The 113,272-nt window shown below is 68.3% G+C and carries 104 protein-coding genes and 2 pseudogenes (2 of these 106 only partly in view); 50 read left to right on the top strand and 56 right to left on the bottom strand.

Going from position 1 to position 113,272, the window contains the following annotated elements:
- Window positions 1-421: the 3' portion of a TetR/AcrR family transcriptional regulator gene (locus AC5Y3P_RS07960; RefSeq protein ID WP_500045350.1), read on the top strand. The gene continues 176 nt to the left of window position 1, outside the view; the window shows 421 of its 597 coding nt (coding positions 177-597); its start codon lies beyond the left edge, outside the window; its stop codon occupies window positions 419-421.
- Here the strand turns inward: AC5Y3P_RS07960 and AC5Y3P_RS07955 are convergent.
- From AC5Y3P_RS07955 to AC5Y3P_RS07945, 3 genes are all read right to left on the bottom strand, one after another.
- Window positions 406-1,134, bottom strand: a complete 729-nt coding sequence (locus tag AC5Y3P_RS07955; protein WP_500045349.1) for a siderophore-interacting protein — start codon at window positions 1,132-1,134, stop codon at window positions 406-408. The genes AC5Y3P_RS07960 and AC5Y3P_RS07955 overlap by 16 nt on opposite strands.
- A 79-nt stretch (window positions 1,135-1,213) precedes the next feature.
- On the bottom strand, window positions 1,214-2,359 hold the full coding sequence (locus tag AC5Y3P_RS07950; RefSeq protein WP_500045348.1) for an acyltransferase family protein: 1,146 nt from the start codon (window positions 2,357-2,359) through the stop codon (window positions 1,214-1,216).
- Entirely contained in the window at window positions 2,356-4,083 is a 1,728-nt protein-coding gene (locus tag AC5Y3P_RS07945; protein ID WP_500045346.1) for a DEAD/DEAH box helicase, read from the bottom strand. The genes AC5Y3P_RS07950 and AC5Y3P_RS07945 overlap by 4 nt, the downstream gene beginning before the upstream one ends.
- 66 nt (window positions 4,084-4,149) lie before the next feature.
- Between AC5Y3P_RS07945 and AC5Y3P_RS07940 the strand changes: the two genes are divergently transcribed.
- The 6 genes from AC5Y3P_RS07940 (at window position 4,150) to AC5Y3P_RS07915 (ending at window position 12,424) form a co-directional block, all read left to right on the top strand.
- Window positions 4,150-4,719, top strand: coding sequence for an LppP/LprE family lipoprotein (locus AC5Y3P_RS07940; protein ID WP_500045392.1), 570 nt, complete (start codon window positions 4,150-4,152; stop codon window positions 4,717-4,719).
- A gap of 62 nt (window positions 4,720-4,781) precedes the next feature.
- Window positions 4,782-8,237 (top strand): TM0106 family RecB-like putative nuclease, encoded by a 3,456-nt coding sequence (locus AC5Y3P_RS07935; RefSeq protein WP_500045345.1) that lies wholly within the window; start codon window positions 4,782-4,784, stop codon window positions 8,235-8,237.
- Window positions 8,238-8,327: 90 nt separating this feature from the next.
- Window positions 8,328-9,677, top strand: a complete 1,350-nt coding sequence (locus AC5Y3P_RS07930; RefSeq protein ID WP_500045344.1) for an LLM class flavin-dependent oxidoreductase — start codon at window positions 8,328-8,330, stop codon at window positions 9,675-9,677.
- A 31-nt stretch (window positions 9,678-9,708) separates the two neighbouring features.
- Window positions 9,709-10,770, top strand: a complete 1,062-nt coding sequence (locus AC5Y3P_RS07925) for an ABC transporter substrate-binding protein (RefSeq protein ID WP_500045343.1) — start codon at window positions 9,709-9,711, stop codon at window positions 10,768-10,770.
- A gap of 80 nt (window positions 10,771-10,850) precedes the next feature.
- On the top strand, window positions 10,851-11,654 hold the full coding sequence (locus tag AC5Y3P_RS07920) for an ABC transporter permease (RefSeq protein WP_500045391.1): 804 nt from the start codon (window positions 10,851-10,853) through the stop codon (window positions 11,652-11,654).
- Complete coding sequence (locus AC5Y3P_RS07915) at window positions 11,630-12,424, top strand: ABC transporter ATP-binding protein (protein WP_500045342.1); 795 nt, start codon at window positions 11,630-11,632, stop codon at window positions 12,422-12,424. The genes AC5Y3P_RS07920 and AC5Y3P_RS07915 overlap by 25 nt, the downstream gene beginning before the upstream one ends.
- Before the next feature lie 1,255 nt (window positions 12,425-13,679).
- On the opposite strand, the pseudogene AC5Y3P_RS07910 reads toward AC5Y3P_RS07915, so the two are convergent.
- Window positions 13,680-15,233: pseudogene (locus AC5Y3P_RS07910) on the bottom strand (DHA2 family efflux MFS transporter permease subunit); the annotation flags it as partial.
- 325 nt (window positions 15,234-15,558) lie between these two features.
- Window positions 15,559-16,821, bottom strand: coding sequence for a multidrug effflux MFS transporter (locus AC5Y3P_RS07905; RefSeq protein ID WP_500045341.1), 1,263 nt, complete (start codon window positions 16,819-16,821; stop codon window positions 15,559-15,561).
- 147 nt (window positions 16,822-16,968) lie between these two features.
- Between AC5Y3P_RS07905 and AC5Y3P_RS07900 the strand changes: the two genes are divergently transcribed.
- Both AC5Y3P_RS07900 and AC5Y3P_RS07895 read left to right on the top strand, forming a co-directional pair.
- Window positions 16,969-17,730 carry a hypothetical protein gene (locus AC5Y3P_RS07900; RefSeq protein WP_500045340.1) on the top strand — a complete coding sequence of 254 codons (762 nt, stop codon included), beginning with the start codon at window positions 16,969-16,971 and terminating at the stop codon, window positions 17,728-17,730.
- Between the two features lie 213 nt (window positions 17,731-17,943).
- Window positions 17,944-21,744 carry a multifunctional oxoglutarate decarboxylase/oxoglutarate dehydrogenase thiamine pyrophosphate-binding subunit/dihydrolipoyllysine-residue succinyltransferase subunit gene (locus AC5Y3P_RS07895; protein ID WP_500045339.1) on the top strand — a complete coding sequence of 1,267 codons (3,801 nt, stop codon included), beginning with the start codon at window positions 17,944-17,946 and terminating at the stop codon, window positions 21,742-21,744.
- Between the two features lie 95 nt (window positions 21,745-21,839).
- On the opposite strand, the gene AC5Y3P_RS07890 is transcribed toward AC5Y3P_RS07895, so the two are convergent.
- Window positions 21,840-22,217, bottom strand: a complete 378-nt coding sequence (locus tag AC5Y3P_RS07890) for a DUF732 domain-containing protein (RefSeq protein ID WP_500045338.1) — start codon at window positions 22,215-22,217, stop codon at window positions 21,840-21,842.
- A gap of 131 nt (window positions 22,218-22,348) precedes the next feature.
- Between AC5Y3P_RS07890 and AC5Y3P_RS07885 the strand changes: the two genes are divergently transcribed.
- Window positions 22,349-23,179 carry an SDR family NAD(P)-dependent oxidoreductase gene (locus AC5Y3P_RS07885; RefSeq protein ID WP_500045337.1) on the top strand — a complete coding sequence of 277 codons (831 nt, stop codon included), beginning with the start codon at window positions 22,349-22,351 and terminating at the stop codon, window positions 23,177-23,179.
- 9 nt (window positions 23,180-23,188) lie between these two features.
- Here the strand turns inward: AC5Y3P_RS07885 and AC5Y3P_RS07880 are convergent, their stop codons facing one another.
- Entirely contained in the window at window positions 23,189-24,001 is an 813-nt protein-coding gene (locus AC5Y3P_RS07880) for a glycine betaine ABC transporter substrate-binding protein (RefSeq protein ID WP_500045336.1), read from the bottom strand.
- Window positions 24,002-24,043: 42 nt separating this feature from the next.
- Entirely contained in the window at window positions 24,044-25,216 is a 1,173-nt protein-coding gene (locus tag AC5Y3P_RS07875; RefSeq protein WP_500045335.1) for an NAD(P)-dependent malic enzyme, read from the bottom strand.
- A gap of 108 nt (window positions 25,217-25,324) precedes the next feature.
- Here AC5Y3P_RS07875 and corA point away from each other — a divergent pair, with 108 nt between their 5' ends.
- Window positions 25,325-26,425 carry a magnesium/cobalt transporter CorA gene (gene corA / locus AC5Y3P_RS07870; RefSeq protein ID WP_500045334.1) on the top strand — a complete coding sequence of 367 codons (1,101 nt, stop codon included), beginning with the start codon at window positions 25,325-25,327 and terminating at the stop codon, window positions 26,423-26,425.
- A 201-nt stretch (window positions 26,426-26,626) separates the two neighbouring features.
- Here the strand turns inward: corA and AC5Y3P_RS07865 are convergent, their stop codons facing one another.
- The 6 genes from AC5Y3P_RS07865 to AC5Y3P_RS07840 all read right to left on the bottom strand — a co-directional run bounded on the left by AC5Y3P_RS07865 (window position 26,627) and on the right by AC5Y3P_RS07840 (window position 32,249).
- Window positions 26,627-27,220, bottom strand: coding sequence for a suppressor of fused domain protein (locus AC5Y3P_RS07865; RefSeq protein WP_500045333.1), 594 nt, complete (start codon window positions 27,218-27,220; stop codon window positions 26,627-26,629).
- Window positions 27,217-28,407 (bottom strand): ABC transporter ATP-binding protein, encoded by a 1,191-nt coding sequence (locus tag AC5Y3P_RS07860; RefSeq protein ID WP_500045332.1) that lies wholly within the window; start codon window positions 28,405-28,407, stop codon window positions 27,217-27,219. The genes AC5Y3P_RS07865 and AC5Y3P_RS07860 overlap by 4 nt, the downstream gene beginning before the upstream one ends.
- Window positions 28,408-28,419: 12 nt before the next feature.
- Window positions 28,420-29,262 carry a carbohydrate ABC transporter permease gene (locus tag AC5Y3P_RS07855; RefSeq protein ID WP_500045331.1) on the bottom strand — a complete coding sequence of 281 codons (843 nt, stop codon included), beginning with the start codon at window positions 29,260-29,262 and terminating at the stop codon, window positions 28,420-28,422.
- Window positions 29,262-30,176, bottom strand: a complete 915-nt coding sequence (locus AC5Y3P_RS07850) for a carbohydrate ABC transporter permease (protein ID WP_500045390.1) — start codon at window positions 30,174-30,176, stop codon at window positions 29,262-29,264. The genes AC5Y3P_RS07855 and AC5Y3P_RS07850 overlap by 1 nt, the downstream gene beginning before the upstream one ends.
- 14 nt (window positions 30,177-30,190) lie before the next feature.
- On the bottom strand, window positions 30,191-31,564 hold the full coding sequence (locus AC5Y3P_RS07845) for an ABC transporter substrate-binding protein (protein ID WP_500045330.1): 1,374 nt from the start codon (window positions 31,562-31,564) through the stop codon (window positions 30,191-30,193).
- A 169-nt stretch (window positions 31,565-31,733) separates the two neighbouring features.
- Entirely contained in the window at window positions 31,734-32,249 is a 516-nt protein-coding gene (locus tag AC5Y3P_RS07840; protein ID WP_500045329.1) for a YflT domain-containing protein, read from the bottom strand.
- A gap of 299 nt (window positions 32,250-32,548) precedes the next feature.
- Here AC5Y3P_RS07840 and AC5Y3P_RS07835 point away from each other — a divergent pair, with 299 nt between their 5' ends.
- A complete protein-coding gene (locus tag AC5Y3P_RS07835) occupies window positions 32,549-33,112 on the top strand; it encodes a DUF4190 domain-containing protein (protein WP_500045328.1) in 564 nt (187 codons plus the stop codon).
- On the opposite strand, the gene AC5Y3P_RS07830 is transcribed toward AC5Y3P_RS07835, so the two are convergent.
- Window positions 33,109-34,065, bottom strand: a complete 957-nt coding sequence (locus AC5Y3P_RS07830; RefSeq protein WP_500045327.1) for an HpcH/HpaI aldolase/citrate lyase family protein — start codon at window positions 34,063-34,065, stop codon at window positions 33,109-33,111. The genes AC5Y3P_RS07835 and AC5Y3P_RS07830 overlap by 4 nt on opposite strands.
- Window positions 34,066-34,090: 25 nt before the next feature.
- Here AC5Y3P_RS07830 and AC5Y3P_RS07825 point away from each other — a divergent pair, with 25 nt between their 5' ends.
- The 4 genes from AC5Y3P_RS07825 to AC5Y3P_RS07810 all read left to right on the top strand — a co-directional run bounded on the left by AC5Y3P_RS07825 (window position 34,091) and on the right by AC5Y3P_RS07810 (window position 38,717).
- Entirely contained in the window at window positions 34,091-35,377 is a 1,287-nt protein-coding gene (locus tag AC5Y3P_RS07825) for a magnesium transporter MgtE N-terminal domain-containing protein (RefSeq protein ID WP_500045326.1), read from the top strand.
- On the top strand, window positions 35,374-35,967 hold the full coding sequence (locus tag AC5Y3P_RS07820; RefSeq protein WP_500045325.1) for a DUF1003 domain-containing protein: 594 nt from the start codon (window positions 35,374-35,376) through the stop codon (window positions 35,965-35,967). The genes AC5Y3P_RS07825 and AC5Y3P_RS07820 overlap by 4 nt, the downstream gene beginning before the upstream one ends.
- Before the next feature lie 123 nt (window positions 35,968-36,090).
- A complete protein-coding gene (locus AC5Y3P_RS07815) occupies window positions 36,091-37,533 on the top strand; it encodes a lytic transglycosylase domain-containing protein (RefSeq protein WP_500045324.1) in 1,443 nt (480 codons plus the stop codon).
- A gap of 50 nt (window positions 37,534-37,583) precedes the next feature.
- Window positions 37,584-38,717: an Mrp/NBP35 family ATP-binding protein gene (locus tag AC5Y3P_RS07810; RefSeq protein WP_500045323.1), complete on the top strand. Its 1,134-nt coding sequence runs from the start codon at window positions 37,584-37,586 to the stop codon at window positions 38,715-38,717.
- Between the two features lie 95 nt (window positions 38,718-38,812).
- On the opposite strand, the gene tatB is transcribed toward AC5Y3P_RS07810, so the two are convergent.
- The 4 genes from tatB to sigE all read right to left on the bottom strand — a co-directional run bounded on the left by tatB (window position 38,813) and on the right by sigE (window position 42,108).
- A complete protein-coding gene (gene tatB / locus AC5Y3P_RS07805; RefSeq protein ID WP_500045322.1) occupies window positions 38,813-39,259 on the bottom strand; it encodes a Sec-independent protein translocase protein TatB in 447 nt (148 codons plus the stop codon).
- On the bottom strand, window positions 39,260-40,771 hold the full coding sequence (gene htrA, locus AC5Y3P_RS07800; RefSeq protein ID WP_500045321.1) for a serine protease HtrA: 1,512 nt from the start codon (window positions 40,769-40,771) through the stop codon (window positions 39,260-39,262).
- 75 nt (window positions 40,772-40,846) lie between these two features.
- Window positions 40,847-41,251: an anti-sigma E factor RseA gene (rseA, locus tag AC5Y3P_RS07795; RefSeq protein ID WP_500045320.1), complete on the bottom strand. Its 405-nt coding sequence runs from the start codon at window positions 41,249-41,251 to the stop codon at window positions 40,847-40,849.
- Between the two features lie 101 nt (window positions 41,252-41,352).
- The gene (gene sigE, locus AC5Y3P_RS07790) at window positions 41,353-42,108 is read right to left on the bottom strand and encodes an RNA polymerase sigma factor SigE (protein ID WP_500045319.1); all 756 of its coding nucleotides are present in this window, start codon (window positions 42,106-42,108) and stop codon (window positions 41,353-41,355) included.
- Window positions 42,109-42,306: 198 nt separating this feature from the next.
- On the opposite strand from sigE, the gene AC5Y3P_RS07785 reads away from it, so the two are divergent.
- The 6 genes from AC5Y3P_RS07785 (at window position 42,307) to AC5Y3P_RS07760 (ending at window position 47,659) form a co-directional block, all read left to right on the top strand.
- The gene (locus tag AC5Y3P_RS07785) at window positions 42,307-42,969 is read left to right on the top strand and encodes an O-methyltransferase (RefSeq protein ID WP_500045318.1); all 663 of its coding nucleotides are present in this window, start codon (window positions 42,307-42,309) and stop codon (window positions 42,967-42,969) included.
- An 81-nt stretch (window positions 42,970-43,050) separates the two neighbouring features.
- Window positions 43,051-43,689 (top strand): TetR/AcrR family transcriptional regulator, encoded by a 639-nt coding sequence (locus AC5Y3P_RS07780; RefSeq protein ID WP_500045317.1) that lies wholly within the window; start codon window positions 43,051-43,053, stop codon window positions 43,687-43,689.
- Between the two features lie 42 nt (window positions 43,690-43,731).
- Window positions 43,732-44,658 (top strand): ABC transporter ATP-binding protein, encoded by a 927-nt coding sequence (locus tag AC5Y3P_RS07775; protein WP_500045316.1) that lies wholly within the window; start codon window positions 43,732-43,734, stop codon window positions 44,656-44,658.
- On the top strand, window positions 44,655-46,295 hold the full coding sequence (locus AC5Y3P_RS07770; RefSeq protein WP_500045315.1) for an ABC transporter permease: 1,641 nt from the start codon (window positions 44,655-44,657) through the stop codon (window positions 46,293-46,295). Before AC5Y3P_RS07775 ends, AC5Y3P_RS07770 begins: the two co-directional genes overlap by 4 nt.
- 10 nt (window positions 46,296-46,305) lie before the next feature.
- Window positions 46,306-46,980, top strand: coding sequence for a methyltransferase family protein (locus AC5Y3P_RS07765; protein ID WP_500045314.1), 675 nt, complete (start codon window positions 46,306-46,308; stop codon window positions 46,978-46,980).
- Window positions 46,981-47,020: 40 nt separating this feature from the next.
- The gene (locus AC5Y3P_RS07760) at window positions 47,021-47,659 is read left to right on the top strand and encodes a DUF4126 domain-containing protein (protein ID WP_500045313.1); all 639 of its coding nucleotides are present in this window, start codon (window positions 47,021-47,023) and stop codon (window positions 47,657-47,659) included.
- On the opposite strand, the gene glgC is transcribed toward AC5Y3P_RS07760, so the two are convergent.
- Complete coding sequence (gene glgC / locus AC5Y3P_RS07755) at window positions 47,656-48,870, bottom strand: glucose-1-phosphate adenylyltransferase (protein ID WP_500045312.1); 1,215 nt, start codon at window positions 48,868-48,870, stop codon at window positions 47,656-47,658. The genes AC5Y3P_RS07760 and glgC overlap by 4 nt on opposite strands.
- A gap of 129 nt (window positions 48,871-48,999) precedes the next feature.
- Here glgC and glgA point away from each other — a divergent pair, with 129 nt between their 5' ends.
- Entirely contained in the window at window positions 49,000-50,166 is a 1,167-nt protein-coding gene (gene glgA, locus AC5Y3P_RS07750; protein ID WP_500045311.1) for a glycogen synthase, read from the top strand.
- 57 nt (window positions 50,167-50,223) lie between these two features.
- Here glgA and AC5Y3P_RS07745 read toward each other — a convergent pair whose 3' ends face one another.
- From AC5Y3P_RS07745 to log, 7 genes are all read right to left on the bottom strand, one after another.
- Window positions 50,224-50,391, bottom strand: a complete 168-nt coding sequence (locus tag AC5Y3P_RS07745; RefSeq protein ID WP_005059648.1) for a DUF3117 domain-containing protein — start codon at window positions 50,389-50,391, stop codon at window positions 50,224-50,226.
- Between the two features lie 128 nt (window positions 50,392-50,519).
- Window positions 50,520-51,092, bottom strand: a complete 573-nt coding sequence (locus AC5Y3P_RS07740; RefSeq protein ID WP_500045310.1) for a DNA-3-methyladenine glycosylase I — start codon at window positions 51,090-51,092, stop codon at window positions 50,520-50,522.
- Window positions 51,089-51,529: a DivIVA domain-containing protein gene (locus AC5Y3P_RS07735; RefSeq protein ID WP_500045309.1), complete on the bottom strand. Its 441-nt coding sequence runs from the start codon at window positions 51,527-51,529 to the stop codon at window positions 51,089-51,091. Before AC5Y3P_RS07735 ends, AC5Y3P_RS07740 begins: the two co-directional genes overlap by 4 nt.
- 50 nt (window positions 51,530-51,579) lie before the next feature.
- Window positions 51,580-52,524 (bottom strand): glucosyl-3-phosphoglycerate synthase, encoded by a 945-nt coding sequence (locus tag AC5Y3P_RS07730; RefSeq protein WP_500045308.1) that lies wholly within the window; start codon window positions 52,522-52,524, stop codon window positions 51,580-51,582.
- Window positions 52,521-53,345: a dihydropteroate synthase gene (gene folP, locus AC5Y3P_RS07725; protein ID WP_500045389.1), complete on the bottom strand. Its 825-nt coding sequence runs from the start codon at window positions 53,343-53,345 to the stop codon at window positions 52,521-52,523. Before folP ends, AC5Y3P_RS07730 begins: the two co-directional genes overlap by 4 nt.
- Before the next feature lie 70 nt (window positions 53,346-53,415).
- Complete coding sequence (fadD6, locus tag AC5Y3P_RS07720; protein WP_500045307.1) at window positions 53,416-55,197, bottom strand: long-chain-acyl-CoA synthetase FadD6; 1,782 nt, start codon at window positions 55,195-55,197, stop codon at window positions 53,416-53,418.
- Between the two features lie 10 nt (window positions 55,198-55,207).
- Window positions 55,208-55,780 (bottom strand): cytokinin riboside 5'-monophosphate phosphoribohydrolase, encoded by a 573-nt coding sequence (log, locus tag AC5Y3P_RS07715; protein ID WP_500045306.1) that lies wholly within the window; start codon window positions 55,778-55,780, stop codon window positions 55,208-55,210.
- A gap of 65 nt (window positions 55,781-55,845) precedes the next feature.
- Here log and AC5Y3P_RS07710 point away from each other — a divergent pair, with 65 nt between their 5' ends.
- Window positions 55,846-57,843, top strand: a complete 1,998-nt coding sequence (locus tag AC5Y3P_RS07710; RefSeq protein ID WP_500045305.1) for an AAA family ATPase — start codon at window positions 55,846-55,848, stop codon at window positions 57,841-57,843.
- A gap of 3 nt (window positions 57,844-57,846) precedes the next feature.
- Here AC5Y3P_RS07710 and dapE read toward each other — a convergent pair whose 3' ends face one another.
- Window positions 57,847-58,911, bottom strand: a complete 1,065-nt coding sequence (gene dapE / locus AC5Y3P_RS07705; RefSeq protein WP_500045304.1) for a succinyl-diaminopimelate desuccinylase — start codon at window positions 58,909-58,911, stop codon at window positions 57,847-57,849.
- Between the two features lie 131 nt (window positions 58,912-59,042).
- Between dapE and dapD the strand changes: the two genes are divergently transcribed.
- Together dapD and bluB are read left to right on the top strand one after the other, a co-directional pair.
- Window positions 59,043-59,996, top strand: coding sequence for a 2,3,4,5-tetrahydropyridine-2,6-dicarboxylate N-succinyltransferase (gene dapD / locus AC5Y3P_RS07700; protein WP_500045303.1), 954 nt, complete (start codon window positions 59,043-59,045; stop codon window positions 59,994-59,996).
- 4 nt (window positions 59,997-60,000) lie between these two features.
- On the top strand, window positions 60,001-60,645 hold the full coding sequence (gene bluB, locus AC5Y3P_RS07695; RefSeq protein ID WP_500045302.1) for a 5,6-dimethylbenzimidazole synthase: 645 nt from the start codon (window positions 60,001-60,003) through the stop codon (window positions 60,643-60,645).
- Between the two features lie 27 nt (window positions 60,646-60,672).
- On the opposite strand, the gene AC5Y3P_RS07690 is transcribed toward bluB, so the two are convergent.
- Window positions 60,673-62,070, bottom strand: coding sequence for an acyl-CoA synthetase (locus AC5Y3P_RS07690; RefSeq protein ID WP_500045388.1), 1,398 nt, complete (start codon window positions 62,068-62,070; stop codon window positions 60,673-60,675).
- Window positions 62,071-62,091: 21 nt separating this feature from the next.
- Between AC5Y3P_RS07690 and AC5Y3P_RS07685 the strand changes: the two genes are divergently transcribed.
- Complete coding sequence (locus AC5Y3P_RS07685; protein WP_500045301.1) at window positions 62,092-62,634, top strand: NUDIX domain-containing protein; 543 nt, start codon at window positions 62,092-62,094, stop codon at window positions 62,632-62,634.
- Between the two features lie 34 nt (window positions 62,635-62,668).
- Entirely contained in the window at window positions 62,669-63,424 is a 756-nt protein-coding gene (locus tag AC5Y3P_RS07680; protein ID WP_500045300.1) for a DUF5995 family protein, read from the top strand.
- Window positions 63,425-63,553: 129 nt separating this feature from the next.
- On the opposite strand, the gene AC5Y3P_RS07675 is transcribed toward AC5Y3P_RS07680, so the two are convergent.
- Window positions 63,554-64,105, bottom strand: coding sequence for a hypothetical protein (locus AC5Y3P_RS07675; RefSeq protein WP_500045299.1), 552 nt, complete (start codon window positions 64,103-64,105; stop codon window positions 63,554-63,556).
- Window positions 64,106-64,170: 65 nt separating this feature from the next.
- Here AC5Y3P_RS07675 and AC5Y3P_RS07670 point away from each other — a divergent pair, with 65 nt between their 5' ends.
- Window positions 64,171-64,335 (top strand): hypothetical protein, encoded by a 165-nt coding sequence (locus tag AC5Y3P_RS07670; protein WP_500045298.1) that lies wholly within the window; start codon window positions 64,171-64,173, stop codon window positions 64,333-64,335.
- Window positions 64,336-64,592: 257 nt separating this feature from the next.
- On the opposite strand, the gene AC5Y3P_RS07665 is transcribed toward AC5Y3P_RS07670, so the two are convergent.
- Window positions 64,593-65,555: a proline dehydrogenase family protein gene (locus tag AC5Y3P_RS07665; RefSeq protein WP_500045297.1), complete on the bottom strand. Its 963-nt coding sequence runs from the start codon at window positions 65,553-65,555 to the stop codon at window positions 64,593-64,595.
- A complete protein-coding gene (gene pruA, locus AC5Y3P_RS07660) occupies window positions 65,555-67,186 on the bottom strand; it encodes an L-glutamate gamma-semialdehyde dehydrogenase (RefSeq protein ID WP_500045296.1) in 1,632 nt (543 codons plus the stop codon). Before pruA ends, AC5Y3P_RS07665 begins: the two co-directional genes overlap by 1 nt.
- Window positions 67,187-67,269: 83 nt before the next feature.
- Here pruA and AC5Y3P_RS07655 point away from each other — a divergent pair, with 83 nt between their 5' ends.
- Entirely contained in the window at window positions 67,270-68,847 is a 1,578-nt protein-coding gene (locus tag AC5Y3P_RS07655; protein WP_500045295.1) for a PucR family transcriptional regulator, read from the top strand.
- A gap of 15 nt (window positions 68,848-68,862) precedes the next feature.
- On the opposite strand, the gene AC5Y3P_RS07650 is transcribed toward AC5Y3P_RS07655, so the two are convergent.
- The 3 genes from AC5Y3P_RS07650 to fdxA (AC5Y3P_RS07640) form a co-directional block, all read right to left on the bottom strand.
- Window positions 68,863-69,570 carry an RsiV family protein gene (locus AC5Y3P_RS07650; RefSeq protein WP_500045294.1) on the bottom strand — a complete coding sequence of 236 codons (708 nt, stop codon included), beginning with the start codon at window positions 69,568-69,570 and terminating at the stop codon, window positions 68,863-68,865.
- 73 nt (window positions 69,571-69,643) lie between these two features.
- Complete coding sequence (dapC, locus tag AC5Y3P_RS07645; RefSeq protein ID WP_500045387.1) at window positions 69,644-70,729, bottom strand: succinyldiaminopimelate transaminase; 1,086 nt, start codon at window positions 70,727-70,729, stop codon at window positions 69,644-69,646.
- A gap of 20 nt (window positions 70,730-70,749) precedes the next feature.
- Window positions 70,750-71,073, bottom strand: coding sequence for a ferredoxin (fdxA, locus tag AC5Y3P_RS07640; RefSeq protein ID WP_500045293.1), 324 nt, complete (start codon window positions 71,071-71,073; stop codon window positions 70,750-70,752).
- Between the two features lie 262 nt (window positions 71,074-71,335).
- On the opposite strand from fdxA (AC5Y3P_RS07640), the gene AC5Y3P_RS07635 reads away from it, so the two are divergent.
- Together AC5Y3P_RS07635 and AC5Y3P_RS07630 are read left to right on the top strand one after the other, a co-directional pair.
- Window positions 71,336-71,902, top strand: coding sequence for a PadR family transcriptional regulator (locus AC5Y3P_RS07635; RefSeq protein WP_500045292.1), 567 nt, complete (start codon window positions 71,336-71,338; stop codon window positions 71,900-71,902).
- Window positions 71,899-73,983: an FAD-dependent oxidoreductase gene (locus AC5Y3P_RS07630; protein ID WP_500045291.1), complete on the top strand. Its 2,085-nt coding sequence runs from the start codon at window positions 71,899-71,901 to the stop codon at window positions 73,981-73,983. Before AC5Y3P_RS07635 ends, AC5Y3P_RS07630 begins: the two co-directional genes overlap by 4 nt.
- On the opposite strand, the gene AC5Y3P_RS07625 is transcribed toward AC5Y3P_RS07630, so the two are convergent.
- Together AC5Y3P_RS07625 and fdxA (AC5Y3P_RS07620) are read right to left on the bottom strand one after the other, a co-directional pair.
- Window positions 73,980-74,615 carry a helix-turn-helix transcriptional regulator gene (locus AC5Y3P_RS07625; RefSeq protein WP_500045290.1) on the bottom strand — a complete coding sequence of 212 codons (636 nt, stop codon included), beginning with the start codon at window positions 74,613-74,615 and terminating at the stop codon, window positions 73,980-73,982. The genes AC5Y3P_RS07630 and AC5Y3P_RS07625 overlap by 4 nt on opposite strands.
- Window positions 74,612-74,956 carry a ferredoxin gene (gene fdxA / locus AC5Y3P_RS07620; protein WP_500045289.1) on the bottom strand — a complete coding sequence of 115 codons (345 nt, stop codon included), beginning with the start codon at window positions 74,954-74,956 and terminating at the stop codon, window positions 74,612-74,614. The genes AC5Y3P_RS07625 and fdxA (AC5Y3P_RS07620) overlap by 4 nt, the downstream gene beginning before the upstream one ends.
- A gap of 98 nt (window positions 74,957-75,054) precedes the next feature.
- Here fdxA (AC5Y3P_RS07620) and ctaD point away from each other — a divergent pair, with 98 nt between their 5' ends.
- Genes ctaD through AC5Y3P_RS07605 form a run of 3 tightly spaced genes read left to right on the top strand, consistent with a single transcriptional unit; the run spans window position 75,055 to window position 77,589 of the window.
- A complete protein-coding gene (gene ctaD, locus AC5Y3P_RS07615; protein WP_500045288.1) occupies window positions 75,055-76,764 on the top strand; it encodes an aa3-type cytochrome oxidase subunit I in 1,710 nt (569 codons plus the stop codon).
- A gap of 6 nt (window positions 76,765-76,770) precedes the next feature.
- Window positions 76,771-77,052, top strand: a complete 282-nt coding sequence (locus tag AC5Y3P_RS07610) for a hypothetical protein (protein WP_500045287.1) — start codon at window positions 76,771-76,773, stop codon at window positions 77,050-77,052.
- Window positions 77,053-77,091: 39 nt separating this feature from the next.
- Window positions 77,092-77,589: a DUF309 domain-containing protein gene (locus AC5Y3P_RS07605; protein WP_500045286.1), complete on the top strand. Its 498-nt coding sequence runs from the start codon at window positions 77,092-77,094 to the stop codon at window positions 77,587-77,589.
- Window positions 77,590-77,629: 40 nt separating this feature from the next.
- On the opposite strand, the gene AC5Y3P_RS07600 is transcribed toward AC5Y3P_RS07605, so the two are convergent.
- A complete protein-coding gene (locus AC5Y3P_RS07600; protein WP_500045285.1) occupies window positions 77,630-80,176 on the bottom strand; it encodes a bifunctional FO biosynthesis protein CofGH in 2,547 nt (848 codons plus the stop codon).
- 238 nt (window positions 80,177-80,414) lie between these two features.
- Between AC5Y3P_RS07600 and AC5Y3P_RS07595 the strand changes: the two genes are divergently transcribed.
- Window positions 80,415-81,797, top strand: coding sequence for a serine/threonine-protein kinase (locus AC5Y3P_RS07595; RefSeq protein WP_500045284.1), 1,383 nt, complete (start codon window positions 80,415-80,417; stop codon window positions 81,795-81,797).
- 3 nt (window positions 81,798-81,800) lie between these two features.
- Here the strand turns inward: AC5Y3P_RS07595 and AC5Y3P_RS07590 are convergent, their stop codons facing one another.
- The gene (locus AC5Y3P_RS07590; protein ID WP_500045283.1) at window positions 81,801-82,136 is read right to left on the bottom strand and encodes a hypothetical protein; all 336 of its coding nucleotides are present in this window, start codon (window positions 82,134-82,136) and stop codon (window positions 81,801-81,803) included.
- 520 nt (window positions 82,137-82,656) lie between these two features.
- Window positions 82,657-83,541 carry an N-acetyl-1-D-myo-inositol-2-amino-2-deoxy-alpha-D-glucopyranoside deacetylase gene (gene mshB, locus AC5Y3P_RS07585; RefSeq protein ID WP_500045282.1) on the bottom strand — a complete coding sequence of 295 codons (885 nt, stop codon included), beginning with the start codon at window positions 83,539-83,541 and terminating at the stop codon, window positions 82,657-82,659.
- A 179-nt stretch (window positions 83,542-83,720) separates the two neighbouring features.
- Between mshB and AC5Y3P_RS07580 the strand changes: the two genes are divergently transcribed.
- Both AC5Y3P_RS07580 and AC5Y3P_RS07575 read left to right on the top strand, forming a co-directional pair.
- A complete protein-coding gene (locus tag AC5Y3P_RS07580) occupies window positions 83,721-84,344 on the top strand; it encodes a hypothetical protein (RefSeq protein WP_500045281.1) in 624 nt (207 codons plus the stop codon).
- A 46-nt stretch (window positions 84,345-84,390) separates the two neighbouring features.
- Window positions 84,391-85,542, top strand: a complete 1,152-nt coding sequence (locus AC5Y3P_RS07575) for a hypothetical protein (RefSeq protein ID WP_500045280.1) — start codon at window positions 84,391-84,393, stop codon at window positions 85,540-85,542.
- 21 nt (window positions 85,543-85,563) lie between these two features.
- On the opposite strand, the gene AC5Y3P_RS07570 is transcribed toward AC5Y3P_RS07575, so the two are convergent.
- The 3 genes from AC5Y3P_RS07570 to typA form a co-directional block, all read right to left on the bottom strand.
- On the bottom strand, window positions 85,564-87,444 hold the full coding sequence (locus AC5Y3P_RS07570) for an ABC transporter family substrate-binding protein (protein ID WP_500045279.1): 1,881 nt from the start codon (window positions 87,442-87,444) through the stop codon (window positions 85,564-85,566).
- 220 nt (window positions 87,445-87,664) lie between these two features.
- Window positions 87,665-88,537: a type IV toxin-antitoxin system AbiEi family antitoxin gene (locus AC5Y3P_RS07565; RefSeq protein WP_500045277.1), complete on the bottom strand. Its 873-nt coding sequence runs from the start codon at window positions 88,535-88,537 to the stop codon at window positions 87,665-87,667.
- A gap of 393 nt (window positions 88,538-88,930) precedes the next feature.
- Window positions 88,931-90,838 carry a translational GTPase TypA gene (gene typA, locus AC5Y3P_RS07560; RefSeq protein ID WP_500045276.1) on the bottom strand — a complete coding sequence of 636 codons (1,908 nt, stop codon included), beginning with the start codon at window positions 90,836-90,838 and terminating at the stop codon, window positions 88,931-88,933.
- Between the two features lie 67 nt (window positions 90,839-90,905).
- Between typA and AC5Y3P_RS07555 the strand changes: the two genes are divergently transcribed.
- Window positions 90,906-91,073 (top strand): hypothetical protein, encoded by a 168-nt coding sequence (locus tag AC5Y3P_RS07555; protein ID WP_500045275.1) that lies wholly within the window; start codon window positions 90,906-90,908, stop codon window positions 91,071-91,073.
- 65 nt (window positions 91,074-91,138) lie between these two features.
- A complete protein-coding gene (locus AC5Y3P_RS07550; RefSeq protein ID WP_500045274.1) occupies window positions 91,139-91,405 on the top strand; it encodes a hypothetical protein in 267 nt (88 codons plus the stop codon).
- A 13-nt stretch (window positions 91,406-91,418) separates the two neighbouring features.
- Here the strand turns inward: AC5Y3P_RS07550 and narI are convergent.
- From narI to AC5Y3P_RS07520, 6 genes and pseudogenes are all read right to left on the bottom strand, one after another.
- Window positions 91,419-92,153: pseudogene (gene narI / locus AC5Y3P_RS07545) on the bottom strand (respiratory nitrate reductase subunit gamma); the annotation flags it as partial.
- Complete coding sequence (narJ, locus tag AC5Y3P_RS07540) at window positions 92,147-92,800, bottom strand: nitrate reductase molybdenum cofactor assembly chaperone (protein WP_500045273.1); 654 nt, start codon at window positions 92,798-92,800, stop codon at window positions 92,147-92,149. The pseudogene narI and the gene narJ, both read right to left, overlap by 7 nt.
- Complete coding sequence (narH, locus tag AC5Y3P_RS07535; RefSeq protein ID WP_500045271.1) at window positions 92,797-94,446, bottom strand: nitrate reductase subunit beta; 1,650 nt, start codon at window positions 94,444-94,446, stop codon at window positions 92,797-92,799. The genes narJ and narH overlap by 4 nt, the downstream gene beginning before the upstream one ends.
- A gap of 13 nt (window positions 94,447-94,459) precedes the next feature.
- Window positions 94,460-98,152: a nitrate reductase subunit alpha gene (locus tag AC5Y3P_RS07530; protein WP_500045270.1), complete on the bottom strand. Its 3,693-nt coding sequence runs from the start codon at window positions 98,150-98,152 to the stop codon at window positions 94,460-94,462.
- Window positions 98,149-99,363, bottom strand: a complete 1,215-nt coding sequence (locus tag AC5Y3P_RS07525) for a nitrate/nitrite transporter (RefSeq protein WP_500045269.1) — start codon at window positions 99,361-99,363, stop codon at window positions 98,149-98,151. Before AC5Y3P_RS07525 ends, AC5Y3P_RS07530 begins: the two co-directional genes overlap by 4 nt.
- A complete protein-coding gene (locus AC5Y3P_RS07520) occupies window positions 99,360-99,815 on the bottom strand; it encodes a (deoxy)nucleoside triphosphate pyrophosphohydrolase (RefSeq protein ID WP_500045268.1) in 456 nt (151 codons plus the stop codon). Before AC5Y3P_RS07520 ends, AC5Y3P_RS07525 begins: the two co-directional genes overlap by 4 nt.
- 27 nt (window positions 99,816-99,842) lie before the next feature.
- Between AC5Y3P_RS07520 and AC5Y3P_RS07515 the strand changes: the two genes are divergently transcribed.
- Window positions 99,843-100,136, top strand: coding sequence for a 4a-hydroxytetrahydrobiopterin dehydratase (locus AC5Y3P_RS07515; RefSeq protein WP_500045267.1), 294 nt, complete (start codon window positions 99,843-99,845; stop codon window positions 100,134-100,136).
- Here the strand turns inward: AC5Y3P_RS07515 and AC5Y3P_RS07510 are convergent.
- Window positions 100,090-101,340, bottom strand: coding sequence for a mannosyltransferase (locus AC5Y3P_RS07510; RefSeq protein ID WP_500045266.1), 1,251 nt, complete (start codon window positions 101,338-101,340; stop codon window positions 100,090-100,092). The genes AC5Y3P_RS07515 and AC5Y3P_RS07510 overlap by 47 nt on opposite strands.
- A gap of 318 nt (window positions 101,341-101,658) precedes the next feature.
- Here AC5Y3P_RS07510 and AC5Y3P_RS07505 point away from each other — a divergent pair, with 318 nt between their 5' ends.
- Both AC5Y3P_RS07505 and AC5Y3P_RS07500 read left to right on the top strand, forming a co-directional pair.
- A complete protein-coding gene (locus AC5Y3P_RS07505) occupies window positions 101,659-102,237 on the top strand; it encodes a hypothetical protein (RefSeq protein ID WP_500045265.1) in 579 nt (192 codons plus the stop codon).
- A gap of 31 nt (window positions 102,238-102,268) precedes the next feature.
- A complete protein-coding gene (locus AC5Y3P_RS07500) occupies window positions 102,269-103,468 on the top strand; it encodes an Rv1157c family protein (RefSeq protein ID WP_500045264.1) in 1,200 nt (399 codons plus the stop codon).
- 94 nt (window positions 103,469-103,562) lie between these two features.
- Here the strand turns inward: AC5Y3P_RS07500 and AC5Y3P_RS07495 are convergent, their stop codons facing one another.
- On the bottom strand, window positions 103,563-104,153 hold the full coding sequence (locus AC5Y3P_RS07495; RefSeq protein ID WP_500045263.1) for an HhH-GPD-type base excision DNA repair protein: 591 nt from the start codon (window positions 104,151-104,153) through the stop codon (window positions 103,563-103,565).
- A 119-nt stretch (window positions 104,154-104,272) separates the two neighbouring features.
- On the opposite strand from AC5Y3P_RS07495, the gene AC5Y3P_RS07490 reads away from it, so the two are divergent.
- Together AC5Y3P_RS07490 and AC5Y3P_RS07485 are read left to right on the top strand one after the other, a co-directional pair.
- Complete coding sequence (locus tag AC5Y3P_RS07490) at window positions 104,273-104,569, top strand: DUF732 domain-containing protein (protein ID WP_500045262.1); 297 nt, start codon at window positions 104,273-104,275, stop codon at window positions 104,567-104,569.
- Between the two features lie 61 nt (window positions 104,570-104,630).
- Window positions 104,631-105,959 (top strand): acyltransferase family protein, encoded by a 1,329-nt coding sequence (locus AC5Y3P_RS07485; RefSeq protein WP_500045261.1) that lies wholly within the window; start codon window positions 104,631-104,633, stop codon window positions 105,957-105,959.
- Between the two features lie 60 nt (window positions 105,960-106,019).
- On the opposite strand, the gene AC5Y3P_RS07480 is transcribed toward AC5Y3P_RS07485, so the two are convergent.
- Window positions 106,020-106,193 carry a DUF5302 domain-containing protein gene (locus AC5Y3P_RS07480; RefSeq protein ID WP_500045260.1) on the bottom strand — a complete coding sequence of 58 codons (174 nt, stop codon included), beginning with the start codon at window positions 106,191-106,193 and terminating at the stop codon, window positions 106,020-106,022.
- Window positions 106,194-106,302: 109 nt separating this feature from the next.
- Window positions 106,303-106,746 (bottom strand): PPOX class F420-dependent oxidoreductase, encoded by a 444-nt coding sequence (locus tag AC5Y3P_RS07475; protein ID WP_500045259.1) that lies wholly within the window; start codon window positions 106,744-106,746, stop codon window positions 106,303-106,305.
- Window positions 106,747-106,777: 31 nt separating this feature from the next.
- Between AC5Y3P_RS07475 and AC5Y3P_RS07470 the strand changes: the two genes are divergently transcribed.
- The 3 genes from AC5Y3P_RS07470 to AC5Y3P_RS07460 are packed head-to-tail and all read left to right on the top strand — an operon-like array spanning window position 106,778 to window position 108,947.
- Window positions 106,778-107,599: a class I SAM-dependent methyltransferase gene (locus tag AC5Y3P_RS07470; RefSeq protein WP_500045258.1), complete on the top strand. Its 822-nt coding sequence runs from the start codon at window positions 106,778-106,780 to the stop codon at window positions 107,597-107,599.
- Window positions 107,596-108,114, top strand: coding sequence for a DUF1697 domain-containing protein (locus tag AC5Y3P_RS07465; RefSeq protein ID WP_500045257.1), 519 nt, complete (start codon window positions 107,596-107,598; stop codon window positions 108,112-108,114). Before AC5Y3P_RS07470 ends, AC5Y3P_RS07465 begins: the two co-directional genes overlap by 4 nt.
- Window positions 108,111-108,947 carry a class I SAM-dependent methyltransferase gene (locus tag AC5Y3P_RS07460; RefSeq protein WP_500045256.1) on the top strand — a complete coding sequence of 279 codons (837 nt, stop codon included), beginning with the start codon at window positions 108,111-108,113 and terminating at the stop codon, window positions 108,945-108,947. Before AC5Y3P_RS07465 ends, AC5Y3P_RS07460 begins: the two co-directional genes overlap by 4 nt.
- Here the strand turns inward: AC5Y3P_RS07460 and AC5Y3P_RS07455 are convergent.
- Window positions 108,828-110,486 carry a flavin-containing monooxygenase gene (locus AC5Y3P_RS07455; RefSeq protein WP_500045255.1) on the bottom strand — a complete coding sequence of 553 codons (1,659 nt, stop codon included), beginning with the start codon at window positions 110,484-110,486 and terminating at the stop codon, window positions 108,828-108,830. The two genes, AC5Y3P_RS07460 and AC5Y3P_RS07455, sit on opposite strands and share 120 nt — an antisense overlap.
- Before the next feature lie 130 nt (window positions 110,487-110,616).
- Between AC5Y3P_RS07455 and AC5Y3P_RS07450 the strand changes: the two genes are divergently transcribed.
- Entirely contained in the window at window positions 110,617-111,873 is a 1,257-nt protein-coding gene (locus AC5Y3P_RS07450; protein WP_500045254.1) for a PucR family transcriptional regulator, read from the top strand.
- 43 nt (window positions 111,874-111,916) lie between these two features.
- On the opposite strand, the gene AC5Y3P_RS07445 is transcribed toward AC5Y3P_RS07450, so the two are convergent.
- Window positions 111,917-112,279: an Rv1152 family transcriptional regulator gene (locus AC5Y3P_RS07445; RefSeq protein WP_500045252.1), complete on the bottom strand. Its 363-nt coding sequence runs from the start codon at window positions 112,277-112,279 to the stop codon at window positions 111,917-111,919.
- A gap of 36 nt (window positions 112,280-112,315) precedes the next feature.
- Between AC5Y3P_RS07445 and AC5Y3P_RS07440 the strand changes: the two genes are divergently transcribed.
- Window positions 112,316-113,032: an NAD-dependent deacylase gene (locus AC5Y3P_RS07440; RefSeq protein ID WP_500045251.1), complete on the top strand. Its 717-nt coding sequence runs from the start codon at window positions 112,316-112,318 to the stop codon at window positions 113,030-113,032.
- A 10-nt stretch (window positions 113,033-113,042) separates the two neighbouring features.
- On the opposite strand, the gene AC5Y3P_RS07435 is transcribed toward AC5Y3P_RS07440, so the two are convergent.
- A protein-coding gene (locus AC5Y3P_RS07435) for a class I SAM-dependent methyltransferase (RefSeq protein WP_500045386.1) crosses the window boundary here: on the bottom strand, window positions 113,043-113,272 show its 3' portion. 358 nt of this gene lie beyond the right edge of the window; the window shows 230 of its 588 coding nt (coding positions 359-588); its start codon lies off the right edge, out of view; the stop codon is at window positions 113,043-113,045.

Here is a 113,272-nt window from a genome sequence, read left to right as displayed (position 1 = left end):
GGCGCTGCACACCGCCTACGTGCATCGCGAGGCGCAGGCCGCCTACCAGCAGCTGATCGATCGACTGCGCGGCGTCCACGATCCCCGCCGACGTCTGGTCGACGGGTTCCTCGGCGCCCTGGATCTGGTCCGCTCCAACCCGGCGCTGCTGTCCTGGTTTGCACCCGACGACGCCCCGGTCGGCGCCGAGATCGCCGAACGCTCCGAGCTGATCACCACCATGGTGTCGGCCTTCGTCAGTGCGCTGGACCCGGCCGAAGCCACCGAGGCGATCGACCGTAAGGCGCGCTGGCTGGTCCGGGTGCTGACCTCGCTGCTGATCGCCCCGGGCCGAGACGCCGACGACGAACGCCGGATGGTGACCGAGTTCCTGGTGCCGGTGCTGCTCGCCCCGGTTCGAACTGATCAGGCCGACCAGTAGGCCTGCGACTTGATCGCGGTGCGCGGCACCGCGTAGTCCTCCCGGAAGACCTTCGTCACCGCCCGGGTGGTGCGGGTGTCACATGCCACCCAGGCGAAGTGATCGGAGGCGTCGAACGCTGCCGCAGTTATGGTTTCGACCAGTGCGCGGCCGTCATCGACGCGATCCACCCAGATCACCTCGACGTCGGCGTCGGGAGCCACCTGCACCGGCAAGTCGCGGTCCTCGTCGTGCGGCGCTTCCAAGAACACCCAGGCCGGGATGTCCCCGATCGCGTCGAGCAGCGAGTTGATCGCCGGCAGTGAGGCGGTGTCCCCGGCGATCAGGTAACCGGCCGGGCTCGGGCTGGGCAGCGCGAAGCTGCTGCCCAGCACCGTGACCTCGAGGACGTCACCGGGTGCGGCATCGCAGGCCCACCGGGTGGCGATCCCGTCGTGCAGCGCGAAATCGATGTCCACGGTGCCGGTTTGGCGATCGGGGTTGACCAGGGTGTAGCCGCGCTGGTGGGCGCGATCACCGTCGGGAAACCAGCCGCGCACCCACAGGGTCGGGTGCAGTCGGGCTGCCGCGAGCAACTCCGGCGCGTGGAAGTGCAGCCGCAGATAGTGCGGGCCGACTTCGGTGCGGCCGGTAACCGTCAGTTCGTAGTCGCCGCCGCGGAACAGCTTGACCAGCGCGCCGTCGAGACCGCGGGACGGTTTGCGTTGCGTCATCGAACCCACCCTCCGTCGAAGTTAGGTCAGCCTAACTCCGCGCCGGGATGTTGTGCGGCCTCCCGCAACGCGGCCGCAGTCAGGGCCGGCGTACCCGGGTGAACCGGTGCAGCAGCCAGGACAGCGGGATGGTGAACACCATGGTCACCACGAACAAGTTCAGCATCGACCCGGTGAACACCGGGATGTGCAACACCTCGACCATCACCAGTTCCATCACCATCATGTGCACCAGGAAGATCTCGTAGGAGATCTCGCCGAGCCACACCATGGGCCGACTCGCCATGAACCGGCTGTACCAGCCGCGGTTGCCCAAGGCCAGCGGCGCGACCGCCAGTCCGGCGATCGCGGCGAAGAAGCTCACCTTCACGATCGCGGCGGTCAATTCGTTGGGCGAGGTTTGGAATTCGCCGCCGATCGGGGTCGACACGATCAGGAAGCACACGATCGCCAGCGGCACCGCAACGAACCCGTACACCTGGACCCGCATGGCCTGCAGCACCGCCAGCGCCATCCCGACCAGGAACCAGAGCAGATAGGTGGGCAGCCACAGCCGCGCACCCTCCACCAGCGGCACCTCGGAATGCACCAGCACCAACCAGGCCGGCGTGATCAACGCCAGCAGACACAACGCGCCCAGCAGTCGCACCGGCTGCCAACGGCGCCGGCACAGCACCACCAACAACAGGTAGGCCAGGCCCGGCAGCACCGCATAGAACGACACCTCGACCGCCAGGCTCCACATCTGGATCAGGCCCTGGTGCAGGAACGCGTAAATGTAGTTGTCGGTGTAGATCTGGGTCAGCGTGACGTTGCGCAGGAACCCTTCCCAAGTGTGGCCGGGGTTGGGTCCGGCGGTACGGAAGTGGTACAGCAGATAGGCGGCCAGCACCGTGACCACGTAGGCCGGCATGATGCGGCGCACCCGGTGCCAGGCGTAGCGACGCACCGAGGGCTCCGGTTTGTCATTGGCCACCGCGCGCACCCACGGTGCGAACAGCAGAAAACCGGAGAGCACGAAGAAGATCGGAACCCCGACCTCGAGCCGCGATGACGCCAATCCCCAGTAGCCGAGCGGGTACTTGCCGGTGCTGTAGGCGGCGTGGGTGGCGACCACGAGCATGGCCGCCACGGCCCGGATGCCGGTGAGTGAGGCGACCCGCCCGCGGGGATGCGAAATCGATTCCAACCCACCCTGTTCGCCGCTGTACAACGATTGGGTCATTGCGATTTACGTGGTTTGTACGCCTTCTTGTATGGCTTCTTGCCGGGCTTTGCCGGCTTCCCGGATCGGTGTTCCCGGTGGGCTGGTCCATGGTCCAGACGCAGGTTGATCGGCTCGCCCTGAATCCGGGTCTTCGACAGCGCGCGCCAGGTTTCCGAGGACAGCTCAGCCGGCAGTTCCACCAGCGAGAAGTCCAGCTTGATCGCGATGTGCCCGAAATCGCTGCGATTCAACCCGCCTTCGTTGGCGATCGCCCCGACGATGGCGCCCGGCATCACCTTGTGCCGCTTGCCGACGTCGATCCGATAGGTCGCGAAATCTCCTCTGCCCCTTGACCGCTCACCCCGGGCCGGCCGGTCGGGCCGCTCGGCGCGTTCGCGTCGCTGCTCCGGCGGCGGTTCGACCATCAGGAACGCCTCGCCGTCCCGGGACTGCAGTGCCAGCGCCGCGGCGATGTCGGCCAACGGCACGTCGTTCTCGCGTTCGTAGTCCTCGATCAGCCGGCGGAACAGTTCCAGGCCCGGCGAACTGAGGGTGTCGGTGATCGAGTCCCGGAACTTCGCCACCCGCTGCGCGTTGACGTCGTCGACGCTGGGCAATTCGGACTCGACCAGCTTGGACCGGGTGTGCTTCTCGATCGCCTTGAGCAGATGCCGCTCCCGCGGCGTGACGAACAGCAGCGCCGCCCCGGAACGGCCGGCCCGCCCGGTACGTCCGATCCGGTGCACATAGGACTCGGTGTCGTGCGGGATGTCGTAGTTGACCACGTGGCTGATCCGCTCCACGTCCAGACCGCGCGCGGCGACGTCGGTGGCGATCAGGATGTCGAGCTTGCCCTCCTTGAGCGAGGCGATGGTCCGCTCGCGTTGGGCTTGCGCGATGTCGCCGTTGATCGCGGCCGCGGAGAACCCGCGGGCACGCAACCGTTCGGCGACCTCCTCGGTGGCCTGCTTGGTGCGGACGAACACGATCATCGCGTCGAACGGCTCGACTTCCAGCACCCGGGTCAGGGCATCCAGCTTGCGCGGCCCGGCGACCTGGATGAAGCGCTGCGAGATGTTGTCGGCGGTCGCGGTCTTGGCTTCGACGGTCACCTCGACCGGATCGTGCAGGTACTTGCTGGTGATCTTGCGGATGGCCGGCGGCATGGTCGCCGAGAACAACGCGACCTGCTTGTACTCCGGGGTGTCGGCCAGGATGCGTTCGACGTCCTCGGCGAAGCCCATCTGCAACATCTCGTCGGCCTCGTCGAGCACCAGGTAGTCCAGCCGGGACAGATCCAGCCGACCCTTCTCCAGGTGGTCGATCACCCGGCCTGGGGTGCCGACCACCACCTGCGCGCCGCGTTTGAGCCCGGCCAACTGCGGGCCGTAGGACGAGCCGCCGTAGATGGCCAGCACGTTGAGCTCGGGCAGCTGGGCACCGTAACGACCGAACGCCTCGGCGACCTGCAGCGCCAACTCGCGGGTGGGTGCCAGCACCAGGGCCTGGGTGGCCCGGCTGCTGACGTCGATCTTGGACAGGATCGGGATGGCGAACGCTGCAGTCTTGCCGGTGCCGGTCTGGGCTAGGCCGACCACATCCGAACCCGCCAACAAGGCGGGAATGGTGGCAGCCTGGATCGCCGACGGCGTTTCGTAGCCGACGTCGAGTACCGCCTGCAACACCGCGGGATGAATCTGCAGGTCCGCGAATGTCGCGTGGGGTGGATCGGGGATGGTCATTGGTCAAGCAGTCTAATCCCAGGCGGCGGCCGCGCCTGACCGATGAGCCCGATGCCAGCCGGTAGCCTGCCCGGTGTGTTCAGGCAAGCCAGCAAGGCCAGGTGGGCTGCGGTCCTGATCGTCGCGGCCGCCACCCTGGCCGCAGGCTGCGGTTCCGGGGACTCCACCGTCGCCAAGACGCCGCAACCCGAAGTCGAGGCGGCACCCACCTCGGAGTCGGTCACCGCACCGGAGACCAGCGCCGCACCCGAGGCAGATCCGTGCGCGGTGAACCTGGCGGCCCCCGCGATCGCCGAAGCGGTCTCGTCGCTGCCGAAGGATCCGCGCAGCAACCAGGGCTGGAGCAGCGAACCCGTCGCCGGCAACTACAACGAATGTGCGCAGCTGTCGGCGGTGATCGTCGAGGCCAACACCAACGCCGAGCAGCCGAGCACCCGGGCCGTGCTGTTCCACCAGGGCAAGTTCATCCCCACCGGGGTGCCGGACACGTTCGGCTTCAACGGCATCGACACCGAGCAGAGCACCGGTGACACCGTGGCGCTGAAGTACTCGTCGGGCCTGCCGGGGCTGGACAGCGTGGTGAAGTTCCGCTGGAACGGTGAAGCAGTCGAGTTGATCTCCAACGCGCCGCGCTGAGCCGGCCGGCCGGCGCACTGCGCACGGCAGGGGTTGTCGGTGGCCTGACCTATGGTGACAGCGTGTTCGTCGCCGACGATCAAGTGGTCTTCAGCGCCTCCGACCTGGCCGCAGCGGCCGGGTGCCAGTTCGCGCTGCTGTCCGGCTTCGACGTCAAGTTGGGCCGCGCCCAGCCCGGCCAGCCGGCCGGCACCGACGACGACATGCTGGCCCGCACCGCCGAGCTCGGCATCGAGCACGAGCAACGCACCCTGGACCAGCTGATCGAGCAGTTCGGCGAGGGCCCGCACGGTGTGGTCCGCATCCCGCAGCCCGGCGGCTATTCGGTGGCCGCCCTGTCCCGGGCCGCACAGAACACGCTCGACGCGCTGGCCCGGCAACCGGCGGTGGTCTATCAGGCCGCGGTGTTCGACGGCCGGTTCGCCGGTTTCGCCGACTTCCTGATCCGCGAGGACGCCGACGGCGAAGTGCGCTATCGCGTGGTGGACACCAAACTGGCCCGGCACGCCAAGGTGACCGCGCTGCTGCAAATCGCCGGTTACGTCGACGCGCTGACCACCGCCGGGGTCCCGGTGGCCCGCACCGCGCAACTCGTACTCGGCGACACCAGCACCGTCGACTACCCGGTGGCCGAACTCATCCCGGTCTACCGCGCCCAGCGCGAGCGCCTGCAGCAACTGCTGGACACGCATCTGAAGTCCGAGCAGCCGGTGTCCTGGCAGGACCCGACCGTCGAAGCCTGTCTGCGCTGCGCCCATTGCGCACCCCATCTGCACGACGACGACGATCTGCTGTTGGTGGCCGGGCTGCGGCTGACCCAGCGCGCCGCGCTGATCGAGGCCGGCGTGCCCTCGGTGGCCGCGCTCGCAGCGTCGTCCGGGCCGGTCGACGGGATCGCCGCCTCGACGCTGTCCGGTCTGCGCACCCAGGCCCGGCTGCAGGTGCAGCAGCGCGCCGACGGCGAACCGCGGTATGACGTCGTCGAACCCGACGCGCTGGGCGCGTTGCCGGCCAAGAGCCCGGGGGATCTGTTCTTCGACTTCGAGGGCGACCCGTTGTGGACCGACGACGGGCGCACCTGGGGGCTGGAATACCTGTGGGGTGTGTCCGACACCCGGGACCGGTTCACGCCGCTGTGGGCCGCCGACCGGGCCGGGGAACGCAAGGCACTGCGCGACTTCTTGGCGCTGGTTCGCAAGCGTCGCCGCCGCTATCCGGACCTGCACATCTATCACTACGCCGCCTATGAGCGAACCGCGTTGCTGCGCTTGGCCGCCCGCTACGGCGAGGGTGAAGACGAGGTCGACGACCTGCTGCGCAACGACGTGTTGGTCGACCTGTTCCCGATCGTGCGGGCCGCACTGCGGGTGGGGGCGCCGTCCTACTCGCTCAAGGCACTCGAACCGCTCTACATGGGAGCCGACCTGCGCGAGGGTGAAGTCACCACCGCGGCGTCGTCGATCACCGGCTACGAGCGCTACCGCACCCTGCTCAATGCCGGCCGCACCGACGAAGCCGAGGCGCTGCTCGCCGACATCGAGAACTACAACTTCTATGACTGCCGGTCCACCCGGCAGCTGCGGGACTGGTTGCTGTTGCGGGCCTTCGAAGAAGGGGTCACGCACCTGACCCGGCAGGCCAAACCCGGTGAGGCCGTGCCACCGCTGGACGCCACCGCGCAAACGCTGCTGCAGTTCACCGGCGATGCGCTGGGCGCGGCCCGCGGTCCGGACCAGACCGCCGCGGCGATCCTGAACTGCGCGCGCGGCTACTTTCAGCGGGAACGAAAACCCTATTGGTGGACCCACTTTCAGCGGCTCAGCCACCCGGTCGACGAGTGGGGTGACACCACCGGGGTGTTCCTGGTGGAGCACGCCGAACTGGTCCAGGACTGGCATCTGCCCGGCGGCCGGGCACGCAAACCGCGTCGGCATGTCCGGCTGACCGGCCTGCTGCAGGGCGGCGTACTCGATCACCGGCCGCAGGCGCTCTACGATCGGCCCGCCCCGCCCGGGCTCGACGACGAACATCCCGACCGGCGGGCCGCCGGCAACGCCGAGGTGCTCGAGGTCACCGAGCGGGATGGGGTGCCGGTCGAGGTACTGCTGTGCGAATTGCAGCCGGAAACCGGACCATTCGAACAGTTTCCGATGGCACTGACACCGGCCAAACCGATCTACACCCGCAAGCTCGAGGAGGCGATCGCCGAGTTGGCCGACCAGGCTGCGGCCGCGTTGCGCGCCGAACCGGCCGGGTTGCCCCGCACCGCCGTGATCGACCTGTTGCGTCGGCTGCCACCCCGGACCCGCTCGGGGTCCGGACTACCGCGCGGGACCGACGACGTCGCCGCGATCACCGCGGCCACCCTCGACCTGGACGACTCATACCTGGCGGTGCACGGCCCGCCCGGCACCGGCAAGACGTTCACCGCGTCCCGGGTGATTGCCGCGCTGGTCAACGAGCACGGCTGGAAGGTCGGCGTGGTCGCGCAATCGCATGCGGTGGTCGGGCATCTGCTCGACGACGTGGTCGGCGCCGGCGTCGACCCGGCGCGGGTGGCCAAGAAACCCAGCCCGGACGGGCTGGACGGCCGGTTCACCACCATCGGCGACAGCCAGTACGCGGCGTTCCTCGATGCGCCGGGCGGCTGCGTACTGGGCGGCACCGCATGGGATTTCGCCAACGACACCCGGGTCGGCAGCCAGGCCCTGGACCTGTTGGCCATCGACGAAGCCGGTCAGTTCTCGCTGGGCAACACCTTGGCGGTGGCCCGCTCCGCCCGCAACCTGCTGCTGCTCGGCGATCCGCAGCAGCTCGGTCAGGTCTCCACCGGCAGCCATCCCGAACCGGTGGACGCCTCCGCGTTGGGTTGGCTGATGGCCGGAAACGATGTGCTGCCGGCCGAGTTCGGCTACTTCCTGGAATGCACGCACCGGATGCACCCGGAGGTGTGCAAAGTGGTCTCGGCGCTGTCCTATCAGAATCGGCTGCTGCCACACCCCAAGACCCGGCAGCGTCGGCTGACCGGCGTCGATCCGGGCGTGCGCACGCTACTGGTCGAACATCACGACAACGCCACCGCCAGCGTCGAAGAAGCGGCCGCCATCGTCGCCGAGATCCAACGGTTGTTGGGGACCACCTGGAGCACCGAGCACGGCACCCGGCCGTTGCGGGCGGCCGACATCCTGGTGGTCGCGCCGTACAACGCCCAGGTGCTCACGTTGCGCGCGACCCTCGGTGCGGCCGGTCTGGGCGAGGTGCTGGTCGGCACCGTCGACAAGCTGCAGGGCCGGCAGGCGGCCGTGGTGTTCGTATCGATGACGGCCTCCTCGGTCGAGGCGGTGCCGCGCGGGATGCCGTTCCTGCTCAACCGCAATCGTCTCAACGTAGCGATCAGCCGAGCCCAGTACCTGGCGGTGGTGGTGCGCTCACCTGCGCTGACCGACTATCTGCCGGGTACCCCGGACGGGCTGGTCGAACTCGGCGCGTTCCTGGCATTCTCGCCCGGTAACCCCTGAAATTTCGCTGATCCTAAAGGTGGTCAGGGCGTCGGCCGGCGGATGGAATGAGCCAGCCCCCGCACGCCTATCCCCAAGGAGCCCTTCGTCATGGCATCGGCCACCCGACAGCTGCATCTGAATGCCTTCCTGCGCAACATCGGGCAGCACGAGGCGGCGTGGCGGCTGCCCGAGACCGACGTCTTTGCGATCACCGACATCGATCACTACGCCGAGTTGGCCCGAATCGCCGAGCGCGGCACCCTGGACGCCATCTTCTTCGCCGATCACCCGGTTCTGAAGGGCAAGACCGAGTTTCGTCCGTTCGATGCGCTGGACCCGGTGACCCTGGTCACCGCGCTGTCCGGAGCCACATCGCACATCGGTCTGATCGCCACCGCGTCGACCACCTACAACGACCCCTACGGTCTGGCCCGGCGGTTCGGCACGTTGGACCACGTCAGCAAGGGCCGGGCCGGTTGGAACGTGGTCACCACGGCCAACGCGACGGCCGCCGCCAACTTCGGTCAGATCGAGCACCCCGATCCGGAGTACCGCTATCGGCGCGCCGAGGAGTTCCTCGAAGTCACACTGGCGCTGTGGGACAGCTGGCAAGACGATGCGATCGTCGGCGACAAGGCAGCGCCACGGTTCGTCGACCCGGACACGATCCACGCGATCAACCATGTCGGGGAACACTTTTCGGTGGCCGGGCCGTTGGAGGTGCCACGCTCCCCGCAGGGCCGGCCGGTGCTGTTCCAGGCCGGCTCGTCGGAGCCGGGCAAGGAACTGGCCGCCCGCTACGCCGAAGGCATCTTCACCGCGCAGCCCACCCTGGAAGAAGGCCGCGAGTTCTACTCCGACGTCAAGGCCCGGGTGCGTAAATACGGCCGCAACCCGGATCAGGTGCTGATCCTGCCGGGCCTGTCGACGATCATCGGCGGTACCGAGGAGGAGGCCAAGCGACTGCAGGCCCAACTCGAAGAACTCACGGTGCCGGATTACGGCCTGGACCAGTTGAGTGCGATCGTCGGTTATCAGCTCACCCACGACGATCTGGACGGGCCGCTGCGACTGCCGGAGGAGGCCCCGCGCGACGCGCTGATCAAGAGCCGCTTCGCGCTGGTCCAGCGGCTGGCACTGACCGAGAACCTGACCGTGCGGGAACTACTGCTGCGGCTCTCCGGCGGCCGCGGTCACCGGGTCTTCGCCGGCACCCCAGAGCAGGTCGCCGACACCATCGAGGAATGGTTCAACTCCGGAGCGGCCGACGGCTTCAACTTGATTCCGCCGGCGCTGCCGTCGTCGTTGACCGCGTTCGTCGACCACGTCGTGCCGGAACTGCGCCGTCGCGGGCTGTTCCGCACCGAGTACACCGGCTGCACGCTGCGCGAGCACCTCGGCCTCGACCGCCCGGCCAGCCAGTTCGACGCGCGCGCCGCGGTCGCGGCGGCCAGCTGACACCCCAGACGACCGAACTCAGGGAGTACCCATGCGCAGCATTGCGTTGACCCGACTGGCCTTGGCTGCGACGATCGTCGCCGCCACGTTGATCGGTTGCAGCTCAACCGAATCCGAGCAACCCGCGGGGCCACGCCTGGCCGCCACCGACCCGGTGCCGGTCGCAGTGCCCGAAGGCATCAAGCTGGTGGTCGCCGACGACGCCAACCGGATGAAGACACTGTTCGCGCTGTCCGGTGAACAGGACCGGCTGAGCTCTGAGGTCAGCTACGCCAACTTCAGCAGCGGCCCGCTGCGGCTGGAAGCAATCCGGTCCGGCAACGCCCAACTCGGCCGGGTCGGCGACGTGCCGCCGATCCTGGCGCAGTATTCCGACGCCGGGGTGCCGATCGTCGGCGGGGTGCGCCAGGACGGCACCGCCATGCAGTTGGCCACCTCCCCCGGCTCCGGGATCCAGACCCTGGCCGATCTGAAGGGCAAGAAGATCGGCATCAACGAAGGCACCGCGCAGCACGCCGTGGTGCTGCGCAACCTCGCCGCAGCCGGCCTGAACATCTCCGATGTGCAACCGGTCAACCTGGGTCTGGCCGAGTTCGCCGACGGTCTGCGCTCCGACCAGATTCAGGCCGCGGTGCTAAAACAACCGGACCGGGCCCGCTACCTGGCCTCCACCGAGGACGAGGGCGCGATCGCGTTGCCGAACGCGCCGGGCGCCTACCCGGGTCTGATGTACGTCTACGCCAGCAACGAGGCGCTCTCCGATGCCGGCCAGGCCGCGGCCATCCGGGAGTTCATCGTCGCGTGGTATCGGGCCGAGCAGTGGCTCAACGAGAACAAGGACGTCTGGATCGAGAAGTATCTGATCGAGGATCAGAAGGTCAGCCCGGAGGACGCCCGCGCGATCGCCGAGGCGGACGGTTTCAGCTCGGTGCCCGGCTTCACCGACGAAGTGGTGGCCACCCAACAGGAGACCATCGACCTGTTGCAGGCCGCCGGGGTCTTCCCGGGTAAAGAACTGCGCGCCGAGGACGCCTTCGACTTCCGGTTCGCCGATCTGACCGCGCAGAGCCCGACCGCCCAGGCACAGCCGTGACCAGCATCCAAACCCGGGAGCCCCGAACCGATCCGGCCACCCAGCCGGCGACCACGGAGGCGGCGCCGGACTACCCCGGACTGGTGCACCGCTCCGGTACCCGGCGCGGCAAGCGGCTGGGTCCGGGCCGGGCGCTGCCGGCGTCGTTGGCGATCGGACCGCTGCTGCTGCTGGCGCTGTGGTTCGCCACCTCGCAGGCCGGGATCCTGGATCCGGACACCTTGCCGCACCCGTTCGACATCGCCAGGACCGCCTCCGAGATGTGGGCCGACGGCCGACTCACCAGCAACATCCTGGCCTCCCTCAAGCTGGCGTACACCTCGCTGGCCATCGGCGTCACACTCGGTTTGGTGCTGGCCTTGATCTCGGGTCTGAGCCGGATCGGTGAGTCCATCGTGGACGGACCGATCCAGGTCAAGCGCGCGGTGCCGACGCTGGCGATCATCCCGCTGGCCATCATCTGGTTCGGCATCGGCGACACCATGAAGATCATCATCATCGCGACCAGCGTGTTGATCCCGGTGTACATCAACACCACCGCACAGCTCAAGGGTGTCGACCTGCGGCACGTCGAGTTGGCCGAAACCGTCGGCCTGTCCCGGGCCCAGTTCATCCGCAAGGTGGCCCTGCCCGGTGCACTGCCCGGCTTCTTCACCGGATTGCGGCTGGCCGTGACGATGTCGTGGACCGCGCTGGTGGTGGTCGAGCAGGTCAACGCGACCAGCGGCATCGGCTTCCTGATGACCCAGGCGCGGCTGTACGGCCAGCTGGACATCGTGGTGGTGGGCTTGTTGGTCTACGCGGTGTTCGGCCTGACCGGTGACTACGTGGTACGCGCGATCGAACGGAGGTCGCTGTCATGGCGACGGGCACTGGGCAACTGAACCGCCTCGAGCCCGGACAGACCGACCCGGGCCAGACCGAGCCGGGACCTGGCCGCGGGCACGGTGAGCCGGTTGCTGTGGTGCGAGATCTGACCCGCAGCTTCGGCGGCCGCGCGGTACTGGACCGGGTGAACCTGACCATTCGGCGCGGCGAGTTCGTCGCATTGCTGGGCCGCAGCGGCTCCGGCAAGAGCACCCTGCTGCGTGCACTGGCCGGGTTGGACCACGGGGTGGACGGGGTCGGCGACCTCTACGTCACGCCGAATCTGTCGGTGGTGTTCCAGGATTCGCGACTGTTGCCGTGGGCACGCGTGCTCGACAATGTCACGCTCGGGTTGTCCGGCGCCGAGGCGCGCCGCCACGGTGCCACGGTGCTGGCCGATGTCGGTCTGGCCGGCCGGGAAAAGGCTTGGCCCTACGCGCTTTCCGGTGGTGAGCAGCAGCGGGTGGCGCTGGCGCGCTCGTTGGTGCGGCATCCGGCCCTGCTGCTGGCCGACGAACCGTTCGGCGCCCTGGACGCGCTGACCCGGATCCGGATGCACGCGTTGCTCGAGCAACTGTGCGCCAAGTACCGGCCCGGCGTGCTGCTGGTCACCCACGACGTCGACGAGGCGGTCACGCTGGCCGACCGAGTATTGGTGCTCGACGACGGTGACTTCGTCGCCGACCGCCGGCTGGACTTCCAGGACACCGCGGATCGCAGTTACCGCAACCCGGAATTCGTCGCGCACCGCGAGGCGCTGCTCGCTGCGCTGGGCGTCGACAGGTAGTCGTCTCCCGCCGTCGCACCACTTCGTCGCTCTTCCGCCACTTACCCGCTCTGCGGGCCGGTAGAGCGGGACGGAGACGGCAGAGCGAACTCGACGCGGGATCGGTTCAGGGGCGGGAATGCCGTCCGTAGCTTGGTGTGTCGTCGGGGTCGTCGCGGTAGTGCCGCGGCCGACGGTGCTGCGCAGGTGGCGGTTCGGCGACGTCGGTTGCGCCGGGGAGCTGTTCGCCGTCGCTGGGGAGTTCGGGGAATTGGTCCTCGGGGAACTTGTCGTCGAGCAACTGGTCGTCGTCGGGTAGCCGGTGTCGCGATGATCCCTGGGTGGTCGGCTTGCTGAATGCATCCCAGGACGTGCCCAGGGAGTCGGCGAACGAATCCGAAAGGCTGTCGATGTTCTCCGAGAGCTGCCGGAACGCGTCGGCGTAGTACTGGGCGGTGCGTTCCGGATCGCGACGCGGCGGCGGCGTGGGCTGCAGCTTCTCACCGTTGGGTACGTGAAAGCCGTTGTGCGCGTGCCCGATCGATTGGGCTGCCTGCCGTTCTTCGGGATCCAGCGGTGGCCGGTCGACCACCAGTGCTTGCCAATCGGCCACCGATACGTGCCGGCGGGTGTCGGGCGGAGTCAGCGGCCAAGGCACTCGGACGGCCAGCGGCTCGGTGTCGGCGTCGTCGGCGGGGAAACCATCGTCGCGCGGAGCAGCGTCGAGGTAGTCGTCGTCGGCGACATCGAAGGGCTCGTAGCCCGGGTCGTCGGGGTACCCGCCGCCGCGGCGATCGAAGTAGGGCTGCTGGTACTCATCGTCATGGGGGTGGTACTCATCGTCATGGGGCTGGTGCTCATCGACATCCCCGGAGCGGTGCGCGCTCTGCGCATGCGCGTCCCGTGCAACGGTGAACTCGACGTATTCGTCGTCGTCCTCGATCCAGTCGTCGTCCAGATCGCCGCCGAACAGTTCCTCGCCGTCCGACTGCTGCAACGAAAGACCCTCGTGCCCAACGGGGTTGGCAAACAGGAAGGCGGGACGCCCGGCGTCGGAAAAGCCGTCCGGTGCAAACTCATCCGGCACGGGGCCGTCGGGCGTGAAGCGATCCGGCGTGAAGTCGTCGGACGCAAAATCATCGGCCGAGTAGTACCCGTCGGCGAACCGCGGGTCGCCCTGGTAATCACGCTCGCCGTAGTCACCGTCGCCATAGTCATCCACGGCATAGTCATCCACGCCGTAGTCATCGACGCCGTAGCGGTCACCGCCATACTCACCGCCCGCTCGGTCACCACCGGCGTAGTCGGCAAGGTAGGCCGAACCACCCTGATCATCTGGGTCGAGATCGTCCCGTCCGACGATCGGGATGATCTCGGTGCTGGCCTCGTAGACATCTTCAGCGGGCACCGGTTCCCGCGGCTTGGCGGCCGACTGATTGACGCTGGCCAGCACACCGGCCAGGCACAGCGCGGCCGCCACCCCGAACAGGCAGACGAACGCGGGCAACAACATCGACTGCCCCATGGCGGCCGCGAACGGTTCGCGCAGCCATTCCGGCAGCGCGGCCGCCCCGTCGGCCAACGCGACCGGATCCACCGAACCGGGTAACTCCGCGCTGATCCGCGCCGACATGTACGCCGCGATGCCTGCGCTGCCCAGCACCGAGCCCACCTGCCGGGTGGCGTTGTAGACCCCGGAACCGGCGCCGGCGAGTTGGGGATCCAGCTTGCGCGTCGCGGTGGCGGCCAGCGGTGACCAGATGAACGCCATCCCCACGCCCATCACCACGAAGCCCAGCACCAGCCGCCAGATCGGCGTGGCGGCGGTCATGTTCATCGCCATCCAGGTCATCCCGGCGGCCAGTGCCGCGAAGCCGAAGCCGATCACCGGGGTCGGGTGGGCGCGATCCACCAGCACGCCCACGGCCGGCGCCAACAGCCCGCTGACCAAGGCCATCGGCGCCATCAGCAACGCGGCTCGGGTGGGGCTGAATCCACACACCCATTGCGCGTAGAACATCACCAGCAGGATCATCGCGGTCACCGCGAAGCCGATCACCGCCACACCGATGGTCGACACCGAGAAGTCGCGGTCGGCGAAGATGCGCAGCGGCACCAGCGGCTCATTCCGGTTGACCGACTGCCAGACCACGAACAGGGCCATCACCCCGATACCGGTGACGATGACGCCCCAGATCCACGGTGCCCATTCGTGCTGCTGGCCCTCCTGCAGACCGAACACGATCAAGAACATGCCGACGCCGGAGAGCAGCACGCCCAGCACGTCGAACTGGTGCCGGTGCGTCGGCAGCGCCGGAATCAGCCGCGCACCGAGCAGCAATCCGATCACGCCGATCGGGACGTTGATGAAGAAGATCCACTCCCAGCTCAACGCATCCACCAGCACACCGCCGGCCAATGGACCGACCAGCGTGGCGACGCCGGCCGTGGCGCCCCACAGGCTCATCGCCACACCGCGCCGCTCGGCCGGGAAGATCCGGGTGATCATGGTCAACGTCTGCGGCGTGAGCAGCGCCGCACCCAAGCCCTGCACCACGCGGGCTGCGATCAGCATCTCGATGGTCCCGGACAGGCCGCACCACAATGAAGCCGCGGTGAACACCGCCAGGCCGATCAGGTAGAGCCGCTTGGGCCCGTACTGATCACCCAGCCGGCCCGCGAACAGCAGCGGAACCGCGTACGCCAGCAGATAGGCGCTGGTGACCCAGATGACCATCGGGATATCGGCCTGCAGCGCCGTGGTCAGCTCCGGGTTGACCACCGCGACGATCGTCGAGTCGACCAGGATCATGAAGAAGCCGACGAGCATCGCCCACAGCGCGTGCCAGGGGTTGATCCCCGCTGGGGCCTCGGCGTCGGTCCTCGACCGATCCGCCGACGCGCGCGTGCTTGGCGCAGTCATCTGCCACCTCGTTCCGGGCTTCTCGACCTCGACGCTGCTTCCGGCCGTCGGAGGTCCGGCGCAAGCCGATCGTGCGATTCGCGGTCCGCACCGACCGGAGTCCTCAGGCATCGTCCCACTTCGCCGCGCGCGACTCCACTGCGCGCCGGCTGCCGACGGCCCACGACCGAACCGTGCGACGGTCTCCGCCGACGATACGGAAGACCGCGGCGCCGTTCGAACCGCCCGTGGCTTAGCCGGATTCGACGACGACGTCAGCGCCGGATTCGACGACGCCGGCGAGTTCGTCGTCGTCGACTTCGCTGCCGGTGTCGCGACGCACCGCCGAGAGCAGCGCCAGCGCCACCAGCACGCTGATCGCCATCACGAACGCCAGCGACCGCTCGTCGTTGCCGAGCACCCCGACCAGCGGCGCGATCAACGCACCCAACGCGAACTGCGAAGCCCCGAGCACAGCCGCCGCAGTCCCGGCGGCGTCCGGATGGCGGGTCAGCGCGACGGCCGGCGCGTTCGGCATCACGAAACCCATCGCCGCCAGCACCGCCCACACCGGGATCAGGAAGCCGAACAGTCCGCCGGTGTGCGTCACCGCCAACACCACGAACAGCACGGCCAATACCGCTGCCACCGCCAGCGCGCCCCACATGATGCGCTGCGGTGTGAACCGGCGCAGCAGGACCACGTTGAATTGGGTGGCCGCGATCAGCGCGATCGCGCCGGCCCCGAACACCACGGCGAACGTCTGCTGGTCCAGGCCGTACCGGCCCTGCAGCACGAACGACGCGCCGGCGATGTAGGAGAACAGCCCGGCCATGCTCAACGCCGCCACCGCGACCAACACCACGAATCGGACGTCGCGCAGCAGTTCGCCGTAGGTGCGCACGATCGAGCGGGCCTGCAGCGGCCGCCGATGCTCGACCGGCAGCGTCTCGGGTAGTGCCAGCGCCGCCATGATCAACAGCAGACCGGCCGCCACCACCAACGCACCGAACACCAGGTGCCAGGAACCCCGCAGCAGCACGACCGCACCCAACGAGGGCGCCAGCACCGGAGCCACGCCGAGCACCAACACCAGACGAGACATCACGGTGGCGGCCTCGGACTCGGCGAACAGGTCGCCGACCACCGCCACAGCGACCACCGCGGCCGCGGCGGCCCCCATCCCCTGCAGACCGCGGGCCAGCCCGAGCACCGTGATGTTCGGCGCCGCCACGCACAGCAGTGAGGCGACCATGTGCACGACAATCCCGACCAGCAGCGGCCGGCGCCGTCCGAGCGAGTCCGACAGCGGGCCGACGATGAGCTGCCCGAGCGCCAAACCGGCCAGCGTCCCGGTCAAGGTCAACTGCGCCACCGACGCCGTCACCGCCAACTCTTCGGCGATCCGCGGCAGTGCGGGCAGGTACATGTCGATGGTCAGCGGACCCAGGGCCACCAACGCGCCGAGCACCAGGATCATCCGCACCCGGGTGGGCGCCTTCTGCTGCACGGCCATGATTTCGGCCAGCGTACTGGCGGCCCGGTTTCTTCCCACAACTGAAAGACCGTGATGACGCTCACCCTCGGGCACGACAAAGGCACGGCCGGCCGTTGACGAGAAGCTAGCCTGATGGCAGGGCGGTTCTCCAGGGAGGCGACACGAATGTTCGGGCGGAAGAAGAAGGAAGCTGCGCAGCAACTGCCGGCCCAGATCGACGACGACCCCGGTGCCGCCGCGCACATCCTGACCCGCGTCATCGAGAGCGGAACCCGGGTGCAGGCGCCCGCGATCCGCGGCTATGTGGCGCGGATGCGGGAGAAGTACCCGGACGCCACGCCGGCCCAGATCGTCACCAAACTCGAGAAGCACTACCTGGCCGCGGTGATGGCCGGTGGTGCCGCGGTCGGCGCGGCGGCGCTGGTACCCGGCGTCGGCACGTTGATCGCGTTGTCGTTGATCGCCGGCGAGACGGCACTGTTCCTGGAGACCACCGCGCTGTTCATCTTGGCGGTGGCCGAGGTGTACGGCATCAACACGCACGACCGGGAACGGCGGCGCGCGGTGGTGCTGGGCACGCTGGCCGGCGAGGACGGCCAGCGGGTCGTCTCGCAGATGCTGGGCCGGGGCCGCACGTCGGGCGCCTGGCTGGCCGACGGCACCGCCACCGTGCCGCTACCCGCGCTGGGTCAGCTCAACACCAAGCTGATGAAGTTCTTCGTCAAGAAATTCGCGGTCAAGCGCAGCGCGCTGATCGTCGGCAAGTTGCTGCCGGTCGGCCTGGGCGCCCTGATCGGCGCGGTCGGCAACCGGCTGATGGGCCGCAAGATCGTCAACAACGCACGGTTGGCGTTCGGGCCGGCGCCGGACCGTTGGACGGTCGGGCTGCATGTGCTGCCCGACGTCATCGACGCCGAGGGCGCCTGAGTCCGGCCGGACTCCGCTGTGACGAATTTCCGCTTCAGCCCTCTTACCTGCTCCCCGGCAGGTTTGTCGCGATAGCCTTGATGCGGTGGAAACACACGTGAGCGCAATCGGGTCTGCAACGGTGTTACCCGGGCGCGCTCAACGGGTAGATGGCAGGCACAGCGCCGCGCCTGCCAGCAAGCGAACGAGATTGAATCGAGGCGAGTAACTGCTGTGAGCAGTACGAGTTCACCATTCGGGCAGAATGAATGGCTGGTCGAGGAGATGTATCGCAAGTTCCGCGATGATCCCTCATCGGTAGACCCCAGTTGGCACGAGTTCCTGGTTGACTACAACCCCGAGCCGATCGGCACGGACTCGGCCGGCAACGGCCAGCCGACCACCACCGCGTCTGCCCCGGCTCAGCCCGCAGCGCCCGCCCAGCCCAAACCGGAGGCCAAGCCCGACACGCCCGCGGCCACCAAGGCCGAGCCGGCTGCGGGCAAGGCCAAGGCCAAGACCGCGACCCCGAAGGCCCCCGCCAAGCCCAGCAAGCCTGCTGCGCCGAGCAAACCGGCGGGCACGGACAAGACGGAAAAGAAGGCCGCCAAGCCGGCCGCCGACGCCGAAGCTCCAGAAGACGAAAGCCAGGTGCTGCGCGGTGCGGCAGCCGCCGTCGTCAAGAACATGAACACCTCGCTGGAGGTGCCGACGGCCACCAGCGTGCGAGCCATCCCGGCCAAGGTGATGATCGACAACCGCGTCGTGGTCAACAACCACCTCAAGCGGACCCGCGGCGGCAAGATCAGCTTCACCCACCTGCTCGGTTACGCGGTCGTGCAGGCGGTCAAGAGCTTCCCGAACATGAACCGGCACTTCGCCGAGATCGACGGCAAGCCGAACGTCGTCACCCCGGCGCACACCAACCTGGGCCTGGCGATCGACCTGCAGGGCAAGGACGGCAAGCGCTCGCTGGTGGTGGCGGCCATCAAGCGGTGCGAAACCATGGGTTTCGGCCAGTTCATCGCGGCCTACGAGGACATCGTGCGGCGGGCCCGGGACGGCAAGCTGACCGCTGGCGACTTCAGCGGCACCACGATTTCGCTGACCAACCCGGGCACCATCGGCACGGTGCACTCGGTGCCGCGCCTGATGGCCGGCCAGGGGACGATCGTCGGCGTCGGTGCCATGGAGTACCCGGCCGAGTTCCAGGGCGCCAGCGAGGAACGGATCGCCGAACTCGGTATCGGCAAGCTGATCACGCTGACCTCGACCTACGACCACCGCGTCATCCAGGGTGCGGAGTCCGGTGACTTCCTGCGCACCATCCATCACCTGCTGCTCGACGACGACTTCTACGACGACATCTTCCGTGAGCTCGGCATCCCCTACGAGCCGGTGCGCTGGCGCACCGACAACCCGGATTCGATCGCCGACAAGAACGCCCGGGTGATCGAGCTGATCGCGGCCTACCGCAACCGCGGGCACCTGATGGCCGACATCGATCCGCTGCGGCTGGACAGCTCCCGGTTCCGCAGCCACCCCGACCTCGACGTGCTCACCCACGGCCTGACGCTGTGGGACCTGGACCGCGAGTTCAAGGTCGACGGCTTCGCCGGCAAGCAGTACAAGAAGCTGCGCGATGTGCTCTCGGTGCTGCGGGACGCCTACTGTCGGCACATCGGGGTGGAGTACACCCATATCCTCGAGCCCGAGCAGCAACGCTGGCTGCAAGAACGCATCGAGGTCAAGCAGGACAAACCGACCGTCGCTCAGCAGAAGTACATCCTGAGCCGGCTCAACGCCGCCGAGGCGTTCGAAACCTTCCTGCAGACCAAATATGTCGGGCAGAAACGCTTTTCGTTGGAAGGCGCGGAAACCATCATTCCGATGATGGACGCTGCGATCGACCAGTGCGCCGAGCACGGCCTCGACGAGGTGGTCATCGGCATGCCGCACCGCGGCCGGCTCAACGTGCTGGCCAACATCGTCGGCAAGCCCTACGCGCAGATCTTCACCGAGTTCGAGGGCAACCTGAACCCGTCGCAGGCGCACGGCTCCGGTGACGTCAAGTACCACCTGGGCGCCTCGGGCACCTACATCCAGATGTTCGGCGACAACGACATCGAGGTGTCGCTGACCGCGAACCCCAGCCACCTCGAGGCCGTCGACCCGGTGCTCGAAGGTCTGGTGCGGGCCAAGCAGGATCTGCTGAACCGCGGCGCCGACGACCACGACGACGAGAAGGCCTACTCGGTGGTGCCGTTGATGCTGCACGGCGATGCGGCGTTCGCCGGGCAGGGCGTGGTGGCCGAGACGCTGAACCTGGCGCTGCTGCGCGGCTACCGAGTCGGCGGCACGATCCACATGATCGTCAACAACCAGGTCGGCTTCACCACCTCACCGGAGCACTCCCGGTCCAGCGAGTACTGCACCGACGTCGCCAAGATGATCGGCGCGCCCATCTTCCACGTCAACGGCGACGACCCGGAGGCGTGCGTCTGGGTGGCCCGACTGGCCGCCGACTTCCGACAGGAGTTCAAGAAGGACGTCGTCATCGACATGCTGTGCTACCGCCGGCGCGGGCACAACGAGGGTGACGACCCGTCGATGACGCAGCCGGAGATGTACGACGTGATCGACCGCAAGCGCGGTGTGCGCAAGAGCTACACCGAAGCGCTGATCGGTCGCGGCGACATCTCGATGAAGGAGGCCGAGGACGCGCTGCGCGACTACCAGGGCCAGCTGGAGCGGGTGTTCAACGAGGTCCGCGACCTGGAGCGGTTCACCCCGGAACCGAGTGAATCGGTCGAGTCCGAGCAGGTCATCCGCCGCGGTCTGATGACCGGCGTGGACAAGTCGATGCTGGCCCGGATCGGCGACGCGCACCTGGCGCTGCCGGACGGTTTCACGGTGCACCCGCGGGTCAAGCCGGTGCTGGAGAAGCGTCGCGAAATGGCCTACGAAGGCAAGGTGGACTGGGCGTTCGCCGAGTTGCTGGCGCTGGGTTCGCTGGTCGCCGAAGGCAAGCTGATCCGGATGTCCGGGCAGGACAGCCGGCGCGGCACGTTCACCCAGCGGCACGCGGTGCTGATCGACCGCAAGAACGCCGAGGAGTTCACCCCGCTGTCGCTGCTGGCCACCAACGAGGACGGCACCCCCACCGGCGGCAAGTTCTTGATCTACGACTCGGCGCTGTCCGAGTTCGCCGCGGTCGGGTTCGAGTACGGCTACGCCGTCGGCAATCCCGACGCGCTGGTGCTGTGGGAGGCCCAGTTCGGCGACTTCGTCAACGGCGCGCAGTCGGTGATCGACGAGTTCGTCAGCTCGGGCGAGGCCAAGTGGGGCCAGACCTCCGATGTGGTGCTGCTGTTGCCGCACGGCCACGAAGGCCAGGGACCGGACCACACCTCGGGCCGGATCGAGCGGTTCCTGCAGCTGTGCGCGGAAGGGTCGATGACGGTGGCTCAGCCGTCCACCCCGGCCAACTACTTCCACCTGCTGCGCCGACATGCGCTCGACGGCATCCACCGACCGCTGATCGTGTTCACGCCCAAGTCGATGCTGCGCAACAAGGCCGCGGTCAGCGAGATCCGGGACTTCACCGAAGCCAAGTTCCGTTCGGTGCTGGAAGAACCCACCTACGAGGACGGTGTGGGCGACCGCGACAAGGTCACCCGGATCCTGCTGTGCAGCGGCAAGCTGTACTACGACCTGGTGGCGCGCAAGGCCAAGGACAAGCGCGACGACGTCGGGATCGTGCGGGTCGAGCAGCTCTATCCGCTGCCCAGCCGGCGGTTACCCGCCACGCTGGAGCGCTACCCGAATGCCTCGGAGTTCTTCTGGGTGCAGGAGGAGCCGGCCAACCAGGGTGCCTGGCCGACGTTCGGTCTTTCGCTGCCCGAGCTGCTGCCGGACAAGCTGACCGGTATCAAGCGGATCTCACGGCGCGCCATGTCGGCGCCGTCGTCGGGCTCGTCGAAGGTGCACGCGGTCGAACAGCAAGAGATCCTCGACGAGGCATTTGCCCAATAACGTCGCCAGATAACGCCGAAAGCCACTTCTGCACGAAGGCCGACTCGGGGTGTGCAGAAGTGGCTTTCCGCGTTGGCGATCTAGCTGTCGGTGATCTAGAGGAACGCGTTGAGCACGTCCAGCGGGATCGGCGAATCACCACTGGCCAGCTTGGCTACCGCCCCGGGGCAGAACACCGTGATGGCCAGGCCGGTGAACATGGTCGCCGGTCCGAGCGGGCGGCCGATCGAGTTGGACACCTCGCCGGCCACATCAGCCATCCGCTGGCCCGGTTCGGCGAGCATCGGGCAGACCCGCTGCCCGACGTCGGCGGCCACCGCCGGATCCAGGCCGGTGATGCCGTTGTCGTTCAGCACCGATACGAAGGTGTCGGTCTCGGCGTCGGCCTGCGCCGGGCCGGCCACGGTCAGCGCAGCCCCCAGCAATCCGGTGGAGACGGCCAGTGATGCAGCGGCGATTCGAGTGCACTTCATGATGAGGGCATCGTATTCCCCGGGCCTGCCGTTACCCAATCGAACGGCGAGACCCCAGCTGCACCCGCCTCCAACCGGTACCGCCGGTACCGGTTAAGGTCGAAACAGTCGACGAACAAGGAGTATCGAGTATGGACGGCTTCGCCGGAAAAGTCTGTGTCATCACCGGGGCGGGTTCGGGCATCGGTCAGGCGTTGGCCATCGAACTCGGGCGCTCCGGGGCCAAACTGGCGATCAGCGACGTCGACACCGAGGGCCTGGCCAAGACCGAGGCCGAACTGCGTGCCATCGGTGCGCCGGTGAAAGCCGATCGGCTCGACGTGACCGAACGCGAAGCGTTCCTGCTCTACGCCGACGCGGTGGCCGAGCACTACGGCGTGGTGCACCAGATCTACAACAACGCCGGCATCGCGCACACCGGTGACGTCGAGGTGATGCCGTTCAAGGACATCGAACGCGTGATGGACGTCGACTTCTGGGGCGTGGTCAACGGCACCAAGGCGTTCCTGCCGCACCTGATCGCCTCCGGTGACGGACACGTGGTCAACGTGTCCAGCCTGTTCGGCATCTTCGCGGTGCCCGGTCAGTCGGCCTACAACGCAGCCAAGTTCGCGGTGCGCGGCTTCACCGAGGCGCTGCGCCAGGAGATGGTCACCGGTCACAAGCCGGTCGCGGTGACCGCGGTGCACCCGGGCGGAATCAAGACCGCGATCGCGCGCAACGCCACCGCGGTCGACGGTCTCGATGCGAAAGAGCTCGCAGCCGAGTTCGACAAGAAGCTGGCCCGCACCACCCCGGAGCGCGCGGCCAAGATCATCCTGGAGGCGGTGCGCAAGAAGAAGGCCCGGGTGCTCGTCGGCGCCGACGCCAAGATCCTCGACGTGATCGTGCGCATCACCGGATCGTTCTACCAGGATCTGATCTCCAAGGTGGCCGCCAAGGCCATGCCCAACACGCACTGACGCGCGCGTTCAGCGACCCAACGGATTCTCGGCCAGCCAGGCCTGCGCGACGGCGGCCGGGTCGGCGCCGTCGCGCACGGCGGCCCGCATCTCCTCGAGCGACGCGCTGTCCAGGACCCCGGCGATCTCGTTGACCGCAAGGACCTGCCGGGCGCTGAGCTCGTTGCGCCGGTACAGCGGCACCACGTTCTGTGCGCGCAGTAGCGCCGGCTCGGAATCGGTGAGCAGCACCAGATCATCGGGCACCGCGGGATCGGTGGTGGTGGTCCAGGCCGCGTTGATCTCACCGGCCCGCAACGCCTCGAACATCGAGGCATCGTCCGGGAATTCGCGCAGCGCGGTCGGTGCGCACCGGCCGACCGAGGGTGGCGCGGTGCGACCGCGCACAGCTCCGGCACGCACCTGGGCGCAGTGCACCGCCAGGTCGGTCAGGTGCTGACCACCCCAGGCCGTCGCGGTGGCCTGGGTGACCGCGACGACGGGCTTGTCCTCGGCCGCGCTGGTGTAGTCGCCGGCCGCCACGCCCTCGGGCAAGCTGCCCACCATCGCCTCGTACACCTGCTCGTCGGTGCGCCCTCTGGTGCCGGGCGCGAAGATGCTCAGCAGCGCACCGGTGAAGCCGGGCAGCACGGCCACCTGCCCCGAGTCCAGGCCGGCCAGCGGGTCGGTGAGCATTTCGACGTGGGCGGGTGTGCCGTAGTAGCGCAGCGCGGCCGCGTACAGCTCGGCCAGCAGCACCGATTCCGGGTCGGATTCGGCTGCGCCCACCGCCATCGACGGCGGCAAAGACTGTTGGCCGCCGCACCCGGCCAACAGTGCCACCAGCAGTCCGGCCAGCAGCAGACGCGCCGACGCGATCAGGCTCTAGTCCTCGTCGACGGCGGCGGCCACCGCGGCAGCCACGGCGGGCCCGACCCGCGGATCCAGCGGGCTGGGCACGATGTACTCGCGGTCCAGGTCGTCGCCGACCACACCGTGGATCGCCTCGGCCGCGGCCACCTTCATCTTCTCGGTGATGCGTCGGGCCCCGGCGTCCAAGGCGCCCCGAAACACGCCCGGGAAGGCCAGCACGTTGTTGATCTGGTTCGGGAAGTCACTGCGGCCGGTCGCGACCACGGCGGCGTACTTGTGCGCGATGTCCGGGTGGATCTCCGGATCCGGGTTGCTCAGCGCGAAGACGATGGCATTGGGCGCCATGGTGGCGATCAGCTCTTCGGGCACCACGCCGGCCGAGACACCGAGGAAGACGTCGGCCCCGTCCAGAGCCTCGGCCACCCCGCCGGTGCGTCCGGCCGGGTTGGTGCGTCCGGCGAGTTCGGACTTGAAGGAGTTCAGGTCGCCACGCTCGGTCGACACGATGCCCTTGGAGTCCAGCACGGTGATGTCCGAAACTCCGCTGGCCAGAAGGATGTTGGTGCATGCCACGCCGGCGGCACCGGCGCCCGAGACCACCACGCGCAGCGAGGCCATGTCGCGCTCCAGAACCTTGCTGGCGCCGAGCAGTGCGGCCAGCACCACGATCGCGGTGCCGTGCTGATCGTCGTGCATGACGGGGCAGTCCAGGGCCTCGATCACGCGGCGCTCGATCTCGAAGCAACGCGGCGCGGAGATGTCCTCGAGGTTGACCGCGCCGAAGGTGGGCCGCAACCGGATCAGGGTTTCGACGATCTCGTCGGGGTCCTTGGTGTCCAACACGATCGGGATCGAGTCCAGTCCGGCGAACGCCTTGAACAGTGCGCTCTTACCTTCCATCACCGGCAGCGACGCGGCCGGGCCGATGTCGCCCAGACCCAGCACTGCGGTGCCGTCGCTGACCACGGCGACCAGGCGGTTGGCCCAGGTGTAGCGCTTGGCCAGGGTGGCGTCGGCGGCGATGGCCCGAGAAACCTGTGCCACACCGGGCGTATAGGCGATCGACAGGGCGCGCTGGGTGTCCAGCGGTGCCTTCAGCTCAACCGACAACTTGCCGCCGATATGGGCGTCGAAGATCTCCTCGTCGCCGATCTGCAGGTGCGGGGTTTTCACGGATTCAGCCACGGCGTCAGGTTACTGCACCCCACAATCTCACCGAAGCCGGTTCCCCCGCGGTGAGAAGCAACGTGGATACCATGGCCTGACTCGCAATTCGTCGAGGGAGGCCGGGTCATGCCGTCGTTTCGCGCGCTGCCGCCCGCGCTGCTGGGCAGCCGGGTCCGGTCGACCGGTCCGGATCCAGACAACATCCACGTGCCGGTGGCACGCGCCATGGTGGACTGCGCGATCTACGTCGACGGCGCCCGGGTGCCGGGGCGCTTCACCCATTCGGCGGCCGCGGCCAAGGCCGCCGAGTTGCGCCAGGCCGGCCAGCGGGCATTCACCTGGGTGGGGTTGCACGAACCCGACCATCACCAGATGCAAGCCGTGGCCGAGGTGTTCGGACTGCACCCGCTGGCAGTCGAGGACGCCGTGCACGCGCATCAACGCCCCAAGCTGGAGCGCTACGACACCACGCTGTTCTTGGTGCTCAAGACCGTGAACTACATCGAGCACGACTCGGTGGCATTGGCCCGGGAGATCGTCGAGACCGGCGAGATCATGGTGTTCGTCGGCCCCGACTTCGTTGTCACCGTCCGGCACGGCGAGCACACCGGACTGGCCGGCGTGCGCAAGAAGATGGAAGACGAACACAAGCAGCTGCAGCTGGGGCCGTACGCGGTGATGCACGCGATCGCCGACCACGTGGTGGACAGTTACCTGGACGTCACCCGGTTGATGGAGGTCGACGTCGATGCGATCGAGGAGGCCACCTTCTCGACAAGCGCCCGGACCGATATCGAACAGATCTATCTGCTCAAACGCGAAGTGGTGGAACTGCGGCGCGCGGTGGCGCCGCTGTCGGTGGAGCTGGGCCGGCTCAATACCGACTACAAGGACCTGCTGTCCAAGGAAGTGCTGCGCTACATGCGCGACGTTCTGGACCACCAGACGCACGCCGCCGACCAGATCGCCAGCTACGACGAGATGCTGACCTCGCTGGTGCAGGCCGCGCTGGCCAAGGTCGGCATGCAGCAGAACACCGACATGCGCAAGATCTCGGCGTGGGTGGCGATCGCCGCGGTGCCGACCATGATCGCCGGCGTCTACGGCATGAACTTCGAGCACATGCCCGAACTCGATGAAACCTGGGGCTATCCGGCGGTGCTGCTGGTGATGTTCGTGGTGTGTGCGTTCCTGTACCGCACCTTCCGGCACAACCACTGGCTGTGAGGGCCTGAGCGGGCCGCCGTTGCGCACTCTGTGCAGTGCGGGTACATGAATGGGCCTTTTCGTGTGCACTGGTTGCACACTCTGTGCAGCCCGGGTACATCAATGCGCCGATTCGTGTGCACTGGTTGCACACTCTGTGCAGTGCGGGTACATCAATGGGCCTTTTCGTGTGCACTGGTTGCACACTCTGTGCAGCCCGGGTCAGACCCGGGCCGGGTCCAGCACGTCGGTGCCGTCCTGCGCCCAGGTTGCCCGCAGTTCGACGGCGCCCTTGAGCCGCACCCAGGCGGCCTCGTTGGCCGAGATCGGGGTTGCGGCCAAGAACCGCACCGGCTCCATCGGGTCCGGCAACACCAGCTCGGCGACGTCACTGTCGCCCAGCAGCACCGCCGACATCGGCGCATGCCGCGGCTGCGCGGCCCACAGCGCCGAACCCAGGTCGATCAGCGCGTCGGGCACCAACACCAAACCTTCGACCGACGGAGTGGCCGCCAGCAGCGCCACGGTGCGTGCGATACCGGGGGTGGGAACCCCCTGGCGCAGACTGAGAATCAGCTCGGCCCGCGGTCCGCGCAGCGGGTCGACATTCATGCCGGTCGGTTCCGACATCGGATGCCGCGCAGCACCCAGCGACGCGTAGTGCAGCACACCGTCGGAGTCGGGCCCGAACCTGAGCACGTCGATCGGTTCCACGCCCAGAAAGGTAACCGAGGCCGAATCGGGTTCGGCCGCAACACCCTTGCGTGCGAAGTGGTCGATCAGGTGCCGGCGGACCGCGGCCAGGACTTCGGTCACGCCGTCGGGGTCGGCGGAATGCTCAGGTTCACACCGGAATCGGCATCGAAGATCAGCAGTTTCGCCGAGTCGAACGCCAACTCGATCGGACTGCCGGCGGTGGCCTGCGACTCGGCAGGCACCCGGGCCACGTAGCCGGTGTCACCGGCACCGGAATCGATCGCCAACTCGGCCAATTGCTCGGCGCGCGCGCCGTCGCCGCCGATGTCGAAGTAGACGTACTTGTCCGCACCCAACGACTCGACCAGATCGGCCTGCACGGTGAACGTGACCGCCCGGATCCGCGCGTAGGCGTCGATCAGGGCCGCGTCGTCGAAGTGTTCGGGCCGGGCACCGACGATGACGTTGCGCGGGGTGGGGTGCGCGCGCACCGTCTCCAGCGACTCCGGCGGCAGCATCACCTCACCGAACGGCAACCGGACGCCGACCTCGGTGAGCTCGGCCGGGAAGAAGTTCATCGCCGGCGAACCGATGAAACCGGCCACGAACAGGTTGGCCGGCCTGCTGTAGAGCTCATCGGGGGTGCCGATCTGCTGGGCGACGCCGGCCCGCAACACCACCACCCGGTCCCCCAGCGTCATGGCCTCGGTCTGGTCGTGCGTGACGTAGACCGTGGTGGTGCCCAATCGCTGTTGCAGCCGGGCGATCTCACCGCGCATCTGCACCCGCAGCTTGGCGTCCAGGTTGCTCAGCGGCTCGTCCATCAGGAAGGCCTTGGGCTTGCGCACGATCGCGCGTCCCATCGCCACCCGTTGCCGTTGCCCGCCGGACAGCTGGGACGGTTTGCGATCGAGCAGTTCGGTCAGGTCCAGGATCCGCGCGGTCTCCTCGACCTTGGCCGCGATGTCGGCCTTGCTCAGCTTCGCCAGGGTGAGCGGGAACGCGATGTTCTGCCGCACCGTCATGTGCGGGTAGAGCGCATAGGACTGGAACACCATCGCGATGTCGCGGTCCTTGGGCGCGCGCTCGTTGACCCGCTGCCCATCGATGCGCAACTCACCGGAACTGATGTCCTCGAGTCCGGCAATCATGTTCAGCGTGGTGGACTTTCCGCATCCGGACGGTCCGACCAGGATGACGAACTCGCCGTCGGCGATGGTCAGCGACAAGTCCTTGACCACATCGCGGACACCGTTGGCGCCATCGGAATAGCTCTTGGTGACGTGCTCCAACACGATCTCGGCCATCGAATAACCCCGCTACCCTTTCACCGCGCCAGACGTCAGGCCGGCGACAATGCGCCGTTGGAAGATGAGAACGAACACCACGATCGGAACGGTGATCACCATCGCACCCGCGGCGATCGAACCGGTCGGTTCCTCGAATTGTGAACTGCCGGTGAAGTTCGCGATCGCCACCGGCGCGGTGATCGCAGCCTTGGTGGCGGTCAGCGACAATGCCAGCAGCAGGTCGTTCCAGGCGAAGATGAACACCAGGATGGCCGCGGTGACGATGCCCGGCGCGGCCAGTGGCGCGATCACCCGGCGGAACGCCTGCGCCGGGGTGGCGCCGTCCATCTTGGCGGCCTTCTCCAGATCCCACGGGATCTCCCGGAAGAACGCCGAAAGCGTGTAAATCGCCAGCGGCAACGCGAAGGTGATGTACGGGATGATCAAACCGGGCCAGGTGTCGAACAACCCGATGCCGCGCCACAGGTTGAACAGCGGTGTCACCAACGAGATCTGCGGGAACATCGCGATCAGCAGCGCCATCCCGATCAACAGTTTCTTGCCGGGAAACTCCAACCGGGCCACCGCATATGCGGCCATCCCGCCGATCGTCACCGCGATCACGGTGGTGATCACACCGATGCCGATCGAGTTGAGCAGCGCGGAGTTGAACACGTTGGACGCGCCGCCGGTGAAGATCGCCTTGTAGTTGTCGAAGGTGACCTCGGCGGGAATCAGCTTGCCGTCCTTGACACTCGAGGTCGGCTTCAGTGACAACGACAGAATCCACAGCACCGGCAGCAACGCGTAGATCACCACCACGGTGTTGATCACCGCCCAACCGCCGATCCGGCGGGCGTCGTTGGCGGCCATCAGCGGGCCTCACCTTCGGCACCGGGGGCCGCAGCCCCGAACAACTTGATGAAGATGAACGCGATGATCGCCACGCACAGGAATACCAACACGCTGATCGCCGAGCCCAATCCGATCGAAAATCCCTTGAACAGGTTGTCGTAACCGAGGATCGACACCGATGCGGTGCTGTTGGCGCCCGCGGTCAAGATGTAGATGTTGTCGAAGATCCGGAATGCGTCCAGCGTGCGGAACAGCAGTGCCACCAGGATCGCGGGCTTGATCATCGGCAGGATCACCCTGGTCAACCGGCGCCACGCCCCGGCGCCGTCCACCTGGGCGGCCTTGAGCAGGTCGTCGGGCACCAGGGCCAGCCCGGCCAGCAGCAGCAGCGCCATGAACGGCGTCGTCTTCCACACCTCGGCCAGCACCACCACCGCGAGCGACGGAAGTTGCTGGGTCAGCGGCGCGCTGCCGTCGGGCAGCAGGTTGGCCAGATACCCGGTGCCCGGCGTCCAGGCGTAGTACCAGCTGTAGGCGGCGGCCACCGTGACGATCCCGTACGGAATCAGAATCACGGTGCGTACCAAACCCTTTCCGAAGATGGTCCGGTGCATCACCAACGCCAGCGCCATGCCGAGCACGAATTCGATGGCCACCGACACCACGGTGACGCCCGACGTGACGGCCAACGCGGTCCACCAGTACCCGTCGGTGAGCACCGTGACGTAGTTGGACAGACCGACGAACTCGATGTCGTCGGGCTGGGCCAGGTTGTACCGCAACAGGCTCAGCCACACCGCGTAGCCGATCGGATAGGCGGTGACCGCGAGCATCAGGATCACGGCCGGGGAGATCAGCAGGAACGCCAGCCGCCGTTGCGAACTGCGATCATCCGAGCGTGCCGCTGGTTCCGGGGCCCGGGTGGGCGGCACTGCAGGCGCAACGGTCACGGAATGAGTCCCTTTCCGTCGATGGCCTTCTGCACCTGCTCGGCGAGTTCATCGGCGGTGCGTTCGGGGTCGATGTCGCTGATCGGGGCCAGCGTCGCCGAGATCATGGTGGACACCTGCTGATACAGCGGGGTAGCCGGACGCACCGCGGCATTCGTCAACTGCTCGGCGATGATCGCGTACTGCGGGTACTTGCGCTGGAATTCCGGATCCTGGTACAGCGAGGTCCGCACTGCCGGCAGGCCACCCTCGATCGAGGTGAGCCGCTGGTGCTCCGCGCTGCGGATGCACCGCACGGCCTCGAAGGCTTCGGCCTTGTGCCGGGTGGTCTTGGCCACGGCGAGGTTCAACCCGCCCAGCGTGACCCGCGCCGGCTCCCCTTCGCGCACAGCCGGATACGGCGCGAAACCGAACACCTTCTGGCTTTCGGCGTAGGCGATGTCGAACTGTTCGTCGCTCGGCGAGAACGATCCGGTCTCGTTGATCGCGGTCTGCAGTTCGGCGCGCTGGTCCAGCGGCAGGAACTGCACCCCGCCCTTGATCGCGTTCTCCAGCATCGACGGCAGCACGAACGGCCAGTTCACCTCGAGCGCGGCGTTGCCCTGTTCCAGGGCCAGCCGGGCCGTGCCCTCGTCGGTCTGGGTGATCGAAGGGTCAGCGCCAGGCGCGGTGGCGACGGCCTTCATGATCGACAGCGCCTTGACGGTTGCGGCGCGGTGTTCTTCGGTGTCGGTCAGCGTCACCGACTGCCCGTCATCGGACAGCACCTGCCCACCGGCACTTTGCAACAGCGTGTTGAACCACACCACCAGGCCCTCATACTGCTTGGCCTGCACGGCAATCCAGCTCGGCTTGCCCGCGGCGTGCAGCCGGGTCGCCTCGGTCACCATCTGATCCCAGGTGGCCGGCGGCTCCGACATCAGATCCGGCCGGTACCAGAGCAACTGGGTATTGGTGGTGACCGGTGCGGCATACAACTCGCCCTGCCACTCGGCGGTTTCCAGTGGGCCGGGCAACGTGTTCGCCCGCGCGTCGGACTCGGCCAGCCCGGCCGGATCCTCGGCGAGCGGCAGCGCCCAGCCGGCCTCGGCGAACTCCGCGGTCCACACCACGTCCAGCGCCATCACGTCCAGGGTGCGGTCGTTGCCGGTGAGTCGGCGAGCCAGCTGCAAGCGCTGATCGTCGGCGCTCTTGGGCAAACTGACCTGTTCGATCCGGAACCGGCCGTCGAGTTCCTGATTGCACCGGTTGGCCACCGCGGTGAAGGTGGCGGTTTCACTGGCCGGGGTGTAAAAGCTCACCACCAGTCCGTCTTCGGCCGAACCGCACGACGCGACCGTCGATGAAACGGTCAGCGCCGCAAGTGTCATCGCGCCGAACCGACGTGCCCGGGACACCATGCCCGAACGTGCGCTTGCTGCGACCAACGGCTGCCTACCGCCTTCCGCTCCCGACGCGATTCTCCAGCGAACCGTAGAGGTAGCGCAGTGTGCGGCGCAACACGTCGCGATCTTCGGCACCTACCGGCCGTGCGCCGGGCTAGATGCTCAAGCGCGCCAGCAAATCCCGGCCCTGCTCGGCGCTCTGCGGATCGCACAGCACGTCGTAGCGGCCGGCGACCAGTTGCATGGTCGAACTGAAATCCCTTGAACCGCGCGTCATCGCGTACGGGATGGCCGAGGTGATCAGTCCGAAGATGATGCCCGCGATCACACCGGTGATCAGCGCGGCCCACGGCGATGGCGTGAAGAAACCGAGCACCAGGCCGATGAACACACCGAGCCAGGCGCCGGTCAGGATGCCGCCGCCGAGCACCCGCGGCCAGGTCAGCCGCCCGGTGACGCGTTCCACCTGCATCAGGTCGACGCCGACGATGGTGACCTGCTGGACCGGGAATTGTTGGTCGGAGAGGTGGTCGACGGCGCGCTGGGCCTCGGCGTAGGTGGAGTAAGACGCGATCGGCCAGCCCTTGGGCGGCGTCGGCAGCCCGATCGGCCCGCGACCGGCTGCGGCCGCGGTGGGGCCGGCGGCTCCGGGTTGGAATGGACTTGTCATCGCTGGTCATTCTCCTCTGTCGGGTCGACTCCGTCAGCGCTTCTGGTCAGGTGCGCGGTCCCGGGCCCGTCGGCATCGTGCGTACCCCGGGAGCCACCTGGACCTACGCTAGTTCGATCAGCATGACATTTCCGGCCGGCGACACCCGCGAACGGCGGGGTTGCGGTGAGTTCGCCGCACCGGGGAACCGTTCCGGCGCCCCCGGGGCGACTACGCTTTTACGACAGCCGCCGGTACCGCCGGCCGCAGCGACGTTGATAATTGGTCTGATCTGGACCATCTATGTGATGCGGTGAGTGATGACGAACCCCCGAGAACCTGACCAGTCGGGCGCCCAGCCGGACCCGTTCACCCCGGTCGACTACCCGGCGTACGACCAACCGTCCGGATTTGGTTCGCCCGGTTCGCCCACCCCGCCGGGCTACGGCGAGCGCTCGGCGCTGCCCGGCGGCTATCCACCGCCACCGACCCCGTACCAGTCCTCGGCACCGGGCGGCTACCAGCCGCCGTCGGGTGGCTACCAGGCACCGGCACCCGGCTATCCGGCACCGGGCTACCCGGCCGCGGGCTACCAGGATCCCTACGACCCGTACCGGCCGGGCGTGCCGATGGGGACCAACGGCATGGCGATCGGCGCGCTGGTCACCTCGCTGGCCGGTTTCGCCTGCGGGCTCCCGGCCATCGTCGGTTTGATCCTCGGGATCATCGCGATGCGGCAGACCAAGCAGACCGGACAGGACGGCTACGGCATGGCGCTGGCGGCCGTGATCGTCGGCGGACTCATCACCGCCGGCATGATCATCTACCTGGTGATCATGATCGTGCTGGTCGCCGCGGCCGGATCGGGCGCGACCTACGGTTAGCTCGGCGGCACGAACGGCTCGCCGGTGCGGGCCATCCCCGCCGCGCGTCCCTTGGCCGCGATCACCAGGGCCATCTTGCGGCTGGCCTCGTCGATCATCTCGTCGCCCAGCATCACCGCGCCGCGCGCGCCGCCGGCTACCGAGGTGTGCCATTCGTAGGCTTCCAGGATCAATTCGGCGTGATCGTAATCGGCTTGCCGGGGGCTGAAGATCTCGTTGCCGGCGGCGATCTGGTCCGGGTGCAGCACCCATTTGCCGTCGTACCCGAGCGCCGCGGACCGGCCGGCCACCCGACGGAACGCCTCGGTGTCGCGGACCTTCAGGTACGGGCCGTCGATCGCGGCGATGCCGTGCGCGCGAGCGGCGACCAGGATCTTCATCAGTACGTGGTGGTAGGCGTCGCCGACGTCGTAACCCTCGGGCTGCTCCCCCACCACCAGGGTGCGCATGTTCAGGCTGGCCATCAGGTCAGCCGGGCCGAGCACCAGGGCGTGCACTCGCGGATGCGCGGCGATCGCCTCCACGTTGGCCAGCCCCCGGGCGTCCTCGATCTGGGCGTCGATCCCGATCCGGCCGAGTTCCAGGCCGTGCGTGAGTTCGAGCTGGGTGAGCAGCAGGTCCAACGCCGTCACATGCGAGACGTCGGTGACCTTCGGCAGCACCACCACGTCCAGGTGCGCACCGGCGCCGGCGACCACCTCGATCAGATCGGCGTGCGTCCACGGTGTGGTCCAGTCGTTGACCCGCACGCCGCGCAGCGCCGGGCCCCAGCCCGGCTCGGCCAGAGCAGCCGCCACGGTGGCGCGGGCACTGGCCTTGGCATCGAGCGCGACCGCGTCCTCAAGGTCGAGGAACACTTCGTCGGCCGGCAAGGTCTTGGCCTTGTCGATCATCTTGCGGCTGCTGCCGGGAACCGACAGGCACGTTCTGCGGGGTCGATACGCGGTATTCACGCCTTCACTCCTACCCTTTGTAATCATGGCGGCGGTCAACAGGGTCTATGCAGCCCGGCTTGCGGGCTTGGTGGTCCTGGGACCCGACGGCGAATCCCTGGGCCGGGTGCGCGACGTCGTGATAAGCATCAGCATCGTCCGCCAGCAACCCCGAGTTCTCGGTTTGGTCGTGGAATTGCTCACCCGCAGAAGGATTTTCGTCCCGATGCTCCGGGTGACCGCGATCGAACCGCACGCCGTGACGCTGATCAGCGGCAACGTCTCGCTGCGCCGCTTCGCGCAGCGCCCGGGCGAGGTGCTGGCGCTCGGGCAGGTGCTCGACACCCGGGTCCGGGTCAACGATCCCGAGCTCGAACAGCTGGCCGGTATCGAGGTGTCGATCGTCGACCTGTGCATCGAGCAGGCCCGGTCCCGCGATTGGGTGGTGACCCGGATCGCGGTGCGCGCGCATCGGCGGCTGGGCCGGCGCGGCAACGTCTACACCGTCGACTGGCAGAACGTGGTGGGTCTGACGCCGTCGGCGCTGGCCATGCCGGACCAGGGCGTCGCGCAACTGCTGCACCAATTCGAGGGGCTGCGACCGATCGAGGTGGCCGACGCGATCCGGGACCTGCCGCGTAAACGCCGTACCGAGGTGGTCAACGCCCTGGACGACGAGCGGCTCGCCGACGTGCTGCAGGAGCTCGCCCAGGACGAGCAGACCGAGTTGCTGCTGCGGCTGGACACCGAACGCGCCGTCGACGTGCTCGAGGCGATGGACCCCGATGACGCCGCCGACCTGTTGGGCGTGCTCAACCCCACCGAAGCCGAGTCGCTGCTGCAGCGGATGGACCCCGAGGACTCCGATCCGGTGCGTCGTCTGCTGCAGCACTCACCGGATACCGCCGGCGGTCTGATGACCTCGAATCCGGTGGTGCTGGCCCCCGACACCACGGTGGCCGAGGCGCTGGCCCGGGTGCGTGACCCGGACCTGACCCCGGCGTTGTCGTCGGTGGTGTTCGTGGTGCGGCCGCCGACCGCCACCCCGACCGGACGCTACCTGGGCTGCGTGCACCTGCAGCGGCTGCTGCGCGAGCCGCCGGCCGCGCTGGTCAGCGGCATCGTCGACACCGATCTTCCGGCCCTGACCCCGGACGCCTCGCTGGCCGCGTTGACCCGGTATTTCGCCGCCTACAACCTGGTCTGCGGGCCGGTGTTGGACGACGAGAACCACCTGTTGGGCGCGGTCACGGTCGACGACCTGCTCGACCATCTGCTGCCACACGACTGGCGGGCCAGCGACGACGAACCCGAACTGGACCCGACGCCATGACCGACACGTCAGCGCGCAGCCGGCTGGACACGCCGCGCACCTCACGCCGGCCGCGGCTCAATTTCGACGCCGAGGCGGTCGGCCGATTCAGTGAATCGATCGCCCGGTTCCTGGGCACCGGCCGGTATCTGGCCTGGCAGACCATCCTGGTGGTGGTCTGGATCGCACTGAACCTGTTCGCGGTGTCGCTGCGCTGGGACCCGTACCCGTTCATCCTGCTCAACCTGGCGTTTTCCACCCAGGCCGCGTACGCCGCCCCGCTGATCCTGCTGGCCCAGAACCGCCAGGAGAACCGGGACCGGGTCTCGCTCGAAGAGGACCGGCGGCGGGCCGAACAGACCAAGGCCGACACCGAGTACCTGGCCCGCGAGCTCGCGGCGCTGCGGTTGGCAGTCGGCGAGGTGGTGACCCGCGACTACCTGCGCCGGGAACTCGACGACTTGTACGAGTTGCTCGAGACCCTGCGGCCCGAATCCGCCGACGGCGCGCCGAAGTCCAAGGCGGCGGACAAGCCCAAGTCGAAGTCCAAGGGGCAAAGTCCGAAACCGAATCCAGCAAAGCCGCCGTCGGCACCCGATCCGAGGACATGAACAGAGCGTGAGAAAACGGTTTTACGGGGACCATTGTCGCCACATGGGTCACGGCAGTATGTATGGTGACTTGGTTCACACAGTGCAGCGAGATGCTGAGCGAGCAATCATGAGGATGGTCCTGTGCGCATAGGGGCGAGCTCGGGCGCAAGCTCGGCGCTGTCGAAGTCACTGCGCTCCGCGTGCGGCAAGGCATCCCAGATCGGCAAGTCCCCGGTGATGGGTCTGGCCGTGCTGAGCCCGCTGGTGTTGGCTGCCGCCGTGGGCGCCGGCGGACCCACCGTCGTCGGGCAGACACCACCGGTGCAGAGCACCGACGTCGCCCCGCTGGCCGCGATTGCGCCCACCCCGCCTCCGGACACCTCGGGCCCGGCCGTGATCGCGATGGTGAACCCGCCCGCCAGCTTCCGGGTCGCCGCGGCCACCACGTCGGCGCCGCCGCCGGCCACCGTGGTCAGCGCGCCGGGCGCATTGCGCATCCCGTCGATCGCGCTGTCGGCCTACCGCAACGCCGAGTCGATGATGGCGCGGGCCGTGCCGGGCTGCGGCGTCAGCTGGAACCTGCTGGCCGGAATCGGCCGAATCGAGTCCGGGCACGCCAACAACGGCGCCACCGACGTGCGTGGCACCGCGGTCAACCCGATCTACGGACCGGTGCTGGACGGCACCTTGCCCGGCAACGAGGTGATCGTGCAGAGCGTGCAGGCCGGTCGGGTCACCTACGCCCGCGCGTTGGGTCCGATGCAGTTTCTGCCCAGCACTTGGTCGCGGTACGCCTCCGACGGCGACAACGACGGCAAGGCCGATCCGCAGAACGTGTACGACGCGGCCCTGGCGGCAGCCCGCTACCTGTGCAGCGGTTCGATGAACCTGCGCGACCAGAACCAGGTACTGACCGCGGTTTTGCGCTACAACAACTCGATGGCCTATGCCCGCAACGTGCTCGGCTGGGCCGGCGCCTACGCCACCGGGGTGGCGCCGATCGATCTGCCGCCGATCACCGGCGAGGTGCCGGAGTTGGTGGTCACCGAGGTGTCGCAGCACCACCTGGCTGACCCCGAGGGCCTGGGTCCGGACCTGCCGCTGCACGGCGTGGGCGCTGACCCGCTGGCCGACCTGACCCGGGTGGATCTGCCTCAGACCGACGTCGCCAACCGGTTGCCGGTGCCGCCCGGCCCGGAAGCCGGTGACCTGCCGAGCGCGCCGTGTGCGGTGTTCTGCATCACCGAAGCGCCGGCCGCCCCGGCACCGTGGACACCGCCCTGGATGCAGCCGGCCGCCCCCGCACCCGCTCCGTGGACGCCGCCGTGGATGCAGCCGGCTCCGATCGCGCCGCTGGCTCCCGCCGGTCCGGCACCCGGCCCGGCCGAGGCCACCCCGGCGCCCGCTCGGGCACCGGGCCCGGCCAACGCCCCGGCGCAGGCACCGGCCGAGGCGCCCAACCCGGCGCAGGCCCCCGGCCCGGCCCCGGCGGCCCCGGCAGATCCCGCCGCCCCGGCAGCACCCGAAGCTGCGGCCACGCCGACACCCGGACCGGTGCCGCCGCTGCCCGGCCCCGCCGCCTGACCGCAGCCGCCTGACGAGCTGCCCGGTACCGCGGCCTAGACTCGGTACCGATGACTGACACGCTGGTTTCCGCCGTCCGCTCCGCACTGGGCAAGGTGATCGATCCCGAATTGCGACGACCGATCACCGAAGTGGGCATGGTCAAGAGCGTCGACGTCGAGAACGACGGCTCGGTGCACGTCGGGATCTACCTGACGACGGCCGCCTGCCCGAAGAAGACCGAGATCAGCGAGCGGGTCACCCAGGCGGTCGCCGACGTCCCGGGCACCGGCTCGGTCAAGGTGACCCTGGACGTGATGAACGACGAGCAGCGCGCCGAGCTGCGCAAGCAGCTGCGCGGCGACTCGGCCGAACCGGTGATCCCGTTCGCCCAGCCCAACTCGCTGACGCGGGTGTACGCGGTGGCCTCCGGCAAGGGCGGAGTGGGCAAGTCCAGCGTGACGGTCAACCTGGCGGCGGCGATGGCCGCCCGCGGTCTGTCGGTCGGCCTGGTCGACGCCGACATCTACGGGCATTCGGTACCGCGCATGATGGGCACCGAAGACCGACCCACCCAGGTCGACTCGATGATCTTGCCGCCGGTCGCGCACGACGTGAAGGTGATCTCGATCGCCCAGTTCACCCAGGGCAATACGCCGGTGGTGTGGCGCGGACCGATGCTGCACCGGGCCCTGCAGCAGTTCCTGGCCGACGTCTACTGGGGTGACCTGGACGTGTTGCTGCTGGATCTGCCGCCGGGCACCGGCGACGTCGCGATCTCGGTCGCGCAGCTGATCCCCAATGCCGAGATCCTGGTGGTCACCACTCCGCAGCTGGCCGCGGCCGAGGTGGCCGAACGGGCCGGGGCGATTGCCAACCAGACCCGGCAGCGCGTGGTCGGTGTGGTGGAGAACATGTCCGGCATGCTGATGCCGGACGGCACCACGATGCACATCTTCGGCGAAGGCGGCGGCCAACAGGTGGCCGAAAGCCTGTCGCGTTCGGTCGGCGCCGAGGTGCCGTTGCTCGGCCGGGTACCGCTGGATCCGGCGCTGGTGACCGCCGGTGACTCGGGGGTGCCGCTGGTGCTCTCGGCGCCCGAGTCGCCGGCCGGAGCCGAGTTGCGCGGGATCGCCGAAAAACTCTCGGCGCGCAAGCGCGGGCTGGCCGGAATGTCGCTGGGCCTGGACACCACCCGCCGCTGATTCACGCCAAACCCGTTGCCGCTCTTCCGTTTCCGTTCCGCTCTTCAGGCCCGCAGAGCGGAACGGAAACGGAAGAGCGGCAACGGGAGCCTGAATCAGGTCGCGTCCGGGTCGAACTTGGTCGTCGCCGACGCGGCGTTGGCGTCCGCGGTGGCCGGCTCGGCTTCGGCCGCACCGGCCCGCGATGCCATGGGTGCGGTCAGGTCAGCGCGGACGGAATCGAACTCACTTTGCACCGACGCCTTCGCGGAGTCGAAACTGCCGAAGATCGACTCGTCACCGTCGAGCAGATGCTTGGTGATTGCCGCGCGCGGTGTCATACCGCGTAGCGAATTGAGCTGACTGAGCGGCTCGCGCAGATCCTCGAACTCCGGCCCGAGGTCCTCACGCAGCGAGTTGGTGGCGTTGCCGACGTATTCGCGGACCTGGCGCAGCGCGCCGGCAGCCCATTTGAGCGCGCCAGGCAGCCGTTCCGGGCCGAGCACCACCAGTGCGATCACCACCAGCACCAGCATCTCGGCCCAGCCGACGTTGGCGAACATCTACTCGTCCGAGGACGGCGTGATGGTCAGCGTCACGCGGCGACCGTCACGCACCACCACGATGGGCGCGGGTTCACCGATCTTGAGTTGTCGCACCGCGACCGTCATCTCGTCGGCGTCGGCGACCGAACGCCCGCCCACCTCGACGACGACGTCGTTCTCGACGATGCCGGCCTGTTCGGCGGGGCTGCCCTGGTTCACGTTGGCCACCTGGGCGCCGGATGCGACGTCGTTGCTCACCGAGCGGGCGGTCAGACCCAGCGTCGGGTGTGCCACCTTGCCGGCGTTGATCAAGCTCTCGGCGATCCACTTGACCTCGTTCACCGGGATCGCGAAGCCCAGGCCGCTGGCGCTGTCGGACAGCGACTTGCCGGCCGTGTTGATGCCGATCACCTCGGAGCTCATGTTGATCAGCGGGCCACCGGAGTTGCCGTGGTTGATCGAGGCGTCGGTCTGGATGGCATCGATGACGGTGTCGGTGTCGGAGCCGTCGCCGGACAGCGGAACCGGGCGATGCAATGCGCTGACGATGCCGTGCGTGACGGTGCTGCGCAGGCCCAGCGGTGCGCCGGCGGCGATCACCTCTTCGCCGACGATGACCTTGTCGGAGTCACCGAGCCGGGCCACCGTGAGGTTGTCCACGTTGTCGACCTTGATCACCGCCAGGTCGGTCTTGGGGTCGCGGCCGACCAGGTTGGCCGGCACTTCCTTGCCGTCGTTGAAGACCACGGTCATCTTGTACGCGCTCGGGTTGTTGGCGGCATCAGAGATCACGTGGTTGTTGGTGACGATGTAGCCCTTGCCGTCGATCACGACGCCCGAGCCCTGGGAGCCCTGTTTGTCGCTGACCGCTTCGATGGTCACCACCGAGTCCGCCACCGAGGCCGCGACCTTAACGAACTGCCCGCCGTGGTCTTCGTCGGAGTCATGGGTCTGGAGGGTGACCTTGGACGTGGTGAACGCCGAAGCAGTCACCCCGGACGCCAGGTAGCCGATCACGCCGCCTAGCGCGCCGATCAACAGCGCGGTCACCGCGAGCAGGCTCAACGCCAGCACCGAGACCCGGCGGCCGAACAGCACATCGCGCACACCGAGCTTGCCGACCGGTCCCCCGGCAGCGGGCGGCTCCGGCGGAGTCTCGACCGCGGGCGCCCCCAAACCGGCCGCCGCGCCCGGATCGCGCCAGGGATCCTCGGGCTCGTCGGCGCCGTCGTCGGCGCGATCCAGCGCGTTGGCGTCGATCGGATGCCGCTGCAGCGACTCGGCGCCGGCGAACGGGCGGCCGAACGCCTCGGCCAACACCGGGTCGCGCGGGGTGTCCTTCGGTTCGAACTCGTCTTCGTTGCGGAAGCGCTTGGGACGAAGTGCGTCGGCGAGAAACGAGCCCTTGACGCCGGCTGGCCGGCCGAAGGCCCGGCGCGATGAGTCGTCGACCGGAGGCCGGGACACCGGACGCGGCGTCAGGCGCGGGCCATTGTCCGATTGCTCGAAGTTGTCCTGGTTGGAGCTCAAGTCATCCTCTTCCGCCGCTGACGAGAACGCGGGCCATCACCGCTCCGCGGATCGCGGTCCGGTGCGCTCTCTACCCTACCGGCGCCGACGCCGGTCTCTCGTACGGTCGTCAGCTAACCGATCCTCGGTTACCGGGTCGACGGGCTCGGGCGCCACCTGCGGGGTGTGCGGAATCTGGGACAGCAGCCCGAGCAGCGAGCTGGGCACGCTGATCTGGCAGGACTCGCGCAACGCCGACCGGGCCTGCTGCTGAGCATCGACCTCGGCGGCGCAGTCGCTGCACAGCGACAGGTGATGGGCGGCGCGCAGGTGCGCATTCATCCGCAGCTCGCCGTCGACGTAGGCGGCGACCGCCTCGATCGAGAGGTGCTCGGTGGAACCGAATTGGCGCGGCGCCCCGACCGGTGCGTCGCTCTGCGACGCGAACTGTGCGGGTAGCCAGGAAAAGGCCCTACGGAACACATGGCCACCCTCGACCATCACCCGACTCCTTCCGCCATGGCATCTGCGCACGCACTGTCGAATGTAGCGCGCAGAAGGGCCAGGCCGCAGGCGTTGCTCCACTGGTGGCGAACTCGTGATCAGGCGGGGTGGGCGGCCGCGTCGGGCTGGTCGGCGCGGGCGGCAAGGAACTCGCGGATGGCTTGCCGACCGCGGTGGATGCGGCTGCGCACGGTGCCCAGCTTCACATCCAGCGTGGCACCGATCTCCTCGTAGGACAGACCTTCGATGTCACACAGCACGACCGCGGCGCGGAATTCCGGCGGCAACGAATCCAGGGCCGCCTGCAGATCCGGGTCGAGCCGGGCGTCGTGGTAGATCTGCTCGGGGTTCGGTTCGTCGGCCGGCACCCGGTCGTAATCCTCGGGCAACGCCTCCATCCGGATCCGGGCCCGACGACGCACCATGTCCAGGAACAGGTTGGTGGTGATGCGGTGCAGCCAGCCTTCGAAGGTGCCCGGCTGGTAGTTCTGCACGGACTTGAACACCCGGATGAATGTCTCCTGGGTGAGGTCCTCGGCGTCGTGCTGGTTGCCGGACAGCCGGTAGGCCAGCCGGTACACCCGGTCGGCGTGCTGCCGCACCAACTCGTCCCAGGACGGCATGGTGGACAGGTCACCGGTTGCGTCGAACACGGCAGTGCCGTGCAACTCCTCTTGGGGCTCCACCCACTCGGTGGTGTCCGGCTCGAAGTGCGACATGTGTGCGGGCGCGGTCAATGTGGTGGCCGTCGGATCCTCCTGAGACTGGGCGCTGGGCGCCGCTTGCGGGTCGTCACCTTGCCCAACACGAAGTGGGAGGTGCATATTCCCGAACCAGCGGTCACCGCGCTCCATGACGACCACCGTCCGGCACCGCATTGTGCTGGGTATATGAGCACACTGAAGTTTCACTGAGAATGCCGATCGGGGGCGGTCACGCTGGGCCGATGCCGGTTTCGGACGGCCGGATCGCAGCGCGACGTCCGCGGCGGGTCCGACGGTGTCTGGCGCGTTGGTTTCCACAGCGCCCGGGATTGGCTCTACGCTGCGCTCATGGGCACAGATTCGGGCAGCGGCGACCCCGCCACCAGCAGGGCCGCGGCCATGCTGGCCCACGCCGAAGGTTCGATCTCCGAGGACGCCGTGCTGGCCGCCGCGCGGGAGCGCGCCGAGGACATCGGCTCGGGTGCGGTGACGCCCGCGGTCGGTGCGTTGCTGAGCCTGCTGGCCAAACTCTCCGGCGGCAAGGCCGTGGTCGAGGTCGGCACCGGCGCCGGGGTGAGCGGGCTGTGGCTGCTTTCCGGCATGCGCGACGACGGGGTGTTGACCACCATCGACATCGAGCCCGAGCATCAACGCCTGGCCAAGCAGGCGTTCGCCGAGGGTGGCATCGGCCCGTCCCGCACCCGGCTGATCAACGGCCGGGCCCAAGAGGTGCTGACCCGACTCGCCAATGACTCCTACGACCTGGTGTTCATCGACTCCGCGCCGGGCGATCAACCCGAGTTCGTGGTCGAGGCGATCCGGCTGCTGCGACCGGGCGGGGTGATCGTCGTTCATCGCGCCGCCCTGGGTGGTCGCGCGGGTGACCCCAACGCCAACGACGCCGAGGTCACCGCGGTACGCGAGGCGGCCCGGTTGATCGCCGAGGACGAACGCTTCACGCCGGTGCTGCTCCCGCTGGGCGACGGCATCCTGGCCGCCGTGCGCGACTGAACCGCACGCTGCCGCATTTCCCGTGACGGGCACTCGGTGCCTCCCTTGACGGACATTGAACGTGGGTTTAGGCTATTGAACATGCGTTCAGCCGAAGATCTGACCGCAGTCGCCCGGATCCGCCAGGCGGCCGTCGAGCAATTCGGTCAGCACGGTTTCGGTGCCGGTGTCCGCGCGATCGCCAAGGCCGCCGGGGTGAGCCCAGGCCTGGTGATCCACCACTTCGGTTCCAAGGACGGTCTGCGCCAAGCCTGCGACGACTACGTGGCCGAGTTGGTGCGCGAATCCAAGAGCGAATCCCTACGCGCCCCGGACCCCAGCGCCTGGTTCGCCGCCGTCGCGGAGATCGACGAGTACGCGCCCGTGATGACCTATCTGGTGCGCAGCATGCAGACCGGCGGCGATCTGGCAACTTCGTTGTGGCGCACCATGATCGACAATGCCGAACAGTACCTGGACGAGGGGGTGCGGGCCGGCACGCTCAAACCCAGCCGCAACCCGAAGGCCCGGGCCCGCTACCTGGCGATGGCCGGCGGCGGCGCGTTCCTGCTCTACCTGCAGCTGCACGAAAACCCCGAGGACATGCGCGCGGTACTGCGCGACTATGCCCGCGACATGGTGCTCCCGGCACTCGAGATCTTCACCGAGGGCCTGATGACCGAGCCCACCATGTACCAAGCCTTCCTGGCCGACGGCGCCGGCCTGCAACCGCCACCGTGAGCAGCACGACGGCAACAGAACGCACCTGAAGGAGCGATCGCCATGCCCAACGCCATCGAAATTCAGCAACTGGTCAAGACTTTCGGATCGGTGCGGGCACTGGACGGCTTGGACCTCACGGTGCGCACCGGCGAGGTGCACGGGTTCCTCGGCCCCAACGGCGCGGGCAAGTCCACCACCATCCGGATCTTGCTGGGCCTGGTCAAGGCCGACCGCGGCCGCGTGCGATTGCTCGGCGGCGACCCGTGGCGTGATGCGGTCCGACTGCACCGTGACATCGCCTACGTCCCCGGCGATGTCACGCTGTGGCCGACGCTGACCGGTGGCGAGACCATCGACCTGCTGGCCCGAATGCGCGGTGGCATCGACGAGAACCGACGCGCCGAGTTGATCGAGCGATTCGCGTTGGATCCGACCAAGAAGGCGCGCACCTATTCCAAGGGCAACCGCCAGAAGGTCTCACTGATCTCGGCGTTCTCCTCCCACGCCGCGCTGCTGCTGCTCGACGAACCCAGCAGTGGCCTGGATCCCTTGATGGAGAACGTGTTCCGGGAGTGTGTCCGGGAGGCAGCCGCACGTGGCACGACCGTACTGCTGTCCAGCCACATCCTGGCCGAGACCGAGGCACTGTGCGGCGCGGTGACGATCATCCGGGCCGGACGTACGGTCGAATCGGGGACCCTGCAGTCGATGCGGCATCTGTCCCGCACCTCGATCAAGGCCGAAATGCTCCGAGACCCAGGCGATGTCAGCCGCATCCGAGGCGTGTCCGACGTCAGCTTCGACGGCCACACGCTGCACGCCCAAGCCGAGTCCGAAAGCCTCGGCGAGCTGATCCGGGTACTCGGCGGCGCCGGGGTGCGCAGCCTGACCAGTGCGCCGCCCACGCTGGAGGAACTGTTCCTGCGCCATTATGACGTCGACGGGGCCGACCGCAGCCGGGACGCGACGGTGGGAGCCCGACGATGAGCACGGCAACCCTGACCCGCATCTCGCACCCGGACCGGGCCCGAGGTCCCGCTTCGAATTTCACCGGAACCCTTGGGCTGCTGCGGCTCTACCTGCGCCGGGACCGGGTGGTGCTGCCGCTGTGGGTGCTGCTGCTCTCGGTTCCGCTGTCCAGCGTCTACATCGGCAGCATGGCCGCGGTCTACCCGAACGCCGCCGATCGCGCCGCCGTCGTCGACTCGATCATGGCCAGCCCGGCCCAGCGGGCGATGTACGGGGTGGTCTTCGGCGATTCGCTGGGCGCCGTCGGAATCTGGAAGGCCGGCATCTTCCACCTGTTGATCGCGGTCGCGGTGATCCTGACCGTGATTCGGCACACCCGGGCCGACGAGGAACTGGGCCGCACCGAACTGCTCGACTCCACCGTGGTGGGTCGGCACGCCGGCCTGACCGCCGCACTGCTGTTGGCATCGGGGGCCTCGGTGTTGACCGCATCGATCGGTCTTGCCGGACTGCTGACCACCGAGGTGCCGGCAGCCGGATCGCTGGCATTCTGTTTGGCGCTGGCCGGATCCGGCCTGGCGTTCAGTGCGGTGGCCGCAGTCGCCGCGCAGTTGTCGGCCAGCGCACGAACGTGTCGCGGTGCTGCGTTCGCCGTCCTGGCCGCAGCGTTCGCGCTGCGTGCGGTCGGCGACGCCGGCGCCGGTTGGCTGTCCTGGCTTTCCCCGCTGGGCTGGTCACTGCAGATCCGACCGTATGCCGACGAACGCTGGTGGGTACTGCTGCTGCATCTGGTCGCCACCGTGCTACTCACCGCGCTCGGGTATCGACTGCTGGCGGCCCGCGATGTGGGCGCCGGGCTGTTCGCGGCCCGGCCCGGCCCGGGTGCTGGGGCACCGGCCCTGCGCAGTCCGGCGAATCTGGCCTGGCGGCTGAGCCGGGGCGCGCTGTTGTTGTGGACGATCGGGCTGTGCCTGTACGGCCTGTTGGTGGGCAGCGTCACGCACGGTATCGCCGACGAGATCGGCGGCAGCGTGGTCGCCCAGGAAGTCGTCACCCGACTCGGCGGAAGCGACGCGCTGGAGCAATCCTTCATCGCGGTGGCCTTCAACATGCTGGGGTTGATGGCGGCGGCGTTCGGCATCGCGATGGCGTTGCGTCTGCACCATGAGGAGACCGCCCAGCGCGCCGAACCGGTACTCGCCGGTGCAGTGAGTCGATTACGTTGGCTGGCAAGCCATGTCAGTATCGCACTGCTGGGCACCGGCGCGGCGATGCTGGCCGCGGGTTTCATCACCGGTCTGAGCTACGGCATCGCCGCAGACGATGTCGGCACCAAGCTGCTCGACACCCTCGGCACTGCCGCCATGCAGCTGCCCGCGGTCTGGTTGCTGGTCGGGGTGACCGTCGCATTGTTCGGCCTGGCGCCGCGCGGGACTCCGGCGTCCTGGGGGGTGCTGGTCGGATTCGTCGCGCTCTATCTGCTCGGTTCGCTGTCCGGGTTTCCACAGTGGGTCCGCAACCTGGAACCGTTCAGCCACATCCCACTGCTGGCTGACCAAACCTTCAGCGTCGCACCGCTGTTCTGGCTACTGCTCCTGGATGCCGCCCTGATCACGTTGGGCGCCATCGGCTTTCGCCGTCGCGATCTTCGGTGAGGAGGCCACCGTGAAAATTGCACTACAACTGCTGGCCGCGGCGCTGTTCAGCGTGGTGTTCTTCGGCGTCGCGCTGTTCCTCCCGGCCGGCACCCTGAACTACTGGCAGGCCTGGCTGTTCATCGCGGTGTTCGTCGTCGCCACGATCGGGCCGAGCGGGTATCTGGCGGTGCGCAGTCCCGACGCGCTACGCCGCCGACTACGCACCGGCCCGTTGGCCGAACCGCGCCTCGGTCAGCGCCTGATCGTCGCCGGGATCTACCTGACAGTGTTCGCCGCCGTGCTGGTCAGTGCCTTGGACCATCGGTTCGGCTGGTCATCGGTGCCGCCCGCGGTGGTCATCCTCGGCGACGTCGTGGTCCTCGCTGGCCTGCTGGTGACCCAAGCCGTCGTCATCCAAAATGCCTACGCGGCCGCAACAGTCGCCGTCGAGGCGGATCAGCCGCTGGTCACCACCGGGCTGTACGCCTGGGTGCGCCATCCGATGTACTCCGGTGGCGCGCTGATGTTGCTCGGCATGCCGCCGGCCCTGGACTCGTTCTGGGGCCTGGCGGTGGTGATCCCAGCGCTGGGTCTGTTGGCCGCGCGCATCGTCGATGAGGAGAAGGTGCTGACCGAAGGGCTTTCCGGCTACCGCGAGTACACCCGCGAGGTGCGCTACCGATTGCTGCCCGGGGTGTGGTGATTCAGCTCGGCCGGCACGCTCGCTGACCCATACTGGTGCCATGGAGCAGTTGCTGACCGGGCTGGGACTTTCCACCGCGGCGGGCCTGAACGCCTACATCCCGGTGCTGCTGCTGGGCGTGCTGGCGCGGTTCACCGATCTGGTCCACCTCCCGGCCGGCTGGAACTGGATGGAAAACGGTTGGGTGCTGGCCATCCTCACGGTGCTGCTGCTGGTCGAGATCGTCGCCGACAAGGTGCCGGCACTGGATTCGCTCAATGACACCGTGCAGACCTTCGTGCGCCCGGCCTCGGGTGGCATCGTGTTCGGTTCGGGCACCGCGGCCGAAACCGCGGCGGTGGCCGACCCGGGCCAGTGGGCGGTTTCCGGCGGTTGGGTGCCGGTATTGATCGGCATCGTCGTCGCGCTGGTGGTGTCGTTGGTCAAATCCGCTGTGCGACCGGCGGCCAACGTCGCGACCGCGGGGGTGGCCGCCCCGATGCTGTCCACCGTCGAGGATGTCACCAGTTTCTCCCTGGTGTTCATCGCGCTGCTGCTACCGGTGCTGGTGCTGCTGATCCTGCTCGGCCTGATCTGGACCGGCTGGCGGTTGTGGCGGCGGCTGCGGCGCAGCAGACAGAGCGTCGGCTACGCGCCGCCGGAATCGATGGCCGAGGACTGGCACGAGCCGCTGAGCTAGATCCAGACGCCCTTGCCGACGGCGACCACGCCGCCGGCGCTGATCGAGAACCGGTCCCGGTCCTTGTCCAGGTCGACGCCGACCATCTCACCCGGCCCGACGACGACGTTCTTGTCCAGGATCGCCTTGCGCACCACCGCGCCGCGCCCGACCCGCACGCCCGGCATCAGCACGCTGCCTTCGACGATGGCGCCGTCGTCGATGGTGACATTGGACGACAGCACCGAGTTGCGCACCGAGGCCGCCGAGATGATGCTGCCGGCCCCGACCACCGACTCCTGGGCCGAGCCGCCGTTGACGAACTTGGCCGGGGCCAGGTTCTCGGCGCCGCCGCGGATCGGCCAGCGCCGGTTGTACAGGTTGAACACCGGGTGCACCGACACCAGGTCCATGTGCGCGTCGTAGAACGCGTCCAGGGTGCCGACGTCGCGCCAGTAGCCGTGGTCACGTTCGGTGGCCCCGGGCACCACGTTGTTGTTGAAGTCGTACACCGAGGCCATGCCGTCGGCGACCAGACGCGGGATGATGTCGCCGCCCATGTCGTGGTCGGAGTGGTCGTCTTCGGCGTCGGCCTTGATCGCGTCGATCAGCACCTTGGTGGTGAAGATGTAGTTGCCCATCGACACGAAGGTCTGCTCGGGATCGTCGGGAGTGCCGGGTGGGTCGGCCGGCTTCTCGATGAAGCTGCGGATCCGGCCCGAGTCGTCGGAGTCGATGCAGCCGAACGCCGTGGCTTCCGCGCGCGGCGCCCGGATCCCGGCGACGGTGGCTCCGGCGCCGCATTCGATGTGGTGGCGCAGCATCTGCTCGGGATCCATCCGGTACACGTGATCGGCCCCGAAGATCACGATGTAGTCCGGGTCTTCGTCATAGATCAGGTTCATCGACTGATAGATCGCATCGGCCGACCCGGTGTACCAGCGCGGGCCCAGCCGCTGCTGCGCCGGCACCGGGGTGATGTACTCGCCGGCCAGGCCGGACAGCCGCCAGTTCTGCGAAATGTGTCGGTCGAGTGAATGCGACTTGTATTGCGTGAGAACGCAGATCCGCAAGAACCGGGCGTTGACCAGATTCGACAACACGAAATCGATCAACCGGTATCCGCCCCCGAACGGCACCGCAGGCTTGGCCCGGTCCGCTGTCAGGGGATAGAGCCGCTTGCCCTCCCCGCCAGCCAGGACGATGCCCAGCACATGTGGTGCTTCCCTCATGCCGACAAACCTATCGGCACGCGCAGGGCGCGGCCACTGCTACACCGGAATGCAGCGGATTCGTGTCGCCGGGCCGCAGACTCAGGGGCCCGCTGCGGCCCCGCGGCCCGACCACTACGGTCTGGGAGTATGCGCGTGGCGATGATGACTCGGGAGTACCCGCCGGAGGTCTACGGCGGGGCCGGCGTGCACGTCACCGAACTCGTCGCGAACCTGCGCCGGCTCGTCGACGTCGACGTGCATTGCATGGGTGCAGCGCGCCCGGGGGTGACCGTGGCCGCCTCCGATCCGGCGTTGCACGGGGCCAATGCGGCGCTGACGACGTTGTCGGCCGATCTGGTGATGGCCAATGCAGCCGGTGCTGCCACGGTGGCGCACTCGCACACCTGGTACACCGGGATGGCCGGGCATCTGACTGCGTTGCTGCACGACATCCCGCATGTGCTGACGGCGCATTCGCTGGAACCGTTGCGGCCCTGGAAGGCCGAGCAACTCGGCGGCGGGTACCGGGTGTCGTCCTGGGTGGAGCGGACCGCGATGGAAGCCGCCGACGCCGTCATCGCAGTCAGCGCGGGTATGCGCGAGGACGTGCTGCGGGTCTACCCCGACCTGGATCCGGACCGGGTGCACGTGGTCAAGAACGGTGTGGACGCCACGGTCTGGCAACCGGTGGACCCGTGGGCCGACGACGCTTCGGTGCTGCACCAACTCGGCGTCGACCCGAACCGCCCGGTGGTGGCGTTCGTGGGCCGCATCACCCGGCAGAAGGGCGTCGCGCATCTGGTGGCCGCCGCGCACCGGTTCACTCCCGAAGTGCAGCTGGTGTTGTGCGCCGGCGCTCCGGACACCCCGGAGATCTCCGAGGAAGTCGCCGCGGCCGTGCAGAACCTCTCGGCGGCCCGCACCGGGGTGTTCTGGGTGCAGGAAATGCTGCCGATCGGCAAGATTTGCGAGATTCTGTCCGCAGCAACGGTTTTCGTGTGTCCATCGGTGTACGAGCCGCTGGGCATCGTGAACCTCGAAGCGATGGCGTGCGGTACCGCGGTGGTGGCCTCGGCGGTCGGCGGAATCCCGGAGGTGGTCGACGACGGCGTCACCGGGACCTTGGTGCCGTGCCTGCCGACCGACCCCGAGGCCTTCGAAGCCGGACTGGCCGAGGCGGTCAACGCCTTGGTCGGCGATCCCGACCGCGCGGCCCGCTACGGCCGGGCCGGCCGCCAACGCTGCATCGCCGAATTCAGCTGGGCGCGCATTGCCGAGCAGACCGTCGCGATCTACCGAGCGGTCGGGGCCTGAACAACCGCCACCCGTGAATCGGTCCTCGCGCCAGTGCGCGAGGACCGATGCGGATGCCTAGCTGGTGACGTTCTTGAGTTCGTCGCCGAGCGCGGCTGCTTCGTCAGGAGTCAGCTCGACGACGAGCCGGCCGCCGCCTTCCAGCGGTACTCGCATCACGATGCCGCGCCCCTCCTTGGTCGCCTCCAAAGGACCGTCACCGGTGCGGGGCTTCATGGCCGCCATCGAGTGCTCCCTCCACATCTGCGCAGGCCCAACGCCTCGGGCCAGTCAGCCTGAACTGCTGCTTTACCCCTCTATTGTTCCCTATCCGAGCAGTGCGGTGTGCAAAGACCCTCTCGGCGGGCCTGGATTCAGCGGTCGGGGCCGGGCCGAACCCAGCAATCGGCCACGTGATCGTCGACCATCCCGGTGGCCTGCATCAGGGCATATGCCGTGGTGGGCCCGACGAATCGGAAGCCCCGGCGTTTGAGCTCCTTGGCCATCGCGACCGATTCCGGGCTGGTCGCCGGAACGTCGTCCAGGCGCGCCGGACGCGGCCGCGGGGGCGGCGCGAACCCCCACAGCAAGTCGGAAAAGTCCAGGTCAAGAGCTGCGATGGCGCGGGCATTGGCGATCGTGGCCTCGATCTTGGCCCGGTTGCGCACGATCCCGGCGTCGGCCATCAGACGCTGCACCTCAGCGCTGCCGTAGCCGGCGACGTGCTCGACGTCGAACCCGTCGAAGGCGGCCCGGAAGTTGTCCCGCTTGCGCAGGATGGTCAGCCAGGACAGGCCGCTCTGGAATGCCTCGAGGCTGAGCCGTTCGAACAGCGCGACCTGCCCGCGCAGCGGCCGGCCCCACTCCTGGTCGTGATAATCGCGGTACAGCGCTGAGCTGCCGTCGGCCCAGCCGCAGCGGATCCGCCCGTCCCCCGGTGCGCTCACCGGCGGTCCTCGGCCTCGACAGCCGATGTGGTTTCCGACGTGGTTTCGGCCCCGGCACCCTGGTCGACGTCGGCGTCCGAGCCGGGGTCGTTGTCGGCGGCGGCGTGCGCGGGAGCGCGGTGCTCACCGTGCCGGGTCGGGGCCGCCGCGTCGACACCGCGCAGCAGGCTCAGCTCACCGTGCAGCGCATCCAGTTCGGCGGCCAGCCGGTCCAGCACCCAGTCCACCTCGCTGGTCTTGTAGCCGCGCAGGCTCTGGGCGAACTTGACCGCCTCGACGTCGGCGCTGGTCACCCCGGAGGCCGGTAGCACCGTCGCGGTGGTGCCGCGTGGCAGCGGTGGCAGCCGCTCGCCGCGGCCGAACACCACGCTGGCGATTCCGAACAACACCACGGCCACCAGGACCAGCACCACGAGATAGGACAGCACCAACGTCACAGAACCGATACTGCCTGATTCCGCTGACAGACGCGGCGCACCGCCCCGGCTCAGCGCAAGGTGTTCATCGGCGGCCGGTCATCGAGACTCACCATCGAGGTTCGCGGCGTGAAGCCGTCGCCGTCGGCGAAGAACTGCGTCAACCCGACCTCGGAGTCGGTGATCCCGCAGCGGCTCAGCAAGGTGGCGATCACCTGCCGGCTCATCGCGCCGAGTTCGGTCAGCGGACGGTTGCGGTGCGCCCGCACCCCCAGGTTGACCTGCGCGATGCCGTCCAGGCCGAGCCGGTCGTAGGCGTCGATCAACAGGCCGATCTCCACGCCGTAGCCGGGCGCGAACGGAACCGCGGTGAGCAGCTCTCGGGTGCCGGCGTATTCCCCGCCGAGCGGCTGGAACACGCAGCCCAGCTCCGGGCGCAGCGCGGCCAGCAGCGGCCGCGCCACCAGCTCGGTCACCCGGCCTCCGCCGTTGGCGTCCTCGCTGCCGCTGACTCGCAGCGGCCGCCGGTAGAAACCCTTGACCAGGTGGATCCCGTCGCGGGTGAGCAGCGGCCCGAGCAGCCGCGGCACGAACATCGGGTCCGGGTCGATCAGGTCGGAGTCGACGAAGGCCACGATGTCGCCGTGCGTGGCGGCCAGCGAGCGCCACAGCACCTCGCCCTTGCCCGGCTGCGGGGGCAGCTCGGGCAGCGCCTGCTCGCGGCTGACCACCCGGGCGCCGGCCGCGATCGCGCGGATCTCGGTGTCGTCGGTGGACCCGGAGTCCAGCACGATGAGTTCGTCGACCAGCCCGCCGAGCATCGGGGCGATGGTGTCGACGACGGAGGCGACGGTTTCTTCCTCGTTGAGTGCGGGCAGCACCACCGACACCGTGCGGCCGGCCTTGGCGGCTTCCAGCTCGGCGACGGTCCAATGCGGGCGGTTCCAGCTGTTGGTGCTCAACCAGTCACCGCCTGGTACCAGGTTCTCGGTGGCCACGTCGGGTATCGCAGTCATGCCAGTCCCCTCACCGTTCGCGTCGGGCGACGCACGCCTTGGATCGACGCCACCATGTCGAGTACGCGCCGAGTGGGCCCCACCTCGTGGACCCGGAACATTCGCGCGCCGTCGGCTGCGGCCAAAGCCGTCGCAGCCAGCGTGCCCTCCAGGCGTTCGGTCAAACCCACACCCAGAGTCTCCCCGACGAAATCCTTGTTGCTCAGGGCCATCAGCACTGGCCATCCAGTCTTAACAAGGTCTTTTACGTGCTGCAACAAACTAAGACTGTGGTAAGTGTTCTTGCCGAAATCGTGCGTCGGATCGATCAGGATCGCGTCCCGGCGCACGCCGGCGGCCACCGCGCGTTCGGCGGCCGCGGTCACCTCGCGGATGACATCGTCGACCACGCCGCGGGTGCTGGTGCCGTAGTTGACCCGGAACGGGCGGGTGCGCGGGATCGCGCCGCCGGTGTGCGAGCAGACCAGGCCGGCGCCGAACTCGGCGGCCACCTCGGGCAGGCCCGGGTCCGCGCCGGCCCAGGTGTCGTTGATCAGGTCCGCACCGGCCGCGCAGGCCAGTTTGGCCACGCCGGCCCGCCAGGTGTCGACGCTGATCAGCTGCTCGGGGTAGGTGGCGCGCAGCCACTCGACGAAGGGCACCACCCGGGCGATTTCTTCGTCGGCGTCGACGTGCTGACCTGGGCCGGCTTTGACCCCGCCGATGTCGATGACGTCGGCGCCGTCTTCGATGACACGGTGCACGGCAGCCTTGGCGGCCTCGTCGGTGAAGGTCGCGCCGCGGTCATAGAACGAGTCCGGGGTTCGGTTGACGATCGCCATGATGAGGGCACGATCCGCGGCGACCGGTTTGCCCAGGAACGTCGACTGCACGCCTCTAGGCTAGAGGGCCTCAGGCCTTTGGACTCTTCCCGTCGGCCACCTCGTCCGGGTACGCGTCGTGGAACGGGACGTAGCCCTCGCGCCGGCCCGCCAGCACGTACAGCGGGTCGGTGACGTCCGGGCCGTAGGCCTGCTCACGGAGGTCGACCTTGCGACTCTTGAACGTCGTGGTGTGTTCAAGCGTGTCCACCACCCGGATGAACAGCGGGATCGCGTAGACCGGCAGCCGGTCGTAGAGCGTCTCGGCCAACTCGATGCCGTCGAAGGTCTCACCTTCGCGCAGCTGGATGGCGGCCATCCCGGCCCGGCCACCGGTGCGCGGCACCTCGACGCCGAACACCGTGCACTCCTCGATCTGCGGGTCGGCCGTCAGTGCCGCCTCGACCTCCGTCGTCGCGACGTTCTCACCCTTCCAGCGGAAGGTGTCACCGAGCCGGTCCCCGAACGCGGCGTGCGCCAGACCCTGCGGCTTCATCACATCACCGGTGTTGAACCAGACGTCGCCGTCCTTGAAGGCGTTGCGGATCAGCTTCTTCTCACTGGCCTTGGGGTCGGTGTAGCCGTCGAACGGCGAGAGCCGGTTCACCGGGCTGATCAGCAGGCCGGGCTCACCGGCAGGCACCTTGCGCACCCGACCGTTCGCGTCGCGGGTGGGTTCACCTGTTTCCACGTCGTATTCGACGTAGGCCAGCGGGAAGAACGAGATGCCGGTGCTCTTGGGAATGTTGAAGACGTTGATGAACGCGGTGTTGGCCTCGCTGGCCGAGTAGAACTCGCACACCCGCTTGATGCCGAACCGCTCGGTGAACTCGTCCCAGATCTCTGGGCGCAGACCGTTGCCGGCGATCAGCCGCACCTTGTGCGCCCGGTCGGTGGGCTTGGCCGGCTGGTTCAGCAGGTACCGGCACAGCTCCCCGATGTAGATGAATGCCGTTGCGTCATAAGCGATCACGTCGTCCCAGAACCGGGAGGCGGAGAACTTCTCGGCCAACGCCAGCGTCGCACCGGAGGACAGCGCAGACGCCACACCGACGGTCAGGGCGTTGTTGTGATAGAGCGGCAGGCAGGAGTACAGGGTGTCGTCGCTGCGCAGCCGCAGGCCCAGCCCGCCGAAGCCGGCCAGTGCCTTGAGCCAGCGCAGGTGCGTCATCACGCTGGCCTTCGGGTGCCCGGTGGTGCCCGAGGTGAAGATGTAGAACGCGGGGTCCTTGGCCAGCACCGCCGAGGCCGAGGCCGGGTTGCCGGTCGGCGCGGTCTCGGCCAGTCCCTCGAACTCCTCGATGGTCAGCACGACACCCGGCTCGGTCTGCACACCGCTTTCGGTGATGTGTTCCACCAGGTCGGCTTCGGAGATGATGGTCTTGGCCGACAGCAGGCCGATGCTGTGCGCCAGCACCTCACCGCGCTGGTGGTAGTTGATCATGCCGGCGATCGCGCCGCATTTGACCGTCGCCAGCATCGTCAGGATCGCGTTCGGCGAGTTGCGCAGCATGATCCCGACGACGTCGCCGTGCCCGACTCCGCGCGCGGCCAGCACCGCGGCGTACCGGTTGGCCGTCGCATTGGCTTGTGCGTAGGTGATCTTCTGTTCACCCATCCGCAGGAACACCCGGTCGCCGTACTTCTCGGCGCGCTCCTGGAACACCTTGCCGATCGAGGTCTTGGAGCTCGGCTGGGCGAGCAGCCCGGTGGAAACCGCCCGCAGGATCTGCGGTGTGTCCATCAGCAGGCCGGGAAGTTGGCTGACGATGTCGAAGAGGCCGACTGAGGAGCGGGAATCGGTCGCTGGCATGGCCGCCAGCCTAACGGGAACCCGATCCGCCGGTACCGGGCACGGGCATACACAGGTCCAGCGCCGCATCGACGTCCCGCACGACCAGCAGGCGATCCAGCGCGGCCTCGGTCACGTAGCCGCTGTCCCGCAGACCGTCGAGCCAGCTCAGCAGCCCTGCGTAGTGCCCATCCGGGTCCAGCAGCACCACCGGTTTGGAGTGCATGCCGAGCACGCCCGCGGTCCAGGTCTCGAACATCTCCTCGAGCGTCCCGATCCCGCCGGGCAACGTGATGAACGCGTCCGAGCGGTCCTCCATGACCTGCTTACGCTGCCGCATGGTGTCGGTGACGATCAGTTCGTCGGCCTCGACGTCGGCGAGCTCGCGGTGCACCAGCGGTTTGGGGATGACGCCGACGGTGGCGCCGCCACGCGAGCGCGCACCGTGCGCCACCGCGCCCATCGCCGAGACGTTGCCGCCACCGGAGACCAGCGTCCAGCTCCGGTTGGCGATGCCCACCCCGACCCGGGCGGCCAACTCCAACAAGTCGGCATGCGTCGGACCCGACGCGCAGTAGACGCAGACTGCCCATTCGCGTTGCACGACAGTCAGGGTATTTGCCGCGATCGGACCGACTCAGCGGGGTGCGGCGCCCTAGGATCGACCCGGTGCAGTGGAGCGTCCCCAAGCACGACGAAACCCTGGTGGAGTTGACGGCCGCGCTGGCCGCGGCCGATCGGACCGGCGCCGTCGTCACCGGCCCGGACGGCTCGGGCAAGTCCACGTTGGCGCGCGACGCCGTCGAGCAGTACCTGGCCGCCCGTCCGCATGCCGTGCTGCGTCAGATCACCGGTACCGCGACCGAGCGCAACGTTCCGTTCGGCGCCTGCAGCCACTTGGTGCAGGTCTCGGAGCTGGGCAAGCCGGCCGCCCTGTTGCGCGCGGCGCGCGAGTCGTTGCGGGCCGGCGCCGAGGATCTGTTGGTGGTCGATGACGCTCATCAGCTCGACCCGCTGACCGCGACCCTGGTGTACCAGCTGGCCCGCGCCGGTGGCACCCGGATGCTGGTCACGGCCCGCGCCGACGCCGCGTCCGCACAGATCCGGGCGCTCTGGGACGACGCTCTGCTCACCCTGATCGACATCGGAAGCCACTGCCCGCCAACCGATCCCGACGCCATTGCGGCGTTCGTCGACGAACTGCCGGATGCCGTCCGGGCGGTGCTCGACGTATTGGCCGTCCAGGAACCGATCGCGCTGACCGATCTGCGGCAGCTGACCGGCGCGGCCGCGGTGCACCAGGCCGAGGCGCTGGGCGTCGTGGAGGTGCTGGACCGGGACGGCCAGTCGATGGTGTTCACCGCGCACCCGTCGTTCGCCGAGCGGGCCCGGGCGATCGCAGACCCCGAGCAGATGCGCCGGCTGCGCAGTCGACTGCTGCCGTTGCTCACCGCGCGGTGCGGCGCGCATCCCAGCGACCGGTTGCGCGCGGCGGCGCTGGCCGTCGACAGCGCCACCCCGCCGGCAGCGCAGCAGGCGATCAGTGCCGCCAGCGAAGCCTTGCGACTGGGCGATCTGGAACTGGCCGAGCGACTCGGCCGGGCCGCGCTGCGCGCCGCCGACACGCTGGACGCCCGGCTGGTGCTGGCCCAGGCGTTGGCCTGGCAGGACCGCGGTCGCGAGGCAGGTGAGGTGCTGGCCGCGGTGGATCCGGCCGGGCTCACCGAAGCGGAGTTGATGTCGTGGGCGTTGCCCCGAGCCGCCAACCAGTTCTGGATGCTGGGCGAACCCGAACATGCGACCACGTTCTTGCGCAACGTGCGCGCGCAGGTCAGCGCTCCGGGTGCACGACACACCCTGGACGCGCTGAGCGCCACCTTCGCAATGAACGCCGGGAACCTGAGCCGCTCGGTTGAGTTGGCCTCCGGGGTGCTGGCCGCCGGCGACGCCGACGACACCGCGGTGTCCTGGGCGGCCAGTGCGGCGGCGCTGTGCGCGGCGCGGATGGGGCGCTTCGCCGAGGTACCGCAGCTGGCCGAGCGGGCCGCGGCCGTCGAACATCCCGGTCTGCTGCGCTTCACCGTCGGCCTGGCTCAGATCAGCACGCTGTTGATGGCCGAGCAGTTCGACCAGGCCGATCAGGTTGCCTGGCAGTACACCGATTTCGCCGAGCTGCAGCAGCCCGGCCGAGCGATCGGCGAGGTGCTGGTGGCGCTGGTCCGGCTGGCCGGTGACGACCCGGCCGAGGCGGCGCGACTGCTGGAACCGGCCGGCACCGCGTTGCAGCGCACGGGCTATTCCTGGGGTCCGCTGGCGTTGTGCCTGCACGCCACCGCGTTGGCTCAGCTCGGTGACGGGCTGGGCGCCTCGAAGGTGTTGGCGCGGGCGGAATCTCGGCACGGTACCAAGTCGGCACTGTTCGCTCCCGAACTCGGTCTGGCCCGAGCCTGGCAGTTGGCGGCCACCCGCGACAAGCACGGCGCGGTCGACGCCGCCCGGCGGGCAGCCGGGATGGCAGAGCGGTCCGGGCAGTTCGCGGTGGCGGTGCTGTGCTGGCGTGATGCGGCCCGGCTGGGTGACTCCCGTGCGGCGGCGGCCCTGGAACGTGTTGCTACCCACGCGGACTGCGCCTACACCCGATCGGCGCTCGCCGAGTTGCGCGGGTGACGGCTAGCGCGACAGGTAGCCGCGCAGCGTCTCGGTGACCGCGGTGATCTGCGCGATCTCGACGTTTTCGTCGCGGCGGTGCGCCAGGTTCGGGTCGCCGGGCCCGTAGTTCAACGCCGGGATGCCCAGGGCGGCAAAGCGTGAGACGTCGGTCCAGCCGTACTTGGCCCGAACCTGACCGCCCGCGGCGACCACCAGTGCAGCCGCGGCCGGCTGACCCAGACCGGGCAGCGCCCCGGCCGCAGAATCGGTTTGTTCGATGCTGACCGGCAACCCGTCGAACACCTGGTGCACATGCTCGAGGGCCTGTTGCGGTGATCGATCCGGCGCGAAGCGGAAGTTCACGGTCACCGAGGCCGCGTCCGGGATGACGTTGCCGGCCACTCCCCCGTCGATGCGCACCGCCGACAGCCCCTCGCGGTAGACACAGCCGTCGATGTCGACCTCGCGCGCCCGATAGGCCGCAAGCCGGCCCAGCACGTCGGCCAGTTTGTGAATTGCGTTGTCGCCCATCCAGGATCGCGCTGAGTGCGCGCGGGTTCCGGTGGCGCTGATGACCACCCGCAGGGTGCCCTGGCAGCCGGCTTCGATGAACCCGCCGGTGGGTTCGCCCAGGACCGCGACGTCGGCCGCCAGCCAGTCGGCGTAGTCGGCCTGGATGCGATTCAGTCCGTTGGCGCTGGCTTCGATCTCCTCGCAGTCGTAGAGCACCAGGGTCAGATCGTGCGCGGGTTCGGCGACCGTGGCGGCCAGGTGCAGGAACACCGCGTCACCGGACTTCATGTCCGAGGTGCCACAGCCGTAGAGCAGACCGCCCTCGGTACGCGCAGGCAGATTGTCGGCCACCGGGACGGTGTCGAGGTGGCCGGCCAACAGCACCCGGCTGGGCAGGCCACGGTGGGTGCGGGCCAGTACGCAGTTGCCGGTGCGCAGGATCTCGAAGCCTTCGGTCTGGCTGCGCAGCGCGGCCTCGACTTCGTCGGCGATGCGTGCTTCGGCGCGCGATTCGCTGGGAATGTCCACCAGCGCCGCGGTCAGGTCGACGGGGTTGCCGTGTAGATCGAGCACAGGGTCAGGCTAGTCCGCCACCCGGCGCCGGCCGAAACACGCGATCTGGGCGCCCCGAATCCGCCCACCGGCACCGAGCCGACGCCGTGCGCCGGTCCACCGAGCCGCCAGGACCAGGCAATCGGCTAGCCTTGGGCCTCGTGACTGGAGCTTCTGGCATCGGATTGGCAACCCTGGCGGCCGACGGATCGGTCCTGGACACCTGGTTTCCCGCGCCCGAGTTGGGCACGTTCGACAAGACCGGAAGCACCCGGCTTTCAGCGGCCGAGGCCCCGGCCGAGCTGGCCGGGTTGATCGAGGCCGACGCGGCCCGCGGCACCGAGACCGTCGTCGTGCACACCACGATCGCCGACCTCGCCGAGCCGGCCGCCGACGCCCACGACGTGTGGCTGCGGCTGCATCTGCTCTCGCATCGGCTGGTGGCCCCGCACGGGATGAACGCCGACGGTTTCTTCGGTTTGCTGACCAATGTGGTGTGGACCAACCACGGTCCGTGCCCGGTCGACGGGTTCGAAACGGTGCGCGCCCGGCTGCGCAAACGCGGTCCGGTCACCGTCTACGGCATCGACAAGTTCCCGCGCATGGTCGACTACGTGGTGCCCGCCGGGGTGCGCATCGCCGACGCCAGCCGCGTGCGGATGGGCGCCCATTTGGCCGCCGGCACCACCGTCATGCACGAGGGTTTCGTCAACTTCAACGCCGGCACCCTGGGTTCTTCGATGGTCGAGGGCCGCATCTCGGCCGGGGTGGTGGTCGACGACGGCTCCGACGTCGGCGGCGGCGCGTCCATCATGGGCACGCTGTCCGGCGGTGGCAGCGAGGTGATCTCGCTGGGCAAGCGCTGCCTGCTGGGCGCCAACTCGGGCCTGGGCATCTCGCTCGGCGACGACTGCGTGGTGGAGGCCGGGCTGTACGTGACCGCGGGCACCAAGGTCACGCTGTCCGACGGCAGCACGGTCAAGGCTCGCGAACTTTCCGGCGCGAACAACCTGCTGTTCCGCCGCAATTCGCTGTCCGGCGCGGTCGAGGTGGTCAACCGAGACGGGCACGGCATCACACTCAACCAAGCGCTGCACGCCAACTGAGGCAATGAGCCGACACGCGTTCAGCGATCCGGAACGTCACGCCGTCTATCACGCGATCTTCGCCCGCCGCGACATGCGCCGGTTCGTGGCCGACACCAGCGTGCCACCCGAGGTGCTGGCCCGGATCCTGACCGCCGCACACGCCGCACCCAGCGTCGGGCTGATGCAGCCGTGGCGGTTCATCCGGGTCACCGACACCGACCTGCGCCACCGCATCCACGCCGTGGTGGATGCCGAACGGCACCGCACCGCCGCGGCCCTCGGGGAGCGGGACGCGGAGTTCCTGGCGCTCAAGGTCGAAGGCATTCTCGATTGCGCCGAACTGCTCGTGGTCGCGCTCGGCGAGGACCGTGAGCGGCACGTGTTCGGCCGGCGCACCATGCCGCAGATGGATCTGGCGTCAGCGGCCTGCGCAATCCAAAACGTCTGGCTGGCCGCACGTGCGGAAGGCTACGGGGTGGGCTGGGTGTCGATCTTCGAACCGGCCGAGTTGGCCGAGCTGCTGAGCATGCCCGACGGCGCCGAACCGATCGCGATCCTGTGTCTGGGCGAGGTACCCGAGTTCCCGGACCGCCCGCAGCTCGAGCTCGACGAGTGGGCATTCGCCCGGCCGCTGTCGGAGTTCGTCTTCGAAAACGGCTGGGGCTGAACGACTTCCTCGGCGCGAGCGGGTGCGTCAGCCGAGCTGCTTCTTCATCACCTTCCCCATGGCGTTGCGCGGCAACGAATCCACCAGACGCACCTCGCGCGGCCGCTTGTGCGCCGAGAGCTGTTCGGCGACGAAGTCGATCAGCTGCTGCGGTGCGGCGTCGCCGACCACGAACGCCACGATGCGCTGACCCAGATCGTCGTCAGGCAGACCGACCACGGCCACCTCCGCGACGCCGGGATGGCCGAGCAGCACGGTCTCGATCTCACCCGCACCCACCCGGTAGCCGCCGGTCTTGATCAGGTCCACCGATTCGCGTCCGACGATCCGATGCATGCCGCCGTCGTCGATGACCGCGACGTCGCCGGTGCGGTACCAACCGTCGTCGCCGAGCGCCTCGGCGGTGGCCTCCGGTCGGTTCAGGTAGCCGTCGAACAGCGTCGGACCCGTAACGTGCAGGCGGCCAATGGTTTCCCCGTCGTGCGGCACCGGCGCCCCGGCCTCGTCGACCAAGCGGGTCGACATCCCGGTCAGGGGATGACCGACCCAGCCCGGCCGGCGTTCCCCGTCGACCCGGGTGGACAACGTGATCAGCGATTCGGTGCTGCCGTAGCGTTCCACCGGCTCGTGCCCGGTCAGGGCCACCAGCTGATCGAAGACCGGGACCGGCAACGCAGCGCTGCCGGATACCAGCAGCCGGGCCTGCCGTAAGGCGCGGGCCGCAGCGGGCTCGGCCACCACCCGCGACCACACCGTCGGCACCCCGAAGTACAGCGTGCCGGCCGCCTGCGCGTAGGCCTGCGACGTCGGCTTGCCGGTGTGCACGAACCGGTTCCCGATCCGCAACGAACCCAGCAGGCCGAGCACCAGGCCGTGCACGTGGAACAGCGGCAGCCCGTGCACCAGGGTGTCCTCCGGGCTCCACTGCCAAGCATCGGCCAACGCGTCGATGTCGGCGGCGATCGCGCGGCGTGAGGTCAGCACGCCCTTGGGCAGCCCGGTGGTGCCCGAGGTGTACATCACGTAGGCCGGCGCGTCCGGGGCCGGCTCCGGGTACCGGTGCCAGGACCGGGCGTGTAGCCGCACCGGGACGTGCGGCAGCCCGCCGGGGTCGCCGGGCAGCTCACCCAGCCAGGCCTGCGCGCCGGAGTCGCTGAGCATGTGCGCGCGTTCGGCGACGCCGACGTCGGCGGGCACCGGAACGAACGGGACCCCGGCGATCAGGCAGCCGACGATCGCCAGCACCGTGGTCGGGGTCGGCAGCGCCAGCACCGCGACCCGGTGTGCGCCGCCCACCCGTTCGGCCACCGAGGTGGCCGCGCCGACCAGGTCGCTGCGGGACAGTGTGGTGCCGTCGATGGTGACGGCGTCGGCGAGATCGGCGTGTGCAGCTACGGCGGCGGGGTTCAACGAGGCCAACAACACAGCCGTGACCATACTGGGCCGGTGGACTCCATCGCCTGCCTGTCGAGCCGGATTGCCTACCGCAACGACTGGATGACGGTGCGTGAAGACGCCATCCGACGGCCCGACGGCACGGCCGGGATCTACGGGGTGATCGACAAACCCGACTATGCGCTGGTGATCGCGTGTCACGACGACCGGTTCATGCTGGTCGAGCAGTTCCGCTATCCGCTGAGGCTGCGCCGTTGGGAGTTTCCGCAGGGCACCGCGCCGGGACTGGCCGCGCTGGACCCGGCCGAGTTGGCCGAACGCGAGCTGCGCGAGGAGACCGGGTTGCGGGCCGCCGCCCTGAAGCCACTCGGACTGCTCGACGTGGCGCCGGGGATGAGCAGCCAGCGCGGTCGGGTGTTCCTGGCCACCGGCATCACCGAGGGGGCCCATGCGCGCGAAGCCGAGGAGCAGGACATGACCTGCGCGTGGTTTGCTCGCCACGAAGTGGAGACGATGATTGCCGACGGCGCGATCACCGATGCCCAGTCGATTGCCGCCTGGACGCTACTTCTGCTGCACGAACGCAGCCGTTAGTCTGCTGGAAAGACCGGTTCCCGGGGGTGCGACCATGCTGGCGAACGACATCGACGACGTGTTGGCCATTCTGGGCGGGATCGTGGCCGAGACCAAGCAGCGCAAGGATCCGTTGGGTTATTTTCCGGCGCTGTATCGGCAGGTGACCTTGAAAGTCCGGGCCGGCATTTCGCAGGCTCTGTTCGACGACGGTCCGCGGATGTCGAGTTTCGACGCGCACTTCGCCAATGCCTACTTCACCGCCTACACGCAGTACTGCAGCGGTCAACGTCCCAGCCGCGCCTGGGAATTCGCCTTCGACCGCACGCGTCACGGCCGGATGCTGATCCTCACGGATTTGCTGCTGGCGATCAACGCCCACATCAACCTGGATCTCGGCGTGGTGGTCGGCAACCGTTTCCGGCCTTCGCGGCTACCCGGTTTCCACGACGACTTCGACCGCATCAACGATTTGCTGGCATCGTTGATCCCGTTGGCCCGCAACGCAATCGAGGAGTTCTCCCCGCGGCTGTCTGAGCTGGCCGAAGTAGGCGGTCCGGACCTGGCCGCGGCCCTGGAATTCAGTGTCGACGCCGCCCGCGATCAGGCCTGGCGGTCAGCCACCATCGTGTCGGTGACGCCGACCGAGTTGCGCCCGCTGGTGGTCGCCACCTTGGACGGCCAGGCCAAACTGTTGGGCCGGATCGTGGCCGACCCGCCCGAGCCGGTGGGTTCGGTGGCCCGGCACGTCCAGGCTGCCGAGAGCTCCGATGTGGTGGCCATCATCGAAGCGCTGGATTCCCTGGTCTGAGAACGCTTTACTGTGTCGCCGCGCTGCCATGCCAGTCGTCGCTCTGCCGTCCCTCTCCCGCTCTTCAGGCCTGCAGAGCGGATCGGAGACGGTAGAGCGACGACGTGGCAGGGCTAGTGGTCGCGCCGCTCAGCAGGCCCCGTGCGCACGCAGCACCGTGCCGGCATTGGCGTTGGCGCACTTGGTGGTAGCTGCCCGGGCATGCGAATCACCCTTCGGCTTACTGCTACCCGAGTTGCCAGTGGCCAACGCCTGCAGCGGCCGGGGATCCAGGTCGTCCTCGGAGGGGGCCACTCCCGCGTCCTTGAGCCGGTCGTAGACGTCCTTGACCGCGCCGTCACGATTGAGGATGCCGACCTGCTTGCCGTTGGATCCGGCGGCCGGGTTCTGGTAGTCGCCGTAGCCGAACTGCTCGTGATAGTGCTTACCTAAAGCAGATTCGTTGAGCGCCTTGTTCTTGTCGTTGAACACCTTGTCGCCGACCGCCTGCACGGCTCGCACACCGGGTGCGGGGTTGTGGTTGGCCATACCCGGGCGTCCGACTGCCCCACCGATGTCGTTCTGGTGGCCTTCGTGGGCTGCGGCCATACCGGCCGGTGCGGCCAGTGCGATGGCGGCTCCAGCCAACGCGCCCCCGGCCAGCACCGCGATTCTGCGGGCCCGCGGTTGTTTCGTACTCACTATCGTTGACTCCTTTGGTCTTCCAGTCGGCTACTCAGCAGGATCCACCGGTCACGGATTTGCCGTTGACGCAGAACCGGTCGCTGCTGGGCGTCTTGGCGTCCTTGACCGAACTCTTGGGTGATTTCGCCGTGGACTTGGCCGGACTCTTGGCGCCGACGCTGCTGGACTTGGCGGGTTTGGCCGGTGAGCTGGCTGATGCGGCGTCGCCGGCACCACCGTGGTCGTGATCCGGGCAGGCAGCGGCGGTTGGCGCAGCGGCAAATGCCAGTGCGGCACAGGTCAATAGCGAACCGGCCAAAACCTGGGATCGCCTCGTGCGAGTTGACATGACGAGGTCAACCTTCCTTTCCTGATGATGAGGGTGAGCGCGGGTGCGCTCGCCTCGAGAGGTCGCCGGATGCATCCGGAATAGTTAGTCGCACCGATTCGACGAAAGTTCCGACGCTCGCCAGTTGTCGCTCTACGTGTGGCGGGCCCAGCGGACCTAACCGCGTGCCAGCGCCCGCAGGAAGAAGGCCAGGTTGGCCGGCCGCTCGGCCAGTCGCCGCGCGAAGTAGCCGTACCACTCGGTGCCGAACGGCAGGTAGACCCGCACCTGCTGCCCGGTCGCCGCCAGCCGCAGCTGTTCGCCGGATCGAATGCCGTAGAGCATCTGGTACTCGAAATCGGCACCACCGCGGCCGGTTTCGGTCGCCAGCTGGGGTACCGCAGCGATGATCTCCGGATCATGGGTGGCCACCATCGGGTAGCCGCGGCCGGCCATCAGCACCCGCAGACAGCGCAGGTAGGACTCAGTGACCTCGGCGCGGTCTCGGAACGCCACCGACGCGGGCTCGTCGTATGCGCCCTTGCACAACCGGATCCGCGCGCCGGTGGCCGCGAACCACCGGCAGTCGTTCTCGGTGCGGTGCAGGTAGGCCTGCGCCACCGTGCCCAGCCAGTCGAAGTCGGCGCGCAACTCGGTCACGATGTTCAGTCGCGAATCCACGCTGGTGTGCTCTTCGGCATCCACCGTCACCCAGGCCCCCACCTCCCGGGCCTTGCTGCAGATCACGTGGGTGTTCTCCAGCGCGATCTTGTCGCCGTCGCGGTCCAGGGCCTGCCCGAGCGCCGAGAGTTTGACCGATACCTCGAACGGCGCGCCGTTCGGCGGTGCCGCATCCCGGTGCCGGCCGACCGCGTCGAGCAACTCCAGGTAGGCCGCGACGTTGGCCTCGGCGCCGGCGGTGTCGGTGACGTCTTCGCCGAGGTGATCCACGCTGGCCGACAGGCCGGCCGTGTGCAGTCGGGCGACGGCGTCCAGCGCGTCGGCAACGGTTTCGCCCGGTACGAACCGGCGCACCACCGAGCTGGTCACCGGTAGGCGTCCGATGCTGCGGCGCAACCGATCCGAGCGAGCAGCCATCAGGATCGCCGGGCGGGCCAGCCGGTCGAAGGCCGCGCTCATCAGCCGGCCGCCATGTGCGGGTACTCGTGCCGACGCGGCGGGTCGAACGTCTCCTTGATCGACCGGGCCGAGACCCAGCGCAGCAGGTTGAGTGCCGAACCGGCCTTGTCGTTGGTGCCGGAGGCTCGGGAGCCGCCAAAGGGCTGCTGGCCCACCACCGCGCCGGTGGGCTTGTCATTGATGTAGAAGTTGCCCGCGGTGTAGCGCAGCCGTTCGCTGGCCGCCAGCACCGCGGCGCGGTCGTCGGCGATCACCGCACCGGTCAGCGCGTAACGCGCGGTGGCGTCCAGCACGCCAAGGATGTCGTCGAACTGCTCGTCCGGGAACACGTGCACCGCCAGGATCGGCCCGAAATACTCGGTGCGAAACGCCTCGTCGGTGGGGTCGTCGGACAGCAGCACCGTGGGGTGCACGAAATATCCGGTGCTGTCGTCACATTCACCACCTACCGCGACGGTCAGGCCGGGCACCTGCTTGGCCCGCTCGATGGCCTGAGCGCTCTTGGCGTAGGCCCGCTCGTCGATCAGTGCGCCACCGTAGTGCGACAGGTCGGTGATGTCGCCGTAGCTCAGGTTCTCGGTGGCGGCCAGGAATTCGTCGCCCATCCGCTGCCAGACCGAGGTCGGGATGTAGGCGCGGGAGGCGGCCGAACACTTCTGCCCCTGGTAGTCGAACGCCCCGCGAATCAGCGCGGTGCGCAACACATCCGGGTCCGCACTCGAATGCGCGACGACGAAGTCCTTGCCACCGGTTTCGCCGACCAGCCGGGGGTAGTCGCGGTAACCCGCCAGGTTGGCTCCCACCTGCTGCCACAGGTACTGGAAGGTCTTGGTGGAACCGGTGAAGTGGATACCGGACAGCCGCGGATCGGCGAGCAGCACATCGGATACTGCGAACCCGTCGCCGGTCACCAGGTTGATCACGCCGGGCGGCAACCCGGCAGCCTCCAGCAGCTGCATGGTCAGATACGCCGAGAAAGTTTGGCTGACCGAGGGTTTCCACACCACGGTGTTGCCCATCAGGGCCGGTGCGGTGGGCAGGTTGGCGGCGATCGCGGTGAAGTTGAACGGTGTGATCGCGTAGACGAATCCTTCCAGCGGCCGGTAGTCGGTGCGGTTCCACACCCCGGGTGAGCTGAGCGGTTGTCGGGTCAGGATCTCGCGGGCGAACGCGACGTTGAACCGCCAGAAGTCCACCAGCTCACAGGGCGCGTCGATCTCGGCCTGATAGGCCGACTTGGACTGGCCCAGCATGGTGGCCGCGGCGATGGTCTCGCGCCACGGCCCGGCCAGCAGGTCGGCCGCGCGCAGGAATACCGCGGCGCGCTCCTCGAACGGCCAGCCGGCCCAGGCCGACTTGGCCGCGCACGCGGCCTCGACCGCCGCACTGGCCTCGGTGGGGGTGGCGTTGCTCAGCGTGCCGAGCACGGCGGCGTGCCGATGTGGCTGCACCACGTCGATCCGGGTGCCGGAGCCCATCTGGTGTTCGCCGCCGATCACCTGCGGCAGGTCGATCTGCTCAGCCGACAACCTGCGCAACTCGGCGATCAACCGGTCGCGTTCGGCCGAGCCGGGGGCGTAATCATGGACCGGCTCGTTGGCCGGTGAGGGTACGGCGACGACGGCATCCATGACGCCAGAGTCCCAGGTCACGCCCGACAAAGCCTTGGCTGATCGGCTAATCTAAACACACCGGCTTAGGAGAATCAGACAATATGGAGCGCCGCGTTGGAGGTGTTGGCCTGGGCCAGCTGCTGCTGGCGCTGGACGCCACCATGGTGCGGTTGCTGACCGCACCGCGTGGTTTGGACGTGCCGGTCGCCTCGGCCGCCCTGCTGGACTCCGACGACCTGCGGTTGGGTTTGGCGCCGGCCGCCGACGCCGCCGACATGTTCTTCCTGCTGGGCGTCTCCACCGCCGACACCCTGCACTGGTTGAACCGGCTGAGCGCAGGCCGGGCGCCGCGGGCGATCTTCGTCAAACAACCGGACGCCGAGGTGGTGGCCCGCGCCGGCGCAACCGGCGTCGCCGTCGTCGCGGTCGACCCCGAGGCCCGCTGGGAGCGGCTGTACCTGCTGGTGAACCACGTGCTCTCGCATCACGGCGACCGCAGCGACCCGCTGTACGACTCCAGCACCGACCTGTTCGGCCTCGCGCAGGCCGTGGCCGAGCGCACCCGCGGCATGGTCAGCATCGAGGATGCGCAATCGCACGTGCTGGCCTACTCGGCCTCCGACGAAGACGCCGATGAGCTGCGCCGGCTGTCCATCCTGGGTCGGGCCGGACCACCCGAACACCTGGAATGGCTGCGTCAGTGGGGCATTTTCGATGCGCTGCGCAGCACATCCGAGGCGGTCGCGGTGGCCGCGCGCCCCGAGCTCGGTCTGCGTCCGCGGTTGGCGATCGGCATCCACGCCGGCGCCGACGAGCGCCACCCGGCCACCTTCGCCGGCAGCATCTGGGTGCAGCAAGGTCGCTCACCCCTCGCCAACGACGCCGCCGAGATCCTGAGTGGCGCAGCGGTTTTGGCGGCGCGCATCATGGCACGGCTGGCGGCCAGGCCGTCGCTGCACACGCTACGGGTGCACCAGTTGCTCGGTCTCGGCGAGGACGGCCCGCCCGCGCCGGCGGTCCGGCTGGCACGCGATCTGGGCATCGACGCCGACGCCCGCGCCGCCGTCGTCGGCCTGGAATCCGCCGCGGCGCACCCCGGCCTGGCCGACGTTGTGGCGTTGAGCGCCAGCGCATTCAGCCGCGACGCCCAGGTGGCCGGTACCGGCTCGCGGATCTACCTGCTGCTGCCGGCCGCCGCCAGCACCGCCAGCGTGACCTCCTGGCTACGCGGCGTGGTCGCCGCATTGCGTACCGAGTTGGGCGTCGAGTTGCGGGCCGTGCTGGCCGCACCGGTGGCCGGACTGGCGGAGGCGGCCGCGGCGCGCGCCGAGATCGATCGGGTGCTCGACAGCGCGGATCGCCATCCCGGATCGTTCGGATCGGTCACCTCATTGGCCGAGGCCCGCACCGCGGTCGCACTGGACGAGATCGTCACCCTGGTGGCCGATGATCCACGCCTGCTGGACCCGCGGGTGCGTGAGTTGGATGAGCAGGCCGCCGCGACGCTGCGCAGCTATCTGGACTCCTTCGGCGACGTGGCCGCCGCGGCCCAGCGCCTCAACGTGCATCCGAATACCGTGCGCTACCGGGTCCGCCGGATCGAGCAGACGCTCGGCGTGCACCTCGATGACCCCGATGTCCGGCTGCTGTTGGCGTTGAGCCTGCGCGCGCTGGCCTGAGGCTCGCAGCGCGGTTCACTCGGCGAGGACGGCCTGTTCGGGGCTCAGCAGACCCACCAGTTCGGACCACGGCACCGTCACCGACGGCGTGCCGTGCACGAACTGGTAGTCGTTGAAGATGATGTGCAGTCCCTCGGCGGTGGGAATCCAGTTGGCGAAGTTGGCGGCGACCGGATCGGCGCCGGTGCCCACGGCGACCTCCAGGTTGGCCCTGGTCCACGCCGCGAGAACGTCGAGGCCGGCTTGTTCGTCGACGAACAAATCGGCCAGTGTGATGGGTGCGGCGGTGCGCGAATCGATCACGACGGTGCTGATGTAGGTGGTCGGATGCGGGGTGCCCTTGGCGTAGAACACGGCGTCGAGCACCTGCGCGATCGCGGTCGGCCGGAAGCTGACCTCGGCCTTGCCCTCGTGCTCCCAGGACACCGGCGAATAATCCAAGTCGAACTGATCGAGTTGGTACTGCGCAGAGGCCCGGCTGGCCTCGTTGAAGGCGGCCGCGACCGCCGGATCGCCCTCGGACAGCTGCCCGATGTCCAGCTTCCAGGTGCCCATTCCGTTCGGGGTGGAGCCCTCGATCGGCGTCATCGTGACGGTATATCGGAGGCCATTGGACGTTCCGGTGATCGGCTCGGCCCCGGCCAACGCCGTGCCGTTCAAGGTCAGGATGGTCAACGCGGCGATCAGTACCGCCAGGGACGGACGCGCGAGCAGATTCCGCATGCTTCGAGTATCCCGGACCAGGGCGCGGCGCCGTGGCACCATCGCGACGCCTCGCGCCGGTAGCGCCCTACGACTAGGCGAGCCGGGCGACTGCGGCGGCGATCCGCTCGTCGGTGGCGGTCAGCGCGATCCGCACGTGCTCGGCTCCGCGCGCTCCGTAGAACTCGCCCGGAGCCACCAGGATGCCGCGTTCGGCGAACCAGGCCACGGTGTCTCGGCAGGCCTGACCGCGGGTGGCCCACAGGTAGAGCCCGGCTTCGGAATGTTCGACGGTGAACCCGGCCGCCAGCACGGCGGCCAGCAGAGCCGTGCGCCGCGCCCGGTAGCGCTCGCGCTGACGTCGTTCGTGCTCGTCGTCGTCGAGAGCGGCCTGCATGGCCGCCTGCACCGGCGCCGGCACCATCATTCCGGCGTGCTTGCGCACCGCCAGCAACTCGGCGACCAACTCGGCGTCCCCGGCGACGAACCCGGCGCGATACCCGGCCAGCGATGACGTCTTGGACAGCGAGTGCAGCGCCAACAGGCCGCTGTGGTCGCCGTCGCACACACTCGGGTGCAACACCGACAAGGGTTCGGCATCCCAGCCCAGGCCCAGGTAACACTCGTCGGAGGCGACGATGACGCCGCGCTCCCGCGCCCAGGACACCACCTTGCGCAGGTGCTCGACCGGCAACACCTTGCCGGTCGGGTTGCTCGGCGAATTGAGGTAGATCAGGGCCGGCCGCTGCGGCCCGAGCTGGGTCAGCGAATCGGCAGCCAGCACCTGGGTACCGGCCAGCCGTGCGCCGACGTCATAGGTCGGGTAGGCCAGCTCCGGAATCACCACCAGGTCGCCGGACCCGAAGCCGAGCAGCGTCGGCAACCAGGCGATCAGCTCCTTGGTCCCGATCGCCGGCAGCACGGCCTGCTCGGACAGCTCGGTGATGCCGTACCGGCGCTGCAGCGCGGCCACGATCGAAGCGCGCAGCGCAGGCGTGCCCGCGGTGGTCGGGTAACCGGGCGCGGCGGCCGCTGCGGTCAGGGCCTGCTGGATCAGCGGATCGACCGGGTCGACGGGTGTGCCGACGGACAGGTCGACGATGCCGTCCGGATGTGACCGGGCTGCTTCGGATGCCTGCGCCAGCGTGTCCCAGGGGAAGACCGGTAATGACGCCGACAACTGCCGGCGCGTCACGACGCTCAGTCCTCGCCCTGCGGCGGCAGCGACTTGACCGGCTCCGGATCGTTGTCGGTCTGGCCGACCTTGGATGCACCGCCCGGCGAACCGAGCTCTTCGAAGAAGTCGGCGTTGCTCTGGATGTATCCGCTCCACTCGTCGGGAACGTCATCCTCGTAGAAGATGGCCTCGACGGGGCACACCGGTTCGCAAGCGCCACAGTCCACGCACTCGTCGGGGTGGATGTAGAGCATGCGGGCGCCTTCGTAGATGCAATCGACGGGGCATTCCTCGATGCATGCCTTGTCCTTGACATCGACGCACGGCTGCGCGATCACGTATGTCACAGAAATCTCCTCTAGGGTCTCTGCGTATTCACTTGAGCGGGCTGCTGATCCGTTCTGGGGGCAGGGCGGACGACCAAGTATCCGATGCTCAGAATCGGACGCTCGTGCCAGTCTGCCCTTACCTGCCGATCTACGTGAGATCGCGCAGGTGGTTACTGATACTAGACGTTGCATTTACCGCGGATGAAATCGGCGGGCGGCGCGTCGAATCGGCTGTGCAACCAGTTGCACAGTACCGGCGGTAGCACCTAGGCTGACCGGCATGGCCCTGCAGCACGCCATCCTGGTTGCGCTCTGCGAACAACCCGGTTCGGGCTATGAGCTGGCCCGCCGATTCGACCGCTCGATCGGCCATTTCTGGAGTGCCAGCCACCAGCAGATCTACCGCACGCTGGCCAGCATGGAACGCGACGGCTGGGTCTCGGTCACCGAGGTAGCCCAACAGGGCCGACCGGACAAGAAGGTGTACGACGTCTCCGCGGCGGGCCGGGCCGAATTGGCGGTGTGGATCGCCGCGCCGCCCAGTGGGCGCACCAACACCTCGATCGACGCCGACCTGCGGGACGTCGCGGTCAAACTACGCGCGGCCGCGCACGGCGACGTGCTGCTGCTGCGCGAACAGATCGAGGGTCTGCGGGCGCAGCGTGCCGACCTGCTGCAGATCTACCGCGGCTACGCCGCCCGGCAGTTCCCGCAGCCCGACCGACTGTCCGGGTCCGAGCTGCACCAGTACCTGGTGCTGCGCGGCGGCATCCGGGCCGAACAGAGCGCGGTGGACTGGCTCGACGAAGTGCTCGCCGCACTGGCACCCACGGGAGCGCGCCGATGACCGCAGCCGATCCCACGCCCGATCCCACACCGGGTTCCGGGCCGCACCGCCCCGGACCGGGCACCGCGTATCCGAACCTGTTGTCCCCGTTGGACCTCGGCTTCACCACGCTGCGCAACCGGGTGGTGATGGGGTCGATGCACACCGGACTCGAGGACCGGGCCCGGCACACCGACCGGCTGGCCGCCTACTTCGCCGAACGGGCCCGCGGCGGTGTCGGGCTGATCATCACCGGCGGTTACGCACCGAACCGCACGGGGTGGCTGCTGCCGTTTGCCGCCCAACTGCTGTCCTCGACCGAAGCGCGTCGGCATCGTCGGATCACCAGCGCGGTGCACGACGAGGGCGCCAAGATCCTGCTGCAGATCCTGCACGCCGGCCGCTACGCGTACCACCCGCTGTCGGTGAGTGCGTCGTCGATCAAGGCGCCGATCAACCCGTTTCGGCCGCGCGCACTGTCGAGTCGCGGTGTGCAGCGGACCGTCGACGACTTCGTGCGGTGCGCGGTGCTGGCCCGCGATGCGGGCTATGACGGCGTGGAGATCATGGGCAGCGAGGGGTATCTGCTCAACCAGTTCCTGGCCCCGCGCACCAATCGGCGCACCGACGGCTGGGGCGGCTCGCCGGCCGCGCGGCGCCGGCTGCCGGTCGAGATCGTCGCACGCACCCGCGCCGCGGTCGGTCCGGACTTCATCATCGACTACCGGATGTCGCTGGCCGACTACGTCGAGGACGGCCAGAGCTGGGACGAAATCCTGGCGCTGGCAACCGAAGTCGAAGCCGCCGGCGCCACCCTGATCAACAGCGGGTTCGGCTGGCACGAGGCGCGGGTGCCGACCATCGTGACCTCGGTGCCGACCGCGGCGTTCGTCGACGTCAGCAGCGCACTGGCCGAGCACGTCAGCATCCCGGTGGTGGCCTCCAACCGGATCAACATGCCGGAGTCCGCCGAGCGGGTGCTGGCCGAGACCCATGTGCAGTTGATCTCGATGGCCCGGCCGTTCCTGTCCGACCCGGACTGGGTGGCCAAGGCATCCGCCGACGCCTCCGATGAGATCAACACCTGCATCGCCTGCAACCAGGCCTGCCTGGATCACGCGTTCGTGCACAAGACGGTGTCGTGCCTGCTCAATCCGCGCGCCGGCCGAGAAACCACGCTGCTGTTGGGCCCGACCCGGCGCACCAAGCGAGTGGCCGTGGTGGGCGCCGGGCCCGCCGGGCTGGCCACCGCGGTCACCGCGGCCGGCCGCGGACACAACGTCACGCTGTTCGACGCCAACGAGTTCATCGGTGGTCAGTTCGACCTGGCCCGGCGCATCCCGGGTAAGGAAGAGTTCGACCACAGCATCCGCTACTACGCCACGATGTTGGAAAAGCGGGATGTGACACTGCGATTGGGCACCAAGGCCGACGTCGAGGACCTGACCGGATTCGACGAGGTGGTGTTGGCCACCGGGGTGGTGCCGCGACGGCCACGGATTCCGGGCGTCGAGCATCCGATGGTGTTGACCTACCCCGAGGCGATCTACGGCAGCAAGCCGCTGGGGCGTCGGGTCGCGGTGATCGGGGCCGGCGGGATCGGGTTCGACGTCAGCGAGCTGCTGGTCACCGACGAATCACCGACGCTCAACCTCAAGGAGTGGAAGGCCGAATGGGGTGTGGCCGATCCGCAGGAGGCGCGCGGCGGATTGACCACCCCGATCCCCGCTGCCCCGGCCCGCGAGGTCTACCTGCTGCAGCGCAGTCCGGGGGCGCAGGGCCGCAAACTGGGCAAGACCACCGGCTGGGTACACCGCGCCTCGTTGAAGGCCAAAGGCGTGCAGCAGCTTTCCGGGGTCAACTACGAACGCATCGATGATGCCGGACTGCACATCAGTTTCGGCTCCCAGCACCGCGAACCGCGGATCCTCGAGGTGGACAACGTGGTGATCTGCGCGGGCCAGGAATCGGTGCGCGACCTCGAGGATGCGCTGCGCGCACGCGGCATCGAACCGCACGTGATCGGCGGCGCCGCGCTGGCTGCCGAACTGGACGCCAAGCGGGCGATCCGACAGGGCACCGAGTTGGCGGCCCGGCTCTAACGCTTGCGGGTCAGCCGCAGCTGGGCGACACACAGATCCGGTTCCACGAACGGCAGCAACTCGTCGACCGAAAGCGGTACCTCCCAGGCCTCGGTGGCGCCCTGCATCAAACCGAGGTGCACCGGGCACACCACGCCCGGCTGGTTCCGGGCCACCTCCAGGAACGGACAGTGCCGCAACCCGATTCGCAGTTCGTCGGCGCCGGTCTCGGGTGCGAAACCCAGTTCGTCGAGCAACTCGACCAGCTGGCCGACCGGTTCGGCCTGTGCGGCGTCGCGGCGGGCGGCACCGAGTCGCGCCCCCAGATCGCGCCCGACCGCGCGGGCCTGCTCCTCGGGATCCGAACCCCGGTTCAGTGTTTCGGCGAGCACCCCGGCCAGCAGTTCGTAGCGCCGCGGGCCGGCCGGATCCATGCCGCGCACCACACTGAACAGTTGGGCCGGTCGGCCCGGTTTGGCGCGATCCGCGGCGACCCGTTCGATCTGGCCGGCCGCCAGCAGCGCATCCAGGTGGAACCGCACGGTGTTCAGGTGCACGCCGAGTTCGTCAGCGATCATCGCGATGCTCATCGGCTCGTCGGCGCGGCGCAGAATCGCCAGCACCTCGGCGCGCCGACCCTTGGCCACGCTCATGTGTCTTGCCGGGGCAGGCTGGCGACCAGCGGTGCGTCGACCTCCAAAGCTCCCAGTTTCGCTGCGCCGCCAGGCGAACCCAGCGGCTCGTCGCGACCGGGCAGGGTTTCGGCGAAGAACGCTTCGTTGTCGGCCTGATACGGAACCAGGTCCTCGGGCAGGTCGTCTTCGTAGTAGATGGCCTCGACCGGACACACCGGCTCGCAGGCACCGCAGTCCACGCACTCATCCGGATGGATGTACAGGGCACGTCCGCCCTCGTAGATGCAATCGACCGGGCATTCCTCAACGCAGGCGCGGTCTTTGACATCCACACAGGGCTTGCCGATCACGTAGGTCATGAGCCATAGTTTACACAAGAACTAATTGTAAAAACTAGGAAGATTTCCGTGGCCGATCAACACATCGACGTCCGCGGATGGCCCAGGCAAGATCTGCCATGACGACCACCCGAGACGTCAGCCCAACCACTATCGAGCGTCCGGTGACCCGCCCGTTCCCGCCCCGTCTGGGCGAGCGCGGCACCCTGATCTACAAACTCATCACGACCACCGACCACAAGCTGATCGGCGTGATGTACATGGTCACCTGCTTCGCATTCTTCTTCGCCGGCGGGTTGATGGCGTTGCTGATGCGAGCCGAGATCACCGCACCCGGACTGCAGTTCCTGTCCAACGAGCAGTACAACCAGCTGTTCACCATGCACGGCACGGTGATGCTGCTGTTCTACGCGACGCCCATCGTGTTCGGTTTCGCCAATTTGGTGCTGCCGCTGCAGATCGGCGCCCCCGACGTCGCGTTCCCCCGGTTGAACGCGTTGTCGTTCTGGCTGTTCGCATTCGGCGGCCTGATCACGATCAGCGGTTTCCTGACCCCGGGCGGGGCAGCCGACTTCGGCTGGACCGCCTACACCCCGCTCGCCGACGTCATCCACAGTCCCGGCCTGGGCGCTGATCTGTGGATCTTCGGCCTGGCGGTCAGCGGCCTGGGCACCATCCTCGGTGGCGTCAACATGATCACCACGGTGGTCTGCATGCGCGCTCCCGGCATGGTCATGTTCCGGCTGCCGATCTTCACCTGGAACATCCTGGTCACCTCGATCCTGGTGCTGCTGGTGTTCCCGCTGCTGACTGCCGCCCTGCTGGGCCTGGCCGCCGACCGCCACCTCGGCGCGCACGTCTACGACCCGGCCAACGGCGGAGTCCTGTTGTGGCAGCACTTGTTCTGGTTCTTCGGCCATCCCGAGGTGTACATCGTGGCGTTGCCGTTCTTCGGCATCGTCACCGAGATCTTCCCGGTGTTCAGCCGCAAACCACTGTTCGGGTACACCACGCTGATCTACGCCACGATGGCCATCGCGGCGCTGTCGGCCGGGGTGTGGGCCCATCACATGTTCGCCACCGGCGCGGTGCTGCTGCCGTTCTTCTCGCTGATGTCCTATCTGATTGCGGTGCCCACCGGCATCAAGTTCTTCAACTGGATCGGCACCATGTGGAAAGGTCAGTTGACCTTCGAGACACCGATGCTGTTCTCGATCGGCTTCGTCGTCACGTTCCTGCTCGGCGGCCTGTCCGGCGTCATGCTGGCCAGTCCACCGCTGGACTTCCACGTCACCGACACCTATTTCGTGGTTGCGCATTTCCACTACGTGCTGTTCGGCACCATCGTGTTCTCGACGTTCGCCGGGATCTACTTCTGGTTCCCGAAGATGACCGGACGCCTGCTCGACGAGCGGTTGGGCAAGCTGCACTTCTGGTTGACGCTGATCGGCTTCCACACCACGTTTTTGGTGCAGCACTGGCTGGGCGACGAGGGCATGCCGCGGCGCTACGCCGATTACCTGCCGACCGACGGCTTCACCACGCTCAACGTGGTGTCCACCATCGGGGCCTTCATCCTGGGCGTCTCGATGCTGCCGTTCGTGTGGAACGTGTTCCGGAGTTGGCGTTACGGCGAAGTCGTCACGGTCGACGACCCGTGGGGCCACGGCAATTCGCTGGAGTGGGCCACCAGTTGCCCGCCGCCGCGACACAATTTCACCGAGCTGCCCCGGATCCGTTCCGAGCGGCCGGCGTTCGAGCTGCACTATCCGCATATGGTCGAGCGGATGCGCGCAGAGTCGCACATCGGTCGGCATCCAGAAAGGTAGTTGGCAATGAAGAACGCACAACCCGAGATCGAATCCCTCGGCGACCACGACTACCTGGTCCGGCTCACCGTCGACGACGACGTCGTGACGGTCTGGACCCGGGCCGACCCGGAGGTGGTGACGCGCATCGTCGGCGACGACGGCGATGAGCAGCAGGTGGTGGCAGCGACCTTCGACTATCTGACGCAGCGACAACGCGCCGACGATCTACCTGGCAACCTCGACCTGCAGGACGTCGCGGCAGCCTACGACGACTATCTGGACCAACTGCGCGCCGTGTTGGGCTGACCGTCGGCCTTGAGCAGCGGCGCCTATGCTCGGTAGCCGATGAGTGCGAGCAGATCTGAGCGTGATCGCGACCCGGCCGGGCGGCCCCGGAACGCCCGACCGCGCGACGCGCTGGGACGTCCACTGCCGCCCGGCAGTGCCGGCACCCCGCGCATCCCGGACGACCTTGATCTGCCGCCCACCGAAACCCTGCGCTACGCACAGGATCTGCTCGACGAGGGCCGCGCGTTCAATGCCCACGAGGTGCTCGAAGCGGCCTGGAAGAACGGGCCTGCCCACGAGCGGGAGCTCTGGCAGTCGCTGGCGCAGTTGGCCGTCGGCATCACGCACATTCAGCGGGGCAACCCCAGCGGCGCGGAGGCGCTGCTGGGACGCGCGGCCGACGGACTGACCCGAGCCGGGGTGATCGAACCGTATTCGATCGACATCACCGGACTGGTGGCGGCCGCCCGTGCGCTGGCCGACGACGTCAGCGTCGGCGCCGACATCGATCCGGCCCGGCTGCGGCCCCGGTTGACCGCGACGCCCCGCGGCTGAGGCCCGACGGCCAAAACCGTCGGGCGGCCGGGGCGCCGGCTCAGGCGGCCCGTTCGGCGTAGGTGGTGGTGCGCTGCCGGGCCGGGCGGCCGATCCCGGCGGCGATCTCGACCAGCTCCTCGACCGTCTTGGCCGAACCGTTCTCCGAGCCGGCCATCCGCGAGATGGTTTCCTCCATCAGCGTGCCGCCCAGGTCGTTCGCACCGCCGCGCAGCATCACCTGGGTGCGCTCGACGCCCAACTTGACCCAACTGGTCTGAATCGACGGGATCCGGCCGTGCAGCATGATCCGCGCCAGCGCGTGCACGGCCCGGTTGTCCCGGTGGGTCGGGCCGGGCCGGGCCGCCCCGGCCAGGTACAGCGGTGAGGACTGGTGCACGAACGGCAGCGGCACGAACTCGGTGAAACCGCCGGTGCGGTCCTGGATGTCGCGTAGCACGTTGAGGTGGCCGACCCAGTGCCGCGGGGTGTCGACGTGCCCGTACATCATGGTCGAACTCGACCGCAGGCCGACTTCATGCGCGGTGCTGACCACTTCGATCCACATCGAGGTCGGCAGCTTGCCCTTGGTCAGCACCCAGCGCACCTCGTCGTCGAGGATCTCGGCCGCGGTGCCCGGGATGGTGTCCAGGCCGGCCTCCCGCAGCGCGATCAGCCACTCCCGGATCGACAGCCCGCTGCGGGTCACACCGTTGGCGATCTCCATCGGCGAGAACGCGTGCACGTGCATCGACGGCACCCGGGCCTTGACCGCGCGCACCAGGTCGGCGTAGCCGGTGACCGGCAGTTCCGGGTCGATGCCTCCCTGCATGCAGACCTCGGTGGCGCCGGCCACGTGTGCTTCCCAAGCCCGGTCGGCGACCTCGTCGGCCGACAGCGAATAGGCGTCCGCGTCGCCCTTGCGCTGCGCGAAGGCGCAGAACCGGCAGCCGGTGTAGCAGATGTTGGTGAAGTTGATGTTGCGGTTCACCACGAAGGTGACGTCGTCGCCGACGGTGTCCCGGCGCAGCGAATCGGCAAGCGCGGTAACTGCTTCCAGAGCCGGGCCGTCGGCGGTGGCCAGCGCCAGGTATTCGTCGTCGCTGCAGCCGGCCGGGTCGCGCTCGGCGCTGCGCAGCGCGGCCAGCACGTCGGTGTCGATGCGTTCGGGCGCGCGGGCGGCCAGCTCGTGCACCTGGGCGCGGATCGACTCCCAGTCCCCGAACGCGCTGTCCAGGTCGCTGCGGGTGTCGGTGCGCCGGCCTTCGCTGTCGATTGCGGTGTGCAGGTCGGTGCGGCCCAGCGATTCACTGGCCTCATCGGGTTCCTGCCACGGATGGCCGACCGGGTTGACGTCGCGGGCCCAGCCGGTGTCCGGGTCGGCCAGCGCGTCGACGTGGGTCCGCACCCGCGGATCGACCCAGGCCGCGCCGGCCTGGATGTAGCGCGGATGCGCGGTCAGCCGTTGCACCAGGTCGTAGCCGGCCTCGGCGGTCACATCAGCCAATTCGTCCAGGCCCGGCCAGGGCCGTTCCGGGTTGACGTGGTCGGGAGTCAGTGGCGACACCCCGCCCCAGTCGTCGACTCCGGCGCCGATCAGTGCCAGACATTCGGCGCGTTCCACCAGGTTCGGCGGGGCCTGCACCCGCATGGCCGGACCCAACACCAGCCGGGTGACCGCGATCGCGGCCAGGAACTCCTGCATCCCGGCGTCCGGGGTCGCGGCCATCGCGGTGTGATCCTTGGCCCGGAAGTTCTGCACGATGACTTCCTGGATGTGGCCGAACTCCTTGTGCGAGCGGCGAATCGCGTGGATGGTCTCGGCCCGCTCGGTCAGCGTCTCCCCGATCCCGACCAACAGGCCGGTGGTGAACGGGATGGACAGCCGGCCGGCGTCGGTCAGCGTGCGCAACCGCACGGCCGGGTCCTTGTCCGGGCTGCCGTAGTGGGCTTGGCCCTTGGTTTCGAACAGCCGCCTGCTGGTGGTCTCCAGCATCATGCCCATCGACGGCGCGACCGGCTTGAGTCGGGACAGCTCCGACCAGCTCATCACGCCCGGGTTCAGGTGCGGCAGCAGGCCGGTCTCCTCGAGCACCCGGATCGCCATCGCGCGCACGTAGTCCAGCGTCGAGTCGTAGCCCCGTTCATCCAGCCACTGCCGGGCTTCGGCCCACCGCGTCTCCGGGCGGTCGCCCAGGGTGAACAGCGCTTCCTTGCAACCCAATTCGGCGCCGCGCGCAGCGATGTCGAGGATCTGGTCGGGTTCTAGGTACATGCCCTGCCCGGCGGCGCGCAGCTTGCCCGGCACCGTGACGAAGGTGCAGTAGTTGCAGGTGTCCCGGCACAGATGGGTGATCGGAATGAAGACCTTGCGCGAATAGCTGATCGGCAGCCGACCCGCGGCGCCGCTGCGACCGGCCGATTCCAAACCGGCGTCGCGCACCCGGGCGGCGCTGGCGCACAGGTCGGCGAGGTCGTCGCCGCGGGCGCCGAGCGCGATCGCGGCTTCATCGACGTTGAGCGCTACCCCGTCGCGCGCGCGGCGCAACACCCGACGCATCGCAGCCGGGCTGGCTTGGGACGGGGCCTGGTTTGGGGCCGGAGGCATGCTCGGGCCGGGCAGATCAACACGCTGAGGGTTCAGGGCCACTCCCGAATAACCCGTCGGTGGAAAGAATTCATCCGCGTGTCCCACTATCTGATACTCGGCTGCCGGACCGCCTCCACAGTAATCCTGCACTGCCCGACGCTGCATCCGCCCTGCCGGTGCGCTCAAATCCGGATGGATTCCGGCTCGCTGCCGTAAGTTCTCCTGCGGGCGGGGCGCACGGAGGATGGAGCTGAGCATGACTGTTTCGTTGCGTTGCGTTCTGACCGCCGCGGTCACCACGACGGCCGCCGCCGCGATCGCGCTGGCGCCCGCAGTGACGCCGGTTCCAGCGCCGGTACCCGCAGCGGTGGCCAGGCCCATCACGCTCACCGCGTCGACAGCGTTGACCGGCCTGGTCAACACCACGCTGTGGCAGTCTGCCCCGGCACTGACCGATCAGGCAGCCACCGCTGCGGTCGACATCGGGCCGCAATCTGTCGCCTCCGACATCAACAGCGCGATCAAGAACGTCTACAACTGGGGCGAGCCCTGGGTGGAATGGGGTTTCGACGTGGCCGCGTGGGCGGTCGGATGGGTGCCCGTGGTGGGGTGGCTGGCTGGACAGATCCCGATTCTCTACCAGTTCGGGGAGTCCATCGTCCGCAGCATCGTGTTCAACCTCGATGATTGGATCTTCGGGCCGGTTCCCTTCTTCACCGGGCTGGGCAACGTCGCGAGCGACACCTGGGACGCGGTCATCCAGCTGGCGAACAACGAGATCAACTGGCTTTTCGGGTGGTTGCCACCGCTGCCGCCGGTTCCGCCGCTCCCGTTCACCGCTACCAGCACGGCACTGTCGGCCGGCCCGGAGCTGTCTGCGGCGTTGAGTTCCGGTGGGTTCGGAGCGGAACTGACCCAGTGGCTCCGCGATGTCACGGCAACGCCGACCGACCTGGATATCTCTGCGGCGTTGGCCACCGGTGAACTTCGCGATCAGCTGGCTCAGCTGCTGCGCGAGGTCACCGCAGCGCCGATCAGCCTGGCCGACCGCGCCGCCGAGTTCGCCGAGCGGGTCCGGGCGCTAACCACACCGGCCGCCCTCGACGCACCTGATGCGGGCGCCGTCGCCGAACAGCTCGACGACCCCGTCGAGCAAGCGAACGACCCTGTCGAGCTGAACGACCCTGTCGAGCTGACCGCCGATCAGGGCGACCCGGACCCGGCCCCGCCCGCGGTTAGCGCACCGGTCACCGACGCGCCGGCCGACCGCACAACGGCTGGGCCACCGGCCGGACTGAGCCTCACCCGCATCGGCTCGCCCCGCAAGCTGCTGCGCGAGGCGCTGCGCGCCGCGCCGAAGACGTCCGACACCACGGCAGTGCCGCAGATCCGGCCCGAAGTTCAGCTCACGCCCAAGCGTCCGGACGCGCCGAGCGCCACCGTGGCGGAACCGAACGCGGCGGCCAAGGTCCGCGCCACACCGGGTGAGCGCTTGCAGCGCATCGCCCAGGCGCCCGGCAAGGTGTTCAAGCGTGTGACCGAAGCTGCCGAGCGGGCCACCCGCACCAGCACCGGCGTCGGCGAGGCCACTGCGGAGAAGGCGCCGCGGCGCACCCCGCGTTCGGCCACCACGGACTGACGGTCAGCCCGCGGCGGTCTGCGGGCGCCACAGCCACCACGCGGCCGGTCCGGCGCCCACCAACACCAGCACCAGACCCATCGCGCCGGTGCCGCCGAACACCACATCGGAGCCCGGCCCGCCCACCATCAGCAGCATGACGGTGGCCAGCCAGGTCCACAGCGGCAATGCGGCCAACCGAGGTTCGGCGGCCCAATACTTGGCGGCCCACACCAACACCAGATTGACCAGGCCGGCGAGCACCGCACTGATCGGGAACGGGATCGCGCCCAGATACGAGGGCAGAAACAACGCGGCCATCAAGGCGCACAACACGCCATCGATGGCCAGCAACGTCAAGACGACGATCCGCAGGACCGGGTGGGTCCCGTCGTCGACGTCGTCGCTCAGGTCGGGACGCTGTCGAGCAACGCCACCAAGGAACCGACGACCCACTGATAGCTGTCCATCCGATCCTGCCAATGCTGCTGGTTGGGGTCCAGATCCTGGTCCATGACCGTCCTTCTTCCGATGCGCGCTGCGAAGGGAAGCCTACCGGATGCGAGTAGCCACTACTCGTGTGTCCGGCGATCACTACTCGAAGACTCCATAGCTGGTTCCGTGACCGTCCGCGCCTCCGTAACTTCGAACCAGACCACGTCAGCACGACCCGGGAGGCACCGATGCACAACCGAGTATGCGCCTCACCGATCGCCCAAATCACCGGCGGCGACGGCAGTTCCGGACGCTCGTCACTACGCGTCGGCTGCAAACGCAAGGCCTGGCCGCGGCAGGGTCGCCGCGAGATGCGGGGCTGAGTGCCCGAAGACTTCGCCGGCGGGACCGTGGAGGGGGCGGTCTCGCCGGCGATTTTCTGTTGCTAGACGTTCAGGCCGGCCAGCAGATCGGTTTCCCAGCCGCGCGCATCACGCTCCCCGGGCGTTCCGGAGACCAGCACATAGTGCTCTTCCGCGATGATCGGCATGGCCAGGTTGTTCGACAGTGCGCCGGCCCGACCGGTCGGTCCCACGCTCACCTGGGTGGCATGTGCACGTAGCGCGGCGATCTTGGCGGCCAACCCGTCCTGGGCTTCGACCACCGCGGTGATCTGCTCGTCAGGGAAACCGAAGTCGCCGAAGTCACCCAACTGCTGCCAGTGCGGCAGCAGGTCGGCGGCTTCGAGTTGGGCGTTGGCCGCATTGAGGGCGCTGCGTGCGGTCACCGTCCAATAGAACTTGGGCACCGACCAGGGCTGTCCGGCAAAGTCGGTACCGGCCGCGGCCTCAACCGCCGCGGTAGTCACTTGATGGGTCCGGATGTGGTCGGGGTGGCCGTAACCGCCGTTGGGGTCGTAGCTGACCACCACATGCGGGCGCCGCGTCCGGATTACCTCGACCAACTCGCCGACCACCTCGCGCTCGTCGGCGTCTACGAGACGTTGGCTGCCGGTACGCGGCGGGGTGCCCGCCATACCCGAGTCCCGCCACCGGCCGGCCCCACCGAGGTAGTGCGGCGCGCCGACGCCCAGCGCCTGCAGCGCCGCGGTGAGTTCCCCGATCCGGTAGCCGCCGAGTTGGTCAGCGTGGTCGACGGTCAGCCTGGCCCACTGTTCGCCGATCACCTCACCCTCTTCACCCAGGGTGCAGGTGACGACGTCGACGTCGGCGCCGCGGGCGGCGTAATGCGCGATGGTCGCACCGGTGGTGATGGTCTCGTCGTCGGGATGGGCGTGCACGAACAGCAGACGCGGTCGCTCAGCGGGCATCTGCTGAGCCTAGTGAGGTCCCGACGCTGGTTCCATGACGGCTGGACCCGGCCCGGCCGCTACGGATTTCGGCCGGGACGCGTCCGCCGAGGGCCGCGGTCGCCTATCGTCCTATCGTCGGGCCACCGCGATACCGCGGTCCGATCTGCATCGATCGACCAGAAGTGAAGGAGCACGCCTTGAGGAACGCTACGGCGCTGACGGCGGCTGCGGCCGCGACGTTGGCTTCGATTGGCTTCGCCAGTCCGGCCGCCGCAGAAGGTTTCGAAGGCGTCTACCTGATGGACATGGGCGAGGACGAGCCGTCGACCTGGACGGTGCGGCCCTGCGTCGACGATCCCAACGATCAGCCGTTCATCCCGTGCGTGCGAGTCGCCGACTCGGGCGGCGTGTACGCGCCGTGGGAAGGCGAAGCGCACCTGTCGGTGGGCAGCTGGACCATGCGGGTGCCCCGTGTCGATGCATTGACCTGCGACGACGGCACCACCCTGCCGGCCGACGTGACCTACTCCTGGGACGCCATCACGCTCGAGGGCCAGCTCGGCTTCTTCTTCACCGGCGGCTGCGACGACGCCCCGCCGCAGAGCCTGTCGGCGCCGTTCTACCTGACCCCGGTCGGCAGTGCGCCTCCGGAAGATCTCGCACCGGCCGACCTGTCCCCGGATGTCCCCGTCGAAGCCGACGAGCCCGCTGCCGATGCCCCGGCCGAGTCCGAGGAGCCGGCCTCGGCTGCCGCCGCCGAGTCTGCCGATCCCGCCCCAGAAGCCCCCGCCGAGCCCTACAGTGCAGAAGGGACGGGGTAGTAAATCGTTCCTTGGGGGAATAATGGGTGTTTGCCAGCAATTTGGGTTGACCACCGGATTGGCCGTCGCAGCGGCCGGCGTCATCGCGATCACTCCGGTGGCACCACCGACCGTCGAGGCTCAATCGCAGACTCGGTACGCCGCACCGCAGCTGATGGCGGTGCAATACGACGACGGTGCGCTGGCTTCGGCGGCGTTGTCGGCCGAGCGCATCCTGGGCACCGTCGCGTTGGCACCGTTGAGCCCGGCGATCGCCGCAGTGGCGTTGGTGATCGGCGATGATGCGTTGTTGCGCAATGTGATTCGACAGGCCATCGATGCTCCACTGTGGGCGCTGGACCCGGCCATCGACGCGATCGCCGAGGTGCTGCCCGAGGAGTTGGGTGGCGGCACCGATCACGACCCGTACACGACGGATGACGAAGACGGCGCGATCATGCAGTTCCGCAGCGAGGTGTTGTGGGCGGGCTTGAGCGATTTGCGTGAGGCGCTCGGCGTCGACGGCGACATGCCCGACAATCCGTCGTCGGTCGTGGCGGCCGGTTTTGCCAAGTCGGCCGAAAACCTGGCCACCGCGTTGATCGGCGCACCGCTGGGCATTGTCCCGATCACGGCCGCGATCCTCGACCGTGACCGCGGCGCCCTGTACGACGCGCTGGAGGCTTACATCGATGCGCCGTTGTACATCATCGACCCGGCCTACGAGGCCGTGGCGTCGGTGATCAGCCCCCCGCTCGGCGGCAGCAACGGGGATCCCACGGATCCCGATGACGACGGCGCCATCATGCAGTTCCGCAACGAGAAGCTGATCGGTGCCCGCAACCAGGTCCGCGACGCGGTGGCCGATGCCCTGGGCGTCGATCGCAACGCCGACCCGGCCGAGGCCTCGACCACGCTGGTCGCCCGCGAAGCGGCGGACCCGGTCGAGGCCAAGACCACGCCGAAGGTGCCGGGCAGTTCGTTCCTGGGCAAGTTCTCACCGGGCGCACAACAGCCCGATGCCGAGCGGCCGGGTAAGCTCACGGTGCGCAACGGACCGGTCGCCACAGCGGTCAAGGACCGGCTGGCCAGCGCCAACGAGCGCGCCACCGCGACCGCCAAACGACTCGACACCGCGGTCAAGAAGGCCGCCAGCAAGGTGTTCAAGAAACCCGACACCAAACGGGCCGTCGCCAAGACGCCAGCCGCCGAGGAGTGAGCACCACCCGTCGCGTGCCGGCTACTGCTGCACCTTCACCCAGTCGCCGGCATTGCCGACGATGCCCACCGGCACCGCGCCGGACAAGTTGACGTTGGACACCGTCGGCCCGGTCGCCACGATCGTGGTGTCCTGCAGGATCGGCAGCACCGTCCACATCGACCACAGCTTGGGTTCGACGAGTTCGATCACTTCGTCGATGGGTTTCGAACCATCAAGGGCCGCACTGATATAGGGCTGAATCGAGGAGTCACACACACCGGTCAAGTTGGACGGCGCCTGCACCAGGGCACCGGAGTCCGGCGGTGGCGCCTCCGGGGTGGTGGTCGCCGGCGTCACCGGTGCCGTGGTCGTCGGCGCGGTGGGTGGTGCGGTCGGCGTCGTCGCGGTGGTCGGGGGCGCACCCGAGGTGGACACCGCGGTGGCCTCCAGGGCCGGGCAGCCGTAGCGTGACGCGAGCGAGGTGGCCAGATCCCCGCCGGCTGAGTGCCAGCCCACGATCGCGTCGATCTTGTTGGTGGCCAACGCCTCTCCGTAAAGCATCACCGGATCCAGCGCCGACACCGACGCCGCGATCCCGACGTTGCGCAGTTCATCGGCCGCAGTGTTGGCCACCGCGACCGACGTCGGGTCGTTGGCCGCAGCGCCGATCACCAGCGACAACTGGTTGCCGTCCTTGCTGATTCGGCCGCGGGTGACCTCGGGGGCGGGTGCGGGCACGCCGGGTGTGGGCTCGGGCGTCGCAGTCACCTCACGTCCGACGGTGTATCCGGCGGCTTCCAGCAACTCGAAGGCGGCCTCGCGGGTCAACGCGGGCGGCGCGGTCGGCACGTAGCCGGGGTCCGAGGGTGACCGCACCTGGGCCTGCGCCAACGTCACGGTGTTGTCGCTGCCGGCGCCGACGGCGGCCAGCAGGTTCATGTCCAGCAGTCCGGCGATACCCTTGCGCACCTGCGGGTCGGCGAGATGCGGTTGCTGACCGCGCAGCGTGATCTGCATGACGCGCGGTGTGACGATCCGCGAGGTGCGCACATCCGGAATGGCCGACAGCTGCGCGAAGGCCGCGGCGCCGCCGTGCACCTGAGCCACCTGGGTGTCCCCGTTGCGCATCGAATCCGCAAGGGCCGCAGGCGCTCCCGCGCGCCGGAAGAGGATCTGGTCGGGTTTGGCCGGCGGCCCCCAGAACCGGTCGTTGCGCGCGAGCAGGATCTCGTCACGCTGCGGGTCGATGGTGTCCACCCGGAACTGGCCGCCGGTCACCGGCAATGCGCGGGCCAGCCCGGCCAGGAAACCACCCGGTACGTCCTTGACGATGTGCGCGGGCAGCAGGTTGTTGAACAGTTCGCGCCAGGCCGGGTAGGGCTGCCGGAAGGTGACCACCGCGGTCTTGCCGCCGTCGATCGACTGCACACCGGTGATCAGGTCGTAGCCGGCCGGGTCCACCACGCCGGGTTGGCTGACCATCTGGCGCCACAAGTACCAGAAGTCGTCGGCGGCGATCGGCGCATTGTCGGTCCAGGACGCCTCGGGCCGCAGCTTGTAGGTGATGGTGAACGGCTGCTGACTGGTCACCTCGGCCGAGAGCAGCAGGGTGTTGTCGATCTCCCAACGCGAACCGGCCGGGGTCTTGGCGTCGGCCACCGGACGGAACGCGCTCGGCAGCACCAGCGCGCTGATCGCGGCGTTGACCGGGGACTGATCGGACAGCAGGTGCGGATTGAAGCCGGCACCGATGTTGTCGATGCCCATGATGATCATGGTCGCTTTCGGCGGGGGCGGGGTACTGGCATCGGCCGTCTCGGTGCTCTGCGGGGCCGGCGGCGGGCTGACCGTGCAACCCCCGGTGACCAGCGCCGTCAGCAGGGCAGCGCACACGGAGAGGCGTCGCAGGGCTGTCGGCACGGGTTACAGGGTATCGGCCCGACTCGCCGACCCCCGGTAGCGATCGCCGAGATGGGCGATGTCGTGCGGACCCGGCTACCTGCTTCCAGGCCGGTCCGGCCTGGGCCGGGACCCGTCCAGAGCGACGACTGCACACCTCGAGGACGGCCCCTGACCTTTCCTGCACTGCGCCTGAGGGCACCATCCAGAATCGCGGCGCCATCGATGTCAGCTACGGACCTCAGCTGCTCAGCAGTGCTCGCAGCCGCGCCAGCATGCGCTCCGGATACCGCCGCACGTCATCGACGGTGATGGCCAGGACCCGCCAGCCCGCATCCTCGAGCGCGGCCCGCCGTTCGTGGTCCCGTCGCATCTCCTCCGGACTCTTGTGGTGGTCGTAGCCGTCGTACTCGACGATCACCTTTGGTACCCGCCACGCGAAGTCCACTCGCCAGACCTTCCCCGACCGATCTGAAATCCGTAGCTGCAACTCGGGCTCGGGGATACCACCGTCGTGCATCACCAGCCGGGCCTCGCTTTCCATTGGCGACTCGGCCTCTGCTCGCGCCAGCGGGACCAGTTCCCGAACCTGGGCGATGTTGTGCAGGCCCGCCTGGGCGTCGCAGGCCTGCATGAGGCCCGCGGCCTGGCAGGTCTTACTACGCAACGCCGCATCGAGGGTGGCTAGCGCCCGCGGCCGCTCCAGACGACGGGCCACGTCCACCGCAGTCCAGGCGGCCTCGCTCACTGGTCGGCCCCGCACCGTCGTCAGCGGCACACCCTGCCTGCGGTGGACCGCCAGATACGGGCCGTCGCGCAACTGTCTCCCGGCCGGATTCAGCACGTGCAGCCGCTTCGGGTTCTCGATGTCGAAGCCGTGCACGCCGGCCGCGGTGTGCAGGCACACCGCAACGCGTTGGCCACAGCGCAGATCCAAACCGCGCAACCGCACAGCATTCGCGGGCTCGCCCAGGCAGTAGATGCCCGGCCAAATCTTCACCAGCTCACGTTCGCGGACCAACCGTTCCATTACCCGTCGCCCGAGGACCGCACGGATCTCCGCGAAGCGAGCCACACCGTCGCTTTGGGCCATCAACTGTTGGAGTTGCTCCATGTCGGCATGTTCTGCGTTGGGCGGCGCAGAAGCCATTCAGTGCGAGCGGTCCTGTGGAAAACCTGGCGGGCCGTCCCCAATGTGCAACCACTGCACACGAATTGGCAGTTTCACGTGCACTACCCGCACGCAGTGTGCAAGGAGGGTACGCCGAACAGCAGTTTCACGTGCCCTACCCGCACAGAGTGTGCAAGGAGGGTACATCTGCGTGCCCTACCCGCACAGAATGTGCAAGGAGGGTACGCCTGGGCGCAGTTTCACGTGCCCTACCCGCACGCAGTGTGCAAGGAGGGTACATCTGCGTGCCCTACCCGCACAGAATGTGCAAGCACGGTACGCCGAACAGCAGTTTCGCGTGCACTACCCGCACGCAGTGTGCAACCAGGGCACGCCCTAACCCTGGTTGGCAGCTGCCTTCGCCCGGGCCTTGGCACGCGCCCGCAGGCTGGCGGTCAGCTCGAGCTTGCGCACCCGCACGATCTCCGGGGTGACCTCCACGCACTCGTCGGCCGCGCAGAACTCCATGGCCTGCTCGAGATCCAGCTCGAGCGGCTTGGCCAGGGTTTCCATCACGTCGGCAGTCGAGGACCGCATGTTGGTCAGCTTCTTCTCCCGGGTGATGTTGATGTCGAGGTCCTCGGCGCGCGGGTTGATGCCCACCACCTGGCCTTCATAGGTTTGCTGCCCGGGCTCGACGAAGAACTGGCCGCGGTCGGCGAGTTGGATCATCGCGAACGGCGTGATGGCCCCGCTGCGGTCGGACACCAGCGAGCCGGTGTGCCGGGCCCGGATCTCGCCGGCCCACGGCCGGTAGCCCTCGAACACCGCATTGGCGATGCCGGTGCCGCGGGTCTCGGTCAGGAAGTCGGTGCGGAAGCCGATCAGCCCACGGCTGGGCACCACGAAGTCCATCCGCACCCAACCCGCGGCGTGGTTGGTCATCTGCTCCATCCGGCCCTTGCGCGCGGCCATCAACTGGGTGATCGCGCCGACGAACTCCTCGGGACAGTCGATGGTCAGCTCCTCGAACGGCTCGTGCAGCTTGCCGTCGACCTGCTTGGTGACCACCTGCGGCTTGCCGACGGTCAGCTCGAAGCCCTCGCGACGCATCTGCTCCACCAGGATGGCCAGGGCCAGCTCACCGCGGCCTTGCACCTCCCAGGCGTCCGGCCGGCCGATGTCGACCACCCGGATCGACACGTTGCCGACCAGTTCGGCGTCCAGTCGGCTCTTGACCATCCGCGCGGTCAGTTTGTGCCCGGACACCCGGCCGGCCAGCGGCGAAGTGTTGGTGCCGATGGTGACCGAGATGGCCGGCTCGTCGACCGTGATGCGCGGCAACGCATGCGAGTTGTCCGGATCGGCCAGGGTGTCGCCGATCATGATCTCCGGAATACCGGCGACCGCGACGATGTCGCCGGCCACTGCCTCGTCGGCCGGGGTGCGTTCGACGCCGACGGTGCGCAACAGTTCGGTGATCTTGGCGTTGGTGATCACCGGCGAACCGTCGACCTCACGCATCCAGGCCACCTGCTGGCCCTTCTTGATCTTGCCGTTGTAGATCCGGATCAGCGCCAGCCGGCCCAGGAACGCCGACGCGTCGAGGTTGGTCACCAGCGCCTGCAGCGGTGCCTCCGGGTCACCCGACGGCGGCGGGATGTTCTCCATCAGCACGTCGAACAGCGGGTCGAGGTTGCCGCCGTCGGGCACCTCGCCGTTGGCCGGCTGGGTGGTCGAGGCGATGCCGGCCCGGCCCGAGGCGTACAGCGTCGGCAGGTCGAGCGCCTTCTCGGCCGCGGCCTGGGCTTCGTCGTCCAGGTCGGAGGCGACGTCGAGCAGCAGGTCGTGGCTTTCTTCGACCACTTCGGCGATCCGGGCGTCCGGCCGGTCGGTCTTGTTGACCACCAGGATCACCGGCAGATGCGCGCCCAGCGCCTTGCGCAGCACGAATCGGGTCTGGGGCAGCGGGCCCTCGGAGGCGTCGACCAGCAGCACGACGCCGTCGACCATGGACAGTCCGCGTTCCACCTCGCCGCCGAAATCGGCGTGGCCGGGGGTGTCGATGACATTGATCACAGTGACGGTGCCATCGGCGTGGTGGCGGTGCACTGCGGTGTTCTTGGCCAGGATCGTGATGCCCTTTTCGCGCTCCAGGTCACCGGAGTCCATCACGCGTTCTTGGGCCTCGCCCCGCTCGGCCAAAGCGCCGGATTGTCGCAGCATGGCGTCCACGAGGGTGGTTTTGCCGTGGTCGACGTGAGCGACGATCGCGACGTTTCTAAAGTTGGGACGAGCAGTCATTCCGCAAATTGTTGCAGCGCGGACCCATGATCGCGAAACCAGAAGCATCCGCGAGCGGAAAGATCACGTGAAGCCAGAGAAGTTGGCCAGCCTCAAACCGAAGAAGAAGTGCTGCCGCAGCAAGCCTCGGTGCAAGCGTTGCCCGGTGGTTCTGAACAAGGTGCGCAAGGCCGAGCTCAGCGGCATCCGGGGCAAGGATCTGGAGAAGGTGTTCAAGCGCGCCCGCAAATCCTGAGCCGGCCGGCACCGGCGGGCGTAGCGTGAATTCAGATGGTCTTTGACGCAGCTGGAGGTGCTGAAATGACCGGTTTGGAGATGCTCGGCCTGGCATTGATCGTGCTGGTTGGCTCGGCCGCAACGGTCGCCGTCTATCTCGGATTACTCAGCTATTTCGGTGGCTTCCACTTCGTGCACTGCCGGACCTGTCATCACCTGACCGGTTCGGAGTCCGAGGAACCGGCGGCATCGTGTGTGCACTGCCGCCATCCGCGGTTGATGCACCCGTTCTACGCCTCGCACCATCGCGACGCCCCGGTGCGGGTACTGGCCGATTCGCTGCACTACTGAGCGCTGACCACGCTCACCAACCGCGCCGGTGCGGCTGGGATCCCACCAGCTCGGTGCCGCGCGCCACGTCCCGGCTGCGGTAGACGATGTAGGGCCGGAACAGGTAGCCGATCGGCGCGCTGAAGGCGTGCACCAGCCGGGTGAACGGCCACAGACAGAACAGCGCCAGCCCGATCAACACGTGCACCTGGAAGTACATCGGGGCCAGCGCCATCAGGTCACCGCGCGGGTCGAGCACCCAGATCGAGCGGAACCAGATCGACACCGTCTGCCGGTAGTTGTGCTCCTCGCCCACCAGCCCGGAACCCAGCGCGGTGGCGCACAGCCCGGCCACGATCGCGGCCACCAGCACCACGTACATCAGCTTGTCGTTGGCCGTGGTGGCCATGAACACCGGCCCGTTGGTGCGGCGCCGGTAGATCAGCAACGTGATGCCCAACAGCGTGCAGACGCCCGCGATCGAGCCCAGCGTGACTGCCTGGATGTGGTAGGCGTGCTGACTCAAACCGATTGCGTCAGTCCAGGTTTGCGGAATCACCAAGCCGATGAAGTGGCCCGCGATCACGACCAGGATGCCGAAATGGAACATCGGACTGGCGATCCTCAGCACCCGGGCTTCGTACAGCTGCGACGATCGGGTGGTCCAGCCGAACTTGTCGTAGCGATACCGCCAGAAGGTCCCGACCGCGACGACGGCCAGCGTCACGTACGGGATGGTGTTCCAGAACGCCGCACCCATGGCTACCCCACTTCCTCGGTGCGCCGCGGCGGCACCGTCAGCGTGAACGGCTGCAGGCCCACGGCTTCGGCCGAGGGTCCTTCGGCGGCGAGCTTTCGCGCCCGGCGCACCTCGGTGTCGGTGGCCGACGGCAGCGTGGCCACCACCGCGGCGACGACGTCGGCGTACGGCGAGCCGCGCTCGGCCAGCGCCGCGGCCAGGATGTCGATCGAGACCCGATGCTCGACCAGTAACGTGCGCCCGACCTCGGGGTCGACGCGCGCGGCGAACTCCAGCACCACCGCCAGATGGTCGGGTGATTCGTCATCCGGCGGTGCGGCACCGGCCTGTCGATAGGCGGTCACGAAGGCGTGCATGGCGGCTCCGCGGTTGCGGGTGTCACCGGCGATCCAGTAGGTGAGGTACATCGTGGTGCGTCGAGCCAGGTCGAAGGTGGCCACGTAGTCCGCGGCAGCCGCGGTGGCATCCAGGGCCGACAGCGCGGAGTGCGCCCGGGCCAACTGCTCGCGCGCCGAACCGTCGATGTGGCCGAGCAGTTCGGCGACGGTCTGCAGCCGGACCGCACGGGTGTCGTCGGGGTAGGCCAGCAGCAGTGACGCGGCCTGCCACACCGCGCGATGACGTTGGCCGGAGCGCGCCCGCGACAGCAGCCTCATCGCCCGTCTCCGTCCGGGAACATGCCGTCGGGCACGCCGCGACCATCCCAGTTCAGCAGGTTGACCCGGGACGGCTCGCTGGCGTTGGCAGCCATCCCCTCGCTGGTCTGCCGGTGCTGCAGCGCGTGGAAGGTTTCCACCGCGATCGGCACCGGCCCGCCGCTGGCCTCACCGAACGGTCCGGACTCATACATTCCGGGCCCGCCGTCGAAGTCCAGCGAGCAGCCAGGCTCCTCGACCATGCCGCCGGTACTGGCGTAGGCGCTCGGAATCACGTAGCGCTCATCGTATTTCGCCAATGCCAGCAGCCGGTACATGTCATACATCTGCTGTTCGGTCATGCCCACCGCGGCCGGAATGTGCGCCTGGGTTTCGCGACCCAGGTTGACGTCGCGCATGTAGGAGCGCATTGCGGCGAGTTTGCGCAGCACGTCGGCGACCGCTTCGGTGTTGCCGGCGGTGAACAATCCGGCCAGGTATTCGATCGGGATGCGCAGCGCTTCCAGCGCGCCGAACAGATTGCCCAGTTCCTCGCCGTCGTGACCGTCCCGGCTGACCGCGTCGACCACCGGCGACAGTGGCGGGATGTACCACACCATCGGCACCGTCCGGTATTCCGGATGCAGCGGCAGCGCCACCTGATAGGTGTTGATCAACGCGTAGACCGGTGAACGTCGCGCGGCGGCAATCCATTCTGCGGAGATGCCCTCGGCGCGTGCGGCCGCGATCACCCGCGGATCATTGGGATCCAGCAGGATCTCGCGCTGCGCGGCGTAGAGCTGTTGCTCGTCTTCCACCGAGGCGGCCTCGAGCACCCGGTCCGCGTCGTAGAGCACCAGGCCCAGGTACCGCAGTCGGCCCACGCAGGTCTCCGAGCACACCGTCGGCAGGCCCACTTCGATCCGCGGGTAGCACAGCGTGCACTTCTCGGCCTTGCCGGTCTTGTGGTTGAAATAGACCTTCTTGTACGGGCATCCGGATACGCACATCCGCCAACCGCGGCAGCGGTCCTGGTCCACCAGCACGATGCCGTCCTCGCTGCGCTTGTACATCGCGCCCGACGGGCAGGACGCCACACACGACGGGTTCAAGCAGTGCTCGCAGATCCGCGGCAGGTAGAACATGAACGTCTCTTCGAGCTCCAGCTTGATCTTCTCGCTGACCTGCTGCAGCACGGTATCTTTCGGCACGATCTCCGGTGAGCCGCCCAGATCGTCGTCCCAGTTGGCCGACCACGACACCTTCATCGGCTTGCCGGTGATCAGGCTGCGTGGCGGCGCGACCGGGATGTGCTCACCGAGCGGAGCCGAGGTCAAGTTCTCGTAGTCGTAGGTCCACGGCTCGTAGTAGTCGTCGATCGAGGGCAGCTTGGGATTGGAGAAGATCCGGGCCAGCTTGGCGAACCGGCCGCCGTCGCGTAACCGCAACCGGCCCTTGCGGTCCCGGATCCAGCCGCCCCGCCAGCGTTCCTGATCCTCATAGGTACGCGGATATCCCAGTCCTGGACGGGTTTCGACGTTGTTGAACCACACGTACTCGGTACCGGCCCGGTTGGTCCAGGCCTGCTTGCACGTCACCGAACAGGTGTGACACCCGATGCACTTGTCGAGGTTCATCACCATCGCCATTTGGGCCATGACCTTCATCGGATCACCCGCATCAGTACTTGACCTCCTGGGATCGACGTCGCACCACCGTCACCTCGTCGCGCTGATTGCCGGTGGGGCCCAGATAGTTGAACGCGAAGGCGTTCTGCGCATAGCCGCCGGCCAGGTGGCTGGGTTTGATCAACAGCCGGGTCAGCGAGTTGTGGATGCCGCCGCGGGTGCCGGTGGTTTCGGTCAGCGGTACGTCGATGGTGCGTTCCTGCGCGTGGTAGACGAACACCACGCCCTCGGGCATCCGGTGGCTGACGATCGCACGGCACACCAACACGCCGTTGCGGTTCACTGCCTCCACCCAGTCGTTGTCGGCGACTGCGATCTTGTCGGCGTCGGCCGGGCTCATCCACATCGTCGGCCCACCCCGGGACAGCGACAGCATGAACAGGTTGTCCTGGTACTCGGAGTGGATCGACCACTTCGAGTGCGGCGTCAGATAGCGCACGGTCAAACCGATCCCGGCCGCGTCCGGCTCCCCGACGTTCGGTTCGCCGAACAGTCGGGCCATGTCCAACGGTGGCCGGTAGATCGGCAGTTGCTCGCCGAGTTCCTCGAGCCAGTCGTGGTCGAGGTAGAAATGCATGCGGCCGGTAAGGGTGTGGAACGGTTTGAGTTCCTCGATGTTCACCGTGAACGGCGCGTACCGGCGGCCACCGGTCTCGCTGCCCGACCACTCCGGGCTGGTGATCACCGGAACCGGTTGGGCCTGGGTGTCGGCGTAACTGATCCGACGTTCCTCACTGCCTTCGGCCAGGTGCACAAGGTTGCGTCCGGTGCGCCGTTCGAGTTCCCGGAAGCCCTGCACCGCCAACCGGCCGTTCGACGTCCCGGACAGCGTCAGGATCACATCGGCCATCCGCTCGGCCGTGGTGATCGCCGGCCGGCCTTGGGCCGGACCGGAATCGAGTACCCCGAATTTGGCAGCCAGAGCGTCCACTTCTTTGTCTGGGTGAGTGGTGACACCCTTGGTGGTCAGGCCCAGCCGCTCGGTGAGCGGGCCCAGCGTGGACCACTTGTCGGCGATCGCGGCGTAGTCACGCTGCACCACCGCGATCGGCCCCATGGTCTTGCCCGGCACCGGGACTTCGCCGGTGGTACGCCAATCATGTTCGGTGCCACCGGGATAGGCCATCGCGCCCGGGGTGTCGTGCTGTAACGTGCCGAGCACGACGTCGGTGCGGGTGCCCAGGTGTTTGGCCGCCAACGTGCTGAAGGCCCGCGCGACCGCACCGAAGGCGTCGAAGTCCGATCGGGTCTCCCACGGCGGGTCGATGGCAGGGCTGAACGCGTGCACGTAGGGATGCATGTCGGTGCTGGACAGATCGGCCTTCTCGTACCAGGTCGCAGCCGGCAGCACCACATCGGACAGCAGCGTGGTCGAGGTCATCCGGAAGTCGATCGACATCAGCAGGTCGAGCTTGCCCTCGGGGATGTCGTCGGTCCAGTTGACATCGTTGGGCCGCAACGATTCCGGCGCCGGATCGGCCTGCACGTTCGAGGTGGTGCCGAGCAGGTGCCGGAGGAAGTACTCGTTGCCCTTGCTCGACGAACCCAACAGGTTGGCGCGCCAGATGTTGAGCACCCGCGGCCAGTTCCGCGGGTCGTCGGGATCGGTGACGGCCAACTTCAGTGCACCGGAGGCGAGTTGCTCGGCGACGTAGGCGCCGACGTCGTCGCGGCCGGCCGCCTGCGCCTCGTCGGCGACGTCCAGGCTGGACCGGTCGAACTGCGGATAGAACGGGCTCCAGCCCATCGCGGTGGCCGACGCCAACACGTCCATGGTGTGCCGGCCGGCGAACCGGCCGCGGCCCACCGGGCTGGACAGCGCGTCGGCCCGGTAGCCGTCGTAGCGCCACTGGTCGGTGTGGACATACCAGTACGACGTGCCGGCCATCTGCCGCGGCGGCCGGGTCCAGTCGGTGGCCATCGCCATGGTCGCCCACCCGGTGACCGGACGGCACTTCTCCTGGCCGACGTAGTGCGCCCAGCCGCCGCCGTTGCGGCCCATCGAACCGGTGAGCAGCAGCAGCGCCAGCACCGCCCGGTAGGTGGCATCGCCGTGGAACCACTGACAGATACCGGCGCCCATGATGATCATCGAGCGGCCACCGGATTCTTCTGCGTTGCGGGCGAATTCCCGCGCCACCCGGATCGCCTGGGCCGCCGAGACGCCGGTGACCGATTCCTGCCAGGCCGGGGTGTAGAGGCCGTCGGGATCGTCGTAGCCGCTCGGCCACTGCCCGGGCAGGCCCGGCCGGGCCACCCCGTACTGGGCCAACATCAAATCGAACACCGTGCACACGAGGTGTTCTCCGACCCGTCGCGCCGGCACCCCGCGGGTGATGGTTTCGCCGTGCCCGTCGAGGGTGTCGAAGCGCGGCAGCGTCACGGCCACACCCTCGGTGCCGTCACCGGCGACGGTCAGCGCGGGGACGATGCCCTGCAGGTCCAGGTTCCATTTGCCGACGCCGGTGTCGCCGTAACGGAAGCCCAGTGATCCCTGCGGCACCGCGACGGTGTCGGTGCGGCCGTCCAACAGCACCGGCTTGAAAGCAGCGTTCTCCTGCTGGGCTGGATCGCCTTCCAGGTCGGCTGCGGTCAGGTTCTTCCCCGGCACCAGGGTGCCGTCGCGATCCTCGAGCTTCACCAGGAAGGGCAGATCGGTGTAGGTCCGCACGTAGTCGACGAAGAACGGAACCCGTTTCTCGACAAAGTTTTCGGTGAGGATGACGTGGCCCATCGCCATCGCCAGCGCGCCGTCGGTACCAGCTGCACACGGCATCCATTCGTCGGCGAACTTGGTGTTGTCGGCGTAGTCCGGGCTGACCGACACCACCTTGGTGCCGCGGTAGCGGACCTCGGCCATCCAGTGTGCGTCCGGCGTGCGGGTCACCGGCACGTTCGAACCCCACATCATCAGGTATGCGGCATCCCACCAGTCGCCGGATTCCGGGACGTCGGTCTGATCGCCGAACACCTGCGGGGAGGCCACCGGCAGATCGGCGTACCAGTCGTAGAACGACGTCATCACGCCGCCGAGCAGCTCCACGAACCGGGAGCCGGCCGCGTGGCTGACCATTGACATCGCCGGGATCGGCGAGAAACCGGCTACCCGGTCCGGTCCGTAGGTCTTGATGGTGTGCACGTGGGCCGCGGCGATCATCTCGGTGGCCTCGGCCCAGCTGACCCGCACCAGTCCGCCCTTGCCGCGGGCCCGGTGGTAGCGCCGGCGCCGCTCCGGGTCGGCTTGAATGTCGGCCCAGGCCAACACCGGATCGCCGAGTCGGGCCTTGGCCTCGCGGTACAGCTCGACCAGCACGCCGCGCGCGTACGGATAGCGCACCCGGGTCGGCGAGTAGGTGTACCAGGAGAACGCGGCCCCGCGCGGGCAGCCGCGCGGCTCGTATTCGGGACGGTCCGGCCCGACCGACGGGTAGTCGGTCTCCTGGGTCTCCCAGGTGATGATGCCGTCCTTGACGTAGACCTTCCACGAGCACGACCCGGTGCAGTTGACGCCGTGCGTGGAGCGCACCACCTTGTCGTGACTCCAGCGGTCGCGGTAGAAGATGTCGCCGTCGCGGCCGCCTTGGCGGGTGACGGTGCGCAGATCCTCGGAGAATTCCCCCGGCGTGAAGAACCGCCCGCTGCGTTCCAGCAGTTCTTCGAGTCGTCCTCCGATACCAGCGGTCATGCCTGCTCCTGCACGGGTTCGCGACTGCGTAGTTTGACAGCCGTATACAGCAATGCCACCAAAGCTGTGGCGACCAGCAAGCCGAGTCCGACCGAGTAGTCGTTACCCTGCTCATTGTAGGTCGCGCCCATCACCAGCGGTGGGAAGTAGCCGCCCAAACCGCCTGCTGCAGCGACGATTCCGGTGACCGACCCGACCGACTTAGCCGGTGCCCGCAACGCCACCCAGGCGAACACCCCGCCGGTGCCGATACCCAGGAACACCGCCAACAAGGTGAATGTCACCGCCGACCAGACATCCGGTGGCGGCTGGAACACCGCGATCAGTGCCATCAGCGCGGTCCCGCCCAGCGACACCAGTACCACGAACTTCGGCGGGATCCGGTCGGCCAACGCTCCACCGATCGGCCGGGCGATCACCGCCGCCAGGGCGAACGCCGCGGTGCGCGCACCGGCGTCGTGGGCGTTGAAGTCGTAGATGGTCTTGATATAGGTGGGCAGATAGTTGCTGAACGCGACGAAGCCGCCGAACACCACCGCATACAGGAAGCACATCTCCCAGGTGACCCGGAGTTTGGCTGCGGACAACAGCTTTGGCAGCACCGGGTCGGTGTTGGCGTGGAAGGTCGGTGCGTCCTTGAGCGCGAAGAAGCCCAGTGCCGCGGTGGCCGCCAGCGCCACCGCGATGATGATGTGGGTTTGCATCAGGCCGAACCAGGTGACGAAGCGCGGCGTGAAGAACGCCGACAGCGCGGTGCCCACCATGCCGGCGCCGAACACACCGGTAGCGAACCCGCGTCGGCTCGGCTCGTACCAATTGTTGGAAAACGGAATGCCGACCGCGAAGATGGTGCCCGCGATGCCCAGGAAGAAGCCGAACAGCAACAACATCGGGTAGGAGCCGGCGGTGCCGGCCCACCCGACCGCCAAGACCGGCAGGATCGAGGCCAGCGTGACGCCGATCAGCATGACCCGACCGCCGAACCGGTCGGTGAGCGGACCGCTGGCCAACCGGCCCAGGGAGCCCACCAGGATCGGGGTGGCCACCAACAGCGACGCCTCGGTACTACTCAGCGACAGATCGCCGGCGTAGGTGGTGGACATCGGCCCGATCAAGTTCCAGGCCCAGAAGTTGATCGTCGAGATCCAGGTCGCCAGCGCAAGGTTCACACCTTGCCCGGCGTACGTGGACGACGGGGCTGCCGTGGTCACCCTGTCAGGTAATCATCACCGTGTTGTGATCGGGTGACATTTGGAGAAACTTCGTTAGGCAAACCGTGATCCAACGCGGCACCCAGTTCCGGCAACCAAGCGGTGTCGGCCGGCACCCAGGCCAACTGGTTCAGTTCGTGGGCCCCTACCCAGCGCAGGGCGCGATGATCGTGCGCGGCGACGGTTCCGGTCACCAGCGTGACCCGGTAGGCGCGCAGCACCATCGTCGCGTTCAACGCGACTTCGGTGCCCAGGCGCGGCCCGACGGCGACGTCGACGCCGAGTTCCTCGCGCAGTTCGCGACGCAGCGCGGCGGCGTCGTCCTCACCCGGTGCGGCCTTGCCACCGGGCAACTCCCACAGCCCGGCCAACTCCGGCGGCCGGGCACGCTGGGCCACCAGCAGGGCGCCGTCGACGATCAACGCCCCGGCCACCACGATCTGGACCGTCATGGCAGCTGACGGTATACCGTCGAGTACATGGCTGTGTTAACCGATGAACAAGTGGACGCCGCCGCAACCAAACTCGACGGCTGGCAGCGATCCGACGGCGCGCTGCGGCGTTCGATCAAATTCGATTCGTTCCTGGCCGGGATCGACGCGGTGCGCCGGGTGGCCGAGCACGCCGAAGCCCAGGATCACCATCCGGACATCGACATTCGTTGGCGGACCGTGACTTTCGCACTGGTGACGCATTCCGAGGGCGGTATCACCGACAAGGACGTCGCTATGGCGCGCGATATCGACTCGATCGTCGGGCGCCCGGAAACCTGAGCGGCAGCGCCGCGATCCAGGCCAGCGTGAGCAGCGACGCGACGATGTAGACCAGCCCGGCCCAGGCCAGATACCAGGGCCGCGGAATCTCCCAGATGCTGGGCTGGGCAAAGCTGAGCAGCCACGGCACCCCGACCACGGTCAACGCCAACCACCCGCAGCCGATCGCCCGCGCCTCGCCGAGGTAGCGGTACGGGCCGTGGAACAGCCAGATCAACAGCGGCAGCAGCCAGACCCAGTGATGGGTCCAGGAGATCGGCGAGAGCAGCAGGCCGAACAGTTGCACCACCAGCAGCAGGCCCAGCCGGTCGCGGGGTTCGCCGGCCGCATCGAGCGCCCGAAACGCCAGCCATGCCACTACCGCGGTGAGCAGCACCGCGGCGATCACGATCGGTCCGTAGCCGGCGTCGTAGCCGAGGATCCGCGAGATGCCGCCGCGCCAGGACTGGTTGAACGAGGTGCCGATCGGCCCGACCCGGCTTGCATCGCCGAGCAGATCGGTGAAGTAGTAGCGGGCCTGCTCCCCCACGATCGCCAGCGAGACCAGCACCGTGCCGGCGAACGCCAGCGCGGAGAACACCGCGGCAGCCCACCGACGGACGCCCAGGAAGTACAAGCCGGTGACCGCCGGGGTCAGTTTCACCCCGGCCGCCAGGCCGACCAGCAGACCCGACCACCACCAGCGGCTGCTGTACACCGCGGCCAGCACGGCCAGCACCAGCAGCACGTTGATCTGGCCGTAGTCGAAGGTGCTGCGCAGCGGTTCCAGCCAGATGCCGACGGCGGTCCACAGCATCGCCTGACGCTGCCCAGCTTCGATGCCCAGCAGTTTCTGGCTCAGCCGGACCACGCCGTAGAGCGCTGCCATCACGCCGATCGTCCAACCCAATGCGACCACCGAGAACGGCAACAGGGTCAGCGGATAGAACAGCACCGCGGCAAACGGTGGGTAAGTGAACGGCAGCGGGAAGTCGGGGGTCTGCTCGGCGTAGACGTAGTCATACAGCGTGCCCGGCTGGTTCAGCGCTTCGGCCCCGCCGAGATAGACGTGCAGGTCGACGAAGTTCGCGCCATTGGGCAGCAGGTAGGTCCAGGCCAATCGTGCGGCGATGCTGGCCACCAGCAGAACGGGGGCCAGGCGTGTGATGGTCGCCCATCGCGGGTTGTTCACGATGCGGGTGAGCGTAGTAGCGCCACGCCGCATCCGACGACCCTGGTGGTTTCCGTCTTCCCCCCAGATCCGGCAGTTTCATACCCAACACGCCGTGCTGCCGGTCCGTCCTGCCCCTACATTCGGCGGTTTCATACGCAACACGCCGTGCTGAGCGGATGAAACCGCAGCCTCGGCGATTTTCGGGGCATCGCCGGCCGTCGGCGCACCAATCCGGTGCCGCCCGCTCCCGATTTCACTCGCCTCTCGCTTCGATAACGGTCAAGTAAATGCCACACGTGTCACTTGAGTACCACCAGTAACACCGTAGCTTCGGCTCATACCGCCATCACCAGCTACTCGGGAGAGCCCATGTCAGGAATCAAAAGCGTGTTGTCCACCGCAGCCGTCGTCGTCGGGTCAGGCGCGGCGCTGCTGACCGGAGGAATCGCCAAAGCCGAACCGGCACCCGCACCCGGCCCGGCGATCCCCGGGCTGTCCGCCGTCGAGCAGTTCATCGATCCCGCGAAGGCCCCGCAAGCCCTGCAGGCCGCCACCTCGGCCCTGACCAATGCCGTGACACCGGCCGCGCCGGCCGAAACCACGCCGCCGGTGGCCAGCGCTTCGGTGAACTTGCCGCAGCAGGTGCTGCCCACCCAGCCGGCAGCCACCCAGCCCGCGACCACCCTGCCGGCGACCACCGTGCCCGGCACGGTGGCGAACCCGACCGCGACTCCGGGTGCCGAGATCACGCTGCCGCAGGTGCCCGGACTTCCGTTGCCGCTGCCGCAGCAGGTTTCGCTGCCCGGCGACCTGACCAGCCTGGTGTCCGTCGCCGCCCCGAGCTTGACCCCGGCACAGGCGGCTGCCGCAGCTTCGAGTGCACCGTCGGCCTCGCCGTTGACCGGACCGGCGTTGGCGTCGCTGTTCCCCACCGCCGCGCTGCCCTGATCGCCTAATCGACCAAGGATTGGACACTTCGATGTCAATGACCTGGAAACTGTTCGCCGTCAGCGCCGTGGCGCTCGGCTCGTCGACGGCGCTTGCGCTCGGCGGTGTCGCCGTGGCTGATCCCGCGCCGGTGCCAATGCCGATCGACGGTCTGCAGGCTCCGGGTCTGGCAGCTGTGGAGAAGCTCAGTCCGGCGATCCAGCAAGCTGCCGCCGATCCCGCCAACGCCAGCAAGATGCTGATGGCGGCGGCCTCGGCGTTCAGCGGGACCGGCGGTGCGCCGTTGGACTCGAGGAATCTGGCTGCGGCGGTGAGCCAGTTCGTGTCCAACCCGCCCGAGGCGATCCCGGGCGCCGACGTGCCGCCACCGGCGGCGACGGTGCCCGGGACGGCTCCGGCTCAGCACCTGGCCGGCCCGGTGGCGACCGGACCCGCGGCGCACCTGCCGCCGGGCGTCGATCCCGCGCACGCCGCGGGACCGGCGATCGAGGCAGCGCCGCCGGCCGCTCCGGCCCCCGCCCCGGCAGCCGCACCGGCACCTGCACCCGAAGCACCGGCGCCGGCACCCGCACCCGCACCCGACGCTGCACCGCCCCCCGCGCCCGAAGCGCCGGCCCCAGCACCTGCGCCCGAGGCTGCACCGGCACCTGAAGCGCCGGCCCCCGAGGCCCATGCCCCGGCTGCACCGGAGGCAGCGCCGGCACCGGGTCCGGAAGCTGCGCCCGCTCCGGCACCCGAGGCCGCACCAGCGCCGGCTCCGGCACCGGCTCCGGCCGCCCCGGATGCCGCGCCCGCCGCATCCAGCACCGGTCCCGATCCCGACGCCCCGGTGACCCAGGACTTCATGTACCCGTCGATCGGCAACGGCTGCCTGCCCGACGGCGGCAACTCGATCGCCACCGCGATCTCGGTGGCCGGGCCGGCGAAGATCCCGACCCCCGGCCCCGGCCCGGGCCAGACCGCCTACGTGTTCACCGCGGTGGGCACCTCGGCTCCGGCCGCCGAGCAGAAGCTGCCGCTGAACGTCACCTGGGTGAACCTGACCACCGGCAAGTCCGGCACCGTGACGCTCCAGCCCAATCCGGAGATCAACCCGGCCGGACCGACCACGCTGACCGCGATCGTCGACACCGGCTCCGGCAGCATCATGTCGACGATCTTCGGGCAGGTCACCACCGTCGACAAGCAGTGCCAGTTCATGCCGACCATCGGCTCCACCGTGGTGCCCTGACACTCAGGGCTGCGTCAAACCGAGAAGCCACCGGCTCCTCCGCTTCCGGCGGGTGTGAGCAGGTGGCTTCGCGGCGCTGTCTGGCCCTGGGCACTCAGCCGGTGGTCTTGGCTTTCGCCTTCTTGGCTTCGGCCTTCATCTGCTTCTTGTAGCTACGGACCTGGTCTAGGGACTGGGCATCGCGCACGTCGGCAATCGACATGTGGGTGCCCGGCTTGCCGTAGTCGCCGGCGGCGGCTTCCCACCCGGGCGCGCTCAGCCCGTACTGCTTGCCCAGCAGGGCCAAGAAGATCCGGGCCTTCTGATCGCCGAAGCCCGGCAGCCGTTTGATCCGCGCCAGCACCTCGCGGCCCTCGGGGCGCCCTTGCGTCCAGATCGCCGCGGCGTCGCCGTCGTACTCGTCGACGATGATCCGGGCCAGGTCCTGCACCCGCTTGGCCATCGACCCCGGAAAACGGTGCACCGCAGGAGTTTCCCCGAACATCGCGGCGAACTTCTCGGGGTCGTAGTCGGCGATCACAGTCGCCTCCAGGCTGCCGATCCGGTCGGCGATCTTCTTCGGCCCGGCGAAGGCCACTTCCATCGGGATCTGTTGGTCCAGCAACATCCCGATCAACAGCGCCAACGGGTTGGTCTCCAGCAAGGCGTCGGCCTCGGGATCTTGAACGAGCTGCAGGTTCGGCATGCCGCCAGTCTAGGTCGGTCCCGCCGCTGACCGGCTCGGATGAGCACTGCGAGGACGGTTGTCGGTGCGCTATGCCAACGTAGAGCCGACACGGGGAAGTTCTACGAGGGGAAATCGACATGCGTTGGGTGGTTGCATCGTTTGCTGCACTGGCGTTCACGGCGGTGGCGTTGGCCGGCGCGGCCAACGCGGTGCCGGACCAAGGCACACCGGCCTTCGACGAATACCTGGCAGGCCTGGAACGCAATGGTTATCACCTGAACGCGGACACGGCGTGGCGGGTCGCCCACCAGGCGTGCATCGGCGGTCTGCCGGGTTACATCGGTTTGGAGTTGGCGGCGCAGGGCGTCATCGGGCCCGGCGCGCAGGACCGCGTGATGGACGTGGCCCGAAAGTATGCCTGCCCGGTGCAGTAGCGGCTGCGCGGTCGCGAATTTAGTGAGTTCTACCTAGATGCTCCGAACATAGGTTGAACCCATGGCATTGACACTGGGCTTTCCGACGCCTGCCGAAGTCGAGGCACAGACCCCGCCCGAGCGGGACCGTGCAATCGATGTCGTCCGGATTTCCGCACTGGTGACCGTGGTCTTCGGGCACACGATCATGGCCACCAGCATCATCGAAGACGACGTCTTCATCTGGGGCAACCTGCTGACCACCTCGGTGCTGTTCCAGGCGCTGACCTGGGTACTGCAGATCATGCCGCTGTTCTTCTTTGCCGGCGCGGCGGCCAGCGCGGCGTCGTGGCGCCCCGGCACCAGCTGGGGTGGCTGGTTGATGAAGCGCTGCACCCGGCTGTTCCGACCGGTCTTCTACTACCTGGGGTTCTGGGCCGTGACATTGGCGGTGCTGCACACGGTGCTGCCGATCCGGGTCTATCAATCGATCGCCGGTATTTCGGTGCAGTTGCTGTGGTTCCTGGGTGCCTACGTCCTGATGTTGGCCGCCATGCCGCTGCTGTCTCGGATCACCACGCTGGGTCGACTGGCCGCCGGCGTGGTCGGCGTCTACGCGCTGATCCTGCTGGTCGACGTCGTCCGGCTGCACGACGAAAATCTGGCGCTGCTGGGCTATCTGAACATGGTGGTGTGGCTGATTCCAGGCATGTTCGGGGTCGCCTACCGCAACCGTCTGCTCGACGGCCGCGGCGCAGCCGCGCTGGGCGCGACGATGTTCGCGGTCAATCTGGGATTGCTCGCGTTCGGCCCCTACGAGCTGAGTCTGGTCGGTATCGAAGGACAGCGCCTGGCGAATATGACACCGCCGTCGCTGCTGCTGGCCGGACACGCAATCATGATGTGCGCGTTCGCAATCGCCGCGATGCCGGCCATCAATCGGTGGGCCCGCCGGCCCCGAGTCTGGTGGCTGGCCGCGATCGGGAACTCCGGCGCGATGACGCTCTACCTGTGGCACATGCCCGCGCTGCTGCTGATGCACCTGGCTTTCGACTACCTGGGCCTGTTCCGGTACCCGGGCGAGCCCAACTTCGTGGCCCTCAGCGTGCTGCAACTGGCGGTGGTCAGCGTGGTCGTCGCGGTGCTGTTCCTGCTGTTGCGGCCGCTGGAGAACAATCCGCTGCCCGGTTGGGACGGCGCCGCGCTGAACAGCACCGGAGGCCGCAGCGCCGCGGTCGGGACGCTGCTCTGCGTGGCCGGTGCCACCACCCTGGTGATGGTCAAATGGGGTCTCAAGGACGACGGAATCGCTTGCGTGGCAATCATGTTGGCTGCGCTGATGGGGGCCCGGCTGCTGGCTTCGAAGCGCAGCGCTGGATCCCCTCGAGACCAGGTGGCACTCGCGGCCTGATGGCTTGAATCGGCGCAGGGGTTGGGCGCACTGCCCAACTCCTGCGCACCAAGCTGTGCGCTAGCCGCTCTTGCGGCGAAACTCCCGCCGGCCCTCCACCGGTCCGTGCGCCTTGACTTGCTTGCGCCCGCCGTCGGCGTGCGATGTACCCGCAGCCGACTTGGCGTTCTTGCGCTCCAATGCCTCTCGGAACTTCTTCACACCTTCGGATTCCGGCATTTCATGTCGTCCCATGCAGGCAGCCTAGCCCGGCAGAACGCACCGCGAGAGCAATGCCAGCACAGATTCGGCAACACAGTCGGGCATGGTCGAGTGGGCGGGAGTGGTGTCAGAAGGCCCGGGGCTAGCGCCGGCCGGGTGGCATCCCGTACACATGCGCGATCGGCAAGGTGAGCAACACCCGGCGGTCGGTGACCATGGCCGACCGGTAGTCGTCCCAATCCGGATGCTCACCAGCGATGTTGCGGTAGAGCTCGATCAACCCTTCCACGGTGGCGTCGTCGGGGCGGGCGGCCGGCGCGGTGAGTTCGGCTTCACCTTCGGCCACCGCATAGGACCAACCGTCATCGGAGCTGACCAGAATCGACGCCCGCGCATCTCGACGCAGATTGCGGGTCTTGGCGCGCGGCTCGGTCACCGACACCTGGATGGTCAGTTTGCGCGGGTCGAAGTAGTACGACACGTTCGACAGCTGCGGTCGGCCATCGCGCTTGATGGTGGCCAGCACCCCGATCCCGTTTCCGGCGATGACGGCCAAAAGCTTGTCATCGAATACTTGGCGGGTCATCTTGCGAGCGTACTTGGCTATTCTCGAAACGGTGACCGTGATCGATGGCAATACCTTGGCCGGTGTCTCGGCGACCACCCTGTGGACGCTGCACAATCGCGCCACCGAGGCCAAGCGGCCGGACGGCGCGGTCGATGATCCGCACGCGGTTCGCATCTTCGACGCGATCGACTACGACTACCTGAAGTTCGGTAAACCCGATCAATCGCATGCGCTGCGCGCGCTGGCCTTCGACCGGGTGGCCGCGACCTACCTGCGGGCGCATCCGCGAGCTGCGGTGGTGGCGCTGGCCGAGGGGCTGCAATCCAGTTTCTGGCGGTTGGACGCTCAGGGCCTGCTCGATGACGTGACCTGGTACTCGGTGGACCTGCCGCCGGTGATCGAGCTGCGCGAGCGGTTGTTCCCACCCGATGAGCGCATCGTGCTGTTGGCGCAGTCGGCGCTGGACCGCAGCTGGATGGATCAGGTGGACGACACCGACGGGGTGTTCATCACCGCCGAGGGACTGTTCATGTATCTGGAACCAGCCGACGTGCGGGCGCTGATCACCGACTGCGCGGCGCGCTTCCCCGGTGGCCGGCTGATGTTCGACTCCATCCCGCCGTGGTTCAGCGCCCGCACCCTGAAGGGCCATCGGCTCTCCGACCGCTATCAGGCCCCGCCGATGCCGTTCGGCATCTCCCCCGACGACGCCCTCGCGCTCGCCGGTGAGATCCCCGGGATCACCGCCGCCCGGGACATCCGGTGGCCGGCCGGGCGCGGAGCGTTCCGGCTGTTCGCGGCCCGTCCGTTGGATCGCATCCCGCTGTTCCGCCGTGCCCGACCGAGCATGACGGTGCTGGAGTTCGGATGACCCGCTACGCGGCGTTCCTGCGGGGAGTCAACGTCGGCGGCGTGAACCTGAAGATGGCCGACGTGGTCACGGCTTTCGAAACCGCCGGCTTCAGCAACGTCACCACCGTTTTGGCCAGCGGCAATGTTCTGCTCGACGCCGACGGCCCGGCTTCGGCGGTACGCGCCACCGCCGAAGCCGCGTTGCGCGACGCCTTCGGCTACGACGCCTGGGTGCTGGTCTACGACCTCGACACGGTGACCGCGGTGGACGCCGGGTACCCGTTCGAGCGCGAGGTGGAAGGTACCCACAGCTACGTCACCTTCGTCAGCGACCCGGAGGTGCTCGACGAACTCGCCGCGTTGCCGCCCGGGCCGCAGGAGAAGATCGCTCGCGGCGACGGGGTGCTGTACTGGCAGGTGCCCAAGGCCGCGACGCTGAATTCCGCGATCGGCAAGACGATGTTCAAGAAGCGCTACAAGTCCTCGACCACCACCCGCAACCTGCGGACACTGACGAAGGTGCGGAATCGATGACCGCCAAACGCAAGGCCGAACTGTCCGGCGTCTCCGAGACCGCCCTACTCACCTTGCACGTCCGCGCGACCGAAGCTCGTCGCGCCGACGGCTTGATCGACGACCCGATGGCGATCGCCCTCGACGACGCCATCGACCATGACTTCGCCAAGTTCGGGCCGGCCCGCCAGGACATGGCGTTGCGTTCCAACGCCTACGACGCGGCTACCCGCCGCTATCTGGCCGACCACCCGGACGCCACCGTGGTGGCGCTGGCCGAAGGTCTGCAAACCAGCTTCTGGCGGTTGGACAGCCAACTCGCCGGCGCGCGATTTCGTTGGCTGACCGTCGATCTGCAGCCGGTGGTGCAGCTTCGCCAAGAGCTGCTGCCGTCCTCGGACCGGATCGAGTTGGTTGCGCAATCAGCACTGGACTACAGCTGGATGGACCGGGTGGACACCAGCCGCGGGGTGTTCGTGACCGCCGAAGGCCTGCTGATGTACCTGCAGCCGGAACAGGCGCTGGGCCTTATCGCCGAGTGCGCCAAGCGTTTTCCGGGTGGGCAGATGATGTTCGATTCGCCACCGGCCTGGTTCGCCGCACTCACCCGACGCGGCTGGTTGCGCCCGACCCGGCGCTACCGGGTGCCGCCGATGCCGTTCCACATGAGCGCAGGGCGGGCCGCCCGGTTGGCCAATTCCGTGCCGGGCGTACGCGCCGTGCACGACGTCCCACTAGGCCCGGGCCGGGGTGCGCCGCTCAACGCGGCCATCGCGGTCAGCCAGCGCTTCCGGTTCCTCGATGGGCTGCGACCCACCTTCACGCTGCTCGAGTTCGACCGGCCCGACCGCTGAGCGCAGCTCGCTGAATTCCGGCATCCGCCGCGCGAACCGCAGACCACGGTCGTCGGCCGGCGCGCCCCGCATCACCCTGGCGTCGGCGAGGTAGCTCATCGACACCGCCCAGCGTTTGCCGGCGCCCTGCCGCGGCAAGGTGTCGGCCACCCGCTGCACATAACCCGCGCCGAAGTCGAGCATCGGCTTGGTCGCGGGCGCCGCCTCGTCGAACTCCGGGGTCACCGAGTCGAAGCCGTGGGTGTCCTGGTGGCGTAGCAGCCGGCAGAAGTACTCGCAGATCAGCCCGATCTTGAGGGTCCACGACGAGTTGGTGTAGCCGAAGGCGAACACGAAGTTGGGCACCCCGGTCAGCATCATGGTCTTGTAGACCACGCGACTGGCCAAGTCGACCGGCTGCCCGTCGATGGTCAGCGTCATGCCGCCGAGCAGCTGAATGTTCAAACCCGTTGCCGTGACGATGATGTCGGCGTCCAGCTCGCGGCCCGAGGCCAGCCGGATACCAGTTTCGGTGAAGGTTTCGATGTGATCGGTCACCACCGAGGCCTTGCCCTCGGCGACGGTCGCGAACAGGTCCCCGTCGGGCACCACGCACAGTCGCTGGTCCCACGGGTCGTATTCGGGGTTGAAGTGCTCATCGACCGGATACCCGTCCGGGAGTCGGCGGGCGTTGGCGCGCCGGATCAGCCGCCGCGCCGCGTTCGGGAACCGCTGGCAGAACTCGTAGACCACGCGCTGGCGCAGCACGTTCTTGCCGCGCGCCAGCGTATAACCACGCTGGGTGCCCAGCATCCGCTGCGCGGTGATGGCGAACCGGTCCTGCTGGGGCAGCGGGATCAGATAGGTCGGTGAGCGTTGCAGCATGGTGACGTGCGCGGCGGTGTCGGCCATCGCGGGCAGCAGCGTGACCGCGGTGGCACCGCTGCCGATGATCACGACCTTCTTGCCGGCGTAGTCGAGATCTTCGGGCCAGTGCTGCGGGTGCACGATCTGCCCGGTGAAGCGGTCATGTCCCGGAAACTCGGGGGTGTAGCCCTGGTCGTAGCGGTAGTAGCCGCCGCCGCAGAAGATCCAGCCGGCGCTGAACTGGATCCGCTCGCCGGTGTCGGAGCGTTCGACGTCGATCAGCCACCGCGCCTGCGCGCTCGACCAGGCCGCCGAGATCGCCTTGTGGCCGAACCGGATGTGGCGGTCGATGCCGTTCTCGGCGACCGTCTCGTGCAGATACGCCATGATCTTGCCGCCGGAGGCGATGGCGTCGTCGTCGCGCCACGGTTTGAACTCGTAGGCGAAGGTGTGCAGGTCACTGTCCGAGCGGACACCCGGATAGCGGAACAGGTCCCAGGTGCCACCGATTTCGTCCCGGGACTCCAGGATGGTGTACCTGCGCTGCGGGTGCTCGCGCTGCAGGTAGTACGCGGCGCCGATCCCGGAGATACCGGCGCCGATGATCAACACGTCGACGAACTCGGGGCCATCCCCGTAGTCAGCTCGGCCGGCTTCGAGGCTGGGTTGGGCGGTGTATGCGGTGCGGTCCATCGCTGGCTCCTCACTGGGGAACTCGATTACCGCCAATGATCCCCGGGTTGCGCGCAGCACCGTAAGGGCAATCTTCACCGTCTCCGGTATTGCATGGTGCACTTTGCACCAGTCGATCTAGGCTGGTGCGATGGCTGATGGTGGTGCTGGTCCCCGGTCGAGCGCCCGGCCCGGCGACCCGGCCGACGAATTGCCGTCGGCCCGGATCCGGGAACTGATCCGAGACATCGCGCACGCGGCACTGGACCCGCGGGCGGAGTGGCTGGCCTCGCTGAACGCCGCGGTGCTGGGCGCCAATCCGGCGATCGCGGCCGACCCGGAACTGGCGGCCGCGGTCAGCCGCAGTAACCAGGCCAACCTGCTGTTCTGGGCCACCGCCCAGGTGCGCGATCCCGGCGCGCCGGTGCCGGCCAACACCGGCGCCGAACCCATCGCGGTGGCGCGCGAACTGGTCCGCCGCGGTTTGGACAACTACGCGCTGGACGCGTACCGGGTCGGCGAGGGGGTGGCCTGGCGCCGGCTGATGGACATCGCGTTCGACCTGACCTCGGATCCCGCCGAACTGCGCACCCTGCTGGCGGTGTGTTCGCAGTCGATCAGCGATTTCGTCGACGCCACCTTGGCCTTCATCGCCGGGCAGATCGACCTGGAGCGCGATGAGCTGACCCGCGGCACCCATGCCGAGCGCCGCGCGACGGTCGCCCTGCTGCTCGACGGCGCCCCGATCCCGCGGCAGCGGGCCGAGGCCCGGCTGGGTTACGCGCTCACCGGGCCGCACACCGCCGCGGTGATCTGGAGTGATCGGCCCGAAGGAGAATTCGCCGGCTTGGATCGCGTGGTCGAACAGTTCGGCCGGGCCGCCCGGGCGCGACCGCTGCGGGTGCTGGCCAGCACCGCCACCCGCTGGGTCTGGGTGCCCACCGAACTCGACCGGCAGGCCGTGCGCGCCGCTTTGGCCGACGTCGAACCGGATATCCGGATCGCGATCGGGTCGACTGGCCACGGCATCGACGGCTTCCGCCGCAGCCATTTCGATGCGCTGACCACACAGCAGATGATGGCGCGGCTGAATTCACCCCAGCACATCGCCCGGTTCAGCGAGGTGCAGCTGGTCGCGCTGATCACCGCCGACACCGACCGGGCAGCCCAGTTCGTCGCCGACACTCTGGGCGCACTGGAAACGGCCGGCCCCGAATTGCGGGAAACGGTACGGGTTTTCGTCGAGGAGCAGTGCAATGCCTCGCGGGCCGCGGCACGGCTGTACACCCACCGCAACACTCTGCTGCGCCGGTTGGCGCGCGCCGACGAGCTGCTGCCGCGGCCGCTGGCGCAATCCAGCATCGAAGTCGCGGTCGCGCTCGATGTGCTGCGTTGGCACTCGACCTGATCAAACGGGCGTTCGCGATGCGCCTTGTCGACCCCGCGTGGCTTCAGTCGAATTCGGCTTCCAGGTAACGCAGCGCTTCGGCCTTGCCCAGACCGAGCGCGCGCACGGCGTCGGCGTAGCTTCGGGCGGCCTGCGCCAACGCCTGATCGGACGGGTCGGCGCGGGCCACGAAAGTACCGAAACGCCCGCGCGTTTCGAGGATGCCCGCCGACTCCAACTCCCGATAGGCGCGGGCGACCGTGTTGGCTGCCAGGTGCAATCGACCGGCCAGATCCCGCACCGTCGGTAGTTTGGCGCCTGGCGCCAACCGCCCGTTCCGGATTCCGTCGATGATCTGGGTGCGCAACTGGTCGAACAGCGGCGGGTCGGCTTTCGGGTCCAGCACCACCCACTCCGCGACGTCCACCTGCCCAGTATCCAACAGGCCAGCTAGGTTGGTGGCGTGCGGATAGCGGTACTCAGCGGCGCGGGCATCTCCGCGGAAAGCGGTGTGCCCACCTTCCGCGACGACGCCAACGGCCTGTGGGCCCGGTTCGACCCCTACGAGTTGTCCAGCACGCAGGGCTGGGCCGAGCACCCGGAACGGGTGTGGGCTTGGTATCTGTGGCGGCATCACCTGGTGCGCGAAACCGAACCCAACGACGGGCACCGCGCGGTCGCGGCCTGGCAGGACTACGCCGAGGTCACCGTCGTCACCCAGAACGTCGACGACCTGCATGAACGCGCCGGCAGCACCGAAGTGCATCACCTACACGGCAGCTTGTTCGAATTCCGTTGCGACCGGTGCAATTCGGTGTACACCGATCGGCTGACGGAGATGCCCGAACCGGAGCTCGAACTCGATCCGCCGATGTGCAACTGCGGCGGCTTGATCCGCCCGGACATCGTGTGGTTCGGCGAGCAGCTACCGGAGCTCGCGTGGCAGGCCTCGGTCGAGGCGGTGCGCGCAGCCGACCTGCTGGTGGTGGTCGGCACCTCGAGCATCGTCTACCCGGCGGCCGGGTTGCCGGAGTTGGCCTTGGCGCAGGGCACCGTGGTGGTCGAGGTGAACCCCGAGGAAACCCCGCTATCGGCCGACGCGACGCTCACGGTGCGCGAAAGTGCCAGCACCGCACTACCCCGGTTGCTGCAGGAGCTGCCGTCCCTGCTGGACCGCTGAGGAGACCGGGTCAGGCCGCGGGCCGGACCGCCCGGCCCAGCGCGAACTCGGCCACCGGCAGCGGCGCCCAGCGCGGCATGGTCCACTCCCGCCGCGCGGTGTCCACCGCGAATCCGGCCGCGGTGATGGTCTGCTCGGTGTTGCGGTGGGTGTGGCAGTTGCCGAACATGCGGGGCCAGAACGTGGCGTCGGCGAACCGCTGCATCCGCGCGCGCCAGCCCGCGCTGGCCACGTGTTCCA

The sequence above is a fragment of the Mycobacterium sp. NGS45 genome (assembly GCF_059812645.1).
This window is presented reverse-complemented; position numbering and strand designations above follow the sequence as displayed.

Excerpts from the sequence above, each read along its gene's own strand:
- AC5Y3P_RS07955 (WP_500045349.1), bottom strand. The coding sequence starts at position 1,134 with ATGACGCAACGCAAACCGTCCCGCGGTCTCGACGGCGCGCTGGTCAAG.
- AC5Y3P_RS07950 (WP_500045348.1), bottom strand. The coding sequence starts at position 2,359 with ATGACCCAATCGTTGTACAGCGGCGAACAGGGTGGGTTGGAATCGATT.
- AC5Y3P_RS07945 (WP_500045346.1), bottom strand. The coding sequence starts at position 4,083 with ATGACCATCCCCGATCCACCCCACGCGACATTCGCGGACCTGCAGATT.
- AC5Y3P_RS07930 (WP_500045344.1), top strand. The coding sequence starts at position 8,328 with ATGGCATCGGCCACCCGACAGCTGCATCTGAATGCCTTCCTGCGCAAC.
- AC5Y3P_RS07925 (WP_500045343.1), top strand. The coding sequence starts at position 9,709 with ATGCGCAGCATTGCGTTGACCCGACTGGCCTTGGCTGCGACGATCGTC.
- AC5Y3P_RS07915 (WP_500045342.1), top strand. The coding sequence starts at position 11,630 with ATGGCGACGGGCACTGGGCAACTGAACCGCCTCGAGCCCGGACAGACC.
- AC5Y3P_RS07905 (WP_500045341.1), bottom strand. The coding sequence starts at position 16,821 with ATGGCCGTGCAGCAGAAGGCGCCCACCCGGGTGCGGATGATCCTGGTG.
- AC5Y3P_RS07900 (WP_500045340.1), top strand. The coding sequence starts at position 16,969 with ATGTTCGGGCGGAAGAAGAAGGAAGCTGCGCAGCAACTGCCGGCCCAG.
- AC5Y3P_RS07890 (WP_500045338.1), bottom strand. The coding sequence starts at position 22,217 with ATGAAGTGCACTCGAATCGCCGCTGCATCACTGGCCGTCTCCACCGGA.
- AC5Y3P_RS07885 (WP_500045337.1), top strand. The coding sequence starts at position 22,349 with ATGGACGGCTTCGCCGGAAAAGTCTGTGTCATCACCGGGGCGGGTTCG.
- corA (WP_500045334.1), top strand. The coding sequence starts at position 25,325 with ATGCCGTCGTTTCGCGCGCTGCCGCCCGCGCTGCTGGGCAGCCGGGTC.
- AC5Y3P_RS07860 (WP_500045332.1), bottom strand. The coding sequence starts at position 28,407 with ATGGCCGAGATCGTGTTGGAGCACGTCACCAAGAGCTATTCCGATGGC.
- AC5Y3P_RS07855 (WP_500045331.1), bottom strand. The coding sequence starts at position 29,262 with ATGGCCGCCAACGACGCCCGCCGGATCGGCGGTTGGGCGGTGATCAAC.
- AC5Y3P_RS07845 (WP_500045330.1), bottom strand. The coding sequence starts at position 31,564 with ATGACACTTGCGGCGCTGACCGTTTCATCGACGGTCGCGTCGTGCGGT.
- AC5Y3P_RS07840 (WP_500045329.1), bottom strand. The coding sequence starts at position 32,249 with ATGACAAGTCCATTCCAACCCGGAGCCGCCGGCCCCACCGCGGCCGCA.
- AC5Y3P_RS07835 (WP_500045328.1), top strand. The coding sequence starts at position 32,549 with ATGACGAACCCCCGAGAACCTGACCAGTCGGGCGCCCAGCCGGACCCG.
- AC5Y3P_RS07825 (WP_500045326.1), top strand. The coding sequence starts at position 34,091 with ATGGCGGCGGTCAACAGGGTCTATGCAGCCCGGCTTGCGGGCTTGGTG.
- AC5Y3P_RS07820 (WP_500045325.1), top strand. The coding sequence starts at position 35,374 with ATGACCGACACGTCAGCGCGCAGCCGGCTGGACACGCCGCGCACCTCA.
- AC5Y3P_RS07810 (WP_500045323.1), top strand. The coding sequence starts at position 37,584 with ATGACTGACACGCTGGTTTCCGCCGTCCGCTCCGCACTGGGCAAGGTG.
- tatB (WP_500045322.1), bottom strand. The coding sequence starts at position 39,259 with ATGTTCGCCAACGTCGGCTGGGCCGAGATGCTGGTGCTGGTGGTGATC.
- rseA (WP_500045320.1), bottom strand. The coding sequence starts at position 41,251 with ATGGTCGAGGGTGGCCATGTGTTCCGTAGGGCCTTTTCCTGGCTACCC.
- sigE (WP_500045319.1), bottom strand. The coding sequence starts at position 42,108 with ATGGAGCGCGGTGACCGCTGGTTCGGGAATATGCACCTCCCACTTCGT.
- AC5Y3P_RS07785 (WP_500045318.1), top strand. The coding sequence starts at position 42,307 with ATGGGCACAGATTCGGGCAGCGGCGACCCCGCCACCAGCAGGGCCGCG.
- AC5Y3P_RS07780 (WP_500045317.1), top strand. The coding sequence starts at position 43,051 with ATGCGTTCAGCCGAAGATCTGACCGCAGTCGCCCGGATCCGCCAGGCG.
- AC5Y3P_RS07775 (WP_500045316.1), top strand. The coding sequence starts at position 43,732 with ATGCCCAACGCCATCGAAATTCAGCAACTGGTCAAGACTTTCGGATCG.
- AC5Y3P_RS07770 (WP_500045315.1), top strand. The coding sequence starts at position 44,655 with ATGAGCACGGCAACCCTGACCCGCATCTCGCACCCGGACCGGGCCCGA.
- AC5Y3P_RS07760 (WP_500045313.1), top strand. The coding sequence starts at position 47,021 with ATGGAGCAGTTGCTGACCGGGCTGGGACTTTCCACCGCGGCGGGCCTG.
- glgC (WP_500045312.1), bottom strand. The coding sequence starts at position 48,870 with ATGAGGGAAGCACCACATGTGCTGGGCATCGTCCTGGCTGGCGGGGAG.
- glgA (WP_500045311.1), top strand. The coding sequence starts at position 49,000 with ATGCGCGTGGCGATGATGACTCGGGAGTACCCGCCGGAGGTCTACGGC.
- AC5Y3P_RS07745 (WP_005059648.1), bottom strand. The coding sequence starts at position 50,391 with ATGGCGGCCATGAAGCCCCGCACCGGTGACGGTCCTTTGGAGGCGACC.
- AC5Y3P_RS07730 (WP_500045308.1), bottom strand. The coding sequence starts at position 52,524 with ATGACTGCGATACCCGACGTGGCCACCGAGAACCTGGTACCAGGCGGT.
- folP (WP_500045389.1), bottom strand. The coding sequence starts at position 53,345 with ATGGCGATCGTCAACCGAACCCCGGACTCGTTCTATGACCGCGGCGCG.
- fadD6 (WP_500045307.1), bottom strand. The coding sequence starts at position 55,197 with ATGCCAGCGACCGATTCCCGCTCCTCAGTCGGCCTCTTCGACATCGTC.
- bluB (WP_500045302.1), top strand. The coding sequence starts at position 60,001 with ATGAGCCGACACGCGTTCAGCGATCCGGAACGTCACGCCGTCTATCAC.
- AC5Y3P_RS07680 (WP_500045300.1), top strand. The coding sequence starts at position 62,669 with ATGCTGGCGAACGACATCGACGACGTGTTGGCCATTCTGGGCGGGATC.
- AC5Y3P_RS07665 (WP_500045297.1), bottom strand. The coding sequence starts at position 65,555 with ATGAGCGCGGCCTTCGACCGGCTGGCCCGCCCGGCGATCCTGATGGCT.
- pruA (WP_500045296.1), bottom strand. The coding sequence starts at position 67,186 with ATGGATGCCGTCGTCGCCGTACCCTCACCGGCCAACGAGCCGGTCCAT.
- AC5Y3P_RS07655 (WP_500045295.1), top strand. The coding sequence starts at position 67,270 with ATGGAGCGCCGCGTTGGAGGTGTTGGCCTGGGCCAGCTGCTGCTGGCG.
- AC5Y3P_RS07650 (WP_500045294.1), bottom strand. The coding sequence starts at position 69,570 with ATGCGGAATCTGCTCGCGCGTCCGTCCCTGGCGGTACTGATCGCCGCG.
- AC5Y3P_RS07635 (WP_500045292.1), top strand. The coding sequence starts at position 71,336 with ATGGCCCTGCAGCACGCCATCCTGGTTGCGCTCTGCGAACAACCCGGT.
- AC5Y3P_RS07630 (WP_500045291.1), top strand. The coding sequence starts at position 71,899 with ATGACCGCAGCCGATCCCACGCCCGATCCCACACCGGGTTCCGGGCCG.
- AC5Y3P_RS07625 (WP_500045290.1), bottom strand. The coding sequence starts at position 74,615 with ATGAGCGTGGCCAAGGGTCGGCGCGCCGAGGTGCTGGCGATTCTGCGC.
- fdxA (WP_500045289.1), bottom strand. The coding sequence starts at position 74,956 with ATGACCTACGTGATCGGCAAGCCCTGTGTGGATGTCAAAGACCGCGCC.
- ctaD (WP_500045288.1), top strand. The coding sequence starts at position 75,055 with ATGACGACCACCCGAGACGTCAGCCCAACCACTATCGAGCGTCCGGTG.
- AC5Y3P_RS07610 (WP_500045287.1), top strand. The coding sequence starts at position 76,771 with ATGAAGAACGCACAACCCGAGATCGAATCCCTCGGCGACCACGACTAC.
- AC5Y3P_RS07605 (WP_500045286.1), top strand. The coding sequence starts at position 77,092 with ATGAGTGCGAGCAGATCTGAGCGTGATCGCGACCCGGCCGGGCGGCCC.
- AC5Y3P_RS07600 (WP_500045285.1), bottom strand. The coding sequence starts at position 80,176 with ATGCCTCCGGCCCCAAACCAGGCCCCGTCCCAAGCCAGCCCGGCTGCG.
- AC5Y3P_RS07595 (WP_500045284.1), top strand. The coding sequence starts at position 80,415 with ATGACTGTTTCGTTGCGTTGCGTTCTGACCGCCGCGGTCACCACGACG.
- mshB (WP_500045282.1), bottom strand. The coding sequence starts at position 83,541 with ATGCCCGCTGAGCGACCGCGTCTGCTGTTCGTGCACGCCCATCCCGAC.
- AC5Y3P_RS07565 (WP_500045277.1), bottom strand. The coding sequence starts at position 88,537 with ATGGAGCAACTCCAACAGTTGATGGCCCAAAGCGACGGTGTGGCTCGC.
- typA (WP_500045276.1), bottom strand. The coding sequence starts at position 90,838 with ATGACTGCTCGTCCCAACTTTAGAAACGTCGCGATCGTCGCTCACGTC.
- AC5Y3P_RS07550 (WP_500045274.1), top strand. The coding sequence starts at position 91,139 with ATGACCGGTTTGGAGATGCTCGGCCTGGCATTGATCGTGCTGGTTGGC.
- narJ (WP_500045273.1), bottom strand. The coding sequence starts at position 92,800 with ATGAGGCTGCTGTCGCGGGCGCGCTCCGGCCAACGTCATCGCGCGGTG.
- narH (WP_500045271.1), bottom strand. The coding sequence starts at position 94,446 with ATGAAGGTCATGGCCCAAATGGCGATGGTGATGAACCTCGACAAGTGC.
- AC5Y3P_RS07530 (WP_500045270.1), bottom strand. The coding sequence starts at position 98,152 with ATGACCGCTGGTATCGGAGGACGACTCGAAGAACTGCTGGAACGCAGC.
- AC5Y3P_RS07520 (WP_500045268.1), bottom strand. The coding sequence starts at position 99,815 with ATGACGGTCCAGATCGTGGTGGCCGGGGCGTTGATCGTCGACGGCGCC.
- AC5Y3P_RS07515 (WP_500045267.1), top strand. The coding sequence starts at position 99,843 with ATGGCTGTGTTAACCGATGAACAAGTGGACGCCGCCGCAACCAAACTC.
- AC5Y3P_RS07510 (WP_500045266.1), bottom strand. The coding sequence starts at position 101,340 with ATGCGGCGTGGCGCTACTACGCTCACCCGCATCGTGAACAACCCGCGA.
- AC5Y3P_RS07505 (WP_500045265.1), top strand. The coding sequence starts at position 101,659 with ATGTCAGGAATCAAAAGCGTGTTGTCCACCGCAGCCGTCGTCGTCGGG.
- AC5Y3P_RS07500 (WP_500045264.1), top strand. The coding sequence starts at position 102,269 with ATGTCAATGACCTGGAAACTGTTCGCCGTCAGCGCCGTGGCGCTCGGC.
- AC5Y3P_RS07495 (WP_500045263.1), bottom strand. The coding sequence starts at position 104,153 with ATGCCGAACCTGCAGCTCGTTCAAGATCCCGAGGCCGACGCCTTGCTG.
- AC5Y3P_RS07490 (WP_500045262.1), top strand. The coding sequence starts at position 104,273 with ATGCGTTGGGTGGTTGCATCGTTTGCTGCACTGGCGTTCACGGCGGTG.
- AC5Y3P_RS07485 (WP_500045261.1), top strand. The coding sequence starts at position 104,631 with ATGGCATTGACACTGGGCTTTCCGACGCCTGCCGAAGTCGAGGCACAG.
- AC5Y3P_RS07480 (WP_500045260.1), bottom strand. The coding sequence starts at position 106,193 with ATGGGACGACATGAAATGCCGGAATCCGAAGGTGTGAAGAAGTTCCGA.
- AC5Y3P_RS07475 (WP_500045259.1), bottom strand. The coding sequence starts at position 106,746 with ATGACCCGCCAAGTATTCGATGACAAGCTTTTGGCCGTCATCGCCGGA.
- AC5Y3P_RS07465 (WP_500045257.1), top strand. The coding sequence starts at position 107,596 with ATGACCCGCTACGCGGCGTTCCTGCGGGGAGTCAACGTCGGCGGCGTG.
- AC5Y3P_RS07460 (WP_500045256.1), top strand. The coding sequence starts at position 108,111 with ATGACCGCCAAACGCAAGGCCGAACTGTCCGGCGTCTCCGAGACCGCC.
- AC5Y3P_RS07455 (WP_500045255.1), bottom strand. The coding sequence starts at position 110,486 with ATGGACCGCACCGCATACACCGCCCAACCCAGCCTCGAAGCCGGCCGA.
- AC5Y3P_RS07450 (WP_500045254.1), top strand. The coding sequence starts at position 110,617 with ATGGCTGATGGTGGTGCTGGTCCCCGGTCGAGCGCCCGGCCCGGCGAC.